Genomic DNA, 115,343 nt, shown 5'->3' on the forward strand with positions numbered 1-115,343 from the left:
GATAGCGGCGATAAACCCGATACCAAAACCTAAGTAAGGCACAAAACTAGCGATACCGGCTACCATACCGATAATAAGACCAAGCTCCAACCCAATGAGCTGTAACTGTATCGCATAAATAGCACCCAGTAGTACCATCACCAACAACTGACCTTTGATAAAAGCCATCAATGCTTGATCACATTCTTTTGCGATACCAATGACTTGTTTGCAATAAGGTCCTGGTATTGCCATCTTCCATGTATGCAAACGTTGATCCCAATTAAACAGGAAGTAAAAGGTCAAAATCGGCACCAATACAATAAGGCCTGCATTGTTAATGAAATTCATACTTGACGTTAAAATTTGGCTCATCATGGTACTAGCATCAGCAAACTTATAGTTCGTCTGCATATAATCGACCAATGTATCAGAGAACTCTTTAGACTGTAATTGAGGCAATTGGACACGAGTATTGCTATTAAACCACTCTCGCACAACTTGGTTGTACCAATTAAATATCTTAGGCAGATAATCCCAAGCCGCTTGCAGCTGACTCCATAATGTCGGTATCAACCACCATAATAATAGCGCCATGCCCAATGTGATCGTCGAGTAGACAATAATAATCGCAACCCACCGCTTAAGATATCTCGATAGCCGCTTTACTAAAGGATTAAATAAGTAAGCGAGCATAAAGGCAAAGATGAATGGCACAATCACAGGCAGCATTAGATATAAGAGGAATACAGCCACCACCAGAACCACGACAATGAATAAACGTCGAAAAAAAGGATCTATTGACTGATTCATCATGCTGGATGCTCCTATTATTAAGCGGGTTTGAGATAGTGACAAAGCGTGAGACAACAGCGATTTATTAAATGATTGAGTACTTTTTGGTCAAAGAACTCGGTATGTAATCGACGAGCATCTTTAACAAGATTTTTTTGATATGGCTGTGTATTCTTTGGTACTCATCGACTGACATACTAATGATACTTAAATCATCATTTAGACAATCATTAGCAATAAATTTAGCGTTCTATTATCGCAGAATCCAACGAAGAATCAGTCATTTTTTGTTTCTTAGCAACTTATTTGCCACTTAATGCAAAACTTAGCCAAATATCGGTAAGTTGCTTTGCGAGTGCGGTCTATTTTTGGGTATAATGCGCCCACTGTTTGTAAACTTTGCCTTTAAACTTTATAGCACTGATTATAGCGTGACTGACTCCCTTACTTTTCAATCCCAATTATCTACCCCCAACTGTGAGATGACTATGAGTGACAAGCCTTCTTTAAGCTACAAAGACGCCGGCGTTGATATCGATGCAGGTGATGCTTTGGTTCAGCGTATCAAGTCCGTTGCAAAAGCCACTACTCGTCCTGAAGTCGTGGGTGGACTTGGCGGTTTTGGTGCGTTATGCCGTATCCCAACAGGTTATACCTCGCCACTATTAGTTTCTGGCACTGATGGCGTGGGCACCAAACTAAAACTAGCATTACAACTCAACCGTCATGACACTATCGGCATTGATTTGGTCGCGATGTGCGTCAATGATCTATTGGTTTGCGGTGCAGAGCCATTATTCTTTTTAGATTATTATGCAACTGGCAAGCTGGATGTCGATGTTGCGGCGACGGTTGTGACTGGTATTGGTGATGGTTGCAAACTAGCTAACTGTGCGCTCATCGGTGGTGAAACTGCTGAAATGCCAGGCATGTACCAAGACGACGACTATGATCTCGCTGGATTTTGTGTGGGCGTGGTAGAAGAAGCAGAGGTCGTCACTGGTGAAAATGTCGCAGAAGGTGATGTACTGATTGCACTTGCCTCAAGTGGCGCACACTCAAACGGCTATTCACTGGTACGAAAAGTTATCGAAGTCAGCGGTGTTGACGTGACCAATAGCGATGAGCAATTAGATGGTCAGCCTATTCAAGACGCTCTCATGGCGCCTACTCGTATCTATGTAAAAGCCATCAAGGCGCTACAAGGTACCCTTGGTAGCTCAGCGCTTCATGCGATGTCACATATCACAGGTGGCGGCTTAACAGATAACTTACCACGCGTATTGCCTGATGACCTAGCGGCCAGCATTAATACAAACAGCTGGCAGTTCTCAGAACTGTTCACTTGGCTACAGACCCAAGGTAATATCGCGCAAAGTGAAATGTACCGCACATTCAACTGCGGCGTTGGTTTTGTCATCGTGGTTCCTAAAGACAAAGCAGAAGCAGCTATCAAGATATTGACTGACGCTGGTGAAAACGCTTGGCAATTGGGTGAAATGATCAAACGTAGCACTGATGACCAAGCGGATGCGGTGGTATACCGTTAATGTCTATTGATCAGACAAGCCAGCCTATCAAGCCATTACGTATTGCTGTTTTGGTATCAGGGAGTGGTAGTAACCTACAAGTGCTGATAGATGCTATGCAAGCAGGTGCGCTACCGATAGAAATTGTCGGCGTCATTAGTAATCGTGACGATGCTTATGCATTGACACGTGCTAAAGATGCCAACATTCCAATTGCTGTTTTGTCGCACGTTGCGAGTGGCAAACGCATGGGCATCAAGACCTTTGAAGCCCATGCCAATGCGCAGCTTGTCGCATGGCAACCAGATCTGATTGTTTTGGCTGGATTTATGCGGGTATTGAGCGGTTCATTTATCGATAATGTACCAGCACCCATGATTAATTTACATCCATCTCTACTTCCCGTTTATAAAGGTTTAGATACTCATAAACGAGTCATACAAGCGGGTGATCGTTATCATGGCTGTAGTATCCACAAAGTGACAGCCGAGCTAGATGCAGGTCAAGTGCTGACGCAAGCAGTACTAAGTGTCGGTAACAGCGATACAGCGGAGTGTTTACAGTCACGGGTACAGAAGCTTGAGCATCAGCTACTACCGTGGACGATATTACTACTGTCAAAGAATGTATTATCCCTTGAAGTAAATAATACTTCATCACAAGCTAAGCAATATTTACCAACCCTACCATTGCAATTACTCATTGACGAATAAGAATGTTGGTGCATTGATATATAATAATATCAATTACTTGAGCTATTACTTTTGCATTACATAACGAAAAGCCCAGTCACTCATTATGAGTCACTGGGCTTTTTTTGATGACCATTTACAAACTAAATCATAAATGATCGCTTATCACGCTTACACGGCATTTTAAAATACGTGAACTGCTTTAATGTTTACAAACTCTTTGACACCAAATCCACCATGCTCACGACCATAGCCCGAGTCCTTTACGCCACCAAATGGTAGTGCAGGATTTGCTAAGCCATAGCCATTGACGTAGACCATACCTGTATCGAATTGCTCACGGGCCAAACGCACTGCTTTTTCTTCGTCTTTTGAGAATATCGCACCACCTAGACCGTAGCGACTGTCGTTAGCAATACGCATTGCATCATCTTCGTCTTTTGCACGGATAAGCGAGGCTACAGGACCAAACAATTCATCGTCATAGGCAGGCTGACCTTTCTCGACATTTTCTAAGATAGTTGCTGGATAAAAGCTACCTTTACCTTCTGGTACTTTACCACCAACAGCAATCGTGGCACCTTTGGCTACACTTTGTTCTACTTGCTCATGCAGCTGATCTCGCAAGTCTGCACGTGCTAATGGACCGATGTCTGAACTGTCATCCATTGGGTCACCAGATTTGGTACCTTCAAACTTCTCTACGATACGCTTGCGAAATTCATCATATACGCTGTCAACTACAATGAAACGCTTCGCTGCTACGCAAGTTTCACCATTATTGATCAAGCGAGCTTGAGTACAAGTTTCCACAGCGGTATCTATGTCTGCATCTTCTAAAACGATGAAAGCATCGTTAGAACCAAGCTCTAATACAGCTTTTTTGATTGCTTTGGCTGCTTGTTGTCCAACGATACGGCCGGCATCATCACTACCAGTCAGCGTCACACCGCGTACTTTATCGTTTCCGATTAGCTCTTCTGATTGATCATGATCAATCAATATAGTGCGGAATAAATCATTCGGTAATTCTGATTCATGAAGAATCTTTTCAATCAATAAACCTGAGCCAGTGACGTTAGAAGCATGTTTTAGCAATACACTGTTACCAGCCATTAGGTTAGCAATCGTATAGCGGAACACCTGATACGCTGGGAAGTTCCAAGGCTGCATACCATAGATGATACCAATCGGTTGATAGGTCACAAGACCTTTTTTCATACCTTCGATATCACGTACATCATCAGCTAAAGAAGCGACACCGTTTTCAGCTGTGTAGTCGCAAATCGCTTTGCATAGACCTAACTCTTGTACGCTTTGGCTATATAACTTACCGCGCTCTTCGGTCATGAGCTTAGACAGCTCTTCTTTATACTCCATCAGCTTGTCGCCGATAGTCTTGATAATACGACCGCGCTCTTCATGGCTGACATTACGCCATTCTAAAAATGCATTGTGGGAAGCGTCAACGATTTTGTTGACTTCTTCGTTGCTCATGTAGTCGTAGTTTCTTATGTCTTCACCAGTGGCTGGGTTTACAGTAGTAATATCTGACATATTGTTGTCCTTATTATTCGATTTTATGTGTTTGTCTGGTTTTATGTGCTTGATTGTTCTGTATTTAGTAGCAGCGCTACTTTTGGTTTCTAGTTATTTGTTGTTACATCGATAGCGGCGTTCGTTGATCACTCGTTCTCTATCTGCAGACATATTACCAAGTGTGGGCAGCGAAGAGTTTTACAATATATTGTAAAGTGTGTTGAAGATGTTAAGAGTGTGACCGTCTTATTAAGAATGGCTAAATATTAGAAAAGACTTTATAGCAGCTCTAAACAAATAGACCAGCCTAGTGGCTGGTCTATTTAGAACAATCGAGTCTTTAAAACAGATGGTTGATAACAGGTATTTCCTGTGGTGGGTTTTCTTCTTCAGCTACCACTTGGCGTGCTACATGCATGATGAGCTGACGTAGCCATCGATGCGCTGGGTGATGCTGCAGCAGTGGTGACCAAGCCATCGTCAGCTCAAATTCAGGAATAAAAAACGGTGGCTCTTCCATCATAATGCTGTCGTTATTGGCTTGCATTCTCGCCACACGGGTGGGCAATGTTGCTATCAAATCTTTATTTGCTGCAAGCATGGCTGGCATCTGATAATGACGAGTAAACACACTAATTTGGCGTTTTTGCCCAAGGCGCTGCAAGGCCTGATCGATTGAGCCAAGTCCACCTGATTTTTCTGGATTAACACCGAAGCCCACACCCATACCTGTCTTAGATACCCAGACATGCTGCGCTTTTAGATAATTTTTTAGATTAAAACGGTTGGCATAAGGACTCTCAGAAGATAACAGACAACTAAACGTATCACGCCATACCAGCACCTGATGGAAGCTTTGCGGTATCTCATTAAAACGGTTGATTGCCAAATCAACACGCCCCTGCTCCATGTCACGATAAGAGACATCTGATGGGGTCAAAAAGTCCAAAATAACATTGGGGGCCTCAGAGCGTAGCGCTTTTACGAGCTTGGGTACCAAGGTCGCTTCGGCATAGTCTGAGGTCATGATACGAAACACACGTGACGTACTATAAGGACGGAACTCAGTACGTGGCTCTAGTACTTGAGTCAGGTCAGCGAGTATCTCCCGAATGCGCGGCTGTAGCTCAAGGGCGCGCTCAGTCGGTGTCATACCTTCAGATGAGCGTACCAGTAGCGGATCATTAAATAACTTGCGCAAACGCCGCAAAATATTACTCATGGCAGGCTGGGTAATACCAAGCTGCTCTGCTGCGCGAGTGACGTTTTTTTCTCGTAGCAACACATCTAAATGGACTAATAAATTTAAATCAACCCGCTGCAAATTCATATCTATTTCTCTTGGCTTTCGAATAAGTACCACTGCAAGTTTGGTATTCTCAATGCGGTAATGGCTAGTGCTGTAATAGTTAATGCTGTGATGACAAATTGCGGTTTATAACAGCATCAGTCTTATAATTTTTTATTGATCTTGCTATACCAATCGCTAGTTATAACCCAATTTACCTATCGCAACATACTGTTATACATGCATTATAGCCTATAAAAATACTAAAGATAACTATCATAAATTAGATAAATCTTGGTAAGACAGTTATAGTAAGTTCCATAAAGGATTTGCGAAAAAATAATCAAGTTGAGTCTTATGAGCTGATTGCAAACCAAAAAAACTCAATAGCAACTCAATAACTAAGTAGCATATTAATGGTTTTTATTGGCAGTGAGACATTACCAAGCGACTATATTATTGTAACATCTCTTGTTACTCATTATGGCATCGCTGCTCATTAAATACTCACATGCCTTGGCGATAAACGAATTATCATCTATAAGATAGTCATTATTTTCAACTGCTGAGTTTAGCAATCCCCTTGTATTAATGCATCGGTTTGTTTAGGGTAAATAGAACTTAGACAAATTAGTAATGACCCAAATTCTACATATAGCTTTGTTAGTTTAATAAGAATCCTAGTAATACATGTTTTATTACTTTAATAATTAACTTATTTTTTACACCCCACCAAGGAGACTATAGATGTCAACTGCATATAAATCAGCGATCGACTTAGTACGTGAATTGAAGCAAAAGCACGGCAACTGGCAGAACATTAGCGAAGTTGATGCTGCACGTATGATGTCACAAAACCGTTTTAAAACGGGCTTGGATATCGCAAAATATACTGCAAAAATCATGCGTCAAGACATGGAAGATTATGACAATGATACGTCTCAGTACACGCAGTCTTTAGGTGCATGGCATGGTTTTGTAGCACAGCAAACTATGTATGCTAAGAAAAAATATTTCGGTACGACTTCTAAAACTTACATCTACCTTTCAGGTTGGATGGTAGCTGCTCTACGCTCTGAGTTTGGTCCTCTACCTGACCAATCTATGCACGAAAAAACGTCAGTACCTAAGCTAATCGAAGAGATCTACACGTTCTTACGTCAAGCTGATGCTAAAGTACTGAACGACTACTTCCGTGAGCTAAATGCTGCTGAAGAAGCGGGTCAAGATACTTCAGCCATCCTAGAAAAAATCGAAAACTTTGATTCACATGTGGTGCCAATCATTGCTGATATCGATGCAGGTTTCGGTAACGAAGAAGCTACTTACCTATTGACCAAGCAAATGATCGAAGCTGGTGCTTGTGCCATTCAGGTTGAAAACCAAGTATCTGATGCTAAGCAATGTGGTCACCAGGCTGGTAAAGTCACCGTACCACATGAAGACTTCATCTCTAAGCTAAACGCTATTCGTTATGCATTCCTAGAGCTTGGTGTTGAAGATGGTGTTATCGTTGCTCGTACTGACTCTGAAGGTGCATCACTAACGCAAAAAATCCCAGTATCAAATGAGCCAGGTGATCTTGCTTCTAAGTATATCGACTTCATCGAAATGGAAGAAGTATCTCTTGAAGATGCAAAAGAAAACGACAGCTTGCTTAAGCACAACGGTAAACTAGTACGTCCAGTTCGTTTGCCTAACGGTCTATATCAATTCCGTGAAGAAACTAACATCGACCGCGTTGTACTTGACTGTGTAACTGCTCTAGAAAACGGTGCTGATCTACTATGGATCGAAACACCTACGCCAGACGTTGCACACATCAAATCAATGGTTGACCGTATTAAAGAGCAACAGCCTAAAGCGAAGCTTGTATACAACAACAGCCCATCATTCAACTGGACGCTTAACTTCCGTAAGCAAGTTATTGCACAGTGGGAAGAAGAAGGTAAAGACATCTCTAGCTACAACAAAGATGACTTGATGAGTGCTGATTATGATGGTACAGAGCTTGATGCAGCAGCTGATGTTGCCGCTAAGAACTTCCAACGTGATGCATCACGTGAAGCTGGTGTATTCCATCACTTAATCACGCTACCGACTTACCACACGACTGCTCTTAGCGTTCATGAACTTGCTAAAGGTTACTTCGGTGAAGAAGGTATGCTTGCTTATGCAGCTGGCGTACAGCGTAAAGAAATCCGCGAAGGCATCTCTTGTGTTAAGCACCAAGCAATGGCCGGTTCTGACCTTGGCGATGATCACAAAGAAATCTTCTCTGGTGACAACGCACTAAAAGCTGGTGGTGGCAAAAACACGATGAACCAGTTCTAATAACTGACAGATTAGCAGTATTTATCAAAAAACCGCCCTACGTCATGTAGGGCGGTTTTTTATTGCGGTTTAAATAATCAGAGAATGGTAGACTAATAGTAATAAAGCTATCAATCAGAGCCGTCAGTCAGAATTATTAGGAGCCAATATGCAAGAGATAGAGCTGAAGTTTTTGGTACCAGAGTCACGCCTAAAAGGTTTAATGCGTCAAGCAAAAGTTAAATCTTCCCAAGTGACGCAACTGGCTGCACATTACTATGATACGCCTGACCAGCAGCTTGCACAGGCAGGCATTGGTTTGCGCATTCGAAAAGAAAACGATACTTGGGTCCAAACCATCAAAGCCGCTGGTGACGGTATTGCTGCTCGCTTAGAGCACAATGCTATACTCGATAATGAGCAAGTGCAAACGATGCTTGACGATAATGAATTAATGCCTGATTTAACGATATATGAAGACACCTCGGTCGCCCCTGCACTGGCGGACTTTAAGCTCAAAAAACTACAAAAAGCACTGACGCGGTTGTATGTTACTGATGTACAGCGCACTACGCGATTACTGACAGAAACTAATGATGACGACATAAATAGCTGTATCGAAGTGGCCTATGATCAGGGAGAGATTATTCATGGCACTGATAAGACTCAGCGAAAAATCATTCAAGAAATAGAGTTCGAATTGGTGTCAGGAGATATAGACTTTTTGTTTATGACAGCAAAAACATGGTGTAAACGCTACAAGCTGTGTCTATCTACCGTAACCAAAGCTGAGAATGGTGGCTTATTGATCAATGAACAAGACCATAGTCCAGCCGTTGATGCCGATCTTAGCCAGTTGCAAGTAGATAAAGACAGTAGCGCGCCCGCCTTCATAAGGTCTGTGGTACATAATTGTCTACTACAGATACTGCCCAATAGCAGTGCTATTATCGCTGGAAGCACTGATCACGAGCATATTTTACAGCTAAGAGTTGGAATAGATCGCCTGCATGCTGCCCTAAAAGCATTTGCTGATTTCTCTGATGAGATTAACCCTGAATGGCTGTCGATACTCGAACAGACGGCAAATTTGCTTGGCACTTATTATCAACTTGCTTATATTGGTTCACATATCGAGCCTGAGCTACAGGCACTCGGCGCACCTGCTGTTGACTGGACGACAGATATCGAAGATATAAAAATCACACCTATCAATACGCTGCAAGCCAATGATTTTCAGATCACTTTGTTAGAGTTGATTGCTTTTACTATGAGTGATCCAAGCATTGAGCCTCACACTGATCAGCTTGCCTGCGATAAGTTGGCAAAGATTCTAACTAAACAGTATAAAAAGTGCATTAAAACCAGTAAAAAAATTGAGGCATTCAGCAGGCTTGATGACAATGACAATATAGATGAAGACGTGATTGATGACAGTCAATCAGAAGACAAGTTGTGCAATCATCTAAAAGAGCTGCGCTACGTTAGTGAATTTTCTATTCCCTTGCTAAGCAAGAAAAAATCTAAGAAAAAGACCAGACGTTGGCTAAAGCGGCTGGTAAAAGCGCAAGCAGCATTAGCACAGCGCAATGATGATAGCAAATATCATGCGTTTTATGCTCTAAAATCAGCCACAGATACGAACGCATTATATGGAGCAGGTTGGTTTGCCGCCATGCTTACTGATGACCCAAGTTATATTGAATCACGTTTGGCTAAGTTCAAAGATAGCGCTACGTTTTGGTAAAGTTGTCATCTAGCACTGATGCTAATGACGATAAAAAAGACAGCTCGTATTAAGTAAGCTGTCTTTTTTATCGTCCATTTTTCCTGTTTAGTAGCCTCTCTCATCGTCGAATGCTCAGTATTAGTGGTTATAACTAGAATCATATGACTATAAGACTCTCTTATCTAAAGATAAGTTATCCACTGACAGTCAATTGGGCACGATGGTTACCGGCATGCCCTCTTCGACTTGTTCAAACAATTCAACAATATCTTCATTGCGCATACGCACACAACCATGTGACAACGGTATGCCCATCGGCTCGGTATCAGGTGTACCATGAATATAGATGTACCGATCATAAGTATCACACCCGCCTTGGCTGTTGCTGCCTTTGTTTGATCCTTCTTCCAATCCGCTTAGCCATAGGATACGGCTCAGTATCCAATCGCGATTGGGGTGACGCGTACCCAGCTCATCGTCATATATCTCACCAGTTGGTACACGTCCTACAAACACGGCACTAATCGGCTCACCACCCCCTATTTTCATCTCGATAATATGCTTACCCAGTGGCGTACATCCACTATCCTGCTGACTTCCGATACCGTTTTTTGCAGTCGATATCGTGTATTGTGCAGTCTCAGCGTGCTGCTGATAAACCGTTAACGTTTGCTCAGCAATATTGATCACCAACTGCTGATCAGGTGTTTTATTATGAGTCATAAATGTATCCAACGATCAGTCATTAATAAGATTACCATTAGCATAATCCGTAAAATGATTAAAAATTTCTATTATTAAGGGATTGTATCAAGGCATTGGGCACCGTAAGATAGGGGCACACTTTTTGATGCTAGCAGATTATGACGACTATTTCACCGACACGTGTGTCGATGTATGATTTTTTATATCATGATACCAAGCCAATGCTGTCGCTGTTGGCTGATGCCTCACAGCTCTCATTGCCACAAGCGCGCTTGGCAATGGATGCCAGCCTACAAGCAATTCTAAGTGCGCTACTTGCCTATCAGCAGCAGCATCAAGGACAGGTACTTAGCAAAAGACTCTTCGGACGTGCTGCTGTTAAAGAATTGCGGCAGTATAATTCTATGAATTTTGCAACCATGAAGGCAACACTATATCACCGTCACGATGCTGCAGATGCTGTATTTAGTGACAATGCACGTGTCATAAAAGCGAGCGATCATATTGCTGAAAAAATTGGTGCCACGACGCAACAAGTTCAGATTTTACTTACTTCTTTGTGCGTGATTGTGCTGCGCGAATTGGCTATTCTGGCAGAATATAGCCAACTTGATAATGACGAGCGAAATAAATGGTTTGCTATGCAGCCACAGTTTTTGTCAGCAGCAAGATTTAGTACAGATGAGGTGCAAGCAGTACCCGCTGAGACAGAAAATATCGATAATGAGCCTGATACGCTGACAGAGCGCTCAGATAATAGTGTAGATAGCGCCGCAGAGCTCACACTATTAAACACTGAACAGCTATCAGGTACGCCGCCGCCATTTGATACTTACTGGTACGAGTTGACTGGATTTAAGCCTGAAAACTATGAGCCTGTACAGGACATGCAGTTAGCGACTGGCAATTACTTAAAAGCCATTGGTCGCTCACCTGATAATTTACAGCAAGGTCGCCATAACGACATGCTGGTATTTACAGAGATGCATGCAGTTGTATTACCGCATCAACGCTGGCTATTACAATTGGCGAAGATCTCTGACATTTATCTTAGTCGGAATCGACTGCGTGTTAACTCTGAACCTGCCAACCCGCCCAAGCCGCCTTTGGTAAGTTTAGGTTTGATCGGTGGTAATCAAGATAACACTCCGACGACGACAAGTGAGAAGCCCATAGAGTATGAGAAATCTACACCGCTTTGGAAAAACCCTGTCATTCTCATCATCATACTGGTCATCGGTGTGCTTGGTGCGCTCGCTGCTCTCAAATATCAATCGCAAAAATCTGATGGACTCATATTGGCTACCGAAGAAGTACTAGAGCAAGATGCCATTGAAGAGCGTCAGCAGCAGGATGTCGCTATTGTCATGGTAGATGATGAAGATTCTGACACTGCAGTAGTGGCTGAGTAGGTATTTACTCTCGACAAATTTGTGTTCGAAAAACTCAAGGCAGAATCATGAGTAATATAATAAAAAGTGACTGTCAATAAAAAAGAGGCTCTATATTAATAGAGCCTCTTTTTTGTATGTCATTCAAATTAACCAATAGATATAACAGGCAAATCTATTTTGATAAATCGCGACCACGGCTGGCTTCGATAGCTAAGCGTAAACCATTTAGACGGATAAAGCCTTCTGCATCTTTTTGATCATAAGCGCCAGCATCATCTTCGAAAGTAGCGATTTTTTCGTCAAATAATGAATCGTTTGACTTACGGCCAACGACACTCACGCTACCTTTGTATAGTTTTACACGTACAGTACCGTTGACGTATTCTTGTGATTTGTCAATCAATGCCTGTAGCATCATACGCTCAGGGCTAAACCAGTAGCCATTATAGATAATTTTTGCATAGCGTGGCATGAGCTCATCTTTTAGATGTGCCGCCTCACGGTCAAGCGTTAACGACTCAATGCCGCGATGCGCTTTTAGCATAATTGTACCTGCTGGCGTCTCATAACAACCACGTGATTTCATACCGACATAACGGTTTTCAACGATATCTAAACGACCGATACCATGTTTTCCGCCCAGTTCATTCAGCTTGATCATTACTTCATACGGCTTGAGCGTCTCACCATCGATAGCAACAATATCACCTTTTTCGTATTCTATTTCTAAATATTGTGCTTCATCAGGTGCTGCTTCTGGGCTAACAGACCAGCGCCACATGTCTTCTTCTGCTTCGGTATATGGCTCTTCTAAAATACCACCTTCAAAAGAGATGTGAAGTAGGTTGGCATCCATTGAATAAGGCGATTTTTTCTTGTTGCCAGCGTAATCAATAGCAATATCATGCTCTTCAGCATATTTCATTAAGCTTTCACGGCTTGACAAGTCCCACTCACGCCAAGGTGCAATGGTGACCACGTCTGGAGACAGAGCAACTGCCCCTAGCTCAAAACGAACCTGGTCATTACCTTTACCAGTTGCACCATGGCTGATAGCGTCGGCGTTGTGTTCTTTGGCAATCTCAACCAAACGCTTAGCAATCAATGGACGGGCGATAGACGTACCGAGTAAGTATTCACCTTCATAGATGGCATTGGCACGGAACATAGGGAATACATAGTCACGAGCGAACTCTTCGCGCAAGTCTTCAATATGAATATGCTTGATACCCATCGCTTGAGCTTTGGCTCGTGCTGGCTCAACTTCTTCGCCTTGTCCGATATCAGCGGTAAAAGTGATCACTTCCGCATCATAGGTTTCTTGCAGCCATTTGGCGATGATTGAGGTATCAAGACCACCTGAATATGCCAATACAATTTTATTAATATTTTTTGGATCAAGTTGAGCCATGAAAAACTCCTGTTATGAGAATGTAGTTTTGGGAAACGCGCTAAGATCAAATCGAAAGCAAATTGAAATACAATTACCCGCTCAGTGTACATCATATTTACTATAGGCAAAAGTCTAACTGCCACACAGCGTACGGTTTTAGCTCAATTTTCAAACCATACCGTTTCCTACTCTCAGCACTTATATTTTATGTGATGAAAAAAACCAAGTAACGCGCCCTAAATTATGTACAGATACTGAGCCTTATATTTAGTCAAGTGAGCAAATCTGTTATGATAGTCACACAATATCACTCCCTTTTTTTCCTTTATTTTACGATATAGAGCGCTTTGACACTATGACTGATTCGATTAGAGAATTGACCATCCTTCAACCAGATGACTGGCATATTCACTTGCGTGACGATCTAGCATTGAGTACGACCGTACCTCATGCAGCAAGTAGTTTCAACCGCGTAATCTGTATGCCAAATCTAGTACCACCTGTCAAAAATGCTCATGATGCGCGAGCCTACCGTGCGCGTATTATGGATCAGTTAGCCGCCAGTGACTTGAGTCTGGAGCGAAAATCGGCTTTTGACCCCCGTATGACTTTATATTTGACTGATAATACGACAGCTCAAGATATTGAGTTGGCAGCACAGTCAGGTATCGTGCAAGCTGTCAAATTGTATCCTGCTGGGGCGACTACCAACTCTGCCGATGGCGTCACTAATATCAACGCTTGTGTCGATGTGTTTGAAGCATTAGAAAAGCACAACTTACCACTACTGATACATGGCGAAGTCACCCAAGACCACGTAGATATCTTTGATCGCGAAAAGCGTTTCTTAGATGAAGTATTGGCTCAAATCATCGTCAAATTCCCCACACTAAAAATCGTGGTAGAGCATATCACCACCAGCGATGCTGCGGATTTTGTATTGTCTCAAGGCAACCATGTTGCAGCGACTATCACACCGCAACATTTGATGTTCAATCGCAATCATCTGTTGGTTGGCGGTATCAAACCACACTTTTATTGCTTGCCTATTTTGAAACGTGAAAGCCATCAAAAGGTGCTGCTGGATGTTGTAACCAGCGGTAATCCTAAATTCTTCCTAGGCACCGACTCTGCGCCACATGCAACGGATAAAAAAGAAGCCGCTTGTGGCTGTGCTGGCTGCTATAGTGCAGCGACTGCCCTACCGTTATACGCCACTGCTTTTGATAGTGTGGGAAAAATAGACAAGCTAGAGGGGTTCGCCAGTCGTTTTGGTCCGCAATTCTATGGTCTACCTCTAAACGAGAGTACCATTACACTCGTTGACACCCCTATGCAAGTGCCAACTGACTATCCTTATTTTGATGGTGCTTCTCTGACGCCGCTTATGGCAGGTGAAACATTGCCTTGGTCTCTAAAGGCATAGTGCTCGCAGATTTTAGCACTTATAAAGAGATCTATTAACATCATGATATTAACGATGCCTTTGTACTATATTATTTAGTATTAAAGGCATTATTAATATCATAGGATGCTTATTTCTTATTCAATATACCAGTACGACTGATAAAAGTGATTTAACTTGATATGACCAACCAAAATACAGTAACTTTGCCAAGCGAAGAGTTATCAAACCCTACTGACACAAGCCTCAATGTGACTGTAAATACTGCGGCGGATGACAAGGTAGATGACGAACACGCACCTAGGCGTTTAAAAGATCGTTTTCGCAAATTTTTACCTGTTGTCGTCGATGTTGAAACAGCGGGTTTTAATGCCCAGACTGATGCGCTACTAGAAATCGCCTGTATTCCTGTGCTACTTGATGAGCAAGGTGTATTTTATCCGGGCGAGGCATTTAATGCTCACGTTGAGCCGTTTGAAGGAGCAAATTTAGAACCAAGCGCTCTTGCCTTTACTGGTATTGATCCTAATAATCCCATGCGTAAAGCCATCGCTGAAGACGAAAAGTCTGCCTTGCGCCGTATTTTCAAGGGATTAAAAGATGTGCGCCGTGAGGAAGACTGTCGTCAGTGTGTCTTAATTGGTCACAATGCGCATTTTGACTTGGCATTTTTGAACGCTGCCGTATTACGTACCAATAGTAAAAACCACAATCCTTTTCACAACTTTTCGGTATTTGATACCGTGACCTTATCCGCACTGGCATTTGGTCAAACTGTGCTAGCACGTGCTTGCAAAGCAGCAGGGCTTGAATTCGATGGTAAAAACGCACACTCAGCACTATATGATACTCAAAAAACTGCTGAGCTGTTCTGCCACATACTCAACCATTACCCTATGTTGGCCAATGCCATGCATAATGAAGACACCAAAGAAGAATCAGTCGACAATAATAGTGAATAAGTCACATATCATGTATTGCCAACCACACGTAATAGTGCTATTTGTAATACTTGATGACTTTGACATCTTGATTTGATAATCAATAGGGATATGATTGATATCATGATAAGCAGGCGGGATTACTTTTGTGACAGTAAGTATCATATTCTAGGATGAACAATATGATTAACTTATAGTGAAATATCGCTTTTGAGCGATACAGTTATATCCTATAGATGATTTGAGTTGCTCACACTGTCTTGGTAGCCAATACTACTAAGACCTAATTGGAGGGACTTCATTATGGATCCACAACTGAAACTATGGGGGACCATCATTGGTTATATGCTACTTGCTTTGACCATCAGCGCTTGTACTTCTTTATGGATTCGACATCATTTAAAGCGTAAAGACCTACACCCTCGCCGTGCAATTAAAAAAAGATATTTAATTTTAAAAAGACGTAGAAAAAGGCTTGACAGGAAGCGCCGACGCTATTAAAATACGCACCACTTCAGCATAAACGGTGAAAGCAGTTGGAGTGTTGTTACTAGTCCCCATCGTCTAGAGGCCTAGGACACCGCCCTTTCACGGCGGTAACGGGGGTTCGAATCCCCCTGGGGACGCCACTATTCGGCGTCACTTATTAGCACAAATACTTAGTATTCGATTAGACTAATAAGCGTACCACTAAAAGCCCCCTTCATAATCTATTATGGAGGGGGCTTTTTTTATGTTGATTTTTAGTGCTCAAACGATTCATTCAAACAAGAAAGCCAGCATCTAGTGCTGGCTTTTTTCAATTATATTCTAAGCTAAATATTACCTACTATGATATAGGTCTATCGATTACAGCATTAGCCACAACAATGTAGCAGCTATCATCAAACCCAGTACCGTCTGAATCAAAAAGAACGCCTGATGCTGACCAACAACTTTGCTCAAAGTTACCCCCAGAGTACTATACTTAACAGGTGGCGTATCGATTTCACCTGTTTTACTTCGTTCTTCGTAATAGCCCTGCAAAACATCTAAGAACCTCTCCCATTCACTAGTGTTCCAAGTCTGGGGCTTAAATGGCATGAGCTTTTTGAGTTCAGGGTCTTTGGTCATCCAACGCTCAAGTGTGATAGAGCGTAATGACCAGCTACCAAATCGGCGCTCAGTAATTTCCGAAAAATCTAAAATCTCTAAATCCTTGTGTCGATCATCTACTAACAAGCGATTTTTTAAGTTTGTTAGCGCCTGTTCTGAACCTTCTACGCATTGGAAAAAGTAACCGTTGCCGTAGCAAAGGATACCCGTAATATTATTGGTATGGTTACTATCAACTGCGGTCTCTGAAATGTCATTAAGCGTGCTAGGACTTGAAAGACCAGTAGAGGTAATCCGGCTTATATATACAAGACGGCAGAGATCTGTCGTTACTGGATTTGTCGAATCGTTGATTGTTGACAATCAGCTTCTCCCTATTATTAGGTAAATGTCGCTAAAACAATCATACTAACTTCAGAAAAATATAGAGACAACGCTTCTATGCGTGATGAATGAGTCTGATATATTATTGATTTTATAAGTTTTTATATTAATTGTATTAAGTTAGTTACATCATAGGTTAGTTTAGTCATCAAAGCAACCTCTTTCGATTGATAGTCTTATTTCTGTACAAAAAACATGTAACAACAATATATTATATTTCAAGTTAATATATGCGAGCTGATATATACCGTGATATAGGCTTTTTACTACTTACTATGATTTGATATTTGAGAAGGCATTAAGACACCAACTAATGATTGATGTTTATAGAATATGTGAATCGAGAATGGTAGCTGCCTTATATAAAAAGCAACTTGATCGTGTTGAGGAGAATGGAGTTAGGATTGAATAGTCAGAATTGCTGAGAGCAACACCGCATCATCGGGATACGTAAGCTTTATGTTTTGTCGACTACCAGACACTAGACGTATCGGTAACTCTAAATGCTCAAAAGCACTGGCTTCGTCAGTAATACTGAGCTGGTGTTCCGATATATAATTTAGGACCCGTCTGAGCTGCCCTAAACGAAATACTTGCGGCGTTTGTGCTTGCCATATATTGCTACGGTCAATAGTACGCTTGGCATAAGGGCTTTTACTGCTGCCCTCTTCTATCGATACCGGCTTTGTATGAGAGGTTTTTAACGTATCTGCTACTGGTGTTGCCAAGATAGCGCCATAAGGCTCCCTCATCGCCGCTTCAATAACTTGATCTATATCAGCAACAGGCACTGCAGGACGAGCCGCGTCATGAATTAGTACCAGATCTGAATCATTCGCGCCTGTCTGACTGATTGACTCAACCCCTGCTTTTACCGACTGCCAGCGCTCTTCTCCGCCGACTGCGTAGTATATAGGGATAGCAAACTCTAGCTGCTGCGCTGTATTATCATCTGCCGCTATAACCAACAGACACTTATCGATATAGGTACTACGACCGAGCCGTGCCAAACTATGCTGCAATAATGTCTGATCTTGCAGTGTCGTATACTGTTTGGCGATAGACGCACCAAAGCGGCTGCCGCGACCAGCTGCGACAATCATAGCGTGAATGCTTGGGGGTTTATTCATAGTGGTGTACTCATGGTTGGGGCCATGACAGTATATTTAAAGGGGAACGCTGCAGAGGTGAAAGGTAATTACTGATTTTGTGATAGGTCATAACGTCCGGTAGTACTTCATACAAACTAGTAAGCGCTATGGGTCGTAGGTGCAGTAGACACTTGAACGAAGGTCTCATTGGGCTTAATCAGTCCCAAGTCTAGACGCGCATGTTCCTCTACCGCCTCAAGTCCGGTTTTTAAGTCTTGGACATCGGTACGTAATAGATTGTTTGCTGCCACTTGATTGTCATTCATGCGCTGTTGATCTTCAATTTGAGTGGTCAACTTATTATGTTCAAACCGACCATTTTCACCCAGCCAATACTGATATTGCAATCCCAAAAGCACTGCAACGGCTAAAGCAAGTAGTATAAATTGGCTAAAGTATTTCATAAGATGATAACGCCAAACGACATAGAAAGAATGATAGTAGGGTTTTGAGCTGATCAGGCGATACATAAGTAATTATATACCGCCTGATTTTGACTGTCATCTCAGTTTACGATATCGGGATCTTTGACGTACAATACACATCAAAAATCCCAGTCAATCTCTTAACCACGTAAACCGATAAACTCTTCACGGCCACGATAGCTTGCACGTACTTGCTGCTCGATACGTAGCAACTGGTTGTACTTTGCAACGCGGTCTGAGCGGCATAGCGAGCCTGTTTTGATCTGACCTGCTGCCGTACCAACTGCTAAATCTGCGATAGTGCTATCTTCAGTCTCACCTGAACGATGCGAGATAATAGTAGCGTAGCCATTTTTCTTCGCCATATAGATCGCATCTAGCGTCTCTGACAAGGTACCAATTTGATTAAACTTAATCAAAATAGCATTGGCAATATGCTTATCAATACCTTCTTGCAAGATCGCAGGATTGGTCACAAACAGATCATCACCAACCAACTGGACTTTATCACCGATCTGCTCAGTCAAATACTTCCAACCATCCCAATCCGACTCATCAAGACCATCTTCAATAGAGATAATAGGATACTGGCGTGCCAGCCCAACTAGGTAGTCTGAAAATCCTTGGCTATCAAACGCTTTGTTGCCTTCGCCTGCCAAAACGTATTGACCATCTTTATAAAACTCACTGGCTGCACAATCTAGCGCCAAATGGATATCTTCACCGGCTTTGTAACCGACTTGCTCGATCGCCTGCATAATGACGGTAATGGCTTCTTCGTTACTACGTAAGTTTGGTGCAAACCCACCTTCATCGCCAACTGCTGTATTTAGACCTTGTGATTTCAACACAGATTTCAAGCTGTGGAAAATCTCTGTACCAGCACGCAGCGCTTCTGAAAAGCTAGTGAAGCCTACAGGCTCAATCATAAATTCTTGGATATCAACCGTATTGTCTGCGTGCTCACCACCGTTCAAGATGTTCATCATCGGTACAGGCATAGTCAATGACGTCTGATTGCGCAGGTTGGCAATGTACTGATGTAATGGTAGATTTTGTGACTTAGCTGCCGCTTTGGCAGTAGCAAGTGACACCGCTAGCATGGCATTGGCGCCTAGGCTTTCTTTGTTTTCTGTGCCATCTAATGCAATCATGGCATCATCGATACCTTGCTGCTCAGTCACATCTTTGTCCATCAAAGCACTACGAATTTGACTATTGACATTAGAGACGGCTTTTTTGACGCCTTTACCCATATAGCGAGCATTATCACCATCACGTAGCTCAAGCGCTTCACGTGAGCCTGTTGATGCGCCACTCGGAGCAGCAGCACGTCCGACAGTGCCATCAGCTAAGATCACATCAGCTTCGATAGTTGGGTTACCGCGTGAATCTAAAATTTCACGAGCGCGGATGTCTTTAATTGCGGTGACGTTGTTGGTTTCTTCAGCGTACATAATGTCTGTTAATTCCTTTGGTCATGCCAAGTTTGTGAGATAAATAACGGCAACTAGAATACAAAAAAGATAAAGCAAAATATCATATAGCACATACACCAAGAACACTCTAACCCTATATGTCATATAACTATACTGACATAGTAATGACAGGTTTTTTGAGCGCGTTAATGGTTGGCTATAGTGCTTGGCATCATAGCATATATTTTACCAAACTTCCCTTATCTTACACTGACTTGCGGTCATAAATATAATCGGAGATAAGCATATCTACTATAATGTTTCGGTCTGTATTCATACAACCCTACAGCCAAGCCAACACTTTTACTTATGCTTATGTTTTTATTAAAGGGTCTTTGTCCGTAGGGGAAACGGGTACTACCTGCTCAAGCTCAACGGCTGTCTGAAAACGTGTCAACCGTAGTGCATTCATTAAGACAGAGATGGAGCTCATCGCCATAGCAGCGGCGGCAATCATTGGATTCAAAAACCCAAGTGCAGCAAGCGGAATACCAAGACAATTATAAACAAAAGCAAAAAATAGATTCTGTTTGATATTGCGTAGTGTTGCTTGAGCGACTTTTTGTGCCGCATCGATATGCATGAGCGACTCACCCATCAATCGTGCAGAGGCGCTGTGCTGCGCCACGTCCGTCCCCTCGAACATAGCAAAGCTGGCATCAGCGGTCGCCATCGCTGGCGCATCGTTAACCCCATCTCCTGCCATGGTTACTTTATGACCAGCAGTTTGCAACCGTGCAATTTGGCTAGCCTTGTCACGTGGACTCATCTTGCCATAAGCGTTGTCGATGCCAAGCTGTGCTGCCACATGATCGACGACAGATTGCTTATCACCACTCATCAAAATCACATTGATACCCGCATCTTGTAGCGCAGTGATTGCCTGCGGCGTATCTGCTTTTAAGTCGTCAGCGAGAGCGAATGCCCCTAACGGCTCATCGTTAATACTGATTGCAACCGTACTGGCAATTTGCCAGACCTTTGGCATCAGTTTAGGTAACGTTAAGTTAGCAAACTCTGGCGTACCAATTTTTATCAGCCCAAGCCCTTCGATATTTGCCTGTATGCCAGCACCTTTTACAACACTGATGTCGGTCACATCGAATAGTGACAGCTGACGGGCTTTGGCTGTATTGACTAACGCTGTCGCTAATGGATGACTGGCATGCGCCTCGACACTGGCAGCGATCTGCAACACATCATCAACAGCAAGCGATCGATCTACCATGACATGATCGACGATAGTCGGTCTACCGATGGTCAATGTACCCGTTTTATCAAGTACCACTGTGTCAATATCGCCTGCAGCCTCTAAACTTTGTGCATCTTTAAACCATACGCCATGACGCGCCGCCACACCCATACCAGCCATGATAGCCGCTGGTGTGGCTAGGCCAAGGGCACAAGGGCACGCAATAACCAATACCGATACTGCATGCATCAATGCAGTGTCAATCATGCCTGTTAGCCACCACGTGACTCCAAAAGTAATCAACGCAATAGCAACCACGATTGGAACAAATACTGCGGTCACTCGATCAGCAAGACGAGCTAAGTTGGCTTTTGAACCTTGTGCATCACTTAATGCTCTTACCATATCACCAAGCTTTGTGTCACTGCCCTTGGCACTAACGCGATAGAGCAAGCTGCCATTCTCTACCAATGCACCTGCTAGCAACTCATCACCCTGCTCTTTTTTGAGCGCTACTGATTCACCCGTTAGATGACTCTCCACACACCAGCCACTACCGGATATCACGGTGCCGTCAGTAGCGACACGGCTGCCTTGCTTAGCACGTAGGACGTCATCCATTTGCACATCAGATAACCCAATATTATGAAATTCACCATTTGGTTGCTGCTGCTCTACTTCATCAGGTGTCAATGACAATAATAAATCAATACTGTTTAGGCTGTGCTTCTTGGTACGTTCCTCAAGATATTTACCTGTACGGACAAAGGCAATGACCATCACCCCTGCTTCAAAATATACGGCTGGGCTATTACTCGCACCGTGTCCGCCCAGATGCCCACTTTGCAATAGGCTACTTAAAGTACCATCGCCATGCGTGAGCCAAAGGTAAGTCGAATACGCCCATATTGTGACAGTACCAATAACTACCAGTACATCCATATTGGCAAGACCACCTTTGATCGATGCCCAAGCACTTTTGTAGAACGGTAGCGCAAAGCCAAACTGCACAATCGTTGCTAAGATAAACTGAACCCAGATAGGTGGCATCCACGCCATGCCAGAACCTGTCAGCATGCCTGCCATACCAACCAAAAATGGTATCAGACAAATCCACAATCCAATTAAACGCCATGGATACTCAGTTGCCGTATCCTCATCTGTCTGTGCAAATAAGCTATCGCTGGCTTGTAGGTTGGCGACAAATCCCGTTTTGTGCACCCATTCTGTCACTTGTTCAGGTGTCGTCTCAGCTGGATCATAGTCTACATTGGCAGTCTCACTAGCAAAACTCACGCTCGCCTCGTAGACCGACGGTTTCTTGTTAAGCACCTTTTCAATTCGTGACGCGCAGGCCTGACACGTCATACCATCAATGGCTAATTGTAGATGGGCACGTTGCGGCGTGATCGATGTGCTTGACTCCACGTCAGTATCGACGTCGTAAGGCTCTTCAGTGGCGGTATGGGCGTTCTTATTCATAGAAATAACTCGTCATAGCACCTATAACTACATAAGCGCCATCATACAATATCAGTGGATTAATAAAATATTCAAATAAAACAAGCACAGCAATGATTATAAAAAGTGCTGTTTAGGGTCTATTCCTATAACGCAAAGACATACAGCAATAGCCTCAAACAGTACGTTGTAGACAGTCATTATTACCCAGCTACTCAAACGAAGCACTATTATTTAATCAATAGCAGCCAGCTAAAGAAATCTGAAACACAGCTTTGAGTTCAGAAATGCTCACCATTAAAAAACCAGCTAACATGCTAGTAATAACAGGTTAGCTGGTTTTTTGGGAAATAACATGATCTACGAGTTGGCAACTGCTGCTTCAAACCCAGCATCACTGATAGCTGAGGCAATAGTCTCTGCGCTGGTTTTGCTATCATCAAAGGTGACCGTGGCTAAGCTGTCAGCCAAATCAACTGTGATGATATCTAAACCGTCAATGTCAGCGGTAGCCGCATGTACACTTGCCACACAGCCGCCACAAGTCATACCATCAATTTGAATAATACGTGTTTGGTCTGCCATATTAGGCTCCTTATTTTTATAAATAAAAATGGCTAATAGTGAAAATGACTCTAATCGTTGTCTCTCGAATGCTTACTCTTGATACCTATCTTTAGAGACACTATAAGGTTTTTAGAAACACTATCAGAGTGGTGTTAAATAAGCATAAACTTTATCATTTTCACTAACAAGACTGTTTGGTTGTTACTTTATTACTGACACGATATTTCACTACTAAACAGACAAGGACTAACCGTGCATTTAAACAAAATAATGCACACAAACTAGTCGTGATGGTGCGGGTTCTGCGGTGCCTCAATAGGGAATGGCTGCGTCACATAGTCCACCATGCTGATTGCCGCTGTCAGAGCATGGATACTGGTATCCGTATCATCATAACTCACTATGGCGACGTCATGAGCAGGATCAAGATCTATCTTGATCACGCCTGAGATATTTCTGAGCGCTGTCATTACGCTATCTAGACCTTGCTCATCATTTATATTTTCGATACTGACTTTCGCCATTTGAATTGCCATGGTACAACCCTCTTATTGTTTCGATATCAATGAGTATCCAAAACATCAAAACCTTTTACCAAATCATCAATTTGCTTGAGCTGACGTAAGAACGGCTCTAGTTGGCTCATACGCAGCGCACAGGGTCCATCACACTTTGCAATTTCTGGATTTGGATGCGCCTCCAAAAATAGCCCTGCCAATCCTGTCGCCATACCAGCACGGGCAAGCGTTGTGATCTGCTCACGGCGGCCGCCTGCACTATCACTACGCGCACCTGGCTGCTGCAAACTGTGCGTCACATCAAAGAATACAGGGATATCCATCTGCTTCATGGTATCAAAACCAAGCATGTCAACGACTAGGTTATTATAACCAAAGGCACTACCACGCTCACATAGTATGAGCTTATCATTACCACCCTCTAAGCACTTATTGACGATATGGCGCATCTCATGCGGCGCCAAGAATTGTGCCTTTTTGATATTGATAATCGCATCTGTCTTTGCCATCGCATGGACTAAGTCCGTCTGACGTGATAAAAAAGCTGGCAGCTGAATGATATCAGCGACCTCAGCGACTGGGGCGGCCTGATGCGGTTCATGCACATCGGTAATGATGGGTACTTGGAACTTTTCTTTTATTTGACCTAACCAATCAATTCCTTGCTCAAGTCCAGGGCCTCGGTATGAGTGCAGGCTTGAGCGGTTGGCTTTATCAAAGCTCGCTTTGAACACATAGCCGATACCTAGACGCTTGCAGATATCTACATACTTCTCTGCAATCTCGAATGCAAGCTCTTTAGACTCTAAGACGTTCATACCACCAAATAATACAAAAGGCTGGTCGTTACCAATGTTAATCGTACCGCCAGTAGGCGTGCTCAGTGCGATATGTGATTGTGCTGTCAATAAATTTTCCATAAAGTCATTACCTCTTATATTGTTATTAATCTACTTATCCCATATTGTAACCGATAGCCCAATTAAAAAAAGTATGTAAGCGTAATTAGCCATTATCGATAGAGAGTATTTTAAGACCGTGATAGGACAACAGGACTCATGAACTGTCATTGCTTATCATTAAACAAAGAGAACTGAACAAAAACACTGAGCAAAAAAAAGACCGATCCGAAGATCAGTCTTTTTAAGAATAGCGATTTTACTTTACACTACATGCCAAGCACTATTTAGCTTCGCCATGGTTTTTCGCTGCTTTTACAAAGCTATTGAACAGTGGGTGACCACCGCGTGGTGAGCTGGTGAACTCAGGATGGAACTGCACCGCGACAAACCATGGATGCTCGCTAATCTCAACAGACTCTACCAAATGCTGCTTTGCAGAGTAGCCAGAGATCGTCATTCCTGATTGCTCTAATGGCTCGATATAGCGATTGTTCATCTCGTAGCGATGGCGATGACGCTCAGTGATGTTGTTAGCGCCGTAGATCTGGGCAAGCTTACTACCAGGAACGAGTTCTGCTTGCTGTGCGCCTAGACGCATGGTACCGCCAAGGTCTGAGTCATCACTACGAATCTGTAGCTCGCCGCGCTCATCTAACCATTCGGTGATAAGCCCAATGATTGGCTCAGCTGTCTTACGATCAAACTCAGAAGAGTTAGCGTCGATACTCAGTACGTTGCGGGCGTATTCAATGACAGCCAGTTGCATACCAAGACAAATACCTAAATACGGTACATTGTTTTCGCGAGCATAAGTGATGGCTTTTATCTTACCCATCGTACCGCGCTCGCCAAAGCCGCCTGGTACCAAGATGGCATTGGCATCATTAAGACGGGCAAATAACTGCTCATCACTTTCTAAGAGCTCAGCATCGATATAGTCGATCTTGACATCTACTTTGTGAGTGATACCTGCATGCAATAAGGCTTCATTGATAGACTTATAGGCATCCGGAAGCTCAACATACTTACCAACCATAGCTACCGTCAATGTACCTTCAGGATTTAGCTGTGCTTCGACAACCTTGTCCCAATCGCTCAAATCAGCTTCAGGCACATCCAAACCAAAACGCTCACAGATAAGATCATCTAGGTCTTGCTCGTGTAGCGTACGCGGTATTTGATAGATACTTTGTGCATCTTCACACATAATAACCGCGCGCTCTTCAACGTTAGTAAATAGCGCAATCTTGCGGCGGTTATCTTGAGAGATGTGATGATCAGAGCGACAGATTAGGATATCAGGCTGTAGACCAATAGAGCGTAGCTCTTTTACTGAATGCTGTGTCGGCTTGGTTTTTGTTTCACCTGCGCTAGCAATATACGGCACTAGAGTAAGATGCATTAGCATGGCGCGATTGCGCCCCAGCTCTACTTGCATCTGACGTACGGCTTCCATAAAGGGAAGTGATTCGATATCACCAACCGTACCGCCAATCTCGATGATAGCGATATCATACCCTTGGCCGCTAGCCAGAATTTTGCTCTTAATCTCGTCAGTGATATGCGGAATAACCTGTACAGTACCGCCTAAGTACTCACCGCGGCGCTCTTTATTTAGAACGTTTTGATAAATACGACCACTGGTGAAGTTATTACTCTTACTCATTTTTGAATGACGTAAAAAGCGCTCGTAATAACCCAAATCCAAATCCGTCTCTGCACCATCTTCGGTAACGAAGACTTCACCATGCTGGAACGGACTCATCGTACCTGGATCGACGTTGATATACGGATCCATTTTGGTCATCGTGACGGTCACGCCACGTGCTTCTAATACCGCTGCAAGAGAGGCTGCGGTGATACCTTTTCCTAGTGAGGACACTACCCCACCGGTCACGAATATAAACTTGGTCATAGTACTCTGTCGGTAATTGGTAAAGAAGGATTTTACTAAAAATACACCATAAAATATAGGGCAAAAATGCAAACTGTCTGAAACTCTTATTTTTTTGTATAGGTAACAAACATTTTTCTATTATTAAAACGCCATACAACAAAAAACCCACCCCGAAGGATGAGTTTTTCGATATTTACCGTAGTAGCTATACTAGAGTAGCTATCCTAGAATTTGTATTCTAAGCCGCCACCGATAGCGAATACATCTGCGTCACCGCGTGCCACAACTTCTTCAGAAGTATTGTCGTCGTAGTTTCTGACCACTAGGAGACCATTATCTAGATCTGCAGAGTTTTGACCGATATAGGCATGAGCGATAATGTTGTCTTTAAACATATATTTGCCACCCAATACAATCTGATCTGAATCATTACCATCGAGACCTGCTAGGTTTTTGGTCTTGTCATACTGTAGATAAATAGAGGCAGGACGTGCAAAATTGGTCAGACCCATCTCAGCACTGACAACCAATCCTTTCTCTTCTTCGTCTTGCTGATCAAAATCTACTTGCTGATATAGCGCACCTAGTGTCACTGGATAAGCCATATATTTGCTCAAATCGATACTAGTAGTACCGCGAAGAATTTCGCCACCATCTGAGACAGACATGTCTTTGTCATAAGCCACACCAGCTGTAAAACCAGCACCTGGGTCAAACATCAAAGACGCGCCAAAGCCACTGTCACGATCATCGTTGTCAGAGACAAATGACTCGTCAGCACCATACTGTAAAGACAGCTCTAGCGGTAAACCATTGTATTTCGGTGCAATCCATACGATAGAATTGTTGATACGACCACCATCAGTAAGGGTCAATGCTTCGCTCAATGTCCCTTCATCAAGAGAGCTTGAGCCGATGTTGTCCCAATAGCCTTGGTTTACGGTGACGTTGTTGATGTAGTCAGAGACTGAGTAGTTACGACCGAAGCGGAACTGACCATAGTTTTTGTTTTTTAGACCGAGATAAGTATCACGGCTTTTGAAGCCAATGTTGCTACTACCGCTGTCATCAATGCTAATGCCATATTCTAGTTGATAAATCACATCAGTATTGGCAGTAATGGCTTCAGACCCTTTGAACCCTATACGTGAAGAATGTGAATTGACCTGAACTGAACTATTATCTTCGTTGACGTTGATAGTATCACCAGGTAGATCCATAGACTGACGGTCAAGTTCAGCATTGACATAGTTAGCAGTCACGAATGCTTTACCATAGACAGTTGGCGCTGCCTGAGCGGCAGAAACTGATAGCGTTGCAATTGCCGAGGCTAAAAGTAATTTTTTCAAAGGGTATCTCCACTTTACGATTTGAGTGATAAATTGGCTAAGATTGGCTGATACATATAATGGTTGGGTGACTACCCTATAGAACATTTATATATATGAGCTAGAAGCATTACTTAGACACAACTTTACCAACCAAATATTACAGTAAGGTGAAAAAACCAAAATTTACACAAATGTTATTATTAATTTTACGGATTCTGTTATTTAAGACACGCTGTTGTTTAAAACACACTACTGATTATGGAACAAAAAAAACTCACCCCGAAGGATGAGTTTTTATATGCTATCTATTTACGTGTGATACTAGAATAAGTACTCTAGACCAGCACCGATAGCGAATACATCAGCATCGCCACGTGCAGCAATCGTGTCACCAACTTGATCAGTCTCAGCATCTCTTACAATGAATAGACCATTGTCTAGGTCAGCTGAGTTTTGACCGATATAAGCATGAGCAATCATGTTGTCTTTGAAAGAGTACGTGCCACCCAATACAACTTGGTCTGAGTCATTGCCGTTAAGGCCACTCAAGTTTTCAGTTTTGTTGTACTGAAGGTATACAGTTGCTGGACGAGCAAAGTTAGCAAGACCCATTTCAGCACTTAAGATTAAACCGTCTTCTTCGTCTAAACCATCATAATCAGCTTGCTGATATAAAGCACCCAATTTTACTGGATAAGCAACATACTTGCTCAAATCAAGAGTCGCACTACCACGTAAGATCTCACCATCGATACTCATATCGTCATCTAGTGCGATACCAGCAGTGAAGCCGTTACCTGGGTTGTACATCAATGATGCACCATAGCCATTGTTGCGATCATCGCTATCATCAACAAAACTCTCATCAGCGCCATACTGTAGTGCTAGCTCTAATGGTAGGTCATTGTATTTAGGAGCCATCCATACGATAGAGTTGTTTACACGGCCGCCATCAGTTAGTGTCAAAGCTTCAGCCACATCACCACTACTTAGTGAACTTACACCGATATTATCCCAGTAACCTTCAGTAACAGTGACGTTGTTGATGTAATCAGATACTGAGTAGTTACGACCAAAACGGAACTGACCAAAGTCTTTGTTTACTAGACCAAGGTAAGTGTCACGGCTTTTGAAAGCGATGTTGTCTTCGCCAGTATCATCAATCTTGATGCCATACTCTAACTGATAGATAACATCAGTGTTAGCAGTCATTGCTTCAGAACCTTTAAAACCAAGGCGTGAGATGTTTGAGTTGATTTGTACTGAATCGCTATCTGTACTGATGCTAGTATCGCCGTCCATAGATTCACGATCAAGTTCAGCATTTACGTAGTCAGTAGTAACGAATGCTTTACCATATAAGGTAGGTGCTGCTTGTGCGGCAGATACAGATAGGGCTGCGATTGCTGTAGCTAAAAGTAGTTTTTTCATGGGGTATCTCCACTTTACAATTGTAGTAATGAGCAAGCTATAAGTAGCTGGCGCCCATAATGGTATCGTCACAAATCCTCAAAGATATAATGTGTAACTGGCTACCGAGATTAGTCAGAAACAAGTGTGGCGAATTTCTATTACAGTAAGATAAAAAACCATGACTCACATGACTGGGATTAAACAACGTAACTGCCATGTAAACTTAATTTTTTATTGCTCCGTGCGTAACATCCGTTACCAAACTCATACTTCGAATACAAGCATAACAACTTTGACATAATTTGCAACATGTTTTTTTGCTTTTTCGATACATCCAGTATCGAATACATAACCACTATCAAACTTTGGCCACTCACAAAAAAAAGCCCTATCTACTCAATTAGATAGGGCTTTCATTGGTTAATATCATTACTAACAATGTTAATAAATACGGCTAAATCAACCGTAATAAATGCTAATTATCGATAAATAATCAGCATTTATAGAAGGTCTATTGTCTTATTTTTGACATATTTGATAGTCACAAATAAGCAATATTGGACTCTATACTTTAGGTATTAGAAGGTTTTGATATATCTAATTTAAAGCTTAAGCGTCTGCTTTTAAATCAAGACGCGCTTGATGCAATAGTGGCTCAGTATAACCACTAGGCTGCTCGCGACCTTTAAATACCAAATCACAAGCTGCTTTGAAGGCATAAGAGCTATCAAAGTTATCTGCCATTGTCTGATAATCACTATCGCCTGCATTTTGCTCATCAACGACTTTCGCCATGCGCTTCATGGTATCCATCACTTGCTGCTCGCTGACGACACCATGATGCAACCAATTGGCAATATGTTGACTAGAGATACGCAAGGTCGCGCGATCTTCCATTAGACCGACATCATTGATGTCAGGTACTTTAGAGCAGCCAACGCCTTGGTTTACCCAGCGTACAACATACCCCAAGATACCTTGAGCATTGTTTTCAAGCTCTTGCTGCTTCTCTTCGTCAGTCCAATTGGTGTTCTTTGCCAATGGAATAGTCAAGATGTCATCTAAGCTGGCGCGCTCACGTGATTTTAGATCGTCTTGTACGTCGGCTACACTGACTTGATGATAGTGGATGCTATGCAAGGTAGCCCCTGTTGGTGATGGTACCCAAGCAGTGCTGGCACCAGACTTAGGATGAGCCGCCTTAGTCTCCATCATCTCTTTCATCTCATCAGGCTTCGCCCACATACCTTTACCAATCTGAGCATGTCCCTGTAGACCTGTCTCTAGACCGATATCCACATTCCATTGCTCGTAAGCTGGTTGCCATGCTTGCGATTTCATCTCACCTTTTGGTACAAATGGACCTGCATTCATACTGGTGTGCATCTCATCACCAGTACGATCTAGGAATCCTGTATTGATAAAGATAACGCGCTCTTTCGCTTGGCGAATAGCTTCTTTTAGGTTGACCGTCATACGGCGCTCTTCGTCCATGATACCGATTTTGAGCGTATTGCGCTCTAGACCCAGCAAGTCTTCCGACGCATCAAACAAATCGTTGGCCATTTTAACTTCTTCAGGGCCATGCATTTTTGGTTTAACAATATACATAGAGCCTTGACGTGAGTTTGATAGCTCGTTTTTGCCTTTGATGTCGTTGAGTGTCAATAATGGCGTGATTAACCCATCCATCAAGCCCTCGAACACTTGCTCCTGACCGTCGCCCAAATCAACTAAAATTGCAGGGTTCTGCATCAAATGACCGACATTACGAATTAGCAATAGCGAACGACCTGGTAGGATAAGCTTACCGCCATCTGGTGTATTGTATTCACGGTCTGGGTTTTGTTTGCGAGTACGGGTTTTACCGCCTTTTTCGAAGGTTTCTTGTAGATCGCTATTCATTAAGCCAAGCCAGTTACGATAGACTTCAACTTTTTCTTCTGCATCTACAGCAGCCACTGAATCTTCACAATCTTGAATCGCGGTCATGGCTGACTCAAGTAGTACATCTTTGATACTTGCTGGATCATCTTTGCCGACTGGGTGGTTAGCATCAATCTGAATTTCAGCATGCAAGCCATTGTTCTTTAACAGAACTCCCGTAGGCGCTTCAGCGTCACCAACGAAACCAACAAATTTACTGGTGTCTTGTAGCGCGGTAGTGCTATCGCCTTGTACAACCTCAAGCTGACCATCGACCACCTTAAAGCCAGTCACATCATTGTATGACCCTGATGCTAATGCAAAGTGCTCATCCAAGAATGCCTTAGCATAGGCAACAACGGCTGCCCCGCGAGTAGGGTTGTAGCTGCCTGTTGCTTCTTGACCATTTTCGTCACTGATCACATCAGTACCGTACAACGCATCATACAGACTGCCCCAACGTGCATTGGTCGCGTTAAGCGCGTAACGAGCGTTACGTACTGGTACAACTAGCTGCGGACCTGCAATATGAGCAATTTCATCATCGACGTTTTTTGTATCGACCGTAAAGTCATTGCCTTCTGGCAATAGATAACCGATCTCTTTTAAGAATTCTTTGTAAGCTGGGTAATCGATCTCGCCCTCTTTGGCAGGGTTTTGCAAGTGCCACTCGTCAATCTGCGCTTGAATCTTGTCTCGGGTCGCAAGCAGCGCTTTGTTACGTGGTGTGAATTCTTTAATAACCTTTTCAAAGCCCGACCAGTAACTGTCTGAGTCGACACCGACTTTTGGTAGCACTTCATTCTCAATAAAGTCATACAACTGCTGGTCGATGGCAAGAATACCTTTTTGAATACGATTGGCGTTAGAAGACTGACCCATGTTGTTATCCTTATTTGTTTGTGAGGTGTGGTAATACTAAGTTATAACGTTCACTGTTGAAAAATACGTATTGCCAATGACTGTGTATGCAAGTTAGCAATCAATACGTATACCAACATATAATGTATGTTCAATATCGTAGCAGGGATTTTCGACCATTTATAAGGGAAGACTGTATAAATCTTATATTTTGATACAGGATTAGCAATTGCTATAATGCTCGCTACCCGCTACTAAATAACATTAATAGTAAGACACTATGCCTAAAAAGCAGAATATCATCCTACTATCAAATAATAAAATAAACAAGCAATCCTCATTTAGTAGATAAATACTGAGGTTGTATAATAATGATACCGCACAGAGCGTAAGCTATAGAGGCTATGACTGCCCAACACGAACTTGTGAATGCTCAGTTTCATCTGAATAGTAAGTAGCCATTACTATGTAAAGTAGTGTTCAAATACCCTCTATCATTCAATACATAGACTGGTAGATAGAAGTTAATATCAATCGTGTTGCAAGCGCTTGCCAACCAGTTGTCCTAAACCCACACTTATAAAAAAGTTCTTTTATACTATGACCACAAACCAGCCAGAACTCTCAACATTAATGCCGTCAGATACGATTAACAAATGCAAAGCTCATGATGATAGCTCTCAAGAAGCAGCTGAACACAGTATCTCTAAAGCAGATGTTTCCGAAACAGACGTTATCGCACAGGGCAATATCGAGATGGAGGAAGACAGTGTCGATATCATGCATCTTCGTACTCCTATAAAAGTAGACCTATCTCCTGTCTATAACTTCTTAGGTGCGCGTACCACACAAGCTTGGGTTAATGCCGCCATTAACAACTTGCCACTGATCATTCAAGATCATGCCAACTGCGAAAAGAAGGCCGCTGGTACCGCGATGAACTTAATATTTCGTTATGAGTTCTCCTACGACTTGCAGCGTAAATTGGCTCAGCTCATACGTGAGGAGATGCTGCACTATGAGCAAGTATTGGGGATCATGAATGAGCGTGGTCAGGACTGGAAATACTTGAGTGCTGGTCGCTATGCCAAGGGTATGCTAAAGCACAAGCGCACTTATGAGCCAGCAGCGATGGTAGATGTATTGATTATTGGTGCATTTATCGAGGCGCGATCTTGCGAACGTTTTGCGGCATTAGCAGAGGTTATCGATGATGAACGCCTAGCAAAGTACTACCGTTACTTACTAAAGTCAGAGAGCCGTCACTTCGAGGACTACCTTGTGCTTGCTCAATCGTTATCAGAGGATAATATCGATGAGCGGGTTGCGTTTTTTAAAGAGGTAGAGGCTGAACTGATAGACAGTCCTGATGTTGAACTGCGCTTTCATAGTGGCACGCCTGCCTAGAAATGCCTATATAACCGATATCTTGTCGCTAATATTTCGTTACTACCATATGCAACAGACATAGAAAAAGGCACTGCAATTGCTTGAGTGATAGACTCTTTTAATTGCAGTGCCTTTTTTATTTATGCTAATACTGAAGCTGATATCGAGGCTAGTATTGGCTATTAGTACTATTTATTATCTTCCATAAGCGAGCTGTCATATTGCTTGTTGCTTTTGGCAACATTGTGCGGGTCATGATCTCCAGTTGCTTCGTCTGCTGCTGCTGGATTTACTTTCTGTAGCGCGTCGTCTGGCACGATACCGTTATTATCATCTGCATCTTTTAGACTATATTCGTCGGTAGCATGCTCATCATGTGATTTGGTCATTGGTATCCCCTATTATTTTTATTTGTTGCTGAGTACATCTTCGGCTCAGTGTAGTTTTGCTTGATACGTTAAATACAACCGATGGCGTTATGGACGCCATTTGTCTTCACTTGGTCCTGCTGAGTACATCTAGTTCTCAATGCAACTAATCTTTATCATCAGGGTTCAAAGTGCGCGTTTGGGCATTATCAATGTTTGCATAGCGATTTATGTTATTGATTTTATCGCTATCAGGCCCTTCACTGCGGACAGTTTCTTCATTGATATTATCATCAAAACCATTACCTGGCTGATCACGGCGATCAGGCTGACGTGCTGGATTATCATTTTTATTGACATGTTCAGACGCTACCACACCTTCTTCAAACGTATCAGTGCCTTTATTTTCGCTAACGTTTTCTTCTAATTCATCGTGATTTTCGACTGTTCGCGAATCATCTAGTGTTTCGTGAGTATCAGTTTCTGCTATTTTAGTTTTACTTAAAGCGGGATCTCTGGTTTCCATTGTCTTGTCCTTATTATAATTATCGTTTGTGTTACTAAAATCTTAATGTGCCCTTTATGGCTATTTTAATATGCCACTTATAGCGATTATCAGTCGGCTTTTCTGCTTAAATCATGAGCATTCAACTCTCCAACGTTTTTGCCACCCGCCGGTAAGTTCTCTTCTTTACGTGGGTCAGCGTATATTTCGTCAGTCTCTTGAGAGTCTTGTTCAGGACCATCTATTTCTGGCTCGTGCTTGCGTCCTTCGTAACTGTCTTTAGGGTTATCTGATACTGTTGCTGCTGGATCGTCCACAACCACTTTTTCTTCAGTATCTTTCTGTCCTTGAATCGTCATGGTCTCTCCCTCGCACGATTATTATTTATTAGTTGCTAATTTGGTATTTTAGTTTGAGTGCCAATATGGACTGTTATTTATCGGTACGTAATGCATCATCAATAAAAGGCGTTTGCTCTTCTTCACTTAGCTGCTCGGGAGCATCAGTTTTACTACTGTCTTCTAAGTTCTTTTCTATTTCTTGACTGTTCACTTGATCAACCGCTTTTTTGATATCTGAGGTGTCATTGTCTGTAGTGCTCATAATATATTCCCTGTTCTTTGTCGTTAGATTTTCTTTGTCATTAGATGACTTTAGAAGCTTTACGACACTATATGATTGAATGATGAATAAGTACGCAGTAGCATACGGATCAACGGCACGCCAATCAGTGATATGCCAAATAGCGTCATAATCGAGATTAATTATAAGTAGGACAACGTATATTGCACCAGTGTACTGCCGTATCAATATGTGAATAAATGTGAGGTTACAAGACAGTTTGTAACTTTTCCAGTTGGTCAGCACAAAAAAACCAAGCACCGGTATTCACCAGTGCTTGTTTGGATAGCTAATTAAATAGATAATTAAAGCGCTAAAAATCTGCTAAATGCATTTTGACAAATTAGTTAGACTCTTCAACACGGTTGATCAGTTTCAATAACTGCTCTTGTGCGACGTGAGGCTCTTCGCCTGCCACTGGTTGTCGCTGCTGCCATACACCTGTGCCATTCAGTGTCCATGCTTGCACATTGTCTTGTAAGTAATTGATCAACCCATCCTGATAAATCTGCTTAAACAGCTTTCTATTTTCAATCGGGAATGCGACCTCAACTCTATGGAACAAGTTACGATCCATCCAGTCGGCACTACCACAATACAGACGCTCGTCACCGTCATTGTAGAAATAATAGATACGGGTATGCTCCAAAAACCGACCAATAACAGAGCGTACGGTGATGTTCTCAGACAGCCCTTTTACTTGCGGACGTAGACAGCACATAGACCGTAGTATCAGCTCGATTTTGACGCCTGCCTGCGACGCGTCATATAGTTTATCGATAAGACGACGCTCAGTCAGGGCGTTTGCCTTGATGATGATATGAGCGCGCTTGCCTGCTTTGGCATGAGCGATCTCATCATCGATAAAGCTCATCAGTTTGTCATGTAAGGTAAAAGGTGCATGTAGCAGCTTTTTGAGATTGGCAGGTTTACCCATACCTGTTAGCTCTTGAAAAATCTTATGTACGTCTTCTGAGATATCAGGGTCAGCACTGAACAAGCCATAATCCGTATAGACTTTAGCGTTAGCCGCATGATAGTTACCGGTTCCTAAATGTATATAGCGGCGGATTCGATCTTCTTCACGGCGTACGATGAGCATGAGTTTGGCATGAGTCTTGTAGCCGACGATACCATAAACCACAACGGCCCCTGCCTCTTGCAAATAATTGGCAACAGCAATATTAGAAGCCTCATCGAAACGGGCACGCAACTCGATAACAGCCGTCACTTCTTTGCCGTTGCGGGCGGCCGCGGCTAGCGCCTTAACAATTTCTGAATTGGTACCTGAACGATATAGTGTCTGCTTAATCGCCAACACTTTGGGGTCGCTCGCTGCTTGCCAGAGCAAGTTGATAATGGGCGAGAAGGCATGAAAAGGATGATGCACAAGCACATCACTCTTACGCAGCGCAGCAAACATACTGGTCGACTTGTCTGACTTGTCCATCTCTCGGCGGAATGCTTTTGGCACGACATGAGTGAACGGCTGATAGCGCAGTGCAGGAAGATTAAAATCAAAAAGCAAACGCGTCAGATTGACAGGACCATTGACACGGTACAGTTGATTGTCATGCAACTCAAACTCATTGAGTAAATAATCGCTAATATGGGCAGGACAGTTTGTGGTCACCTCAAGACGAACCTTGTCACCAAAGCGGCGGTTTTCAAGCTCACCCTCTAGTGCTTTGGCAATGTCTTCAACGTCATCTGCCAAATCTAAATCGGCGTTGCGTGTGAGTCTGAACTGATGACAACCGGTCACGCTCATACCCGGGAACAACTCACCGATATGCTCATGAATGATGGCGGAGAGCATCACATGATGTTCTTTACCGCCAGTCAGCTCATCAGGCAGACGAATGACACGCGGTAGACTGCGAGGTGCAGGTACAATCGCCAAGTTAATATCACGACCAAAGGCATCCTTGCCCTCTAGTGTCGCGATAAAGTTCAAGCTCTTATTAACCAAGCGCGGGAATGGGTGGGCAGGATCAATACTGATGGGGGTCAATACAGGCAATACTTGCTCAGTAAAATAACGCTTCATCCAAGCAGACTGCTCAGCATTCAGCTCATCTCGCTTTAGATAGCGAATATCTTCGAGCGCAAGTGCGGGCAAAATATCTTCATTAAGAATACGGTACTGCTCACTGATCGCAGCATGAGTAATAATGGATATCTCGTTTAGCACCTCACTTGGACGCATACCGTGGGCGCTGGTTGATACATCACCGATATTGAGCTTTTGCATGATACCAGCGACACGAATCTCAAAGAACTCATCGAGGTTGGATGAAAAAATAATCAAAAAGAACAAACGCTCAAGCAACGGGTGGCGACTACTGGATGCCTGTGCCAACACACGTAGATGGAACTGTAATAGAGACAAATCTCGATTGATATAACTGCTGGGTGAATAGCTGCCATCTTCTGCGCGCTGCCACTCTATTTCGGCTAGTTCCTCACGATGACTGCTTACACTCATGTCTTGATTTGTATTTTCGCCCGTATCTTCGCTGTGATGATTGACATCAATCATCTCGCTCGCATCACCACTACCCTGATTGTTGTTTGTCTCTACCACGTTGTTACTCCTTTTGCGTTATCGATACGCCATCATCTTATGTCTATCTAAAATCATCTCGCCCACAATACAACTGAACTAATGGCTTATTAAAGGTCATCGGCTGTTGTTGTATTTTTAACCGATATCTCTTCTATTTTTCGTCACCCTTACTGCTTTACTCTGTCTACGATGGATTTACACTGCTATATAAACGACTGTAATGACAGTTCGGCTAATACGGTTGTTTATTCCTAATTTATTTCCAATTTACTCCTAAGACGCTTGCGGCAATGCAGCGTTTTTCATTCGCTTCTTGATAATTGCCTGTTTGTTACGCAGACGTCTATCTCCTTGGTTGTCCTCGTAATACTTTGGGTTAGTGAGCATGGCAATCAGTAGCGCTGACTCATCTCGATTCAGATTGGCGGCTGACTTATCAAAATAATGATGCGCCGCCGCGTCGATACCATAGATGCCGTTGCCGAACTCTGCCACGTTAAGATAAGCGGTCATAATACGCTGCTTATCCCATAGCGTTTCAATCATGATGGTGATGACAGCCTCTTCCGCTTTACGGACATAGGAGCGATGCGAGGTCAAAAATAGGTTTTTTGCCAGTTGCTGCGTAATAGTTGAGCCACCAGCAGACGTCGTGCCAGTCTCTTCGTTTTTCTTTTGTGCCGCCTTGATACCTTTTATATCAAAGCCATTGTGCTGACTGAACGTCGAGTCCTCACTCACGATTGCCGCTTGCTTGGCAGACTTGGCAATAGCATCATACTCAGCCCATGTCTGCGTCACCGTGCCACCCGTGAGACGATGAGTCAGCATAAACATGCTGTTATTGATCGGCTGAGTTTTCCAGATTAATAACAGCCCAGCGACCAAGACATGGAAGGCGACGAGTAATAACATGATTGCCAATAACAGTCGTTTGATAAATGTGCCAAAACTTGTCATGTGCGATATCCGAGTGATTAAAAAAGTAATAAATGAACGCTCTATTGATGACCAAGAAACAGCGACGAGCCCATCGTCATAAGTCTGTTTTTGCTCTTAGTCATTAGCAGTCAGCTATTGGTCTTCAATAATGACCAATAGCAGGTCATCTTACCTAATCTCACAATCGCTGTCATTATTTACCCCACTTCTTTATGATGTAATAATCACTGGGGTATTTTAAATTTTAGCTCAGCGCGTACTACTAGCAGGTACTGTCAGCGCTTGCTATCAGCACGTACTAAGAGTAGGCGCCTTTTAACCAGTATTAAGATAAGAGAATAACCATGTCCGACAATAATAATTCCTATAATAACTCGCATAACAGCGCGCATAACGACTCACATAATAGTATAGAAATATTACGAGCGCGTGTTATTGCACAGCACCCTAGCCTTGGGACTGCTGAAAACAGTCATAAATGGTGGCTACTGGGTACCTCTGGGTGTCATTTATGTGATATCGCTGAGCAAATACTCGTACAGTTTCAGGCGGTACAGCCGATCACTTACAATAATGTCGATATTGCAGACTTTGATGAGGCACTTATGATGGATTTTGCCACAACTATTCCCGTCATTTTGACGCCATCTAGACGATTAAACTATCCGTTTTCGGTGATGGATTTACAGCAATTACTTGTTTGATAGCAGTAGTCTTATAGTAAAGACACCGTATTACGATGATAGAGTGGTGAGAAACGATGCAAGATTTAAAGAAGGTAACCGAAATCGAAGATTTACGCCGTGTCGCCGAGCGTAAAGTACCTCGTATGTTCTATGATTATGTGGATTCCGGCTCATGGACTGAGACGACTTATCGTAGTAACGAGACTGACTTTGATCGTATCAAGCTGCGCCAACGGGTGCTGGTCGATATGGACAACCGTAGTCTGGCGACTCATATGATTGGCGAGCCTGCCAAGATGCCAGTAGCCATCGCCCCAACAGGATTTACGGGTATGATGTGGGCAGATGGCGAGATCCATGCAGCACGCGCAGCAGAAAAGTTCGGCGTGCCCTTCTCACTCTCTACCATGAGTATTTGCTCTATCGAAGATGTTGCCACGCATACCAGTGCGCCGTTTTGGTTTCAGCTCTATGTCATGCGCGATCAAGACTACGTCGCCAATCTGATCCGGCGGGCAAAAGAAGCCAATTGTTCGGCACTGATATTAACTGCCGACTTGCAGGTCATGGGACAACGTCATAAAGACATCAAAAATGGGCTATCTGCACCGCCCAAGCCGACCCTTACCAATATCATGAACCTAATGACCAAGCCGCAGTGGTGTATGAATATGCTGGGTACTAAGCGTCGCACGTTTGGTAACATCGTGGGTCATGCTAAGGGTGTCGAAGACTTGTCTTCTCTGAGTGCTTGGACGGAAGAGCAGTTTGATCCATGCTTGAGCTGGGACGATGTCGCACGTATCAAAGACATGTGGGGCGGCAAGCTCATCATCAAAGGCATTATGGAGCCTGAAGACGCCATTCTGGCAGCTCGCAGCGGCGCAGATGCGCTGGTCGTCTCAAACCACGGCGGTCGTCAACTAGATGGCGCACTCTCCTCTATATCGGCCCTGTCAGACATCGTGCAAGCCGTACAAGCCGAAAATAGTAATATCGAGGTCTGGCTAGACAGTGGTATCCGCTCTGGGCAAGATGTGCTAAAAGCCATTGCGCTAGGTGCGAAAGGTACGATGATTGGGCGCTCTTTTCTCTATGGATTAGGGGCGTATGGTGAAGATGGTGTACGCCGAGCGCTCGAGATCATCTATAAAGAATGTGATATCTCAATGGCATTCTGCGGTCATACGGATATCAATAAAGTAACGGACGATATCTTGGTAAAGGGCACTTATGAGAATCTCAAAGTTGGTCACTTTTAGAGCTATCCATTTTTAAGAACTTCCGATCTCTAAGAACTGTCTCTTCTTAAGAGCTAGCTAGTTTCAAGAGCTATCAGCCATTAAGGATATATAAACTTGTGCCATGATGATTTACGGATGCATAACATTATCTAGCCATACCATTTATACTGTATATACAATATTTTGATGATATCTTGCGTTTATGACCATTTTGCAATTATTAAAAACAGCCCCTATCACTACCCTGCTATTAGCCAGCTTTATTGGGCTGTTTGTCTTGCAGATAGTGACGGGGGTCGATGCCAACAACCCATCGACTGAAGCATTGCTCTCATGGGGTGCCAACGCCCTACCTTTTACGATGAGTGACCAACCGTGGCGATTGGTCAGCAGTGCGTTTTTGCATATTGGTCTCATGCATCTGCTATTTAACGGCTTTGCCATGTATTTCTTTGGACAGATTGCCGAGCCTATGTTTGGCTCAGCCAAGTTTTTGGCGTTGTTTTTGTTGGCGGCTATCGGTGGTAATTTGCTCAATAACTATGTCACATGGCAGGGTATTATAGACGGTACAGGACAACCTGGCATATCAGCTGGTGCCTCTGGCGGTATTATGGGTATTGGGGCGGCATTATTAATCGCGGCACTGTTTAAGATATCGGTCAATGGCATGGTGCTTAACCTCAAGAGCCTGATATTTATTATGGGCATCAACCTTGTCTACGGGTTTGCCGTACCAGGTATTGATAATGCCGGTCATATCGGTGGCGCAATCACGGGTCTAGTGATTGCACTGGCTTTTGCGATTGGCTACCGTCAGCGATTGGCTGTCGCAATGCAAAATACAGCGACTTATCAACAGCGCAACGCTAACCCTTATCAAACCACCTATCATTACGGGGAGCAAGATAACGGTCAGTACAACAGTAAGTACAATTCTCAATATGACACTCAGTACAATGCTCAATATAATGATCAACTGGATAATCAGAGTCGTTATGACAGCAGTGATGATGCCCACTTGCCTTCCCTAGATACTGATTTTAACAATCAAAATGCTGGGTTGGATAGCCATCATCCTACACTAGACCGCTATGATTCCGAGATAGACAGCGATGATAGTAGTACGCGAGATATACGTAGCAATGACATGAATCACAGCACAGTTAGGCATACCGCGTCACACGACCCAGATCATAATAATACTATTCAGCCCACAGCCCCACCTAAAGAACCTATAAAGCCTGCAATCATTTGGCAACTATTACCCTGGCTTATGATGCTACTGATCAGCATCGGATTTGTCTGGTGGTGGCAAGATATTCATGAGCAGTTGCTACAAGTACTAAAAGCCATTGAGTAAATGCTCATACTTAACTATCATTGCTATATAGCTCTCACGCACAGCCCACTTATTTAGATTACTGCTTTTTTATTGACGCTTTTTCACTAACGTTTTCGAGCACGTTTTATCTGATGCTATTACCCAGTTATCTATACTCACTCACGAGACCCAATTATGTCAAAACTTGCAGCGCTACCTCATATCTCGACACGCACTATGCTTAGCGCGTTGACTGCTACTGCGCTATTTAGTGTAGCAAGCCTCTCTAATGCCGCACTGTTCAAAAACCTACCTGCTGATCAAGACGCTGAGCTGAGCGTTGGGGTCAATGTGATGGCAGTTAACTCATCCTATGATCTAGAAGACAGCACGGAAGTACGTGTGCTGCCCGGTATCTTTTATGACAATAATAAGTTCTATGCTCGCGGTGCCCAAGCTGGCGCGTACTTAGTCAATGATGGTACCAATGAGCTGTCTATCTATGCGCAGCCATCGGGCAATAGCTTCGACCCTGACGACGCCAACGGTGACTTACAAGGTCTCGATGAGCGCAAACTCTCAGCAGCGGCTGGTCTGAGCTATCTGCGCCGCACCCCTATTGGCGGTATACGTGCTCAGTTTGACACCGATGTGTTGGACCGTAGTGGCGGTAACTCTGGTCGTTTGACCTACCTTGCTAGAATCAGCAAAGGAAAGCTCACCGTCTATCCAAGCATCGGTTTTGAGTATCATGATGCTGACTATAACGAATACTACTACGGCGTCAGTGAAGAAGAGTCAGCAGAAACGGGCATTGCCGCTTATAAGTCTAACTCGAGTTTGAATCCGTATGTCAGCGTTAGTGCCAACTATGACTTCAGTGATAAATGGGCAGGGTTTGCCAATCAAAGCGTGAGCTATGTACCCAATGAGCAGTACGATAGCCCAATGGTGGACTCACGCACTGAGTCAACGACCACGCTTGGTTTACTTTATAAGTTTTAATTAGAACTGAATTTTTGATAAAAAAGACCTTACTGCGTGATGTGGTAAGGTCTTTTTCAGCTTTGAATGTAGATAAAAGCATACCCAACGAGCCTATGAGTTATATGCTCTTAGAACATATACCTGTTATATATTCCTATAAATTAGTATCAATGAAAAAAATATATTCTAGTTCAAACTTATATGCAAAGAAAATCGACTTGAAAGACATACATGATCGTATTTATTACAAAGAAGTCCAAAATATCTCCTCATGTTTTTTACCACTTACGTCCTCCCAACTCACCATAGACTGATATTTGCTAGGACTATTCATATGTAAGGATGCTAGAAGCTTAATTCTTGAACTTGGTTTCATTTCTTGGTAAGGAAATATTTCTGATAACTCGGTATCAAATAGAGGGCTGTCTTCGCAGTCAATCAATTCAAAATGAACATTATATGCACTACCCTGTCCTGTATTAGAAATATAGAAATTGTAAGACTTTCCTAACTTAGTCAGGCTCACATTAAATTTAGGCTTCGTTTTTTCTGTTTTTTGTTCAGTAATACTTTCTATCTGAAGCCGAGATAACTCTGCAGTTACTCTTTCAAGTTCTAACTGTTCCTTAGCTAGCTCTCTTGTACGAACTAAAGAAATAGTTGAAATTATTGCTGCTAAAATAGAGATTATTAGACTTAAAACTTCAAATTTGCTCATTTGAAGCCCTTAAATAAATTTTTAAATATTTTCTCTGCTTCTACTTTCGCTTCAGGTATTGCTACATCTTTCGCCTGCTCGAAACCAACTTCTTTTAAATCAGCTAACATGATTTCAAAATGACAACTATTGCACTTCACAAAATCATTATCTTGTAATTTCTCTGGATGCTCAAACTCATTATGCCCACATTGAGGACATTGTATTTCTATATGATCAGTTTTAGTCATCTTAACTCCTTATTGGTTTAATAATCGGTCTTTCTAAGATACTAACATTTATATCATATACTTATGAACATTAATCGGGCTTTATAATATGAACATTACCTCATATATTAATAGATAAAAGTGCAAATCTAGAACTAGCTATTGAAATGTGAACAAAAAAAAAGACCTTGCCACATTCTAATATAAGAAGTGACAAGGTCTTTTTATTTCTAAATTCTCAGTGGAACAAATATGATGCTGCTACAACAAATACAACTGCACATTATACCAGGCGTACATTAGGCAAGTCTGACGCCGTAGCAGGACACTATTTGGTCTACTGCTTACTTAGGATGTACCATATCAGCAGGGATGACCCACTCATCGAACTGCGCTTCAGTTAACAGCTCTAGCTCAACCGCCACTTGCTTCAAAGTTTTGTTTTCTTTATAAGCTGTCTTAGCGATTTTTGCTGCATTTTCATAACCAACATGACGATTCAATGACGTCACTAGCATCAATGAGTTGTGCAAGAAGTCATCAATTTTGTCTTTTACTGGCTCGATACCAACGGCACAGTTTTCGTTAAAGCTGTTGCACGCATCGCCAAGCAGTTTAATAGACTGCAATAAGTTAAACGCGATAACTGGCTTATACACATTTAGCTCAAAGTTACCTGATGCGCCAGCCATGCTGATAGTTGTGTCGTTACCCATGACCTGAGCGACAACCATCGTCATTGCTTCTGACTGCGTTGGGTTTACTTTACCCGGCATGATAGATGAGCCTGGCTCATTTTCAGGAATCGTCAACTCACCAAGACCACAACGAGGGCCAGATGCTAACCAACGTACGTCATTCGCGATTTTGTTTAAGCTAGCCGCTAGCGTTTTTAATGCGCCTGACGCAAATACTTCGGCATCACGAGCGGCTAGTGCTTCAAATTTGTTTGGTGACGTGACAAATGGCAAACCAGTCAACGTTGATAGTTGCTCAGCTGATTTTACCGCATAGTCAGGATGGGCGTTTAGACCAGTACCAACCGCAGTACCACCTAGTGGCAACTCATATAGACCTTGTAGCGCGTTGTCGATACGAGTCAATGCATGATCAAGTTGGCTCACATAGCCGCTAAACTCTTGACCTAGGGTCAATGGCGTGGCGTCTTGTAGATGCGTACGACCGATTTTTACGATGCTGTCGAATTCTTTTGCTTTTTTGTCCAAAGTATCACGCAATGCTTGTACCGCTGGGATCAACAAGCTATTGATCTGACGCGCAGCCGCCACCCGAATCGCCGTTGGGAAGCTGTCGTTGGTAGACTGTGCATGATTCACATGGTCATTTGGGTGAATTGGCGTGTAGCTGCCACGCTCAGAACCCGCGATTTCGTTGGCACGGTTAGCAAGCACTTCGTTCATGTTCATGTTTGACTGGGTGCCAGAACCTGTCTGCCATACAACCAATGGGAACTGATCGACCAGACCACCATTGATGATTTCGTCAGCGGCTTGTACGATGAGATCACGCTTGTCGCCTTCAATACGCTCTAGGCTCGCGTTGGTAATCGCAGCGGCTTTTTTGACCAGCGCCATCGCTTCAATCATTGGACGCGGCAATGTCTCGCCACCGATTTTGAAGTTTTCGCGGCTACGCTGAGTTTGCGCGCCCCAATAAGCATCAGCTGGGACTTCTACGTTACCCATGGTATCTTTTTCGGTACGAGTTGCCTGATTCTGTGTCGACATAACTACCCTCTTAACTGGTTTGTTGTTTTATGACTGCTCTAAAAAATGCAACATCTGCTGCACATAAAGGAGAATACGATATAAAGTGGCGTTATGATAGCATGACTAGGGCGTGTTGAATATTCACAAATTGCCTTGGTCAATGCCTAAAAACGAATGTCTAAAAGCGCCCTTTATCAATCTGATATCTCATTGGATAGTCTACTTATGCACTCTGAAACAATACCCGCTGAGCCAAAAACGCTTAATTTACAAGAACCCACACTAAGTAATCCACCTAGACGGCACTTTACTCGCCAGCGTCGCCAGTTAAGTGAAAGCGCGCGTAGGAATATGGGGCAAGCAGCGAGCTTGAATCTGTCTAAGTTACAGCAGCGATTGCCAAAAAATGCGCGTATTGGGTTATATTATGACGGTTTTGGTGAGTTGCCCACTCAGCCACTGCTGGATTGGTGCAGACGCTTAGGCTATTTACCTTATTTACCTGTGGTTGGTTCGCTCGGCAGTGATGATAAACGGTTGCGTTTTGTGCCTGTTTATCATTCAAAACTCGTCAACGTACCAACCCGTATTCATCGTTTGGGTATGAAGCAAAATCATCATCGTCGTTTGCTGTGGGCGCACGAATTAGACGTTATTATCTGTCCGTTAGTCGCGGTAGATAATCACGGCAACCGCATGGGCATGGGTGGCGGTTTTTATGATACGACACTTGGCAAAAGCTATCGCTCAGGGGCGTCAAGACCGCTTAAAATTGGCTGGTGTTATGATTTTCAGGTGGTTGAAGCGTTACAACGTCAGCCGTGGGATGTGCCGTTAGATGGCTTAATTACGCCAAGCAGCATAAGGTGGTTTTGATGAGTGATAACAATAAACAGTCTGATAAAAAAGACTCTAGCGCTGCTGATTCCAGTGCAGACAGTGTGGATGAGTATTTGCAAACATTAGGCAATGAGGACGCTAGGGTGCAACGTTACTACAGTCAAGAGCAACCCTTTAGCGCTGATGAGATGGCACGGCTCGTTAGTGAAGAACGCTTAAATGCGTTGCTGGCGGACAGTGATGCGTTTTTGGGTAGCTTGAATGGTGAGATTAAGGATTTTGATGAAGATTATTAGAAAACGCATCGATTGAGCGATTAGTAGAGATAGAAAAAGGGCGAGCATAGCTGCTATTCGTGATAGTTGCCATACCCACCCTTCTTATCAAACATAACCATTCAAATCATTTATTACAACACCATCGCCGCAATCCAACCAAATGCCAGTAGCGGAATGTTATAGTGCAAGAATGTCGGCACCACACTGTCTTTGATATGGTCATGCTGTCCATCAATATTAAGACCAGAGGTTGGTCCCAATGTCGAATCTGACGCAGGCGAACCGGCATCACCCAGCGCACCAGCCGTACCAATAATCGCAACGGTTGCGAGTGGCGAGAACCCCAAAGAGATACATAGCGGCACATAAATCGCGGCCAAAATAGGAATGGTCGAGAAGGACGAGCCGATACCCATGGTCACAATCAGACCAATGAGGAGCATGATAAACGCCGCCATCGCTTTGTTACCACCGAACAGTGACGCCGCCCCATCAACGAGTGGCTGAATCTGCTCAGTGGCTTTCATCACTTCAGCGAAGCCCTGCGCCGTAATCATAATAAAGCCAATCATCGCCATCAGCTTGATACCGTCATTAAAGACGCCATCAGCCTCATGCCATTTCACCACGCCCGTCGCCATAAATACACCAAAGCCAAACATCGAGCCGAGCAGTAGCGAGTCGGTATAAAGCTGCACCACAAAAGCAGTAACAATAGCAGCCAGTGCGACTAGCGTTTTTAGCTTACTTTGTGACTGAGCGTCAGCTGCGGTTTTGCTTAGGGCATCCCCTTCGACAGCCGCATCATGCGCTTGTTTGTCTATCGCTATCTGCTGATACTCGCGCGGCTTACGGTAGCTAAAGAATACAGCGACTAGCAGACCAAGTAGCATGCCGAGCGCAGGAATCGCCATGGCCTTCACCACAGAGATATTACCAACATCAATACCCGCTTCACCCACGTTTTTTAGCATAATCTGATTGAGGTAAATATCACCAAATCCATAAGGGATAAACATATAGGTGGTAACCAGTCCAAACGTAATCAAACAGGCAATCAGGCGTCTATCAATGTGCATACGGTTGAACGCCAGTAGTAATGGCGGTACCAGTAGCGGAATGAAGGCAATATGAATAGGGATTAAGTTTTGGCTAAAGCAGCTCATGGTGATAAGACCTGCAAACAGCATATACTTAATCATGCCACTCGTACCAGCAGCATCAATGCGTCTAATCACCGCCCCTGCCAACGACTGCGGCAAGCCTGAATGCGCAATCGCTACTGCAAAAGCTCCCAGCAAAGCATACGATAGCGCAATCTGTGCGCCATTACGAATCCCTTCTTGAAAGGCGTCTAACGTATCGGTGATACCAAGACCCGCCAATAGCCCACCTGCCAATGCCCCGATTAATAAACTGAGCACTACGTGCACTCGCGACAGTGACAGCCCTAGCATAATGATAACTGCCAGCAGTACCGCATTGATGGCCATGTATTGCCCCTTGTTTTTTGTACTTTGGTCTTATTTAGACCTATGAATATTGCAACTGATGAATAGCGCTATGCCGTCCAAAATGCTTCCGTATTAGTGCTTTTTTAGACGTGTTTTTAGACGCGCGCCAGTTTACCTTATTTTGGGTGCAAAGCCCACGTATAGAACCAAGTAGACATCAACACATAATGATTATTTAACAAAGATAAGCAGACGACTTTGCCACCAAGCCTTGCAATTTTATATGCGGACACCATTTATCTAAACATGAACCACGAACTTGACTTTACAAGTCTGGGGAACGAGGAAGAATATATGAGTGAACATAAAATAACCCAAGACAATATCGACATTGATGTTGACGTTTCAACAACTGACGTAGAAAACAACGAGGCAGATACCTCGTCAACTGATACGCAAGAAGCAGCAACGACTGATGCCAAAGATACTGATCTTGATGGCAGTACGCTTACTGATACTGACAACAAAAAAGCAAACGATGATCAAGACGAAAGCTATCTGCCACTACTGGCATTACGCGATGTCGTCGTCTATCCGCACATGCAGATTGCCTTGTTTGTAGGACGCGCACCGTCTGTAAAAGCTGTTGAGCTGGCACAAGCTGAGTATGGCAATAAGGTACTGGTCGTCGCCCAAAAAGACTCACTGACCGAAGACATTGATCAAGACAACTTGTATCAATACGGTACGGTGTGCCGCATCGTCAGCACTATGCCGCACGATAGCGATGAGAACTGCATTAAAGTACTGATCGAAGGTCAATATCGCGCCCGTGTCGACAACATAGAGGGCCATAACGAGTTATTGATGGCAAGATTTGAGCGTGCCGATCTTGATATCAGCATGGATGAGAGCCAACAGAAAAATACCATCCAAGCGTTGACCACACTGTTTGAAAGCTATGCAGATGCGCGTTTGCGTAATGCTCGTGAGCTGACTCGCGTTGCCAAGCGTATTGATGACTTGCTTGAGCTGGTGTATTTCATCTCAACTCGCGTGTCGATGGATCTTGATATCAAGCAGTCGTTCTTAGAAGAAAACGATATCAAAACACACATCAACACTTTGACGGAATATCTGGTCAAGCAAAGTGCTGAGCAAAACATCGAACAAGACATTCAAGATGCGGTTCGTCAGCAGATGGAAGACAATCAGCGCGAATACTTCTTGAACGAGAAGATGAAAGCCATCAAAAATGAGCTGTCAGATATGAATGACGGTGCGTTCGATGGTGAAGATGACGTGGCTGAGCTAGAGCAACGTCTCGAAGATGCTGATCTACCAGACGATGTACGCAAAAAAGCAGAGCAAGAGTTTAAAAAGCTCAAAATGATGCCACCTGCGTCCAGCGAGTCATCAGTCGTACGCAACTATATTGAGTGGATCTTAGATACGCCGTGGAATGCGACGACCAAAGTGTCTATTAATCTAGATAAAGCCAAAACGGTATTAGACGAAGATCATTATGGTCTAAAAGATGTGAAAGACCGTATCTTGGAGTACCTCGCCGTACAATCACGCGTGAAAAAACTGCGTGGTCCGATTCTATGCCTCGTCGGTCCTCCAGGTGTCGGTAAAACCTCATTGGGTGAGTCAATTGCCCGTGCAACGGGACGTAAGTTTGTGCGTATGGCGCTTGGCGGCGTCCGTGATGAAGCCGAGATTCGTGGTCATCGCCGCACCTATATCGGTGCGATGCCAGGTAAAATCGTCCAGTCATTGGCCAAAGTAGAAGTCAAAAACCCGCTATTCTTGTTGGATGAAATCGATAAGATGGCGCAAGACTTCCGTGGTGATCCAGCGTCGGCATTGCTTGAAGTATTAGACCCATCACAGAACGATACTTTTAACGACCATTACTTAGATATGGACTTAGATCTATCGCAAGTGATGTTTATCTGTACTGCCAACAGCATGGATATTCCTCCTGCCCTGCTTGACCGTATGGAAGTCATTCGTCTGCCGGGTTATACCGAAGAAGAAAAGGTCAATATCGCGCAGAAGTACCTGGTACCAAAAGCAATTAAGCAAAATGGTCTCAAAGAAGGTGAGATTGAGATTGTTGAGGCGGCATTACATAGTATCGTCCGTAGTTACACGCGTGAAGCAGGTGTGCGTAACCTTGAGCGTGAAGTCAATAAAATCTGCCGCAAAGTAGTTCGCGGTTCAGTTGAAAACCACGGCGCGCGTGCTCCGAAAAAAGCGGAACGTCAGCTCGTCACAGTTGATGACAAGAACATTGATGACTATCTAGGCGTGCATCAGTATGACTACGGCCTAGCAGAAGAAGAGCCTGAGATCGGTCGTATCACTGGTCTGGCGTGGACACAGGTCGGTGGTGAGCTGCTCACTATTGAAGCGGTCGCTATGAAAGGTAAAGGCGAACTTAGCTTTACCGGTTCACTAGGAGATGTGATGAAAGAGTCGATTCGTGCGGCTATGAGCGTGGTACGTGCTCGCGGTGAAAGCCTCGGTATCGATTACGAGACGGTCAAAACCACGGACATTCACGTGCATATGCCAGAAGGCGCGACGCCAAAAGATGGTCCTTCTGCTGGTGGTGCATTAACGACAGCATTGGTATCTGCAATGACGGGGATTGCTATTCGTCCAGATATCGCGATGACAGGTGAGATTACCTTGCGTGGTAAGATCCTACGTATCGGTGGTCTCAAAGAGAAGCTACTTGCAGCGCATCGCGGCGGCATCAAGCACGTCTTGATCCCAGCAACCAATGAGCGTGATTTGGCGGATATTCCTGATAACGTCAAAGAAGGTTTGACCATTCAACCAGTCGCTACGATTGAAGAGATATTAAAGGTTGCCTTGGTCAGTATGCCAAAGCCACTGAAGCCTGCAAAAGTAACGGTTGATAAAACCTCAGGTAAAGCGCTACATAACTAATTGCGTATTGGTTAGTTAACTCGAAAAAGCAAAAAGCCGCTCATCACAATGATGGGTGGCTTTTTTATGCTTATTAGCCGTTCGTTTACTAATAGCTTATTCATTACCAACTCGTGTTTTTTGAGTAGTCCAATGTATTTTGTTATTCAATTAATTTCGTAAGTTTTTTGTGCCATCTGATTTTGTAAACCCATACGAAACTTACATATATTAACTGATTGTTGCGCATTTGATGAATAACTACAAGCATCGCTTGGCTATACTGACCCTGTTGTTAACGAATATTGATACTTGTTTTAATACAAAAACAGTTCTGAATATTTGTAACTTTGACGACAGCTACAATGACGATAATTACAATAATGAATAAAACAATCGGAGATAATAATGAATAAGACAATGCTAGCAAGTGCCCTACTATGTGGATCAGCGTTGGCGATGACTGGTTGCCAAACGGTACAAGACCAAATGCAAACGGGTAACCCTTTGGCGCAGCCTACCCTAAAATCAACCATCAACACAGTAAGCGGTGACAAAAAAGAAGTCGGCCAAGTCTTTCTACGTCCTGTCGATGGCGGTGTACAGGTCTATGGTAAGCTAATGAACTTACAACCAGGCCAAACAGTCGCGCTCCATATTCATGAAACAGGCAGCTGTGCCGACATGGGTAAAGCGGCAGGTGGCCACTTCAACCCTGACAACAACCCACACTCTAATCCAGATGATATGAATGGTCATGCAGGCGACTTGCCTAACTTGACAGCCAATGAAGACGGCGTCGCTACTATTAATTATGTAAACAAAAAGATCACTGCTGATGAAGCAGGTAAATATAGCGTCAATCGCTTAGCCTTTATCGTTCATGCTGGTACTGATGACTATACCAGCCAGCCAGCAGGTGATGCAGGCGATCGCGTTGCTTGTGGTATTATCGAAAAGAACTAATAGCATCTACACTTAGCTATTATGGATAGCACAAAAAGACCTCTTAGCATCTAAGAGGTCTTTTTTATGCTCGATAGAAAAACTTATTCTTCTACCCACTCGCCTTTACGCCAGTACACACCCCAGCGTGTGGCTTTGCCATTCTTTTCAGAGCCGATATACTGCTCTTTTTTCTTACGTGACCAGCGCAAAATAGTTGGATTACCATCTGGATCTTCATCTGGCCCTGCGAACAGATACTGGAACTTATCTTCCATTTTATCTTTAACATCGCGTAGCTCAGCAAGCTTTGGTGCGCGGGTCTCACGCACTTTTGGGAACTTAGAAGCCGCAAGGAACATGCCAGCCGCCCCTTCACGCAAGATGAAGTAATCATCATGCTTGGTCGACTTGAGCTCTGGCAGATGGATTGGATCCATACGCGGCGGCGCAGCTTCGCCTGTCTTTAGTACCTTGCGTGTGTTGTCGCAATTCTGACAAGCAAAGTAAGGACCAAAGCGACCTGTCTTTAGCTCCATTTGCCCATCACACTTGTTACAGTCGATGGTTGGCGCATCTGAGCCGGGTACTTCAAATTTACCTTCTTCTAGGATGTATCCATCGCAATCAGGATTGTTGCCACAAATGTGTAATTTGAGACCACCATCAACGATATAACCATTCATCGCTGTGCCGCATTTTGGACAGCGTTTTTTCTCCATCAAATCTTTAACTTCTGCCGCTTCATCATCACCTTCTGGATCATCCAAGTTGGCAAACGCTTCAACAGGCATCAAGTTTTTGGTGCCTTTACAGCGCTCTTTTGGCGGCAAGTTGTAGCCCGTACAGCCTAAGAATACACCAGTTGAACCTGTACGCAGCTGCATCGGACGATCACAAATATCACAGTGAACATCTGGCACATCAGTTGGATCATTTGGACGCATACCGTCTTTTTCTTTGGCACGCTCAAGCGTTGTTTTGAACTCGCCATAGAAATTATCGAGCACATCTTTCCAATCTTGATCACCTTCTGCCACATGATCGAGCTTGTCTTCTAACGCCGCAGTAAAGGTATAGTCCATTAAGTCTGGGAAGCTAGCCGTCAATCTATCCGTGACGATATCACCCATTTTTTCGGCAAACAGGCGCTTATTCTCAAGCTTCACATAACCGCGATCTTGAATGGTTGAGATGATTGAAGCATAAGTCGATGGACGACCGATACCTTTTTTCTCAAGCTCCTTGACCAGACTCGCTTCGGTATAGCGCGGCGCAGGCTTGGTAAAGTGCTGACTTGGATCTAGTTTATCTAGGTTTAACTTATCGCCTTTTTTGACATCGGGCAATAAGGTATCGTCAGTCTTGGCTGGTGGCATCACTTTTGTATAGCCATCAAATACCATGGTACGACCACGGGCTTTTAGCTCAACATTATCGGCACCAACAAACAGGTTCACTGATAGATATTTGGCAGGTAGCATCTGACACGCCACAAACTGACGCCAGATCAGCTCATATAGACGAATGGCATCGCGCTCCACGCCTTTTAGCTGCGTTGATTTCATGTTGACGTTAGAGGGACGAATCGCTTCATGCGCCTCTTGTGCGCCTTGCTTGTTGCCATAGAAGTTTGGCTTTTCTGGCACATACTTTGCGCCATAGCTGTCTTCGATATGACCGCGGACCGCAGCAAGTGCATCACCAGACAAGAATGTCGAGTCGGTACGCATATAAGTAATATGCCCCGCTTCATACAGACGCTGCGCCAAAATCATGGTCTTTTTGACAGAGAATCCCAAACGCGTGCTGGCGGCTTGCTGCAAAGTCGAAGTGATAAAAGGCGCACTTGGACGTGACTGCGTTGGCTTCTCTTCACGCTCTTTGACAATAAAGTCGCTTGCTTTGAGTATCTCTAAAACTTTATCGGTCTGCTCTTTATTGCCAAGTTTTAGGGTTTTGCCGCCTTGTTTGGTTGCCTCTAAGCGTATGCCGATTTGCTCAGCGTCTGAGGTTTTCTTGGCTTTGTCACTGGCAATGTGCGTATCGGCATGAATCTGCCAGTACTCTTCTGGAATGAACGCACGAATCTCATGCTCACGCTCGACAACCAAACGCATAGCGACTGACTGTACACGGCCGGCTGATAGTCCGCGGGCAATCTTTTGCCATAGCAGCGGCGATACCATAAACCCAACCACACGGTCCAAGAACCTGCGCGCTTGCTGTGCGTTCACACGATCGATATCGAGCTTTGATGGTTGTTTAAAGGCATTTTGGATGGCAGATTTGGTAATCTCATTAAACACCACACGCTGGTATTTGCTATCAGGACCACCAATGACTTCTTTTAGATGCCAAGCAATCGCTTCCCCTTCTCTATCCATATCCGTTGCCAGATAGATTTTGTCAGCGTCTTTAGCCAGAGCTTTGAGCTCTTTGATGACTTTGGTTTTATTGGGCAGTACTTCATAAACTGCCGCCCAATCATGCTCTGGATCTACGCCCATACGGCGTACCAGTGCTTGCTGTGCTTTTTCTTCTTTCGTCAGACTGTCATCTTTTTTGGCAGTTGTCGCTTTCTTTGCGCTCTTACTTGCACTGACTGGCAAATCGCGGACGTGACCGATACTTGAACGTACGACAAAGTCATTACCAAGGTATTTATTGATCGTTTTTGCCTTGGCTGGTGATTCTACGATCACCAAAGACTTACCCTTCGGGCTATCAGCAGTCGATGCTGCGGCTTTTTTGGTTGTGGTTTTTGCCATATTTGACGACACCATAATATAAGTAGATTAAAAGTAAATTTAGCAGCACGGTGATTTATGGAAGCAGATACTCATAGTTTTGCTATGGTTCAGCGATTTATAGTAATAAGTGCTGCTAATAAAAAAGGTTATAAAACAAATTATAACCATAAAATAAAGATATAGTTATAAAGACGTTACACTGCTAAGCGTCAGAATGTCAACTTTAAATAAATTGAATATGACGAATCGCACATATATTGCTCTTAATGGAGACAAACAAATGCTTTACTAGGTTTATGACTGCTGCTGCATTTGTAGTGCCCATTTCTCAAGGTTTGCTTTGAGCACTAGCAGATCTGCCTCAATCATTTTTTGCTGATACGCAGGATTAGATGATGGACGCACATACGCAACGTCTTCCCAATAGATGACAATACTATTCGCTTTGGTCAATAGCCCTTTAACAAACGGCTCAATACTTACTGGCAAATCTAATGACGCTTTGTCGAGACTAAAATTGGTCTTACTGACCGTTACGTTCTTGCTTTGAGTGCCGCGAATGGCACTTGGAATAGTTAGTATCTTGTCGTCAGTACTGGTATCGACAAAGCTGCTGTCTGGGCGCCACTGCCCATCAATCACTTGATAACGGGTGTGCGGCAGCTTGGTCTCTTCTAATATCAGGCAATATTGCCCAAGCATACCGCGACCATACTCATTATCCTTCCCCTTTATCCAATCAGGACAAGTAACGAGCTTTGGGTTTAACTCTAACCGGCGCGCGGTCATACGCAGCTTATCCAAACGCTGATCGATACCGTTCGGTTTGAGCGCCATCATACTCCCTAATACGAATAGTACAATGACAATACCAATCAATGTTCCCATGAGGCTCTGACCTTTTGACTAAATAAAAGTGAAGCTAAATAATATAAGTATAACCACTGCTAGCTATGCTCAGCCTGAACACCACTGTCTTATAAATAGCTAATGCATAAGCAAGACAATATTATCTTACCTGCTCAATACCGAATAACAGATAACAATACAGCAAAGCTTATAATGAGCCCAAACCCTGAAAAATCAAGCATAGTAGCTCATCCATGGCGCAACAGACAGCGTCACACCTCACTACCTATTCATTAATTACACTGTTAAATCAACTATTTAGCATACGTGGATATACGTATCATAGTCCTATACAAAAACCAGATACGAAACGTGGTCGGCGCAAAAAAGTGCTATGATAAACCATAATTTTAAACGCGCGCAGGTTTATTATGAATTATCTTATCAAGTCGAACGCATCGAGCGCTTCTAATGCTAGTAACGCTCGCAAGCTGACCAGTAGACTTATGAGCAAAACGGGTATGAGCCTGTCATTGTTCGGTGCCGTTGTACTGACATTATCGGGCTGTGCCACCACCCAAAACCTGACGCCCCAACAATGTCAAAGCAGCAACTGGCAGGACGTTGGTTATGCTGATGGTCTACAAGGGCGCTCAGGTGCTCACTTCGGTCACTATACCAACAGCTGCACCAGCGTAGGCGGCGCTAGTCCCAACCGCATACAGTGGGAACAAGGACGACAGCAAGGGCTCAAAAACTACTGTACCGAGCTAAACGCCTATAAGATTGGCCGCGAAGGTTATGATTGGCAGCCTGTCTGTCCACTAGAGGGTATCGAGAAATTAGAAGAGGCTTATTCTCAAGGGCGCTACTACTATATTCGTCAGCGCGATCTAGACTACTTGCGATCGCCTTACCCATTTGGCTATGGACATGGGGTCTTCGGCTACGGCTATCGCCCATTTGGTTATGGCTGGTAAATGGCTAGTAAAAAGAAAACCTCACTGATGACTTAATTTGAGGTTTAAGTCGTCAATGAGGTTGGAGAAAAACTTATTATTTTAATTGTTCTTTTTATTGCGGTTATGGTTGTTCTACTGATTGGCTTTTTGTTCTATCTAGCCCGCTTTTTGTTATGACCATGTGCTGTGTCACCAAACACTTTAACATCGATATGGCGCTTTATTATCGACGTTTTTTTTTAGATATTGCACTTTGTAGACATTATGAGCCACAACTATGATGCACAAATAGCCGCAGCTTTTATGAGCATCATAGCTTTTATAAGCACGACATCTACTGCCTATCCACCGCTATTGAGTACCAAGACTATTCATTGACGAAAGCAATTTTGGTTAGTCCAGCGTTACTTGCCGCTGCCAAGACTTGAGCGACCGTATCGTATTTGCCTTCTTTATCTGCACGCAACTGTACTGGGGTATCTTCGTCGGTTGCGCCTTGCTGTTGTAGACGCGTCTCTAGTGCTTCCATACTGATTGGGTCGCTGTCCCAAAATAGTCCTGCATCCTTATCAATACTGATTTGAATGGCTTCTGGCGGGGTCTGACTGACCTCAGCACTGGTTTTTGGCAAATCTAAAGGCACCGTCGGGTTCAGTACGGTTGCGGTCAATAAAAAGATAATCATCAATACCAGCATGATATCGATGAGCGGGATGAGGTTCATCTCATCCATGCTGCGTACATCATCATCACCCAATTGAAATGCCATAGTTACTCTCAATACTTGTGTTTATTTTCATACTGCTAAAAGGCTGCGCCGTACTTATTCGCTGTTTAGCATTTGTGCTTTACACCCAAATACCGCGCTGCTTTCACTTATATCCCGTATCTCAATACTTCTTATAGCTGTTCTGGCACTGAGCTATTGTAGTGATTGGTTTGCTGATCGTTGGTTGCTGTTTCGATCGTATTTGAGCGACTGTTTTTTGCGGCTTGCACTGATGTTACGCTAGCATTCGTATCGGCAGATACTGCCAGTAGGTCATGTGCTCTATCGTTGGCTTGATACATGATGCGGCGATTGATCCGTACCGCTACGTTATAAAATATGACAGCTGGAATGGCGACGGCGATACCTAGACCCGTCATGATCAGTGCCTCACCAACAGGTCCTGCAACTTGTCCTAGTCCTGCCTGCCCACTCATGCCAATATTGTGTAGCGCATGAAAGATACCCCATACGGTCCCGAACAGTCCAATAAATGGTGCAATGGCGGCCGTGGTACCGAGAATAGGTAAACCACGCTCGCTAGCAAAACGATAGCGGCCTATGTGTTTGAGCAGTGTCTGCTCAGTGACCAAACGGCGAGTTGCCGCGTCAGTACCGACCAAGTCGGCTTGCCTAGCTTGTAGCTGCTGGCTCAAATCGTCTGCCACACTATTCGCCAGTTTTCGGCTTTGCAGCACACGCACGATACCTGTCACCCAAGAGAGGATAGATAACGCCAGCAACAAAAAGAACAATGTCTTTGTCACCATGTCGCTGATTTGCCAGTATTGCATAAAGTCCATGTCAGACTCCTTAATGTGTAATGCCATGACATGATACTGAGATACATATCATGCTTAGTCTTATTATGAAAGATTATCAATAAATACGTTGTTATAAAATATAAACCATCATGGAACTGCATAGCTGATCGGCAAGGTCACATTGCCCACGACTGGTGTGCCACTATTGTTAGTGAATGGTTTAAATTTACCAGAACGTACTTGGCGCTGTGCCTCTCTATCTACCACCGGATTGCCTGAAGATTGCGCTAAGCTCACGCTATCGATACCGCCCTGTTTGTTGACTCGCAACGATAATACAACGTTAAAAACGTCACCAGAACGGGCGCGACGTGCCGCACGCTCAGGAAAACTAAAGTTTGGTGCAGACGCCCAATTGGCCGCGCTAGCAGTAAAGCTTACTGGCTCATTGCTCTGAGCTGCAGCGGCAGCTTCTGCCTCGGCTTTCGCTCTTGCAGCCGCCTCTGCTGCGTCTCTAGCAGCTTTTGCTTGTGCAGCGGCTTTGGCATTTGCAATGCTTCTGGCTTCTTGGGCAGCTTTTGCGGCTTTGAGCTCAGCTTCTTTAAGTTTAGCATTTTCGATTTCAGCCGCTTTTGCTTCAGCGTTTTGAGCGGATTTTTTTGCTTGCGCGGCAGCTTCTTTGCGACGTTCATCAGCAGTTGATGTATCAACTATCGGTTCTGGGCTTGTCTTTTTTGGCACTGCTTGTTTTGACAATGTCTCTTTTGGCAGAGGTTTCTGACTGCTGTCAGGAGCATTCTGCTCTGTTGTGATAACAGGCACCGCTTCAGGTGCTTTCTTTTTCACAACAGGTTCTATGGGTGTCTCGACACGCTGTTTGGGCGGTGTCTCAGCTTTAGGCGGTGTTGTAGACTGCGGTTCTACTGTTGGTTGCGCTGGTTTTTGGACGCTGACTTCTTGTGGCAATACTTCAGCTTTGGGCGCTGCACTTTTGGTAGGTAACGTCACAAACTGAATTTCAACAGGTGGTGTCTCTGTTTCTGGCTCAGGTTTTAATGTAGGCGTTTTTATGGTTACCAATGCAAATGCTGTCAGCAGATGTAACCCTACCACTGTGATGATGGCTAACAGTATCGATCTGATTGGCGGCGCGTCTAACTCTGTTGAACTCATAACAGCCTAATATTTATTGTCCAAGACGGAATGGCGTAGATAATAATGCAAACGATAATTATTATCAATAATAATTTACAATATTTTCTCCTCAGAGCCATATCCATTAAGCTCTCTACATACCGCCCTGTAATTGACTGAAGCATTTACTTTAGCTATGTACTGCAGCTATATCCAACCTTGAATAAGCAAATACCCCTATCGGAACGTAACATTAGCAGCTCACTTTTTGGGCAACTGCCTATTTTTTAGGCAATCATTTATTGGTAATAAAAACCATTATCATTTTTATTGATAATGAGTCTCAATTAATTTATCATAACGGCTGTTTTATTATCCATATATTTTCGTAAGACGATAAATGTAACCGTGCTCAATTTATAACAACAATATTAAGTAAAGAAATTGAGTAGAGAATTGAGTAGAGATAGGAACAGGTACGCTATTGGGAATTGTTGAGTCTACGCCCAGTAGTGTCTTGTTATTGTTCTATATTTTTATTAGTCAATAATCATTATTATCTCACTAAAAAATTACCCAAACATCTGATATACCGAGTCCATTATGTCTATTAGTTCACTATCAACACGCCCTACCAGCCCTTTTTTTAAACGTCCCTTATTGACAGCTACGATCACCGCTTTAATCGCGACTCTCAGCGTGACAGGTTGTAGCTCAAACGAAGCGAACGATTCTGAACCAGCCGATGCCAACACTACCAACCAGACGGCTGATGAGTCATTAAATGTCGCTAGTAACGATGCGGTCTCTGCCGAAAAGATTACGGTAAATACCGTCAAAGGCGATGTTGAGATGCCCATCAACCCATCACCACTCGTCGTGTACGATATGACGTTGATGCAGGATTTGGCGGCGCTGGACGTGGCTGTTGACGGGATGCCTGGCGGGATGCTTTTGGATAACTTACACTCCGACACGCAGCCTGAGCCAAAGTCAGTTGGTACGGTGTTTGAGCCAGATCTTGAAGCATTGAATGCGATGCGCCCGCAAGCTATTTTGGTCGGCTCACGTATGGCAGAAAAATACGATGAGTTATCCAGCATCGCGCCGACGTTGGATATGAGTATTGATACAGCCAATATCTATGAGTCCAGTAAGCAGCGTCTGCATGACTTGGGTGCTTTGTTTGGTAAAAGCGATCAGGCAGCCAAACTACAACAAAACATAGATGACCTCATCGACGAGACCAAAAATCTAACCGAAGAAAATAAAGGTACTGGTCTGGTCGTTATGGTCAATGGGAATAAAATGTCTGCTTATGGCGACAAGTCTCGCTATGGCTTTATCCATACTGTGCTAGGCGTACCAATGGCAGACAACCAAATTGCTGATGCGCCTCATGGTCAGCCAATATCTTTTGAATACTTACAAAAAGCCAATCCAGATTGGTTGTTTGTCATCGACCGTAGTGCGGCAATTGGCGAAGACGGTATTGGTGCCAAAGCCGTATTGGACAATCCATTGGTCGCCCAAACCAATGCGTGGAGTAAGCAGCAGGTAGTCTATCTCAGCCCAGACTCTTACCTTGCGTTTGGTGGCTACTATCAATGGATGCAGGACCTGACCACCATTAAAGGTGCTTTTGCTAGCGCCAAATAATGGTTAATTAGACGTTCATTTTCAATCAGTCGTTCATGTTCAGTCAGTCACTAATCATAATCACTAAGCATAGTCACTGTAATGATCTTTTATTTTTTAGCCAGTAGAGATTATGTCGTTATTTTCACACCGTACTCACGCTAGGCTCAAACCTAACACTTCTTTGCCAACATCATCTTGGCAAAGAAATGCTAGCTACAACCTAGGCACAGAAGATCGACGTGCTGCCATACCACCATGGTTAATAAATACCGCAAGCCTCATTGTTATGGGGCTTTTGGTGCTAATGAGCTTATCTATTGGGGTGGCAGACTTTTCGTGGTCAGGTATTTTGCAAAGCATCATTAGCCATAGTGCCAACTCTGACAGTTCACTACTGATGGTCAGCCGTATACCACGCACCATTGCGATTATCTTGACTGGTGTTGCGATGGCAGTCGCGGGAATGATCATACAGGTGGTGCTAAAGAACCGTTTTGTAGAGCCCTCTATGGTTGGTGCCACCCAAAGTGCGGCGCTTGGACTGCTAGTGGTCAGTCTGCTATTTCCTGCCAGTGCACTCATCGTAAAAATGGGCGTGGCGACCATTACCGCAGTAGTCGGTATGATGCTTTTTATGCTACTGATTCATCGTATACCGCCGACTGATTTTTTGATGATTCCGCTGATTGGGATTGTCTTTGGTGGCATTATCGAGGCGGTGACGACATTCATTGCTTATCAAACCGAATCGCTACAGATGCTCAGTGTGTGGCAGTTTGGTGATTTCTCAGGCGTACTGGCAGGTCGCTATGAGCTGCTATGGCTCACAGGCGGTCTGTGTGTGCTCGCTTATATCATCGCAGACAAGCTAACCATCATCGGTCTGGGTGACAATATCGCGCTGAACCTAGGTATCAGCAAGCGGCAGGTCACATGGATCGGCGTGGGTATGGTCGCGATGATGAGCGCGGTTGTCGTCGTGACAGTGGGTATGATCCCCTTTATTGGCTTAATCGTACCTAATATCGTTAGCCGCCTGATGGGTGATAAGTTACGTTGCAGCTTGCCAGCCGTTGCCCTACTCGGTGCTTCAGCGGTATTGCTGTGCGATATTATCGGGCGCTCTATTCGCTATCCGTTTGAAGTTCCTGTTGCCACGGTCTTTGGCGTGGTGGGTACGGTGCTGTTTTTGTGGTTGTTATTACGTGCGCCATCTGAGCGATAGCGGATTGAATACTCAGTGTTCAACGCCCTAAAAGCTGAATGACCATCGCTCATTTTTAATTACTAGATAGGCTTGGCACCATAGGATTTTGTATGTTCTCATCGACTAAGCTTACTTCCACCAAGACTGATGCTACCAAAACTAGCACCGCGATAGATAACCCATCTTCAGCAAATAGTCAGTATTCAGCCGCTGCACAAAGTCAGTTGGCAAAATTATGGGCATTCATAGCGGCACATCCAAAGTCTATAGCAGCTGTCACCCTACTGATCTCCATAACTTTATTTTTGACGTTGAATGTTAATGGCTACTGGGATTTTGCGCTACCACTACGGGGCAAGAAACTGTTGGCATTGATGGTGGTTGGCTATGCCATTGGCGTATCAACCTTGCTGTTCCAGACATTGACGCATAACCCTATTTTAACGCCTTCCTTACTTGGGTTTGACTCACTCTACGTACTGCTGCAAAGCTTGCTAGTGTTTTTTTTGGGTGCGATTAGTTTTACCAGTCTTGACCCTATCGCCAAATTTACGCTAGAGATTGTCCTAATGTTTGGGGCGTCTTTGTTATTATTTAAGCTACTATTTTCTAAGAGCAGTCAGGATTTGACGCGCTTGATACTGGTGGGTGTTATCTTTGGTGTGTTGTTTCGCAGTTTATCAGCGCTCATTGCACGGCTGATAAACCCCGATGACTTTATAGTCGTACAGTCTGCCAGCTATGCTCAGTTCAACACGGTCAATCCACAACTGCTTGGCATTAGCCTGATTATCTGTGCCATCACGGCAGTATTTGTCTGGCGCTGGCGCTATCAGTGCGATGTCCTGATGCTCGGTCAGTCGCAAGCCATCAATCTTGGTATTAATTATCAACGTCTGGCATTCGGTTTATTAACTATCATTGCCGTACTGGTCGCTACTGCCACCGCATTAGTCGGTCCAGTGACTTTCTTTGGGCTATTGGTCTGTGCGCTGACCAATCGTATGGCTCGTCATATGTATCATAGTGAGCGGCTAATCCTGGTTAGCTTGGTTGCTATGATTTGCTTGGTACTGGGGCAGACTATTTTTGAGCAAGTGCTAGACATGGCAGGCGTATTGTCCGTCGTCATAGAACTGGCAGGTGGCTTGATGTTCTTGGCATTGATATTTATGTCTCAGCGCCGTACGTCCTGATCGATTAGCCAGCATTATTATTTAAAGCTCATACAAGACCTTTTTGAGATAAGACGCATTATGATTCGACTAAATAACATCTCTCACCATATTGGTAAGCAGCAAATCCTACATGACATCACGCTGTCCTTGCCTACTGCGCAGGTCATTGCGTTGATTGGCCCTAACGGTGCGGGCAAATCGACATTGTTTTCGGTGATGGCGCGCTTGCAACCACTACAGGCTGGACAAGTAAGCTTTGGCGAGCATGATATTGCCAGTTGTCAGGCGCGTACGCTTGCCAAGACCGTCGCTATGCTTGGACAAGACAATCAAGTACAAGGACGCCTGCGCGTACACGAGCTGTTGATGTTTGGTCGTTACCCTTATCATCAAGGACAACCAACCGCAGACGATGTGCAAAAAGTCCAAGAGATCCTCGAACGCTTTGAGCTTGAGCCACTTGCCGAGCGTTTTTTGTCAACGCTATCAGGTGGACAGCGTCAGCGCGTACTCATTGCCATGATTGTCTGTCAAGATACACCCTATTTGCTACTTGATGAGCCACTCAACAACCTAGATATGTATCATGCTGGTCGCCTCATGCGCGAGCTGCGCACACTTAGCCATTCTCAGCAAAAAACCGTAGTGATCGTCCTGCATGATATCAACCAAGCAGCGCAGTTTGCCGATACGGTGGTGACGATGAAGTCAGGTCAAGTGACCGCTATCGGTCGTCCTGCTGAGGTCATTACCCAAGAGACCATGAAAGATCTGTACAACGTCGATGTTACGGTCCTAAGCCATCAAGGTCGTCCCGTAATTGTCGATACAGTTTAGAGACTGGTAGTTGATTGTTTAGAAACTGGCACTTAATTGCTCAGTAATCAGATGGCTCGATATCCTGTCAGTATGCATACCGATACATCTGTACCGGTATTATATTTGGTCTATCAAACGTACTAACCTTACATCTCAGTGATAACCACTATCTACTCTTTTGCAATGCCTTTAAGCGCTGTTGTCGACCTTTCCACCACAGATACACCCCTGTCCCTGACAGTACTGCCACGGCCAGTCCAATCATCGCCAAGAATACTTGGTACAGTCTATGTCCCCAGCCTTGACCGATATGCCCCATATGCAGGGTAGATAACCATTGGTCTGCCTTAGTGCCAAAAGTAGTTTGATACCCAAAATTGACGCGCTCAACCCTGCCTGTCGCCGCATCAACCGTGATAGATGATGCCCCACCTTTTTCACCAATATCCTTATTTGTTTTAAAGCGCATCTGCCATTGTTTGTCTTCTTCAACCCAGCGGATACCTAATAGCTGCTGTACCAATACGCCGTTCTGCTTAGCAGCAATCTCGGCTTGCGTGCTTAGATAGGCAATGCTGTTGGACTTACTGACAAGTTGCGTGCTTATATTCGCGTCATTTGTACTATTGCTAACAGGGGTATTCGAATTTGCCGTTCTCTCTGCTCTATCCTGCTGCTCCGCTGGTTTATTCTGCTCAGATTTGGCAGGTCGGCCCTCTCTTGGGGTTAGCCCAACCACGGCTTGCATCACTGGCTGATAGACAGATTTTAGATTAAAACCGACGCTCGACCATGCAATGACGAATAACATGACCCAAAGCCATAACCCAAAAGCATGATGCAAATCATAATTGAGCTTAAAGGTATTGGTCTTGCGACGAATCTTCCAAGCAGGTAGCCAACGCTTAAAGAATGATGCCCGTTTTTTATTGGAAGGCGGCTTGTTTTTGGATGGTTTGATGGCTCGTGGAAAGGTCAGATAAAAGCCAATAAAGCAGTTAATCGTCCAGACCAATGAGACAATACCTAGCACCCATTTACCAATATCACCAAGCAGTAAGTCGCGGTGCAACCAAAACACCTTCCACATGGTGTTGTTCCATGCCCATGCGTCTTTGTCACGCGTGCCAATGATATCGCTGGTATAGGGATTAATATACACTTCTTGAAATGCTGGTTTTGGTTTATTGCCGCCCCTGCCTCGGCTCCTATCGATCGAAAACACCACAGCTTTATCGGGTTTTATGGATGTGGGCATACTGGAGAATTTTTGTGCGGGGTAGTTCGCTACAACCTTATCATGTAGCTCTGCGATAGACAGAAGCGGTGACTTTTGGGCGTCGATACTGACCAGCTTGCGATTGAATACATCATCAAGCTCATGATGAAACGCCAGTAATGTCCCAGTGATACTGGCAATGATCAAAAAAGCTGCCATAGCAAGCCCAGTATAACGGTGAATCCATAAACAGACTTGGCGCGGATTGAGTGAAGTCATGGGTTTTTGTTCTTTATTCATATAATATTTTAGTAGGTACTTATCAATAAGTGCTTATCAATGAGCATTTGTCAGTAGGCACTTATCAGTGAGTGTTTATTAGAAAATACGTCATCGCTGTTGTGATAATTTAAAACCTATCCACAATAAAAAGTCAGCTCCCATATATAGACAGCTGACTCTATTGATACGATTAGATTTATATTAAATTAAACCAGATAAGTGAGATTAGAACTGATACGTTAATGAGGTTTTGATGTTGCGTCCCATCTCAAAGTCATTATAGTCATCATCTATAGAGTTACGTGATGCATGGCTGGCATAGGTCTCATCAAAGATATTGTATACCCCAAGCGTGGCTTTTAAGCCTTCAACTTGAGTTGGTGTATAGCTCATAAAGATATCATGCACGTCATAGTTTGGTTTTTCGTTGTCATCGCCCGCGGTGTCCGGCGTCACTGAAGCGACGTAAGTGCTGCGCCAGCCAAGCTCAGTAGTATCAGTTGGTGCATAGCCAAGGTTGACCATATACTTGTCACCAGACTCAGAGCCACTACCACTCACTGAAGCGATGTTGTAACCAGTATCCTCGCCCTTGCTGCGTGCACGCGCATAGCTTAGACCCATATTGAAGTTATCTACTCTATAATCCGCTGATAGCTCCACGCCTTTGATTTTGAAATCTTCGTCGTTATTAATAACCCCTTGGCAACTGCCGTTTAATTGTCCAGTCGCGCAATCTAAGCCAACTCGTCCATTACCAGCGCGTACAAACTCGATGTAGTTTTCGATATTGGTTTCAAAGTACTTACCACTTAATTTTAACGAATCATTGGCTGTCGTTAGACCACGCAAAGTCGTTGCGATACCAATTTCGGCATTGTCGCCTTCTTCTGCTTTTAGATCATCATTGACATAGGTGCCAGCACCATCAGTATTGAAGATTGTTTGGCTCAGGTCTGGACCATTAAACAACTGTGTATAGCTTGCAAATAGCTGAGTGCGCGGTGCGATCTCATAACTGGCCGCTAGCGCGCCAACGACATTGTCATAAGTTTTGCCTGCCGATACAAACTCAGGAGACTCGTAGCGGTCGTAACGAACGCCTGGCGTTAAGCTAAGTTTGCCGATTTGCCATTGGTCTTCTAAGTATACCGATGTGTTGGTTGCTTCATCGGTACTAGCATCCGCAAAGTCTCGTGACATCTCAGATTCTTTTTTGTAATGCTCGACACCTGCGATTAGCTTATGAGTGCCTTTGATACCATCAATGATGCTGCTATCGACAATACTGGTGTTTTGTACTTTTCCGCCAGTGGTTTTGACCTCTGCATCAAACTCGAACCCAGGCTCGCCATCAGAGTTACGCAAGATCTGCGTGCTAGTCTGATGGACATTGGTGTCTATATCAATTAATTGATTGGCAGGATTATAAGTATGATCCAGCGCGTAAGTGTCGCGTTTGACTTCTTGCGGAATAATTGGGTTCCAACCGCCAGCAGGGAAATCTGGACGTAATGGAAATAGCCCTTTGTTTTCGGTACGGCTAAAGCTTGCGCCCACATGATGATCTTGACCAACATATGCGCCCGCTTTTAAAAGGATGTTTTCGCCTTCACTGTCTTCGGTTTGGATTTTGCGGCCGCTACCATCTTCGCCAGCATTGGCATCACGCTTGCCATAATAAGCAAGTAAGTCGATGTTTTCTGTTGGGGCGCCATAAACGGTCGCTGAGGTCAACAGCTCATCGTTATTGCTGCCATATCCTGCGTGGATTTTGGCGCCTACTGTTTGACCAGGCTTGAGTAGATCTGCTGCATCGACGGTTTCAAAAGCAACCGCGCCGCCGATGGCATCGTTGCCAAGCGTTACTGAGTTATTACCTACTGACACTTCTGCTTGCTTGAGCAAGTCTGGATCGATAGTGACATCGCCCATATGGTAGAACAGCGCACCCTCTTGACGGGCACCATCGATAGTGACTTTTAGGTTGGTATCATCAAGACCACGCACACGTATGCGCTGATTGACCGATGAGGTACCGCCTACATCTACTCCTGGTACCACATCTAAAAAATCACTCAAATGACCTGCTTGAGCAGCTGGTGTGTAGTCATCTATATAGACAGAGTCCTCTTGCACACTATCACGTACTGAGCTATTGGCCGTTACGGTAATAGTCTGTAGTGTGGTATTTGGCATATCATCTGCCGTAGCGGCGTTGGCCGCTTGTGTCCACAATACCGCTGCCACGCCTACAGATAGCACAGTCAATGGGCTAGATAACTTTACTTCACGCATAACACACTCACTTTATTTTACTATTAGAATTTTTAAGCCGTCGATAAACGGTCTCTTATAAAACTGCTCTTGGGGGGTATATAAACTTGCATATATTTAAGCTAATACGCGAATAACATCATTAATGTTAATGATAATGATTAGCATTTAATTATTGAGGGGCATAATAACGAAGTATTAACAATTTGGCAATAATTAATGTGCAGAATTTACATGAATGACATTGGGCAAGGATAAACCTAAGATGGGAGGTTTCTATATCGGTTAGCACAGCGGTATCAACAGCTCGATTCACTATTCAATTCTATGCTTACTCATACTCACTTGGCTTTGATTGTTCAGCCTTCATTGCTTGGTTCTGATGACATTTGACAACGAGGAACAGCTCCGGACTGTATTGATGAATGACAGATTATATCGATGATATGATAGCAAGTTACCTAGCACTTGTTTTTCTTGTACTACTGTACTAGAATGCTGAAACAAGGCAGTTCTTTGCAGAATAGCTGCTTGACGAGCGCGCTGTCTCCTTTTTTGTTTAAGACTATTTACTATGACTACCGATCCTTATCAGAGCTTACTAACTCATTTGACAAACTGTACTGATAGCGAAGACATCGATAAGCTATTAAGTGCACTACTGACAAATAAAGAGCAACACGATATTGCCAATCGTATTCGTATTTTTGACTTGCTTGAGCAAGGCGTTACACAACGTGAGATCTCTGAGCAACTGGGCGTTGGTATTGCCACGGTCTCTCGCGGTGCTAGAGCCATGCAAAGCCATGATGTAAGCGCGTTACTTGCTACTCATAGAGCGCGCTCCTAAGCCACTACCTAGCGCATTTACTACTCTTTTACTAATTACCTTCTTAATAACTACTTTATTAATTGCCTAATCGACACCTATTTGATGAATTTCGGACTTTGTTATGACTTCTAGTACACTTGCACAAACCCAGCCTGCACCTATCGATATCCCTAGCAAACCAAAGCGCATTAAGCTCACACAGGATATTGACTTTTTTGCGTTATTTAAACGTATCGAGAGCGCGTTTGACACTTGTTATTTGCTCGAATCGTTGGGTGAAGACAGCCATATTTCACGCCATCATGCGATCGGCTTCAACCCTGTGACTACCATCGCAGCGTTAGACCGCCATACGCTTGCTATCACGGATAATAAAACAGCGACCACCACCAAGTATCAAACTGACAATCCTTATGAGCTGCTTCGCGCCATCACGCCGCAACATGTTATTGCCCGTGATCAGAGCGGCGGACTTGTCGGTTATTTGGGTTATGACTGTGTGAACTTTTTTGAGCCGAGTCTGACGGCAAAAGCCAGTGAAGACTTTGAGCCGTTTAAGTTTGGTGTGTATCTAGATGGATTAACGCTTGATAAGATGACAGGCGAGATTTTCTACTTTTATTATCCCACTGCACAGCAAAACAACCGTATCGAGCAGATCAAAGCGCTACTCGATGACCCAATTCCAAGTTATGAAGCGCCTACCGTTGAGTTCTTGGGCGATGGTATGAGCCAAGCAGAACATGCCAACGTCGTCATGCAAGTCAAAGAAGACATCATCTCTGGCCGTATCTTTCAGTGTGAAGTTGGGTTCAAATCCAAATATCGTATCGCTGGTGACAAGATGCCTATCTACGAAAAACTGCGTGCGGTCAATCCATCACCGCACATGTATTTTATGAAATTTACGCAGCAGTGCATCATTGGCGCGTCGCCTGAGCTGCTGTTCCGCTTACGTCAAGGCGAGATGGAAACCTATCCACTAGCAGGGACAGCTAAACGCGGCGTCGATGTAATAGAAGACCGTAAGCTTGCCCGCGCCCTACTCAACGATGACAAAGAAATCGCCGAGCACAATATGCTTGTCGATTTGCACCGTAATGATATCGGCCGTGTGGCGCGATTTGGTACGGTAAAAGTCCGTAGTCTCATGGATATCAAACGCTTCTCGCACGTACAGCATATCTCCTCTGAGATCGTTGGTATCTTGCATCCTGACGAAGATATGTTTAGCGCGCTTGCCAGCAATTTCCCTGCGGGCACACTATCAGGCGCACCTAAGGTAGAAGCCATCAAAGTCATCAATGAGCTAGAGCCAGATGGACGCGGTGCTTATGGCGGTGCGCTAGGATCATTCAACTTCAATGGCGATTGTATCTTTGCCATTCCTATTCGCAGTCTATTTATCAGCGGCGAGTCAGCCTACGCGCAGACATGCGGTGGCAATGTCTATGACTCAAATCCAGCCGATGAGTATCTAGAGATTCAGCGCAAACTGTCTGCGATGAAAGTCGTGTTAGACAGCTTTATGCAGCCGTAATCTTATCAAGCGTCATTCGCAAGTTGGCCCTATTTTACCCAGCTATATTTTTATAAAAGAGTTTATGTCCCATGAATGTTTTAATTATCGATAACTACGACTCGTTTACCTTTAATCTCTATCAGTATGTCGGCGAGATTTTGCAAACTTTGGACGGCAGCAATGAAGCCAAAGTCACTGTCAAACGTAATAACGAGATTACCCTAGCTGACGTACAAGCCATGAATTTAGATAGAATCATTATCTCACCCGGCCCTGGTTCGCCTGATGATCCAGCGTATTTTGGCATCTGTGCGGAAGTTATTGAGACATTGGGCAAGACAGTACCACTACTAGGCGTCTGCTTGGGTATGCAAGGCATTGCTCATGTATTCGGCGGTGATGTGATACGCGCCAGTGTGCCGATGCACGGCAAAGTATCCTCTATTCGTCATGATGGTACAGGTATCTATCAAGGCTTGCCGCAAGAGCTTGAAATCATGCGCTATCACTCACTGGTGGTAAAAGCAGACACCATTCCAGATTGTCTGACCATTACCTCAATCGTCGCCAATGATGAACGTGCGGAATTGAGCTTTGACGAGTCTGCGCTGACGGGCGATGAGATTATGGGACTGACGCACAAAGACTATCCAATACAAGGCGTTCAATTCCACCCTGAATCCTTTGCCACTGAAGGGGCTAAGCGGTTGCTGAGTAACTTTTTATTGCAGGTGTAGACCGATATATCTATTGCTAGGTCTGTCTCAAGCCTAAATAAATACTGCTTATTATTCAGACGTATTGTGTTGCTCTTGAGCCTAGCTTTAGTGACTGCTGTCAGCTCGGCAGTAACGCCAGTACAAGCAAACTTCATCTTGGGTATGGATATCCAAGGTCAACGTCTAAATCTATATAAAGGCTGCAAAGAAGGGAATGTGACCTGTAGTGATATGCTACTGGTCGCGCCAGATCTGGGACGATTACTACAGACAAAGCAACTAGGGGAAAAGCTCGATGGCGCACCCTACTCGGTCAATCTGTCTCCTGCTAAAACCAAATATAGCTTATGTAACGATGGTATTACACCTTGCCAATTTCAGGATTATCGTTTTGAAGAAGAAGACCTTAACGGGTTTATAGATCCATCAAATCATGAGCTGTATTTATCCAGCAACTGGACGACAGATAACGATACTTTTACCTGCACAGAAAATACCACTTATTTACCATTGGTTTCGCAAACGGCGTTAATTGACGATAGCTACAACATATCAGATCAAACACTAAACAGCAGCTATGGCGTTGCACAGCGGGAGGCTTAACGTTTTTGTGATAAACAAACCTCAGCTGACCTCAAAAAAGAGTAGATTCAATGGATAAAGCCGCGAACAAAAAATTGCGGTGCTGATGCTAATCATTTGCCAAGGACTCAAGCCGAAAAAGTGTGCTTTATTCAGCAAAACACCCTACGGGGTCAAGCGTGGTTTTTGTGAATTGATTAAATGTAGCATGCCCCAGTAGCGACTGACTATCTTTTAGTGATAGACTGAGAGAACCAACAAAAGACAGCCTTTAATCAGGTTGTCTTTTCTTATTTCAGTATTGCTCAGAGCGTTTAAATCACTGGTAATCTGACAAAACTTTGTGTCATTTAGATCGTAAGAAGACAACAGTATGGCAAACATCGACAGCGGAACGACGATACAATACTCGCATCAGTCATGGATAGGCACTATTCAAATCATTACCGCAGCAATTTGCTGGGGCACGCTTGGTATATTTTCAACCTATCTTAATCAAATAGGCTTTAGTGGGTGGCAGGTGACGATATTACGTATCGTGACGGCGGCATTTATTATCTTGGCTATGCTACCAAAACTATGGCCAGCCCTAATCAAACTACAACCCAAGCAATGGTTTGGACTCGCAATGCAGTCTTTGATCGGTGTGCTGGGTATGTCGGTGTGCTATTTTTTTGCCGTCATCTATGTCGGAGCAGGTCCTGCGGTGGCCCTACTATATACTGCGCCCGTTTTTAGCTTGTTGTTTTCGAGGTTCTTACTGAGTGAGTCGATTACTCGCAAATCTCTCGCGCTGGCATTCATGGCGGTATTTGGCGTTGGTTTGACGATGCTAGGCGAGCAGGCACAAGTCAATTGGGGTATTTTACTCGGCTTGGCAGCAGGTATGTGCTATTCCTTATATGGGGTATTAGGCAAGCGGGCGATGCATTACGCTCACCCTGCTCCTTTGGTGTTTTTTACCTCTATCGTCATTAGTGCTGGCGGATTGCTACTCCTACCTGAGACTTATCGTACTTATGGGCAGCTGTTAGATCTTCCTGTAATGACTTGGGGTTATGTCCTAGGGCTGTCTCTATTAGGTACTGTAGTCCCGTTTGGGCTATATATGAAAGCGTTAGAAAAACTGCCTGCCACGCGTGCATCAGTCTTTACTATTTTTGAGCCATTGACAGCGATTGCACTTGCAGTACTGTTATTGCAGCAGTCTTTATCTTGGATTCAATACTTAGGTGTCGGACTTATCTTGCTAGCAGCGTTATTGAACGCGGTGCTAAACGGTACTGCCACCCGCGTACCTCGCTGGCTAAAACAACGGCAAAAGGTATAACGCCATTGCCTAATGTTTAAAACATATACTCGTTAAGATACGTGCTAACTAAAATACATTTTGGTTATGTCGATAAAAAAGCCCCAACCATGACTGCATGATTGGGGCTTTTTAGTTTATCGTTTTCTGCTTTAGCAACTGACTTAATAACACAGACTGTAAGCGCTAAAAATACGGTAGACAGTTCGAGTGATTCGATTCTACTTCTGATCAATACGCTGTAAAAATGCCTGCGTACGCGGATGCTTTGAATCTTCAAATAACTGCTTGGCACTGCCCTCTTCGACAACAACACCGTCTTCGATCAACACCACATGATCAGCAACGTCACGAGCAAAGTTAATTTCGTGAGTCACCACAACCATCGTCCAGCCCTCAGACGCGAGCTGCTTCATGGTTTCAAGGACATCTTGTACCAACTCTGGATCGAGCGCTGATGTTGGCTCATCAAACAGTAGTAACGACGGCTCAATCGCAAGCGCACGGGCGATGCCAATACGCTGCTGCTGACCACCCGATAGCTGAAATGGATAGAGATCAGCTTTATCCGATAGCCCCACCTTATCGAGCAAGACCAATGCCTGCTCGCGTGCCTGCGCTTTGCTTTGTCCTTGTACCACCGTAGGACCAAGCATCAGATTCTCAATAGCTGTCTTATGCGGGAACAAATTATAAGATTGAAAGACCATGCCTGATTTGCGCTGTAACGCTAGCAGCTTTTTTTTGTTTGGTTTGGTCGCAAAGTCAACGCTTAAGCTGTCATCATCAAACGCAATCACGCCTTTGTCAGGAATTTCTAGCGCATTAAGGCAGCGCAAAAACGTGGTTTTGCCCGATCCTGAAGGCCCTAATATAACAACCACTTTGCCTTTATTGATAGTCAAATCGATGCCTTTGAGCACCTGATTGCTACCAAAGGTTTTATGGATATTAGTGACTTTGATCATAAAAATTCCTGTTGGGCTGGTCTATATTTGCGAGTATCTATTGAGCCATGATTTGTTTTGCCGCATGACTTATTTTGCCACGTAGCGATCAAGGCGAGTTTCAAGCTTACCTTGGATAAAGGTCAAGAACAGACAGATACCCCAATAAATAACCGCCGCTTCTGTGTACACCAGCATAAACTCGTAGTTACGAGCGGTAATGATTTGCGCTTGTTTAAACAGCTCAGTGACCAACACCAGTGATGCAAGCGAGGTATCTTTTACCAAACTGATAAAGGTATTAGACAATGGTGGCACCGACACGCGTAGTGCCTGCGGTAAGATCACATGACGAAACGTTTGCAAGTACGTCAAGCCAACGGTAGAACCTGCTTCCCACTGTCCCTTTGGAATCGATAAAATCGAAGCTCGTACTGTCTCTGAGGCGTATGCGCCAATATTTAGAGAGAACGCAATAATCGCTGAGGGAAACGGATCGAGCTTGACGCCGACACTAGGCAAACCATAAAAGATAATAAATAGCTGCACCAGCATCGGCGTACCGCGAATCGCAGACACATAGATACGTGCCAAGCGATAGACGATCTCATGAAACCAACCAGCACGCGGTACAATCCGAATCAAAGCGACCGTAAGAGCAATCGCCATACCAATCGCAAACGAGATTAACGCCAGTGGTATCGAATAATAAATACCACCTTTGAGCATTGGCCAAAATGACGAGATGACAATCTGCGCCCGATCAGGACTCATAAATGGCAATAATGCCAACAGTTCAGCGAGCACAGCGGTGATAGACGCTAACATTATTTTTGTTGACTTACATCAGCACCAAAGAACTCTTCGCTAAGCTTGGTGAGGGTGCCATCAGCGGCAAGCGCTGCCATTGCTTCATCCAATTTTGCCACGACTTCGTCATCGCCTTTGATGAGTACTAGACCTGAGCCTGTTTGCTCACTAGCAGGTGCGGTCAGTTTGATCTCGAGATCAGAGTCTGGGAATTTTTTGAGATAATCGAGTACGGCAAGATTGTCGTTCATCGTAAAATCAGCACGGTCTTGCTTGACCAATTGGATCGCTTGCGCCATACCGTCTACAGGGACAATTTCTGCGCCATATTTTTCTGCCAGCTCGCCATAGTTACTGCTGAGTGATTGGGCGGTACGTAGGCCTTTTAGATTATCCCAAGAGCTGTAACGATTGTCATCCGTTGGTGCTAGTGCAACCGCACCTGACCAGCTATAAGCCATAGATTTGTCATATTTAGCCAAACGTTCAGGAGTCGTTAAGCTCACTTGGTTAGCAACCATATCGAAGCGTTTTGAGTCCAAACCTGCCAGCATGGCATCCCACTGGGTCTCTTTGAACTCGACTTCTACGCCTAGCTTATCGGCAACGGCACGCGTCACTTCGACGTCATAGCCTGTCAGCTTGCCACTCTCATCATGATAGGTGAACGGAGGATACGTACCCTCTGTACCGACGTTGATGGTACCGCCGTTATTGATACGTTGCAGCAAATCAGAACCGCCTGTCGCTGCACTGTCAGTTGCGGTAGTATCGGCTTCATTGGTAGATGACTGACCACAAGCGGCAAGGAATATAGTACTAGCGGCAAGGGCTAAAAGAGTACGACGTTTCATAAGACGTCCTTATAAGAATGGATAGAGTGAATATCAACAAATAGGAAAAAGCCGATACACAAGGACAGTACAATAGCTGCTCTATAATATTCGGCTTTGGCTGCTCGATTTGAGGTTACTCAGCATATTTTTCAATGCTGTTTGGATATTATTTTTCAAAAGTATGGATGTACAATTGCGGCTACATAAGAAGCCATGACGGCTCAATAAATAACAACTTATGGATATAGTAGCTCATTTTGGATAGCACAAACGTACAAAATCAGTGAGTATACGTAAGACAGTCACTATAACCTACCTGAGAACTGGTAACGATCGCCAGCATGCCACATTTTGACAAAGGTCACTACTTGACCTGCTGAGTAAGTTTGCCTGCGTAGTACTAGAGTTGGGGATTGCGGGGTAATCTGCAGAGCGTCTGCCACCTCGTTTGGCGCTGCAAGTGCGCGGATGGTATAGCTGCCACTCTCTAGCGGTATTTTTTCAACCAGATAATCACTAGTATTGACGACCGTAAAGTCCTGCTCGATAAACTCTGGTGCCCTCTTAGCATCAACCCAGCGCTCTTCAAACTGTATAGGCTGACCATCTGCGAAATGGATGATCTTTACCTCATAAAGAATAGGCGCATCGCCCAAGCTGTCTATACCAAGGTTACTACCCGTTTCATTTGCATCAGCGCTTGGACTAACAGGCGCTGCTACTTCATCAATACCGAATTTGCGACGTAATTTATCACCAATCATAGCAGCAGTCATCGCACGCTTGCTCACGACTTTGGCTTCATAGTCACGATTGGCTGATTTGAGGTCCTCTGCGATATTACGCACTTCTACAAAGGTATGGTTAAACTGCTGCTGCGCGACAAACGTACCTGAGCCTTGACGGCGTTCCAATACCCGCTCCTCGCTCAGCTCTTTGAGCGCGCGATTGACCGTCATCCGTGATACGCCAAACTCTTCAGCCAATGCCATTTCAGTAGAAATCGCCTTACCTGCCTGCCATTTACCAGAATGAATATTGTCTAATATGGCATTTTTTATACGTTGATATGCTGGAGTTGTCTTCGTCATGTTCGTCTTTAACCGTCAATTCTGCTCACAATAATGACAGCATAATATCATGAGACCACTGTGCAAACCTCAGCCAAAATGCCTGAGCAGTAAGCAATTTGCTAAATCAATAACAAAAATAATGAGTGGGCAAATAAAAAATCCTTGCATGAAAAAATAATCTTTGATAATTTGTATATACAAATATATAGCAGCACTTAAAATATTGATTGAACTACTCGATATTTCGATGAATTTATAGGCTGCTTGTCAAACACTGACTATGACTACTCTATTGCCCTATTTGTTATTACAAGGATATGACCATGACTACCGATAATGGAACCAACAATAAGCTAACTCGCCGTGATGAGTCTCGTGATATCGCTGCGCCTACTGGTGGCACACTACATTGCAAAAGCTGGCTGACCGAAGCGCCTTATCGCATGCTGCAAAACAACCTACATCCTGATGTCGCTGAAAACCCAAAAAGTCTGGTCGTCTACGGTGGTATCGGACGCGCTGCCCGTAATTGGGAAAGCTATGATCAAATCTTAGAGTCACTAAAAGAATTAGAAGATGATGAGACGTTGTTGGTGCAATCTGGTAAGCCTGTAGGTGTTTTTCAGACGCATGAAAATGCACCACGCGTGTTGATTGCAAACTCTAACCTTGTGCCGCGCTGGGCGACATGGGAGCACTTCAATGAGCTCGATCGCAAAGACTTATTTATGTACGGTCAGATGACGGCAGGTAGCTGGATTTATATCGGTACGCAAGGCATCGTACAAGGCACATATGAGACTTTTGTGGAAGCCGGTCGTCAGCATTATGACGGTAGCTGGGCAGGTCGTTGGATTTTGACCGCCGGTCTTGGCGGTATGGGCGGCGCACAGCCACTAGCCGCGACTTTTGCAGGTGCAACATCACTGAATATCGAGTGTCAGCAGTCTAGTATCGATTTCCGCTTGCGTACGGGTTATGTCGATAAGCAAGCAGATAACCTCGACCATGCTTACGAGTTAATCAAACAACATACCGATGCTGGCGAAGCTGTTTCTATCGCCTTACTTGGCAATGCCGCAGATATCTTACCTGAGATGGTCAAACGTGCCAAAGCAGGTGGCGCTGGTGGCATGAAGCCTGACTTAGTCACCGATCAAACCTCAGCACATGACTTAATCAATGGCTATCTGCCAAGCGGCTGGACAGTAGAAGAATGGAAAGCCGCGCAAGAAGATCCAGAGCAACATGCCGCACTGACCAAAGCCGCTGCCCAATCTTGTGCCGTACACGTACAAGCGATTTTGGATCTGCAAGCGATGGATATCCCAGCGACCGATTACGGTAATAATATCCGTCAGGTAGCGTTCGATGAAGGGGTCAAAGATGCCTTTAACTTCCCAGGTTTTGTGCCTGCGTATATTCGTCCACTATTTTGCCAAGGTAAAGGCCCTTTCCGCTGGGTAGCGTTATCAGGCGACCCAGAAGACATCTATAAAACCGATCAAAAAATCAAAGAGCTGTTCCCTGAAAACCAACATATCCATCGTTGGCTCGATATGGCAAAAGAGCGTATTCAGTTCCAAGGCTTACCTGCTCGTATCTGCTGGTTAGGGCTTGGTGAGCGTGACAAAGCAGGTTTGGCATTTAATGAAATGGTCAAAAACGGCGAGCTAAAAGGCCCAATCGTCATTGGTCGCGACCACTTAGACACGGGTTCTGTTGCCAGTCCAAACCGCGAAACCGAAAGCATGAAAGATGGCTCAGATGCGGTATCTGATTGGGCATTATTGAATGGCATGCTCAATGTTGCGGGCGGCGCAACGTGGGTATCACTGCATCATGGCGGCGGCGTTGGCATGGGCTACTCGCAGCACTCAGGCATGGTTATCGTTGCAGACGGTACGGACGCTGCAGCTAAACGCTTATCACGCGTGTTAGTCAATGACTGCGGCTCAGGGGTTATGCGTCATGCCGATGCAGGTTATGAGCTGGCGATTAAAACTGCAAAGGATTATGGTCTAAACTTGCCAATGATTAGATAATAAGCATCGCCTTAACACCATAAAAATAATTAACTATACGACTATGCAACTAGGATTACCCTTATGAGCAACATCAAACAATTGACCCTACATCCACGCCAGCTTAGCTTTGAGATGCTACGTGAAATCTATGATCAGCCCGTGGTATTGAGCTTGCCTGAGAGCGCTTATGAAGCGATTGATGCCTCGCACGAAGATGTGCGCACGATCATTGCCCGTGATAAAAGCGCTTATGGCATCAATACTGGTTTTGGCTTACTTGCCAAGACACGTATCAGTGATGACCAGCTTGAGCTGCTACAGCGTAACCTGATCATTTCTCATTCGGTAGGTACTGGTGACGCGCTACCAGACGGTGTGGTACGACTGATTATGGTGATGAAGGTTGCTAGCCTAGCACAAGGCGTTTCTGGTGTACGCCGCGAGGTGGTTGATAGCTTACTTGGTTTGATCAACAATCAAATCACGCCAAACATTCCCGCCAAAGGATCGGTTGGTGCATCTGGTGACTTGGCGCCATTATCACACATGACACTTGCAATGATGGGCGAAGGTGATGTCTTTGTTGACGGTAAAAAAGTGCCAGCTGCTGATGCTCTAGCCCAGCATGGACTAAAGCCGATTACACTGGCAGCCAAAGAAGGCCTTGCTCTCATCAACGGTACGCAAGTATCAACCGCACTAGCATTACGTGGTTATTTCTTAGCACGGGACTTGCTTGAGACAGCGACTATCGTCGGCTCGCTATCGATTGATGCCGCCAAAGGCTCAGATTCACCATTTGATGCCCGTATTCATGACGTACGTGGTCATCATGGTCAGATAGAGATCGCCAAAGCGCATCGTCAATTGATCAAAGGCAGCGCTATTCGTGCCTCGCACGATGGCGAACAAGATGATCGCGTACAAGACCCTTACTGCCTACGATGTCAGCCGCAGGTCATGGGTGCTTGCCTTGATATCATCAACCAAGTAGGAAAAACGCTACTCATCGAATCCAATGCGGTGACAGACAATCCGCTTATCTTTAATAACGAAGATGGCCCGGTCGCCATATCAGGTGGTAACTTCCATGCCGAGCCAGTCGCTTTTGCCGCGGATATTTTAGCCTTGGCAATCGCTGAGATTGGCTCGATGTCTGAGCGCCGTGTGGCCTTGCTGATTGATGCAACGCTGTCAGGTGGTCTGCCGCCATTCTTGGTCGATAACGCTGGGGTCAACTCAGGTTTTATGATTGCGCATGTGACCGCCGCAGCACTGGCATCGGAAAACAAATCTATCGCCCATCCAGGCAGCGTCGATAGTATCCCAACTTCTGCCAACCAAGAAGATCATGTATCCATGGCAACATATTGTGCACGCCGCCTATACGAGATGGCACAAAATACCGCCACTATCATCGGTATTGAGCTACTAGCTGCTGGTCAAGGCATTGACTTCCATCGAGGACTCGAGACGTCAGAGCCGTTGACGGTGGCACATCAGAAACTACGTGAGCAAGTGACGTTCTATGATAAAGATCGCTACCTAGCCCCAGATATCGAAGCCGCCAAACAGCTAGTACTAGACGGTACACTTGCTGAGCATTGGCAAGAACTGCGTCGCGACTGGTACGAGTCTAAGTAACCGTTAATTGGTTAAAGGAGAGCAACGATGACAGTAGCAACCACACCCATTAACCATACACCTGCTGATATGACCCAGTGGACAGGCCGTGCTGAGCCGTTTGAGACTGCGCGCGCCCGCTACTGGTATCAGCTTGCCCAGCCTTATGAGGCTCAAAATATCGGGTTAGTTGGTTTTGCATGTGACCAAGGCGTCAGACGTAATCAAGGGCGTGTGGGTGCAAGGGCCGCCCCGCCATTGATTCGTCACGCGTTCGCTGCATTGCCAGTCATTGCCGAGTTGCAACAACGCTTTGACGATCAACTACCATCCTTACTCGGTGATGCGGGTGATGTTCACTGTCATGACAACGACGGCTTTGCCGAGCGTACACTTGAGCAAGCTCAAATCAAGTATGCCGATGTAGTCAGCACTATCATCAAACAAGGTGGACTACCCATCGGATTGGGCGGTGGTCATGCCATCGCTTACGGCAGCTTTTTGGGATTGTGGCAAGCGTTAAAAGAAACAAATGATACAACTGTCAGCACATCCGCAGCACCGACAATCGGAATCATTAATTTTGACGCCCATCTTGATATTCGTCAGTCTGATGTGGCGACCTCTGGGACACCGTTTCGCCAAATTGCTGAGCACCTTGACGCACACGAGCAGCCCTTTCATTATTGCTGTATAGGCGTCAGTCGCTTTTCTAATACTGCCGCGCTCTTTGATCGCGCTGAGCAACTGGGCGTGCAGGTCATCAGCGATGAAGACTGTCATTATCGGCCTTGGAATACAATTGCTGAGCAGGTCAAAAGCTTCATAGATCAGGTTGATATCGTGTATCTCACCATCGATATGGATTGTTTGCCATCTAGTGTCGTTCCAGGTGTGAGCGCACCTGCCGCCTTTGGTATTGAGCTGGGTTTTGTTGAGCGTATGGTCAAGATGATCATGTCATCAGGTAAGGTGAAAATGACCGATATTGCTGAGATTAACCCGACCTTTGATGTTGATAGTCGTAGCTGCAAAGTCGCTGCTCGACTGCTGGCAACGATTATAGAGCAGCACTTGCTTAGCGCTTAGATCTTACAAGTAAAGGTCTTGCAAACAAAGATCGCTCGCCTCCCAATCATTAGGAGCATACTATGAATGAATCAGAAAATTTTAAGAATAAGACGCTCGATAAATCTACTATGACATCGTTTGATCACCTTATTATCAATGCCAATATTGCGACGTTTTCAGCGCATTATGGTTTCGATATTTACGAGAATTCAGATGCTGATAACGTCCCATATGGTCAACTACATGACGCGGCTATCGGTATTAAAAACGGTAAAATTGCTTGGCTTGGGGCACAGGAGCAAATCGCTACTCATCTGCCTCATTATCAAGAGAACCAAATCACAGACGCCGATGGTAAATGGCTAACGCCTGGACTCATCGATTGTCATACACACATTGTCTATGGCGGCAACCGCAGCAATGAGTTCGAAGCGCGGTTGCAAGGTGCCAGTTACCAAGACATCGCAGCACAAGGTGGCGGTATTGTCGCGACCGTTAGCGCGACCCGCGAGGCTAGTATTGAATCGCTATTTGCCCAAAGTGAAAAGCGCCTAGTCGCGCTTATGAAGGAAGGCGTTACCAGCATCGAAATCAAGTCCGGTTATGGTCTCGACTTAGACACTGAACGCAAAATGCTTACTGTCGCTCGCCAGCTTGGCGAAAAGCACGGAATTCATGTGAGCACTACTTATCTAGCTGCGCACGCCTTACCACCTGAATATAAGTCTCACATGCAGGACCGTGCGGACGACTATATCGAGCAAGTCTGCGAGTGGTTGCCCATTCTACACTCCGAAGGCTTGGTCGATGCGGTCGATGGCTTCTGTGAAAACATTGCGTTTAGTAGCGATCAAATCAGACGCGTTTTTGAGGTCGCGCGCTCCTTAGACCTGCCAGTCAAACTACACTCTGAGCAGTTATCTGACATCGGCGGTAGCGCTTTAGTTGCTGAATACAACGGGTTATCTAGCGACCATTTAGAACACTTATCAGAAACTGACATAGCGAAGATGGCTGCTAGCAACACGGTTGCGGTGATATTGCCCGGCGCGTTTTATACGTTACGTGACACCAAGCTGCCACCGATTGAGGCACTGCGCAAGCATCGCGTCCCGATGGCGATTTCAACTGACTGTAACCCTGGCACCTCACCGTTAACGTCGCTGTTGTTGACAATGAATATGGGCTGTACGCTTTTTTACCTCACCCCTGAAGAAGTACTGGCAGGATCGACGGTTTATGCGGCGCAGGCTTTAGGACTCGCTAATAAAGGAAAAATCGAAGTTGGCTGTGATGCTGATTTGGCACTATGGGATATCGCCCGCCCTGCTGATTTGGCATACCAAATGGGTCTCAACCCTATCCAAGGCATTATGGTTCAAGGACAATGGCGCGAGACCATATAGTCAAGCTACCTTTATTTATCTCAATTAAAAAGCCCCAGTCATTCAATGACTAGGGCTTTTTTTGGCAAAAATATTAAAAATTTTATGAGATCAAAGAAAAAAAATTCATAACCGCACTTTAAATAGGGATTTACTATATCAATATATTTAGTAAGGATTTATAATACCCTTTTTTAAAAAGGGTTATTTTTGGCTAACTATAGTTCATAAATAAAAATTAACACACAGTATAGAGAAAGCGATATGCGTACAGATTCATTTCAACAGATATTGGAAGACTTAAACAGCTCATCAGCAGATGTTGAAGCATCTGCCCTAATCTCTAACGATGGTCTGATGATTGCCTCAGCTCTACCAACTGGCGTTGATGAAGACCGTGTTGGGGCGATGTCAGCGGCACTGCTATCATTGGGCGACCGTGCAGGCCGTGAATTGGCACGCGGCAGTATTGATCGCATCATGATTCAAGGCGAAAAAGGCTATGTGATCATGACTTCATCAGGCGAAGAAGCAGTGCTCACCATCATGGCAAAACCCAATGCCAAGCTTGGCTTGATATTCTTAGACATCAAGCGTGCTTCAGAAGCCCTTGCAAAACTCATTTGATTGGTAGCTTTAGCTTTTAACAAGCACCTTATCTATTCGCTTTTTAATTATTATAAACATAGTCGGTTCAATATGATTTGGATACAAGGAAGCCAAGTGAAAGCCCTATAACTAGTAGACTAAGCAAGGCTAACACCATATCCAATTTATAGAGCATTGACGACATAACGACTAACGAAGGAGATGACCATGGGTTCTCCAATCCCTGATGCACACAAGCCTGACCTGCCTGCTGAGCAAATCACCCTAACCTATTATGATGGCACGTCGCGGACTGTCTATGATACGGGAATAGAACGTCCTTATCCCGACGGCAAATTGATTGTCTCGCGTACCGATCTAGACGGTATCCTCACTCACGTCAACGATGCCTTTGTCGAGATTAGTGGGTATAGCGTTGCTGAGCTCATCGGTCAACCGCAATCTATCTTGCGCCACCCTGATATGCCAAAAGCCGCCTATAAAGACCTATGGGATACCGCTGAATCTGGACAAAAATGGCATGGCTATGTCAAAAACTTATGCAAAGACGGTAGTCACTATTGGGTATATGCCACTGTCGTACCCAATGTTCGCCGCGGCGAAACCGTTGGCTATACCTCAGTACGCCGCAAGCCATCACGCAGCAAAATCGAAGCGGCGATGTTGCAGTACGCCCAAATGAAACAAGATGAGGAAGGCTAAATCATGACGACACACAATATGTTAATCGCCCCTGATTTCTCGCCTGAGCGCTTTGCAGGCTGGCATATGTTCAATACCTTGATACAAAAACGTGCCAACCTAAACATGCACCTAAACATCCCAGCATCACATGCTGAGCAAGAAGCATTGATTGAGGCAGGTGATATTCAAATTATCTATGCCAATCCTTTTGATGCAGCCGCCCTCATCCGCGAGCAAGGCTACCGCGCCATTGCGCGACCTATCGGTAAGTCTGATGAAATGGTCATTGCAGCAGCGGCCAATAGCAATATCAACTGCTTAGAAGATATCCATGCGGGTGCAACTGTCGCCATGGCAGACAACCGCGACGTCAAGCTGATTGGCTTACGTTTGCTAGAAGCTGTCGATATAGAAGAATCTGATCTCAACTGGGATGTGACTGAGACCTATCAAGCAGCCGCCCGAAAAGTGATCAAAGGCGATGCCCAAGCTGCCTTTTTCTTAGCGGAGATCTTCCACAGCTTCTCACGCTTGACCAAGACTCAGCTATCGGTACTTATCGAAAGTGACTTGGCTGATATCAGTCATGTACTCCTGATCAAAGAAGACTTTCCCGATGCGCAAATCTTCCTAGAGGCCGTTCTCAATTTGCATAGCGATGACGATGGTAAGGAAGCCTTGACTGAGCTTGGTATGCCTCAGGGGTTTGAGGCAATGAGCGAAGAAGATGCCGAATTTATGATTGATTTGATGCAGACGTTATTGGACTGATCGCTTATTCGCTTTATTGATATCGCACTTCGTTTTACGGAATGAGGCTGTGGCTTGTTGCGCTTATTACAATCACGGCTATGATACAAGGATACTATGATGTCTGATGCAGACCTGATCGAAGAAAATGAGAAAGTGGCGCACCGAGTATTTCGACTTTACTCGCGCAAGGTGTTTTTGGCACCCAATAACCGTCACTTTCATGAGCAGCGCATCAACGCCGCCTTACTGATGACTGAAAAAGAACCGTTACAAGGCGCTGTGGCGGACTTTTTCTATGGGTGTTGGTTTGATATTCCGTACGATGTCAACAATCTCTTTACGCGTATCAAGGATCGTTTATATCCTGATGCCCAGCAAGGGTTTCGCGATTGTATTGATAAAAAGAGCTACATTCAGCGCAATAGTATGCTTGCTACTCGCTGGAGCGTACTGGTGTCACCGTCGCTCAATGAGCAAAAACAACGACTGCGTATCAGTAGCGATGATGCCAAAGAAATTGCTAAAGATATCACAAGCGAGCTGATGCAAGCACGTGCTAATCAAGACTGGGGCACCATTGAGCAAATTGAAAATGAGTTTTTTACCTATTGTACGGTGCGCAACGATCGTCTGGCATTTTCCTTAGTATGGTTTAGATTGGGTAAAAGTGATTGGCAGTTTGATGAGCGCTGGGACAATTGCCAACAGCATCTTGATCAAACCATTAGACCTTCTACTACACGATAGATTGTCATTCGTTTATCACCTTAAATATTTTTTACCACCCTTTCATCACTACGGTAGCCGCTATGTCTTCTTACTTAAATGCTGATAAAACCTATCTAACCCTCACGCCCGCTGGTATTTTTGAGGCATTTTCACAGAATGAGCCGACTGACGAGCAGTTAGCACTACAAGATTTATTGTCTTACGGACAGACATTACTCGCTGCTGATTGGTTACAGCGTTATTCTGATATCTGGCTACAGAGCTTTATCGAGCAAGGCTGGATTGAAAAACTGTCCTTGCTTTTACCTGCACCCAACTTACCTTTAGATCAGTTTTTGCCTTATGTGGTGGCAAGCTTGTCTGGCAAACGCCGTGCAGCGATCGGCTCTGATGAAGGGTTTTGTCTGGCTCGGATTGGCTACAGTCAAGAAGAAGCGGACATGCTCAGTGTTGCTGCCGCTGATTTTTCGGGCTTTATGCTTCGTCAAAAACAGCGCGGCTGGGCAGTAGAGAGTCAAGCGATTTCGTTTTTTCAGCAAGTTGATTTGCTCATTCCTGAGACAAGTTTTGTGTTTTTATGGATCGATGGTGCAGGCTATGTGCTTATTATCGAAGGTGAGCCTTTGACCAACAGTCGCGCCTTTGTAGAGCTAGTATGGGCATTAAAAACATCTGGGCTAAAATTTCTTAATTGAACCAGTTAAAGCGACGCTTAGTATTAGTACACCAAACTAATAAAATAACCTTTCACGCTAGCCTCATCATTCGTGCGCTTATATCCACTAAAGCGCACAATATTTTTCATTACTCTTTATAAATTCTCACACATCAACGCTTCTCGTACTTTTCTCGATGCCATGCTTTAGTTGTAGCTAAGCTGATGCAGCAATAACAATACCTTCAGAATTAACAATAACTTGTCACTATTTGAGGCATACTCTTCTCACGCTTATCTTGTTGCCGATTAAATTTCTGCCAGATGTCAGCTTCTACAAAATCGAGTTTTACACCATTTCCAAGATTTAAATTATCGCCTTCAACGTCCTACCTTACTGAAAGTGGCAACCTCTGCCAGGCTTTGCATTCTTGCTTCTTTTTTAGGACAGTTTATGACTTCGCTGACCACCGTGCGCGTGCGCTATCAAACGATCGAAATTGGCAACACTGACATTCATGTGTGCACTTTGCGTGACAATCAACAATTTAGCGACCCTAATGATGAGGCGTTAAATTTGGGTATTTGCTCGGCGTCTTGGCCGATGTTTGGCGTCATATGGCCATCCAGTTTGGTACTGGCCAATCATATGCTCGATTACAATATTGCGGGTAAACGAATTTTGGAAGTGGGCTGTGGCATGGCGCTATCGAGTCTCCTGCTCAATCATCGCCATGCAGACATCACAGCGACTGACTATCATCCAACGGTTGAATATTTCCTTGATAGAAATACCACGCTCAATAATAACAAAGAGATCAATTTTGAGCGCTTAGACTGGGCAGAGGACAATAGCCACCTTGGCAAGTTTGATATGATTATTGGCAGTGACTTGCTCTATGAAGACCAGCACATTGATATACTTGCTGAATTTATCGAGCGCCATGCCTTACCGACCTGTGAGGTCATCGTAGTCGACCCTGGCCGTGGTCGCAAAAACAAACTGACCAACAAGATGATTGAGTATGGCTATAGTAGTCAACACGTCAAACCTGAAAATACGACTTATCTAGAGTTGCCGTTCAAAGGGCATATTTTGACATTTTCAAGAGCAGCCGTATCAGATGAATAGTCAGATAAATAGAATGCGTTATGCTCTAAGGACTTGCCATTGCTGCCGCGTAATTTTGTATAGGACATGCTCAGCAAGTGGGTGCTTGGCATCAAGCATAGGGTGATAAAAATTCTCCTGTGTGTTGGTCATACCAAGGCGCTGCATAAGTTTTTGCGAACGCTCATTAATCACCGCAGTGAAGGCAACGACGTCGCTAAGTTCTAATATCTCAAAAGCATAGCGCAAAGCAGCCTGCGCGGCCTCGGTCGCATACCCTTGTCCCCAATACTCACTATGCAAGCGCCAAGCAATCTCGACAGCAGGAGCAAATGGCATATCGGCATGCGCATTATTTAACCCAACCATACCGATAAAATCATCATTTCTACCTGAGCCACCTTTGCGACTCACCGCCCAAAACCCCCATCCATTATCCTCAATCAGCGTCTGGCATTTTTTAGCGATAATGTTACTCATAGAAGTGGTTAATAATTTAGGAAAGTATTCCATCACTTCGGGATTGGCATTCATCTCAGCGAATGGCGTAAAATCACTCGCTTGCCACTGTCTAAGGTACAGTCGTTCTGTTTCTATTATGCTTGTCATGTCGGTCGCTTAATACTTGTTATCGCTAGGATTTCTTATCCAGCCAGCCTCGTTGTTTGGCATAGATGAGCTGCTCGGGCGTATCAATATCATAGGTAAGATTATCGTTGATCACTGTACCTATTTGATCGGCTGGTAACCTTCTAATCAAATATCGTAACCCTTTATCTCCTGCTAACATTGCCTGCCATTGTTTAAGCAGCTTATAGTTAATTGCTAAAGGTAGACCAATGATATGGTTTGCAGGTTTTCTAGTAGCAGAGTTTTTATTAGATTCCGCTTCGTCCAAATTTTGATGCTTTTCTAAACGCTGCCAACTACAATAGCCACTTGCCACCACGGATTGATCACCAGCCAACAATGCGGTTAAATGCGACTCATCTAATAAAACTTGATCAACGCCCATAATAAGCACGCGCTCGATTGAATCAGCATCAAGACTGGCAATTTCAAAACTAGCAATGGTCTCAATACCCAAACACAAACTGTCCGCCATGCCGGTGTCAGGTTTTGAATTTAGCACCGCTTGAACCGCTGGATATTGTATAGCCAGCTCTGTGACTGCACTGGCAATTGCAGGATGCTTATCAGGAATCACCACGACAATGAATTGCGGATTGGTGCTCGCCGCCAATCGGATTATATAATTAATCAACGGATCGCCATTCTTAACAAGTAGCTGTTTAGGTTGACCTAGACGCTGACTAAGGCCACTTGCCAATATGATGACCGCATGATTTTGCTCCTGTCTATCATTGTCTTCTAAGACGATATTACTCATACGGTACTCGGCACAATATCAGCGTCCATATTACCAACGCTTGCTGCCAAATTCGAGACCTCACTGTGAGAGCCTTCTACTGATGCAGCTTGCCCATGCATGACTGCATTTATCTGCGCCATGATGCCAAGTGCGAGGGCTTCAGGGCCATCTCCGCCAAGCTTATAGCCAATCGGATAGTGCAATTTATGGATACCAGCATCCATGATAGCAGGATACTCCATGTTGGCGCTTATCTCATTGATCAAGCGTTCGGTACGATAACGCGGCCCCAACTGACCTAAATATCTATAATTTTGCGAATGTCTTAGCAGTATCGCCAAGCGAGCGCGGTCTTGGGACAGACTGTGAGACATCAAAGCGACCGCTGCATTATCACTCAGTGTCAGCAAGGTATCACTATCCTCTAAAGATAACGACATTACTGCATCTGCCTGAGGAAAACGCATACGAGTCGCATATTGCGTGCGGCTGTCTATGACCGTGACATGCCAGTCTTGTAGCTTTGCCATCGTCACCAGTGGCATCACGTCATTACCCGCGCCGCAAATCAATAAACGCACTTGTGGTTGCAAGCGTTGTACGAGCCACTCAGTAGTTACCTCATTCGTTTCTATGGTCACGTATTCGGTATTGCCCTCAGACAGCTTGTATTCTGCTAACTTTTCTACGATATCGGCAATTATATTCGCAGGGTCTATTATCTCTTGTTCGGGCAAATCTTCCGAATCGTGATGTTCCTCTAAATTGATGCGCATGCCTATTGTCAACTCGGTATTCTGATAACCGTTGTTGCGAATTAAAGTAGCAACCATAACTGGCTGCTGAGTTCGCCGAACCTGACAAGTTAAATCCAGAAATGGTACGGCTGTTGCCAGACGCTCAAACAGCACATGGACACGTCCATTACAGCCGAGTCCAAAGTTCAACTCATCAAAGTCTAGGCCATCCAATTCATCTAAGTTGTCTGACTCAACATCTGCGTCGCTTGCTTCTTTGTTGATCGCTACCTGCGCTTGACCGTTTTCTGTATATTCAACGTCATCACCGGTCTGATAGACTTGCACAGTAGCACCGTCACGCGTGAGCCAAAAGGCACGTTTGATGATATGTGGCTCCAAGCAGCCCCCACTAATCATCCCCACTGAGCGGCCATCTTCACAGATGAGCATCATCGCACCAGCACGGCGATATGCTGAGCCCTCAGTATGTACGACCGTTGCCAATACAGCATCGACCCCTTGCTGCTGAGCGTCACTTGCCAGTTTAAGAATATCAGCGACTTGATTCATAACGTCTCTTATTTAATGATTATTTTTTGATAATGTTGAAACATACTACCGATTAATTTGCAAAAACCCGCTCAATAAGCGGGTTTTCGTCATATATAAACTTATAAAATTACTCTGGCATCTCATACAGCAGCTTGTCGAGCGTAATTGGGAAATCGTAGACACGAACACCGACAGCGTTGTAGACGGCATTGGCAATCGCGGCAGCCGCACCTGCGATAGCCGTCTCACCGATACCTTTGATATGCATTGGGTTAGTATACGGATCATCCTCTTCTACCAAGATAACTTCCAACTGCGGTACGTCTGCATTGACTGGCACATGGTACTCGGCGAGGTCGTGATTACAGAGACGACCGTCACGTTTATCATGGATAACTTCCTCCATTAGTGCTGAGCCGATACCGAACACCATGCCGCCGTAGCATTGTGAGGTTGCTGTTTTGTGGTTAAGAATACGACCAGCGGCAAATGCACCTGTCATACGCTTGACCCGAATCTCACCAGTCACCTTATGAACAGCGACTTCAGCAAAGTTAGCACCAAAAGACGACTGACGATACTTTTTGCCATTCTTGCCCGGCTTTATCTGACCTTTAGCACTGACTTTTTGCTCATCATAGCCAGCGACCACCTCTGCAAGCGCGTAAGCATCTGTATCATCAAAATCATACTCTTGTGATGCTGACTCTCCTGATAATGAAAGCCCTGTGGTTTGCGATAGCTTATCAATAGTACTATTAGCAAATGATTGACCACCCTTCTTAGCCGCTTCTACTGCCGTTAAATCATGCTCGCCTGTTTTCTTGATTTGACCATTGTCCAACTGAATGTTATCAGGATACAGACCAACTTTTTCTGCTAGCATTTCACGCAGCTGCTCGCAAGCTAGGTAGACACTACTACCAGAACTCGCAGCGCCCCAACTACCGCCTGAGCCTGATGCTGGTGGCAATGCACTGTCACCTAACTTCATTTCGACATGATCGATAGGCAGTCCTAGCAGGTCTGCAGCTACCTGAGAAAACACCGTATAAGACCCTGTACCAATGTCTGTCATATCTGTCTCGATAACAGCTTTGATACCGAGTGCTTTTGACTCATCTACCTGTAGGGTTGCACGTGCTTCAGATGCCTGTAATTGGTTGCCGCGAGCAGCAGCAGCCATGCCTGTACCTATCCACCAGTCACCTTCTAGCTGACTGGCAGGTTTTGCATTTCTTTTATCCCAACCGAACTGCTTAGCACCTTGCTCCATACACTCAATCAGCTTACGTGTCGAAAATGGAATGTCTTTGCTAGGATCTTTTTCAGGTTCATTGCGACGACGCAGCTCGATAGGATCAAGCGCTAACTGGGTAGCCAACTCATCCATTGCACACTCAACGGCAATCATACCAACCGCTTCCCCAGGCGCACGCATTGAGCCGGATAACACTTGGTTCATGTCTACCATTTCATAATTTACACGGCGGTTTTTGCCACTATATAGATAGTGTGTAGACAAGGCAGTTGGCTCAAAGAAAGCCTCATCTGGCAAATTACTAGAGATCGTATCGTGAATCAATGTATCGATCACACCGTCATTGTTCGCACCGATTGCGATACGCTGACGCGTGTTTGAGCGTCTGATTGTCGCCTCCATCACTTGTGGACGCGTCATAGTGATCAGCACAGGGCGACCAAGATCTTTTGCAGCAATCGCCGCCGCAATAGATTCAGGAGCAATACCAAGCTTACTACCGAACCCACCACCGACATAGTGTGCGATCAGTTGTACCTGATCTTTGTTCAAATCTAGAGCATCCATGACCTGCTGTTTGCAAGACGCGAGCATCTGATTGGCGGTATACAGGACTAGCTTATCGTCTTCCCAATGAGCCAACGTCGCATGGGGCTCCATCGCAGAGCTGTTTTGACTTGGCGTATGATAAAAGCGATCAACGGTCACTGCCGCATCAGCTAAGCCTTTATCCGGGTCACCTTGGACATAGTTTTTGTCAGAGCCTTTCTGCTCATCGACCGCGTGTGCATTAGAGAGCTCTTGAGTAAAGTTCAATGCTGCCTGATCAGTCTCGTCTGTATAAGTAACCTTGAGCGCCTTCGCGCCTTCTCTCGCTGCTTCGAAAGTCTCAGCGATGACTACCGCGATGGGCTGACCATGATAAAAAATCTCAGTCGCTCCCTGCGTCGGTGCTTTTTTTAATCCACCTTGTTGAGAGTTACGTAAAAAATGCTCAGGATCGGTCACAACCTTAATAATATTAGGAATGCCTTTGAGCGAATCGTTATCAATGCTCTTAACTCGCCCTTTGGCAATTGTCGCACCTACCAAGACACCATACGCTTTGTTGTCTAGATGTATCTCAGCACTATAATGCGCTTGCCCGCTGACTTTTAATGAGCCATCGACACGATTGATCGGCTTGCCGACTAGCTTACTTGCCGTTGAGCTAAATAGCGTTTCAACAGGCTCATCCATGGTCAGTTTTTTGGTCGGTTCTGACTGCGTGATTGATTGTAATAGTGCCATAATTATGCTCCCTCGCCCGCTAGTGCGCGCTGAATGACTTGTTTTAGTAGGCGACGCGTCAATGGTATTTTAAAGTCGTTCTGACCATTGCCTTTGGCATCACTCAATAGCAGATCGGCTGCCTGTGTGATGACGTCATTGTTGCCATCGGTATCTGTCAATAATGCTTCAACCGCCTCATTGCGCCATGGCCTAGTACCAATACCACCAAATGCCAAACGTACTGTGTTCAGCTTACCACTGTCATCAACATCTACCACTGCTGCACAAGAGACCAGTGCAAAAGCATAAGAGGCTCGGTCACGTACTTTGTCATAAGTATGTACACCCTTAATAGGAGCTGGCAGTACAACATGGGTAATCAGCTCACCTGCCTCTAATACATTTTCGATATGCGGCGTGTCTTTTGGCAAACAATAAAAGTCTTTGACATCGATAGCACGAGTCGAGCCATCTGCTTTAACCGTCTCTATCGTCGCATCTAGTAAGCGCATTGCCACTGCCATATCGGATGGATGCTGAGCAATACATGAATCACTGGTACCTAAGACAGCTAGAGTACGGTTCTCCCCATTGATAGCAGGACACCCTGTGCCCGGTTCACGCTTGTTGCAAGCGCTGTCTGTTTGATAGAAATAGTAGCAACGGGTACGCTGCAAGAAATTGCCACCTGTAGTCGCCTTGTTACGTAGCTGACCGGTCGCCCCTGCCAAAATTGCTCGCGACAATACTGGATAATTGGCAATCACGTCAGGGTGGGCGGCTAGATCACTATTGGTGACTAGCGTGCCAATACGTAAACCACCATTATCAGTAGTCTCAACCTGCTCTAATTCTAAACGGGTGATATCGACCAGTTTGATTGGGCTCTCGATCTCTAGTTTCATAAGATCTAATAAGTTGGTACCACCAGCGATAAAAGAAGCATCTTTGGTACTTGCAGATATTGCGGCTTGCTCTGGTGCATCAGCACGGCTGTATTCAAAACGTTTCATGAGCGGCCTCCTGTCGTACCAGTTACTGTTTCTTTGTTTGTATTCTTATTGGCTGCTGAAGCTTTACCAAGTTGCGTCTCGCTTGGCGGCGGTGACCAAATACCTGTCACGCTTGAATTTTGTGTGGAGGTGTTATTGGTCTGGGCAGCAGACTCTGACATCTCACTTTCAAGTACTTGTGAGATGGCTTTAATAATATTTGGGTAGGCAGAGCAACGACAGATATTACCGCTCATACGCTCAGCGATTTCTTGTACCAGTAGACCATCAGGATGTTGTAAGTCTGTGCTCACATGGCTTGGCCAATTTTGTTTTACTTCTTCTATTAATGCAGTGGCCGAACAAATCTGTCCTGGTGTGCAATACCCACACTGAAAAGCATCGTTATCTTTAAAGGCTTGCTGCAACGCCGAGAGCGAGTCTGGCATCCCAATACCTTCGATCGTCGTAATGTCATCGCCATCATGCATGATGGCAAGTGTAAGACAAGAGTTGACACGGCGACCATTGATAAGCATGGTACAAGCACCGCATTGACCGTGATCACAGCCTTTTTTGGGTCCAGTAATTTGTAGATGCTGACGACAGACGTCGAGCAGTGTCGTACGGGCGTCAAGATTCTCGAGCTGATAATCCTGCTTATTGATTGTTAACGTCAAAGTAGACATGCTGGCTTCTCGCTGGCAGATGAATATAATGGGTGAAAAGATCGCCTTGTAGCTATAGCGACAATAAATCCATTATGACGTACCAAAAAACTTGTTTTGTTTTTACTTTGTAGTTATTACAGTGTAGTTTTTAAACCGTAGCAAGTTCTGCAAGCGAGCATTACCAATAGCTGCAGGTTAATTGATAATCATTTGCATCAACTATAATTAACCACCTATTGATGCCTAATATAGATTGGTTGTTGTCTATAAGTACTCAAATTTAGGCTTGATAATCCGACAATGTACTTTGTGATGCGAGCAATACGTTCTTAGAAAAATACAGCAGATTCAATAAATTTTGATAAGAAAAATTCCCATAAGCGGAAACTTATGGGGCTCTTAAAGAAATAATTTAGAATAGTGGTCGCAAACAAGTTGCGAACCAAACACTGTAAACTAAGCCTTTGTGATAATGGTCTCTTCGGCAAAGCGAGATTTGGGCAACTCAGCATTGAAATCATCTTCACTACGGTAACCAAGCGAGATGACGGCAACGGCTGTATAGCCTTTACTACGTAATTCAAACTCTTCATCAAGCGCTTTTAAATCTGCGCCTTCCATCGGCACAGCATCAATACCCAAAGTAGCAGCGCCCAGTAGCAGTGCACCCATATTGAGATAGAGCTGTTCGATCAACCAATGCGGCTCATCCTTTTGCTCATAACGGCGAATATCCAAGAACATTTTGCGCGTTTGATGCATTTGCTCTCTGAATTTTGGTTCTGCAAAGCGACCATCACTATCTTCTTTATCTAATATTTCCTGTAAAAACTCATCATCAGCATAGACACGGCTACAGAATACGATGACGTGCGAAGCATCTTTTACTTTGGCATCATTAAACTCATACATACCTTCAGTGCCTTTGGCGACTCGAGCTTTGCCAGCTTCATCATCAGCAATCACAAAATGCCAAGGCTGAATATTAGTGCTTGACGGACTGAGTCGCAAAATGTCCTTTAAACTCTGAAAGTCTTCTGCTGATATTTTTTTATCGGTATCAAATTCTTTGGTGCTGTAACGCCATCTCATTGCTTCAGTGATACTTTTCATATATGACTCCTATAATTAAAATTTTATTTGTGGTTAGAGCTCTATTATTGATTAGGTATCCGATATTAACGTGGTTTATTTGTTAGCCTACGTTATCAGTTGTCATTGCTCATAAATAAGATCATCTCAGACAACCACCTTTTTTATGACCGTGATAAATGGGTTAATTTTTCATATGCTTTATTATTAATACTTTAAACCATCTTAGACACCAGTCAGAGTTTGCAAAAGACTCATTTGTATCATTGGTGACAGTTACAATTAAGCTACCTAAGTGGTAACGCTGGCTGCAGAGGATACATTGTAATCACTCGATCATTCTCTTAGTATGAACTGACTTATCTTGCAGTGAGCAGGGCTACCTAGACAACTGTCCCTTATAGCCCTGTCATCGCACTATCAAACAACATACCAATAAAAATCCCCGCGAGGACTTATGAAACCATCAGAAAACACGCTCCGTATAGACATCGTCTCTGACGTCGTCTGCCCATGGTGTGTCATTGGCTATCGTCAACTGGCAGCAGCACTTGAGCAAACCAATACAGAACACACTATCCACTGGCATCCGTTTGAGCTGAACCCAAATATGCCAAGCGAGGGTCAAAACTTACGCGAGCACATCATCGAAAAGTATGGCTCGACCAAACAAGAATCAGATGCGAGCCGAGTCAGAATGACCGAAGCCGGTCGTGAGGTTGGTTTTGAGTTCAACTTCAATGACGACACGCGCATGCACAATACCTTTAATTTGCATCAGCTTCTGCATTTTGCAGATCAACAAGGCAGCATGCATGACTTAAAACAAGCGTTGTTTACCGCGCACTTCACTAACAATAGAGACATCTCAGACATCCATGTACTTGCTGATATTGCAGCAGAGACTGGTCTTGATAAAAGTGAAGCGTTAGCGGTATTAGAAGGTCAGTTTTTTGCAAAAGAAGTACGAGCAGAAGAACAACACTGGCAACAACAGGGCATCCAAAGTGTACCAGCGATCATCTTTAATGAACGTCATTTGGTCAGTGGTGCTCAAGGTGTCGAGAACTATGTCAGTATTTTAGAGCAACTGGCTAACATGGCTGAGTAAATCACTTGTGGTTATAAATACTTTATTATAAAAAGGGATACTTTATGTCTTCTAAAAACTTTCCTTCGATTATCGTGTTCGATGTCAATGAAACGCTACTGGATATCGATACGCTTACGCCATTTTTTACGCGAGTTTTTGGCAAGCAAATAGTATTGCGCGAATGGTTTGCTCAACTGGTGTTGTACTCTCAGACAATAACACTCTCTGGTCTGTATGCGCCTTTTGGCAAGATTGGTGTTGGCGCATTGCAGATGGTGGCTGATATCAGACAAGTGACGCTGACAGACAACGATATCAATGAGTTCAAAGAAAGAATGAGCGCGCTGCCTGCTCATCCTGATGCGGCGCCTGCCCTTACACGTTTGCGGGAGGCAGGGTTCCGACTGGTGACGCTCACCAACTCAGCGAGTAGCCCATCTCCTACGCCGTTAGAAAAAGCAGGGCTAAGCCAGTTCTTTGAACAGCATTTCAGCGTTGAAACCGTTAGTAAGTTCAAGCCAGCACCTGAGACCTACCAGATGGTAGCTGATACGCTTGCTGTTGAGACGTCGGACTTGTGCTTAGTTGCTTGTCACCTTTGGGATACTATCGGTGCGCAAGCGGCAGGTTGCCGAGGTGCCTTTTTGACGCGCCCTTACAATGAGATGCTGAGTGCACCAAATGTACCCGTACCAGATCTGACCGCAGCAGACTTATTGACACTAGCGGACCAAATCATTAGCAAGCAAAACACTTGATACACCAAGCTAAGAGCCTGTGTTTAGAAATAACATACGAAAAAGCTGCTTCAATATCGAAGCAGCTTTTTTATTGTGCAGTCGTCAAGTTAAAAACTTGATTCTGATATCATCATCAGTAGCGACGCTTAAAAATTGACAACCGTACGGATGCTCTCGCCTTTATGCATCAAGTCAAACGCTTCGTTGACATCTTCTATTGGCATCGTATGCGTGATGAAATCCTGCAATGGGATTTCGCCCGCAAGGTAACGCTCTACATACCCTGGTAGTTCTGTGCGACCTTTGACACCGCCGAATGCTGACCCTTTCCAGACGCGACCTGTCACTAACTGGAATGGACGCGTTGAGATTTCTTGCCCGGCACCAGCGACACCGATGATGACTGACTCGCCCCAGCCTTTGTGACAGCACTCTAGCGCCGAACGCATGACATCGACATTGCCAATACATTCAAATGAATAATCAACCCCGCCATCGGTCAGCTCAACGATGACTTCCTGAATCGGCTTGTCATAGTCTTTCGGGTTAATGCAATCGGTTGCACCTAGCTTTTTGGCCAGTTCAAACTTGCTCTCGTTGATATCAATGGCAATGATGCGTTGGGCTTTTGCCATTGCAGCGCCAATTACTGCTGATAGTCCGATACCACCCAGACCAAAGATAGCCACGGTTGCGCCTTCTTCGACTTTTGCCGTATTCATGACTGCGCCCATGCCAGTGGTCACACCGCAACCTAGCAAGCAAACTTCTTCTAATGGTGCTTCTTTATTAACTTTGGCTAATGAGATTTCTGGCAACACCGTATATTCAGAGAACGTTGAGCAGCCCATGTAGTGATAGATTGGTTCGCCGTCTTTGTAAAAACGTGTGGTACCATCTGGCATCAGGCCCTTACCTTGAGTCTCGCGCACCGCAGAGCAAAGGTTGGTTTTGCCTGAGCGGCACATTTTACAAACGCCGCACTCTGCTGTATATAACGGAATAACATGGTCGCCAACTTCTACGCTAGTCACGCCTTCGCCAACTTGCTCAACGATACCACCACCTTCATGACCCAAAATCGCAGGAAATACGCCTTCTGGATCTTCACCAGATAAGGTGAACGCATCTGTATGACAGACGCCGCTTGCGACGATTTTGACCAGCACTTCACCTTTACGCGGTAGCATCACGTCCACTTCTTCGATAGATAGTGGCTCATTTGGTGCCCAAGCGATGGCAGCTTTTGATTTGATAAATTTATCTGACATAGGAGTCTCTCTTTTAGTTGATTGTTATTTGTGGGTTGCGGCGTAATGCAGACTTAGCAAACCATCATCACCGTCACCCTTTTTCATTATTTCATCCGATTATCTACTCGGCTTGATAGCTACGACTGTCATCGCTGAGACGACTAAAGATAGATTGAGCTTATCTTGCCTGCTGTCTATAGGCAAGCTTCTATAAAAGGAAAGCACCATCTCTATACATTGTTGTTAATCATTATATTTATCTCTAAATAGATAACAATATGCTATATTTGCAAATATCTTTTACATATTGGTAATAATCATGCACTGGGAAGGAATCAGTGAGTTTGTTTATGTGGCAGAGCACGAGAGCTTTACACAAGGGGCAAAAGCGCTTGGCATCTCAACAGCTCAAGTCAGCCGGCAAATCAGCGCTTTAGAGCAGCGTTTGAATATCAAACTGCTCTATCGAACGACGCGCAGGGTCTCACTTACCGAAGAAGGTCGCGTCTTTTATCAGCATTGCCGCGGTGTACTCGATGGGCTAGATGCCGCTGAGCAAGCAGTAAGTAACTTGCAATCAAAGCCTCAAGGCAAGATCAAACTAACTGCACCCGTGACTTATGGTGAGCAGCAGTTATTACCACTCATCAATGATTTTATGGTGCAGTATCAAGATATTGAAGTGAGTGCTTTGTTGAGTAATCAAAAAATCGATTTGATTGAAGGGGGTTATGATTTGGCCATTCGTATTGGCAAATTAAACGACTCAACCATGATGGCAAAAAAACTCAGCCAGCGTACCAACTTTGTCTGTGCAGCGCCTGCTTATCTTGATAGATATGGGATACCGACAGCGCTCAATGATCTCAGTCAGCATAATTGCTTACTTGGCACTCGAGATTACTGGCACTTTATAGATACTGACCCACGTGTCAGTGAGGATGCAGGTAAAGAAAAAAACCTGCGCGTCTCTGGTACCGTACAATATAACAGCGGCTATAGTCTGGTTGATGCGGCCCTAAAAGGGCTTGGTATCGTACAGTTGCCTGACTACTATGTACAAAAGTATCTCGCATCTGGTGAGCTAGTGAGCTTACTTGATGATTATAGAGAACCCACAGAAAACATTTGGGCCGTCTATCCACACAACCGTCATCTATCACCAAAGATTAGATTATTGGTTGATTATTTAGCAGAGCAGCTGGTTTAGTCATCTATGAAGGTGTGTTGCAATAACCAAATTGATTACGCACAATGACTATTCGATGTTACTCACTTATGGATAACCTAAAAGGATATAACTATGATAAAAATTATCTCTATCACTGCTCTAGCAATCGCCGTATCATCCTGCGCTAGTATCAATACGCTATTAGATAACACGGATACGACAGGCGCTATGACCAAAACCGCGACGTCTATGAATGCCGAAAAAGGCTTGGTCACTTTACAGAGCAATCACTCTGTCCAAGCTACTGCTGATAAACTGGTCTCAGTTATCGAAAGCAAAGGTATGAAAGTATTTGCACGCGTTGATCATCAAAAAAATGCGCAAAGTGTCGATCTGTCATTGCGACCCACACAAGTCATTATGTTTGGGAACCCTAAAGCAGGCACACCCTTGATGAACTGTGAACAGACTATTGCTATTGATTTACCACAAAAAATCCTCATTAGTGAAGATGCTGATAACCAGGTATGGTTGTCATACAACAATCCTGACTATATTAAGACACGCCACAATATCAAAGGCTGCGATACTGAGATTGCCAATATCTCAAAAGCACTCGATGCCATCAGCACGGCAGCCACGGCAAAGTAGATGCCTAACAAAAAGTATGAGCCAACAAAAAAGTGGGTAGCGAAAGCATCACCCACTTTATTTATACTTGAGAATGTGATTTGTTAGTTTTTCATTCGGAATTATCAGATAATGCCATTTGATAATGTAGCTCTACTTTTAGCTTCTTTGCACATTCGATAATCTTTTTCCTATCGGCAATAATAGCGCCTTGTGCAATAGCCGTTTCGCGCATTTGTACCGTAATATCATAATGAGGATAGCTGGCATTACGGTGGAATAAACGCGCATCTACCTCGATCAGTGCCGCAAAATCATGCAGCTCTTGCAGGCTGTCCGCAAGCATATGGCACCATTTATAGCCTTTGAATGGTATCTGCACAAAATCTACATATATTGCCATATTTCAATCTCTTACTTATTTGCTGACTTAGCATGCTGTATTGTGTACTGCTCTAACGACTGCCTTAAAATTGGTATGAGCAGTTCTAATCACAAGTAAATCAGTGACACCAAACCCAAAAACCTTAGAGTAATTCACGTACGTTTTTTTTGAGTTGCTGAAGTGTTTTTTGATACTCGCTATGACTGGCATCAAAAGTACTCAAGCGTCCATAGCGTAACTGACGGTAGTCTTGTCTAATTTCAATGAGCTTGGACTGAATCGTTATCGGGTTTTCACTATCTGTTAACTTACTTGTTGCATGATGAGTGTTACCGTCAAGCCGACTATCAATAGCAGTAGCCAAACGCTCTAGCCACGCCAGTTGCCCCTCACTGTCCTCTCGAGTCAGCGATTGATCACGTTTACCCACACGTTTTGAGAGCTGTGCAAGTGGCAAGTCCGCTGGATGCCAGCGTTTGCGGCGGCGCTGCCATATGATAAATACTAAGACTGCCATAATGATAACAGCACTGGCTGCTAACCAAATGATTTGCTGCGTGATTGAGCTGATATTGAACCATTTTAATAGTGAATCTGCCTGCTTGTCTTGATCATAGCCAACGACATCTTTTTGCCAGTAATAGCTTGCCTGGTCTGATAAGCGCCTTAATGTCTGTAGCATTTGATACTGCTGATAGGTGATTTGAGCACTAGCACCACTGCCAAACATAGCGGCCCCTTGCTGCTGGGTCATCGTATTCATACCCTGCTCAACACGCTCAGGTGCGACAAATGCCGTCGGATCCACACGCACCCAGCCTTGACCCTCAAGCCATACCTCAGTCCATGCATGTGCATCCATTTGACGCACCTCCCATACGTTACCATTACGACTCGGCTCACCGCCTTGATAGCCTGCTACTACTCGCGCAGGGATACCAGCTGCCCGCATCATAAAGGTAAAGCTTGAAGAATAGTGCTCGCAAAACCCCGCTTTGGTCTCAAACAAAAACTCATCGATACGATTAGTATTCAGTGGCGGCGGCGATAAAGTATAGCGAAACTCTGTCTGATTGATCCAGCGCTCGATAGCAGCCATATAGCGCACCGGATCTGAGCCTGACTGCGCAAACAACTGCTTAGCAAGCGCGCGTGCCTGCGGATTACCTTCATTAGGCAGCGCAAGGTTCGAGCGCCGGGATGCTTCTGCTAACACTGGATCTATACGCATCGGCGCAAACTGCACTACATCGTAGCGAAGCTGCTGCGTCACCGGCTGGTCTTTGGATAACGTAAAGTTAGACGTGATGTTGATATCTGGCTGCTGAGAGAAAGGATAGTCTAGTCCAAACAACCAGTTTTGCTGTGTAGGTTCTAGAATAACTTGATATCGAGTAGGTGCTGCTTGCACTTGTTCAGGAACAGTAGCAAAAGCATTTTGGATCCACATAGGTGGTTGTGATCTTACTGACCACTGGCTTGCCTGAGGGCTTGGACGCCAAGTTACCCCATCAAAATCACTAAATACCAAACCGCGCCAGTAAAGCTGTTGCTGCGGTGGACGCTCATCTGCAAACTCTACGCGAAAAGCCAGCTCGGTCGACTGACCTAAATTAGCAAAATCACCAGGTGACATGCTATCAGAGACCCCTGTAATCGCTTGCTGACCTGACAACTGTACGGACCACAGCGGTGGCAATCTCGGGAAAAATAAAAACAGCACTACCAATAAAGGTAACGCGCCAATACCCAATACCCCCAAGGTACGTATGCGTCCATCACCGCGAGCATTACTATCATCGTTGAGCGCGATAAATGCCAATAAGACGATGACCGCACCAATGATGACCTCTAGCGTGGTAATCAAGCCTTGATCCATCAAAAATAAAGCAGCCAACACAAATAATGATAAATTCAGCACCACGTAAGCATCACGGCGCTTGTATAACTCCCAAAGTTTACTGACCAAACATAGCACCAAAAATGCCACGCCCATATCCAAACCAAAAGCGGTGTTATAAGTCAGCCACAGACCGACCAACCCCAGCAAAAAACCTAGCATTTGCATGCCTTGATAGACACGCTTTAGATGAGATAGTTTTTTGAATCGTCTTTTGATACGTGGCAATTGCCCAATAATACTGACAACAGCAAACCCTATTAACCACAACGGCAAGTGAGCAGCATGCGGTAGTATGACTGCCACTTGAGCGATTAGGACCCAGTAGTACGCTGGTAATGCCAGCAGCTGCCGATACCATTTTTTGTTATCTGCTGCGCGGTGGAGCGTTTGAGTACTATTTTTCGCTCGGGTGCGAGACCCAAGTGACAACTGCTCAAAACTTGCCATGTCTGTAGCATCAGTCGCTGGAGGTTGCTTAAATTGGGTCATGGTGCTTTCGCTAACCTTAGCAAGCACGCTTGCGCAAAAACCTCACCGTCACCCATCACTGCGGTAGCAGGAGCATCATTGGGTAAACGCATTTGAAAGGGCACACCGAGCTGACCGAGCGTTAACGCACCATGAGCCAGTTGCGCCAGTTTTTGTTCATGATGCGCAGCTGGCATATCTGCATAATCTAATGTCTGCTCATGACCAACAGGATCCGCAAAATGCTTGGTAAACATTCCTTGTCCCCGTGCTACGTGACTCCAAGAGACACGCGCCAATGACTCCCCTTCTATATAATTATCTAGGCGCTCAAAGTCGTCCTGCCCTTGCCTATACTGACCGCCTGTTGGCAAATCTTCCATGCTTGCAATTGCATACTGAGCTTGCCAATCAAAGGTTTCAGGCTTGGGGTATACCCAAGCTTTACGCGCAAAATAGACATAAGACCATGCCCGCATAATACCCAAAGGATAGACGGTTTTGATGGTCAACCGTGGTAGCTCAAATTGACCACGATTGCTTGTCTGCACGGGTAGCCTTATGATTTTCTCACCTTGTAGCCTGGTAATAAGGATAGCGTTTTGATCATCCGTATCTGCTTTATCTTTACGATCAGCAGATGTCTCAAATTCAAACAGCAGCTGCCTGCGTGGTTGACGACTCTTGCTATCTAACTGTAACGTCACCCAAGCAGGACTACCTGCCTGAGTCATCGTAACGTCTAATAGACGAATATGTAGACCGGATATGTGCGCAAAAGTCACATGGAAGCTAATCAGCCAGACACTGACCAGATAAAAACATAAACCAAGCACCAAGTTGTTGCCATAATTGACACCCGCAATAAAGGTGATCACTAATAGCACAGCAAATAGCATGCCTTCACGGCTAAAAAAAATATAAACATTGCGTAGATTGAGGGTGGCACTATCGTTTTTGGGTGCACGAGAAGCAAACCAACGGCTCAGTGCTGACTTGATTGGTACGGTTAAGGCCTTTGGTAAAAAGCTCATGACTACCCTACTCTTGCCATGTGATTGACTGTGATACTCGTCTTCAACCGACGAATGTAGCCATTTGTTGTAGCCACTATTCGAGCTACAGTATAGACAGTTAAACAGTAACTGATACTTCTGCCAATATACGCTGTGCGATCGTTTTGGTTGCCTGTCCACCGCTCACATGTGCAGGCACGAAGCGCTGACCCAGACGATGATCCACTACGGCTGCAAACACCGCTTGGATGTCTTCAGGTACCACCTCCATATGCCCCGATACATAGGCATGAGCCTGAGCAGCACGCTGTAGCGATAGTACGCCACGCGGTGATAGTCCATGATATTCCTGGCTTGCTCGAGTTTTTGCAACGAGCCTTTGTAAATAATCCAACACAACATCTGCCACATACACTTGTCTGACACCTTGCTGAGCCATCAGTACCGCGTCAGTATCAAGTACTGCATCTAAATCTTTTAGTAGCTCGCGGCGATCTTGACCTCTTAACAGCTCACGCTCTGCCATAGGCGAAGGATAACCTAGTGATAAACATAATAAGAACCTATCTAGCTGTGATTCAGGGAGTGGATAGACACCTGCTTGCTGTAATGGGTTTTGGGTGGCAATGACAAAAAACGGTCGAGGTAAGGGATACGTTTGGCCATCTTGAGTCACTTGTCGCTCTTCCATTGCTTCGAGTAGCGCACTTTGCGTTTTAGGACTAGAGCGATTGATCTCATCAGCGAGTAATAGCTGGGTAAAGACAGGCCCAGGACGGAACTCAAAGCGTTGTTTACTTTGGTCGTAGATGCTCATACCTAAGATATCAGCAGGTAGCATGTCATTAGTGAACTGCACGCGGCTGAAGCTAAGCCCTAATAGCTGAGCCAATCCTTGCGCCAGCGTTGTTTTACCCATGCCCGGCAAATCTTGTAATAACAGATGCCCACCTGCCAAGATACCACTGAGTGCAAGTTTAACGGCTTGAGGCTTGTCCAATACGATTTGATTCAACTGGGTCATCAGCTGTGCAATTTTTTGCTGATTATATTGAAAGTCAGCAGTAGTCGGCATGGACTGATTAGGCGTCGCTGCTGTTTTTTGAGAGTTGGATAATGATATATCGTTCGCGGTCTGGGTCATAGTCAGTTATCGGCTCATTTTTATGTCATAACGTTCAACAGTTAGCATCAGTTTGTATCCTCTGCAGCTGCTGGAGGCTCAGCGCGGAGGGTAGATAGATAAGCAATGACGTCTGCACGCTCTTTGGCATCTGGCATGGGGTCAGATAGCATTTTTGAGTTTGGTATGGCTTTTTGTGCATCCGCAATATAAGGGTCAAGCGTTTTGGCATCCCATACCCACCCTGATGACTCTAGTCCTTTGCTATAGTCATAATCTTTTAGTTCGGCAGCTGGCGCACCATATATATTCATGAGCTGTGGGCCTTTTCTATTCAGACCTGCATTGAGCTGATGGCATTGACCGCACGCCTCTTTGTAAACCACCAAGCCATTTTTAACATCACCTTTTGTATATGAAGGTAGGGTCACTGGGTCTCGATGGTCAGGCGGAATACTGCTCTCACACGCGGTGAGCAACAAAACAGCGGCAAAAAGACTGCTTATTTGATATTTACTAATAAGTGGCATTTGGGCAATCTTTGGTTGGTAAGTGTCAGTGATAAAGAGTCTATGTCATTACAACTTTAGCATCACAACTTTCTAACTTGCTGCATGGCTTTCTAGTTTTATCGTCTGACTAGGCTCTTCTAAGTAGTACCCTTGTAGATAGCGCGCACCAACACTCCATGCAACAGACATGGTCGCTGCCTCTTCGATATAAGGCATCAACACATCCACTTTCACCTCGTTGGTACTTGTGATGAGTGATTTGACAGTATCTAGGTTATCTGCTGAATTGATATCTTGTACGTAACTGCGCGCCAGACGCACCATATCTGGCTGTACCAAACTAGCAATTTCAATAGATTTGGCAGAAGATCCGAAGTTGTTAATGCCCATTTGGCAATCAACTTCACTCAAAGCGGAGAACTGAGATTTGGCTACAGTTAGGTGATCAACGATGTCTTTTTCGTTGAATTGTAATGTTAATACACCGGCGGCACCGCCTACTGCCTTGATCAACTGGCTTGCAACGTTGGGTAGTTTTTTGTCGACCAAGGTTGCACTCGTCAGCTGTATCAACAGTCTGGCTTCAGGATGGTGCTTGCGTACATCATTGATTTTTTTGCAGGCGTTAATAAGTACCCAGCGATCTATCTTTTCTAGTAGGTTGTGGCTCTTGGCCACAGTCATAAATTGATCTGGTGTCAATACGGTGTTTTCGGCATCGGAGAGCGGCAGGCGTAGATACACTTCAAAAAAGTCACTGCGATCCCGATCAATATCATAGATTGGTTGAAATGACAGCTCAAAGCGGTTGTTAGTGATAGCGTCAACTAACGATTCAGCAAGCGCATGGTCATCACTGTTGGCGTGTTCGCTTGGATCGTATATATGATAGGTACCGCCATGATTAGAGGTTTCTACCATAATATGGTTGATGGTTTCCATGGCACGCTCAAGTACAATGGTAGGCTCAGCGGTATTTTTCTCGATTTTGACCACTGCGATACTGACGGTCGTACTGGTCGTACGCTTATCGACTTCGATGAGCATCTCACTGATACGAGAGCCAATATGTGCTGCGAGCTTTTCAAGATCAGCGGTACTTTTATTTTTGACCAGTATCATAAATGCAGTATCACTAAATCGGCTGACGTGCCCATCAGGTATGAGCTCATCTAACATATAAGCCACTTGTTTGACGGTTGCATCAATCCCTTTCAAACCAAGACTGCTTCTAATCTTACCAACGCTATCGAGTTGCACATACAGCAGCCCTGCTGTCAGCTCACCTTGAGTCGCTTGCTGGTGTATTACCACCATTTGTTCCTCAAAGCCGCGACGATTATCAAGACCTGTCAGATTATCTGTGCGCTCAGCTTCAGCTAAGCGCTTAGCAACCTCTGCACTGTTACTCTGGTTTTGTTGAATGATAATCTGAGTGACCGGCTCACCCTCGAGCGTCGCTGAAGCCATTTGTAACTTTGCCTCAAAGGTGCTGCCATCAGTACGTACACTCTCAAAATTAAACTCTACATCTTTGCGACTGCCTTTATCAAACTGACGCAAAAATTGCTTGAAACCTTTGACATTACTACCACCCGAAATCAAATCAATTACTGGCACACCAACGACATCATTCATCGATTTAAAGCCAAATAGTTGCAGATACGGGTCGTTGGCATAGATGTGGATGCCTTCATCGATATAAGCAACGGCACTTTTTGAGTTCTTAATCAAAACATTGGCACGCTGTTCTGATTCAGAGAGCACTTGGCGTAAGGTTTTTAGCGTACGGCGACTGCGCAAGTTACTGTGCTGCAGACAGATAGCCATAACTACTGGCAGCTCTTGATCAAACCTAAGCGCTTTAATCATCGTACCACTAACAACAGCAGGTAGCCCTTCATCATTAGAGACCGCTGCTACCGTCTCTTCATTCACTAAGCAAATCATTGGCAAATCGATACTTTGCTCTTGTACGATACTCACCACATCCGTAAAGCTCATATCATAGGCTTTGCCAAATACGAGAACGTCCCACTGTTGACGTAGTACTTTTAACAACTCTTCTTTATCGTCTAAAAATCCTAAGTTCACACTGTCATAATAACCGCTAAGCAATTGCACAAGACGTTCCGCGTAAAGCTGATCATCATTGATAACTAACAAGTTTAAGGTAGACTGAGTGCGCATAGGAAGCCTTTTAATCTTATGGACGTATTTTTATCTATTATTTCTAATAACCTGACACCTTTTCCAAAAATAAACCTAGCACAGAAAACAATAAGCTTGGCGATTATCATAATAATAACTGAGCCTTGCTCTGTATAATACGCTTGGTTAACTAATTTTGGTTACATTAAATAGGGTATCAATTAGAATAACAATATCCATCATTATAGACAATAACTCGGCAAGCTGCAGATTAACTTATGACCTTTCTTGTTTATTAAGATTCTGCGAAGAAACCCTCCAAAACATCCATATATCAACATGTGTCTGCTTTTTGACAAAAATACCGTAGGCTACAACTGAACTATCTCATACTGACTAAACTCATCAGTCATCAGTATCTTGTTTCCCAAGCGTAATGGCGTTTGCTTGCTACCAATACGCATAACGACTCGGTCATTGTTCTGAAAGTAAGAAGGCGGTACGATGAGCGTACTCGTGGTTTTTAGTTGCTCATCCCTACCCAAGATAAATGCAGGTACAAAGTGACGGTTTCGTAGCTCTCTACCCTCTAGACGCAAGCCACAAGCCACAAGTTTATGTCCGAGCACTTGCCATTCTATGATTGGGGTTTTGCTATCAAGATTCGTCCAGCGCACTACTCCCATTGACCAGTCAGTTTGTTCTGTTGCCGTGGAGTGGCAGATCAAAAACAAACGCATGAGATGTAATAATGGCGGTGCATTTCTAGAAGTGTCATCTTCAGCTATCGCTTGATCAGGGCTATCAGCATCCTCTGTTTCGGGCCCATCTGCTTCTGGCAACAGTTGCAATGCACGAAACAGTGAAAGATGATCCTGGCTATCAAATACTCTAATATTTAACGGATTGTTGCTATTTTGCTCTTTACCAAATGTGTCATAACGAGGTCTCTCTTCCTCTGCTAGCTCTTTTATTGATACCAAATTAGCAAAGCTATTGAAATCACCCACACGGTAATGGATATCATTAAAACCTGTAACCAATAGCGCTTCTTGTTTTTTGCTATATTTGGTAGGCAAAGTAAGCGGAGGCTGTAAGTAACGATAACTGACTGTTGATGCGATTGTATTGAGCAAACCGTACTCTAACGCTGCACTACTATCTCCAAGTAGAGCCTGCTTGCGTGAATCAAAATACTCAATCATCGGTGCCAGCTCTAAGAACAGACAAGTGCGATGTTCTTCATAAGGGTTTATCTCAGAGTTGGCCGTGAGATAGCTTGGTGGGTAATGAGCTTCCAAATCAACAAATACGCGTGTTCTGGTGGTAGGCTCTGTTGTCGCGACCATATGCTTTGCCCATTCAGGCAAAAAACGTTGCACTAGCAAAATGTTGGTGCGACGCATACCGCGTAGGTTTAGCAGACTGTGTAAACAGATTTGACAATATAGCTGATAGATATTGTTTGCATGAGGGACAGCCGCGTCTATACCCAAATCAATATCGGTTATGCGGTGCTGATAGGCCAGATGATACAGCTGATTTATTTTTGACCACAGATAACTTGCTGGTGGTCGATAGCAGAGTACCTCTTCTGCCAGTATTTTTTGATAGCTGGACAAAGACTGGTAAATAGCAATAGCAAACGTATTAGAAGATTTCTTATTATTGAAATAACGCTGCCAGCCATTGCCCAAAGAGCGTTTAGACCCAGTATTAGGCTCTGAATCTTGTTGGCGTATGATCCTGTCATAGACCATGATGATGAGATAATGTAACGACTTGGTTTGTGCGACATAGCCTAGCTGAACCTCATCGAACACCCCTGTCTCATAAATATACTGTTGCCGTAAAGCAGCAATCAATCGAATTGAAGCGTCAAGTACTGATGCCATCAACTTGAGACGCTGATCTTCATCTATATGAGCTTCTCGTAAAGCTATGAGTACACTCTCTAGATGCTGGTATTGCTCCTCAGGTGTTTGTGATGGTAGCGTGGTCAGTAGCTTGACTAAGTAACGCTCTTGACCGTTTACTGATCGATTTGACGATACTGGCAATGGTACAGTAGAAGACAAATGCTCTTGAAACATGGATAACGTTATCATTGGTATCACTACTCACTATCAGTCAATATCAGTCGCTTTGAACGAACGTACAAAAATACGCAATCACAAAAATAGCGTCCTATGAGATACAAAATATAAATGTAATAACGCTATAAAGAGCAGTACCTACACTCATAAGTATTTATACAATCGAGTTAATAGATACACATTATCAAATATAAGAACGGGCTGTATTACAGATTTTATTATCTAAGCACAACGAGGTAGCTTTTATAAGCAAATACAACTCCCTTACGCACTATTACCATATGCACTATGTTGTCACAACAACTGGCACACTCACTTTTAATAGTACGCGCGCTTTTAATAATTGCTTTTTGTTTGCTCTTCAAAACACCATATTGCCTAAACTAAGTCTTGCTGTAAATGTCAATCGGCACTTTAAACGGTCTATTCGGCAGCTCTCTCACCAGCTTAGGTACCAAATATCCTGGTAATGCTGATAATAGTGACCAGTAAAGCTCAATTGACGACCGCTCGTCGCTATCGAAATGTGCAGCACCAGCAACTTTATCTAGCACATGCAAATAGTATGGTAATACGCCAGAAGCAAACAAACGCTGACTAAGCTGCACTTGTGCGTCGACGGTGTCATTGACACTTTTTAATAACACTGCCTGATTCAATAGCGTAACGCCAGCTGCCCGGACACGTTGCAAGTATTCAGCTGTTAATTCATCAATCTCATTGGCATGATTGCAATGGATCACCATGACGATACGGCAACGACTTTGAGACAGTCTATCTAATAGATCGGTATCTAAACGCGCTGGGATGACGAGTGGCAAGCGGGTATGCAGCCTAATCGTAGTGAGCTGCGCAACAGACTCAAGAGCATCTAACCATGCAAATAAGCGTCTGTTGGTCACATTTAATGGATCACCTCCACTTAAAATCACTTCATTAATCTCAGGGTGTTCGCCAATATAATTGATGATATTTTGTTTTGCGTCCGCAGTAGGCATATTGGCGCTATAGTCAAAGTGCTGACGAAAGCAGTAGCGACAATGAATGGCGCACGCCCCCGTAATTGTCAACAGGACTCTCGACTGGTATTTATGTAGCATGCCCTTGATAGGGTTTTGAGTATTTTCACTCAAAGGATCGGCCACGTAGCCTGTGACGTTGATTTGTTCCTGCTGAGCCGGCAGTACTTGCTTTAATAACGGATCATCACGGTCACCCACGACCATTTTTGCTACAAAAGCGCGCGGCACACGTAGCGCAAAATGCTTGGGTATATAGACATCGGCACGCAATGACTCCAGCTGTAGGATACTCAGCAGCTCGTCAACGGACGTAATGGCTTCGGATAATTGATTTTGCCAGTTTTTTTGTGTGATTAAATGGTTTATCATGACAGCCTACTACCTGTACCCAAAATCCGATATTATACGCCCTTAGTGTCTACCCTATCAAAGTATACCCGCTGATACGTAAATACTTGGCTGAACAATAGCTTTTGGTATAGTCAGCCTCATCTATTACAACCCCTAGGAGTCTCTTGTGGCAAGTTTTTCTACTAATGAATTCAAAGCTGGTCTAAAAGTTATGCTTGATGGCAACCCTTGTGCCATTCTTGAAAACGAGTTTGTAAAGCCTGGTAAAGGTCAAGCCTTTAACCGCGTTAAATTGCGTAACCTTCGTAGCGGTAAGGTATTAGAGCAAACATTCAAATCAGGCGATAGCTTAGAAGCCGCTGATGTGATGGATACTGAAATGAACTATCTATACAACGATGGTGAGTTTTGGCATTTCATGCATCCTGAAAGCTTTGAGCAGATTCAAGCTGACAAAAACGCCATCGGTGATGCTCCTAAATGGCTAAAAGAGAACAGCAATGCATTATGTACCATCACTCTGTTCAACGGCTCTCCATTATCAGTCACGCCGCCTAACTTTGTTGAATTGCAGATTACGGAAACTGATCCTGGCGTACGCGGTGACACGTCAGGTGGTGGCGGTAAGCCTGCCAAGCTAGAGACAGGTGCCGTTGTACGTGTTCCTCTATTTGTGCAGCAAGGTGAAGTTGTTCGTGTTGATACTCGTACTGGCGACTATCAGACTCGTGTGAGCTAACCGATCTGTAAGCCTAGCTGGCAGCTGATACTGGTATCACTATCATCAACAAAAAAGCTTAACCACCAATAGAGTGGTTAAGCTTTTTTGTTTTTATAACTGTCGCTTTACTAGTAAATTAGTCGTTTACACCATGACGTTACTATAAATGCTGCCTACTGTTTACTCTTCTTCTAATGGCGGCTTCTGCATCAACCAGTATTGTACCAAAGCGTTCAGCTGCTCTTGTTTAAAGGGTTTGGTGCAATAATCCTGCATACCAACTTTTAAATATTTTTCGCGCTCGCCATCCATAGCATTGGCAGTCAGAGCAATAATGGGCGGCAGATCTTGAGGGTCATAAAGCTCATGGAGTTTGATCGTTGCCTGTACGCCATCCAAGATCGGCATATGATGATCCATCAAAATAACATCATAGCGGTTAGGAAATAGCGCAAAAGCATCAATGGCTTGTTGACCATCTGTCACATGCGTCACCTTGTGACCACTATTGGTCAATGCTTTTTTGGCGATGATTGCATTGACGGCATCATCTTCAACCAACAAGATATGTCCTGCACGCTCATGGCTCGGCTCTGTCAATGTTAGATCATTAGAGTCTTGCCATGTCTCGTACTTATTCTCATCAATCGTTGGCAAGGGCAATAGAACACGAAAGGTCGTACCCACTCCCACTCTACTCTCCACATGGATATAACCTTCCATCAGATCAACCAGAGACTTACAGACCGAAAGACCTAGACCGGTGCCACCATAGAGGCGATGCGTAAACTTATTGGCTTGGTCATAAGCATCAAATATTGCTTCTAACGATTCAGGTTTGATACCAACACCCGTATCTGTCACCTCAATACACAAGGTCATATTTTTGTCAGACTTATTGTTTACCACACTCTTATTGCCGCCAGTCTTGTCAATCTCCTCGCAATAACAGTTGTCCATATGCCTGACATCAATGCTCACGCGCCCACCCTCACGAGTGAACTTTATCGCATTGTTAACCAGATTTGCTATGATTTGCTTAAGGCGTACTGGATCTCCTTTCACGTAAGGCGATAATGACTCAGTATAATGATAATCTAACGTCAAACCTCGTTGACGTGCTTTGATAGAGAACAGACTGACCACTTCGTTACATAATGTCGATAAATTCAATGGGATAGAATCAATAGTCATTTTGCCTGATTCAACCTTCGATAAGTCTAAAATACCATTGATAATCACCATCAGATGCTCGTTTGAGACCTTAATGTTATCCACGTATTCTCGTTGTTCAGCACTAAGCTCGGTATCACCCAGCATTTCTACCATACCAATGATGCCATTCATTGGCGTGCGTATTTCATGACTCATATTGGCCAAGAAACTAGATTTCATTTCATTGGCATGCTTGGCATCACGCTGTTTGTCTTGTAATTGCAATGCGTCTGCTGCCATCATGGCAAACTGCGCTAATATTTGCTCTTGCTGGGCATCAAAATTATGGTTTGGCTTGATATCCATGAGACACAACGTACCTAGACGATAGTTTTTATTGTCTTCATGTAGCAAAATTGGGGCACCAACATAAAACCTTAAGTATGGCGACCCTGTAACCATTGGGCTTTGGCTAAATCGGCTGTCTTCCAATGTATCGGGTACTATTAACACATCATCAGACAGTATGGTGTAATTACAAAAAGCCATTTCGCGTGGTGCTGTACTGACACTCTCAGACATCGTCTCAAATTTGCAGGCTGGTTTTAGATACTGCGTTTCTTCGTCCATAAAAGTGATCGTGACCACGGGTACGTCAAAGAATAACTTTACAAGGTCGACCAGTCTATCAAATGCTGGCTCCTCATCTTCATTGAGCACCTGATATTTTCTGAGCTTATTGATGCGCTCTATTTCATCTACCGCGACTGGGTAACTTTGTTTAGGTGAGTTAGATATAGACAAGGTAGACTCCATTAAATAATATCAGACGCTCGGTTGAGGGCTCGTCTGTTTTATCAATAATTGTAATGCTTCATTGACCATAATCATTGCTACTACCGATGTGACAACCACTGCTGACCCATAGCCTCCACACTGCAAACCGCCTGCTTGGCAACTCTTGTCTACATGTGGCGGCTCTATAGAATAAACGCACTTGATACCGAACTTGTCTTTTAGTGCGCTATTGATGCCTTTTTCATGACGTAATTTATTGCGCAGTTTGGCCAGTAGTGGATCTTGATAGCTGTCGCGCAAATCGCTTACTCTAACTTGACTTGGATCTATTTTGCCACCTGCACCGCCCGCACAGACGAGCTTTAGTTTATTAAAACGGCAATGCAGTGCGATTGCTAGCTTGGCATTCATGTCATCTACACAGTCTAACACTACTATGGGCTTACCTTGCTTGGCAGCAGCTTTTGCATCATCAAGACTTGGTAGTAGGGCAGCGACGTTATCTACTGTCAAAAAATCATCAATAAGATTCAACGTCACTTTGGGGTTAATCTCTTTGATACGTGCTGCCATTGCCGCAATCTTACTTTGACCAAAGCTACTGTCTAAAGCAGGTAGCTGCCGATTGACATTAGAGGCGACCAATACATCCAAATCAATCAAAGTGATGGTACCTACTGCTGTTCGAGCCAGTGCCTCAGCGGCCCAAGAGCCCACACCCCCTACGCCAATAACGTAGACATGAGCTGCCGCAAAAGTATCTACCGCTGACGTACCATAGAGCGTGCGCGTCCCTTGAAAACGGCGATCATACTGCTCACTTTCTTGATCAGCGTCGCGTTGTACTAGAGCGTTTTCTTTTAATTTTGGCGGCTCAAATTGTTGTGTTTCATTCATAACGGTTCGAATTACTCTTTTTAATGATAACTATTGCTTTATGTGCTAACCACGACATTTATGACTTGCGTTTTACCCCTCGCCTTTTCCATTTTCCTATCGTCTCTCATGGTCATGCTAGACCAATCATACAAGATTAGTCATGCCGGATAGGTCCATGTTATTTTTAGGGCGTCACAGCTATTTTGCCACAACTGCTTAGCAAGTTTATCACGTGATACGCCCAATAGCTCACTCAGACTTATTAGCACCCAAGGCAAATTAGCAGGGACGTTTCTATCATGCTTATGGGCATTTTCTCTTTCATTATAGGGGCTCTGTCCAGACTCTGAATGCTCATCATGCGATGTTTGACACATCATAGGCGTCATATCTGGGCAGTCAGTCTCTATCACCAAACATGCTATACCATACTCTTCAACAACGGCTGTAATCGCACGGCGGAGTTTTTTGGCATTTGGATTGGTAATCTGACCGGTAACGCCCAGCTTAAATCCCAATTTTACAAAAGCCTTGGCCTCTTGTTCACCGCCGCTAAAACTGTGGGCAATGCCGCCCAATTCATGTGCATCATAATCATGCGCTTTTAATATAGCGAGTGCTTCGGCATGCGCCTTACGAATATGCAGCATCACTGGCAATTCATGGGTCACTGCAATATCTAATTGCGCCTTAAAAAAGCGCTTTTGCCTAGCAAATACACTAGGCGCTTTCATCGCA

Annotated in this window: 99 protein-coding genes and 1 tRNA gene (2 of these 100 running past the window's edge); 43 read left to right on the plus strand and 57 right to left on the minus strand. The window is 44.4% G+C overall.

The features are described 5' to 3' along the window. Positions 1–795, minus strand: partial view of an AI-2E family transporter gene (locus AC5JPY_RS04500; RefSeq protein ID WP_319051251.1) — the 5' portion only. 312 nt of this gene lie to the left of the window's left edge; the window shows 795 of its 1,107 coding nt (coding positions 1–795); its start codon is at positions 793–795; its stop codon lies beyond the left edge, outside the window. A gap of 467 nt (positions 796–1,262) precedes the next feature. Here AC5JPY_RS04500 and purM point away from each other — a divergent pair, with 467 nt between their 5' ends. Both purM and purN read left to right on the plus strand, forming a co-directional pair. Next, positions 1,263–2,324, plus strand: a complete 1,062-nt coding sequence (gene purM, locus AC5JPY_RS04505; protein ID WP_493852216.1) for a phosphoribosylformylglycinamidine cyclo-ligase — start codon at positions 1,263–1,265, stop codon at positions 2,322–2,324. Beyond that, entirely contained in the window at positions 2,324–3,016 is a 693-nt protein-coding gene (gene purN, locus AC5JPY_RS04510) for a phosphoribosylglycinamide formyltransferase (protein WP_493852217.1), read from the plus strand. The genes purM and purN overlap by 1 nt, the downstream gene beginning before the upstream one ends. Positions 3,017–3,178: 162 nt before the next feature. Here the strand turns inward: purN and AC5JPY_RS04515 are convergent, their stop codons facing one another. Beyond that, positions 3,179–4,552 (minus strand): NAD-dependent succinate-semialdehyde dehydrogenase, encoded by a 1,374-nt coding sequence (locus AC5JPY_RS04515; RefSeq protein ID WP_493852218.1) that lies wholly within the window; start codon positions 4,550–4,552, stop codon positions 3,179–3,181. Positions 4,553–4,874: 322 nt separating this feature from the next. Continuing rightward, a complete protein-coding gene (locus AC5JPY_RS04520; RefSeq protein ID WP_058025743.1) occupies positions 4,875–5,864 on the minus strand; it encodes a LysR family transcriptional regulator in 990 nt (329 codons plus the stop codon). 705 nt (positions 5,865–6,569) lie between these two features. On the opposite strand from AC5JPY_RS04520, the gene AC5JPY_RS04525 reads away from it, so the two are divergent. Together AC5JPY_RS04525 and AC5JPY_RS04530 are read left to right on the plus strand one after the other, a co-directional pair. Next, complete coding sequence (locus tag AC5JPY_RS04525) at positions 6,570–8,156, plus strand: isocitrate lyase (protein WP_319051255.1); 1,587 nt, start codon at positions 6,570–6,572, stop codon at positions 8,154–8,156. A 148-nt stretch (positions 8,157–8,304) separates the two neighbouring features. Next, complete coding sequence (locus AC5JPY_RS04530) at positions 8,305–9,882, plus strand: CYTH and CHAD domain-containing protein (RefSeq protein ID WP_493852219.1); 1,578 nt, start codon at positions 8,305–8,307, stop codon at positions 9,880–9,882. Between the two features lie 189 nt (positions 9,883–10,071). Here the strand turns inward: AC5JPY_RS04530 and AC5JPY_RS04535 are convergent, their stop codons facing one another. Further along, entirely contained in the window at positions 10,072–10,587 is a 516-nt protein-coding gene (locus AC5JPY_RS04535; RefSeq protein ID WP_493852220.1) for a L,D-transpeptidase family protein, read from the minus strand. A 140-nt stretch (positions 10,588–10,727) separates the two neighbouring features. On the opposite strand from AC5JPY_RS04535, the gene AC5JPY_RS04540 reads away from it, so the two are divergent. Continuing rightward, positions 10,728–11,981, plus strand: a complete 1,254-nt coding sequence (locus tag AC5JPY_RS04540) for a hypothetical protein (RefSeq protein ID WP_493852221.1) — start codon at positions 10,728–10,730, stop codon at positions 11,979–11,981. Between the two features lie 154 nt (positions 11,982–12,135). On the opposite strand, the gene AC5JPY_RS04545 is transcribed toward AC5JPY_RS04540, so the two are convergent. Continuing rightward, entirely contained in the window at positions 12,136–13,374 is a 1,239-nt protein-coding gene (locus tag AC5JPY_RS04545; RefSeq protein WP_493852222.1) for an argininosuccinate synthase, read from the minus strand. A gap of 337 nt (positions 13,375–13,711) precedes the next feature. Between AC5JPY_RS04545 and pyrC the strand changes: the two genes are divergently transcribed. From pyrC to AC5JPY_RS04565, 4 genes are all read left to right on the plus strand, one after another. Then, positions 13,712–14,782, plus strand: coding sequence for a dihydroorotase (gene pyrC / locus AC5JPY_RS04550; protein WP_493852223.1), 1,071 nt, complete (start codon positions 13,712–13,714; stop codon positions 14,780–14,782). A 161-nt stretch (positions 14,783–14,943) separates the two neighbouring features. Then, a complete protein-coding gene (rnt, locus tag AC5JPY_RS04555; protein ID WP_493852224.1) occupies positions 14,944–15,723 on the plus strand; it encodes a ribonuclease T in 780 nt (259 codons plus the stop codon). 282 nt (positions 15,724–16,005) lie between these two features. Continuing rightward, complete coding sequence (locus AC5JPY_RS04560) at positions 16,006–16,203, plus strand: hypothetical protein (RefSeq protein WP_319051261.1); 198 nt, start codon at positions 16,006–16,008, stop codon at positions 16,201–16,203. A 52-nt stretch (positions 16,204–16,255) separates the two neighbouring features. Further along, positions 16,256–16,331: transfer RNA gene (locus AC5JPY_RS04565), tRNA-Glu, on the plus strand. Between the two features lie 220 nt (positions 16,332–16,551). On the opposite strand, the gene AC5JPY_RS04570 is transcribed toward AC5JPY_RS04565, so the two are convergent. The 12 genes from AC5JPY_RS04570 to AC5JPY_RS04625 all read right to left on the minus strand — a co-directional run bounded on the left by AC5JPY_RS04570 (position 16,552) and on the right by AC5JPY_RS04625 (position 32,324). Beyond that, on the minus strand, positions 16,552–17,160 hold the full coding sequence (locus AC5JPY_RS04570; protein ID WP_493842714.1) for a BLUF domain-containing protein: 609 nt from the start codon (positions 17,158–17,160) through the stop codon (positions 16,552–16,554). Between the two features lie 419 nt (positions 17,161–17,579). Beyond that, positions 17,580–18,311 carry a 2-C-methyl-D-erythritol 4-phosphate cytidylyltransferase gene (ispD, locus tag AC5JPY_RS04575; protein ID WP_493852225.1) on the minus strand — a complete coding sequence of 244 codons (732 nt, stop codon included), beginning with the start codon at positions 18,309–18,311 and terminating at the stop codon, positions 17,580–17,582. A 116-nt stretch (positions 18,312–18,427) separates the two neighbouring features. Further along, complete coding sequence (locus AC5JPY_RS04580) at positions 18,428–18,736, minus strand: septum formation initiator family protein (protein WP_319051264.1); 309 nt, start codon at positions 18,734–18,736, stop codon at positions 18,428–18,430. A 161-nt stretch (positions 18,737–18,897) separates the two neighbouring features. After that, complete coding sequence (gene eno / locus AC5JPY_RS04585) at positions 18,898–20,214, minus strand: phosphopyruvate hydratase (RefSeq protein ID WP_493842712.1); 1,317 nt, start codon at positions 20,212–20,214, stop codon at positions 18,898–18,900. A 334-nt stretch (positions 20,215–20,548) separates the two neighbouring features. Further along, on the minus strand, positions 20,549–22,909 hold the full coding sequence (locus tag AC5JPY_RS04590; protein ID WP_493852226.1) for a heavy metal translocating P-type ATPase: 2,361 nt from the start codon (positions 22,907–22,909) through the stop codon (positions 20,549–20,551). Between the two features lie 339 nt (positions 22,910–23,248). After that, positions 23,249–23,473: a heavy-metal-associated domain-containing protein gene (locus AC5JPY_RS04595; protein ID WP_443525980.1), complete on the minus strand. Its 225-nt coding sequence runs from the start codon at positions 23,471–23,473 to the stop codon at positions 23,249–23,251. Between the two features lie 263 nt (positions 23,474–23,736). Beyond that, positions 23,737–23,991 (minus strand): heavy-metal-associated domain-containing protein, encoded by a 255-nt coding sequence (locus tag AC5JPY_RS04600; RefSeq protein WP_493852227.1) that lies wholly within the window; start codon positions 23,989–23,991, stop codon positions 23,737–23,739. 26 nt (positions 23,992–24,017) lie between these two features. Continuing rightward, positions 24,018–24,893 carry a 3-deoxy-8-phosphooctulonate synthase gene (kdsA, locus tag AC5JPY_RS04605; RefSeq protein ID WP_493852228.1) on the minus strand — a complete coding sequence of 292 codons (876 nt, stop codon included), beginning with the start codon at positions 24,891–24,893 and terminating at the stop codon, positions 24,018–24,020. 262 nt (positions 24,894–25,155) lie between these two features. Beyond that, positions 25,156–26,790 (minus strand): CTP synthase, encoded by a 1,635-nt coding sequence (gene pyrG, locus AC5JPY_RS04610; protein ID WP_493852229.1) that lies wholly within the window; start codon positions 26,788–26,790, stop codon positions 25,156–25,158. A gap of 206 nt (positions 26,791–26,996) precedes the next feature. Then, complete coding sequence (locus AC5JPY_RS04615) at positions 26,997–28,121, minus strand: porin (RefSeq protein WP_493852230.1); 1,125 nt, start codon at positions 28,119–28,121, stop codon at positions 26,997–26,999. A gap of 303 nt (positions 28,122–28,424) precedes the next feature. Further along, entirely contained in the window at positions 28,425–29,534 is a 1,110-nt protein-coding gene (locus tag AC5JPY_RS04620; protein WP_493852231.1) for a porin, read from the minus strand. A 591-nt stretch (positions 29,535–30,125) separates the two neighbouring features. Further along, positions 30,126–32,324, minus strand: a complete 2,199-nt coding sequence (locus tag AC5JPY_RS04625) for a malate synthase G (RefSeq protein ID WP_493852232.1) — start codon at positions 32,322–32,324, stop codon at positions 30,126–30,128. 735 nt (positions 32,325–33,059) lie between these two features. Between AC5JPY_RS04625 and AC5JPY_RS04630 the strand changes: the two genes are divergently transcribed. After that, on the plus strand, positions 33,060–33,710 hold the full coding sequence (locus tag AC5JPY_RS04630; protein WP_493852726.1) for a MiaE family protein: 651 nt from the start codon (positions 33,060–33,062) through the stop codon (positions 33,708–33,710). Positions 33,711–33,880: 170 nt separating this feature from the next. Here AC5JPY_RS04630 and AC5JPY_RS04635 read toward each other — a convergent pair whose 3' ends face one another. The 6 genes from AC5JPY_RS04635 to mtgA form a co-directional block, all read right to left on the minus strand. Then, entirely contained in the window at positions 33,881–34,081 is a 201-nt protein-coding gene (locus AC5JPY_RS04635; protein WP_493852233.1) for a hypothetical protein, read from the minus strand. 145 nt (positions 34,082–34,226) lie between these two features. Further along, a complete protein-coding gene (locus tag AC5JPY_RS04640; RefSeq protein WP_493852234.1) occupies positions 34,227–34,586 on the minus strand; it encodes a hypothetical protein in 360 nt (119 codons plus the stop codon). Positions 34,587–34,675: 89 nt separating this feature from the next. Beyond that, on the minus strand, positions 34,676–34,924 hold the full coding sequence (locus tag AC5JPY_RS04645; protein ID WP_493852235.1) for a hypothetical protein: 249 nt from the start codon (positions 34,922–34,924) through the stop codon (positions 34,676–34,678). A 73-nt stretch (positions 34,925–34,997) separates the two neighbouring features. After that, entirely contained in the window at positions 34,998–35,168 is a 171-nt protein-coding gene (locus tag AC5JPY_RS04650) for a hypothetical protein (RefSeq protein ID WP_493852236.1), read from the minus strand. A gap of 361 nt (positions 35,169–35,529) precedes the next feature. Then, complete coding sequence (gene ppk1 / locus AC5JPY_RS04655; RefSeq protein WP_493852727.1) at positions 35,530–37,674, minus strand: polyphosphate kinase 1; 2,145 nt, start codon at positions 37,672–37,674, stop codon at positions 35,530–35,532. Between the two features lie 354 nt (positions 37,675–38,028). Further along, positions 38,029–38,715 (minus strand): monofunctional biosynthetic peptidoglycan transglycosylase, encoded by a 687-nt coding sequence (gene mtgA, locus AC5JPY_RS04660; RefSeq protein ID WP_443525961.1) that lies wholly within the window; start codon positions 38,713–38,715, stop codon positions 38,029–38,031. Between the two features lie 326 nt (positions 38,716–39,041). On the opposite strand from mtgA, the gene AC5JPY_RS04665 reads away from it, so the two are divergent. The 4 genes from AC5JPY_RS04665 to AC5JPY_RS04680 all read left to right on the plus strand — a co-directional run bounded on the left by AC5JPY_RS04665 (position 39,042) and on the right by AC5JPY_RS04680 (position 42,956). Beyond that, positions 39,042–39,401, plus strand: a complete 360-nt coding sequence (locus tag AC5JPY_RS04665; protein ID WP_493852237.1) for a glutaredoxin family protein — start codon at positions 39,042–39,044, stop codon at positions 39,399–39,401. A 56-nt stretch (positions 39,402–39,457) separates the two neighbouring features. Beyond that, positions 39,458–40,645 carry an alpha-hydroxy acid oxidase gene (locus AC5JPY_RS04670; RefSeq protein WP_493852238.1) on the plus strand — a complete coding sequence of 396 codons (1,188 nt, stop codon included), beginning with the start codon at positions 39,458–39,460 and terminating at the stop codon, positions 40,643–40,645. Between the two features lie 184 nt (positions 40,646–40,829). Beyond that, the gene (locus tag AC5JPY_RS04675) at positions 40,830–41,990 is read left to right on the plus strand and encodes a rhomboid family intramembrane serine protease (RefSeq protein ID WP_493852239.1); all 1,161 of its coding nucleotides are present in this window, start codon (positions 40,830–40,832) and stop codon (positions 41,988–41,990) included. A gap of 156 nt (positions 41,991–42,146) precedes the next feature. After that, positions 42,147–42,956 carry a MipA/OmpV family protein gene (locus AC5JPY_RS04680; RefSeq protein ID WP_493852240.1) on the plus strand — a complete coding sequence of 270 codons (810 nt, stop codon included), beginning with the start codon at positions 42,147–42,149 and terminating at the stop codon, positions 42,954–42,956. Positions 42,957–43,182: 226 nt separating this feature from the next. Here the strand turns inward: AC5JPY_RS04680 and AC5JPY_RS04685 are convergent, their stop codons facing one another. From AC5JPY_RS04685 to fumC, 3 genes are all read right to left on the minus strand, one after another. Next, the gene (locus AC5JPY_RS04685) at positions 43,183–43,656 is read right to left on the minus strand and encodes a DUF8453 domain-containing protein (protein ID WP_493852241.1); all 474 of its coding nucleotides are present in this window, start codon (positions 43,654–43,656) and stop codon (positions 43,183–43,185) included. Further along, the gene (locus AC5JPY_RS04690) at positions 43,653–43,886 is read right to left on the minus strand and encodes a hypothetical protein (RefSeq protein WP_493852242.1); all 234 of its coding nucleotides are present in this window, start codon (positions 43,884–43,886) and stop codon (positions 43,653–43,655) included. Before AC5JPY_RS04690 ends, AC5JPY_RS04685 begins: the two co-directional genes overlap by 4 nt. A gap of 323 nt (positions 43,887–44,209) precedes the next feature. Beyond that, complete coding sequence (gene fumC, locus AC5JPY_RS04695) at positions 44,210–45,613, minus strand: class II fumarate hydratase (protein ID WP_493852243.1); 1,404 nt, start codon at positions 45,611–45,613, stop codon at positions 44,210–44,212. 207 nt (positions 45,614–45,820) lie between these two features. Between fumC and AC5JPY_RS04700 the strand changes: the two genes are divergently transcribed. After that, a complete protein-coding gene (locus tag AC5JPY_RS04700) occupies positions 45,821–46,471 on the plus strand; it encodes a 5-formyltetrahydrofolate cyclo-ligase (protein ID WP_493852244.1) in 651 nt (216 codons plus the stop codon). Further along, the gene (locus AC5JPY_RS04705) at positions 46,471–46,731 is read left to right on the plus strand and encodes a hypothetical protein (RefSeq protein ID WP_443525948.1); all 261 of its coding nucleotides are present in this window, start codon (positions 46,471–46,473) and stop codon (positions 46,729–46,731) included. The genes AC5JPY_RS04700 and AC5JPY_RS04705 overlap by 1 nt, the downstream gene beginning before the upstream one ends. Positions 46,732–46,844: 113 nt before the next feature. Here AC5JPY_RS04705 and AC5JPY_RS04710 read toward each other — a convergent pair whose 3' ends face one another. After that, entirely contained in the window at positions 46,845–48,206 is a 1,362-nt protein-coding gene (locus AC5JPY_RS04710; protein ID WP_443525946.1) for a Na+/H+ antiporter family protein, read from the minus strand. 315 nt (positions 48,207–48,521) lie between these two features. Between AC5JPY_RS04710 and lon the strand changes: the two genes are divergently transcribed. Continuing rightward, positions 48,522–51,131 (plus strand): endopeptidase La, encoded by a 2,610-nt coding sequence (gene lon / locus AC5JPY_RS04715; protein ID WP_493852245.1) that lies wholly within the window; start codon positions 48,522–48,524, stop codon positions 51,129–51,131. A 387-nt stretch (positions 51,132–51,518) separates the two neighbouring features. Then, complete coding sequence (locus tag AC5JPY_RS04720; protein WP_443525942.1) at positions 51,519–52,076, plus strand: superoxide dismutase family protein; 558 nt, start codon at positions 51,519–51,521, stop codon at positions 52,074–52,076. Positions 52,077–52,159: 83 nt separating this feature from the next. Here the strand turns inward: AC5JPY_RS04720 and topA are convergent, their stop codons facing one another. Next, complete coding sequence (gene topA / locus AC5JPY_RS04725; protein WP_493852246.1) at positions 52,160–54,826, minus strand: type I DNA topoisomerase; 2,667 nt, start codon at positions 54,824–54,826, stop codon at positions 52,160–52,162. Positions 54,827–55,102: 276 nt separating this feature from the next. After that, positions 55,103–55,696 carry a hypothetical protein gene (locus AC5JPY_RS04730; protein WP_493852247.1) on the minus strand — a complete coding sequence of 198 codons (594 nt, stop codon included), beginning with the start codon at positions 55,694–55,696 and terminating at the stop codon, positions 55,103–55,105. A 392-nt stretch (positions 55,697–56,088) separates the two neighbouring features. On the opposite strand from AC5JPY_RS04730, the gene AC5JPY_RS04735 reads away from it, so the two are divergent. Next, positions 56,089–56,637, plus strand: coding sequence for a DUF2799 domain-containing protein (locus AC5JPY_RS04735; RefSeq protein WP_493852248.1), 549 nt, complete (start codon positions 56,089–56,091; stop codon positions 56,635–56,637). A gap of 349 nt (positions 56,638–56,986) precedes the next feature. Here AC5JPY_RS04735 and AC5JPY_RS04740 read toward each other — a convergent pair whose 3' ends face one another. From AC5JPY_RS04740 to AC5JPY_RS04750, 3 genes are all read right to left on the minus strand, one after another. Further along, complete coding sequence (locus AC5JPY_RS04740; protein ID WP_319051290.1) at positions 56,987–57,388, minus strand: ExbD/TolR family protein; 402 nt, start codon at positions 57,386–57,388, stop codon at positions 56,987–56,989. Between the two features lie 131 nt (positions 57,389–57,519). Beyond that, positions 57,520–58,191, minus strand: a complete 672-nt coding sequence (locus tag AC5JPY_RS04745; protein ID WP_493852249.1) for a MotA/TolQ/ExbB proton channel family protein — start codon at positions 58,189–58,191, stop codon at positions 57,520–57,522. Positions 58,192–58,299: 108 nt separating this feature from the next. Continuing rightward, positions 58,300–59,325 carry an energy transducer TonB gene (locus AC5JPY_RS04750; protein WP_493852250.1) on the minus strand — a complete coding sequence of 342 codons (1,026 nt, stop codon included), beginning with the start codon at positions 59,323–59,325 and terminating at the stop codon, positions 58,300–58,302. Between the two features lie 564 nt (positions 59,326–59,889). Here AC5JPY_RS04750 and AC5JPY_RS04755 point away from each other — a divergent pair. The 4 genes from AC5JPY_RS04755 (at position 59,890) to AC5JPY_RS04770 (ending at position 64,149) form a co-directional block, all read left to right on the plus strand. Then, complete coding sequence (locus tag AC5JPY_RS04755; protein WP_493852251.1) at positions 59,890–60,945, plus strand: siderophore ABC transporter substrate-binding protein; 1,056 nt, start codon at positions 59,890–59,892, stop codon at positions 60,943–60,945. Positions 60,946–61,057: 112 nt separating this feature from the next. Beyond that, a complete protein-coding gene (locus AC5JPY_RS04760) occupies positions 61,058–62,152 on the plus strand; it encodes an ABC transporter permease (RefSeq protein WP_493852252.1) in 1,095 nt (364 codons plus the stop codon). 92 nt (positions 62,153–62,244) lie between these two features. After that, entirely contained in the window at positions 62,245–63,330 is a 1,086-nt protein-coding gene (locus AC5JPY_RS04765) for an iron chelate uptake ABC transporter family permease subunit (protein WP_493852253.1), read from the plus strand. Positions 63,331–63,390: 60 nt separating this feature from the next. Continuing rightward, on the plus strand, positions 63,391–64,149 hold the full coding sequence (locus AC5JPY_RS04770) for an iron ABC transporter ATP-binding protein (RefSeq protein ID WP_493852254.1): 759 nt from the start codon (positions 63,391–63,393) through the stop codon (positions 64,147–64,149). 148 nt (positions 64,150–64,297) lie between these two features. Here the strand turns inward: AC5JPY_RS04770 and AC5JPY_RS04775 are convergent, their stop codons facing one another. Continuing rightward, positions 64,298–65,629, minus strand: a complete 1,332-nt coding sequence (locus AC5JPY_RS04775) for a PepSY-associated TM helix domain-containing protein (RefSeq protein ID WP_493852255.1) — start codon at positions 65,627–65,629, stop codon at positions 64,298–64,300. Between the two features lie 228 nt (positions 65,630–65,857). Further along, positions 65,858–67,930 carry a TonB-dependent receptor domain-containing protein gene (locus AC5JPY_RS04780; RefSeq protein WP_493852256.1) on the minus strand — a complete coding sequence of 691 codons (2,073 nt, stop codon included), beginning with the start codon at positions 67,928–67,930 and terminating at the stop codon, positions 65,858–65,860. 553 nt (positions 67,931–68,483) lie between these two features. Between AC5JPY_RS04780 and AC5JPY_RS04785 the strand changes: the two genes are divergently transcribed. From AC5JPY_RS04785 to AC5JPY_RS04805, 5 genes are all read left to right on the plus strand, one after another. Continuing rightward, positions 68,484–68,759 (plus strand): Trp family transcriptional regulator, encoded by a 276-nt coding sequence (locus AC5JPY_RS04785; RefSeq protein WP_493852257.1) that lies wholly within the window; start codon positions 68,484–68,486, stop codon positions 68,757–68,759. A 103-nt stretch (positions 68,760–68,862) separates the two neighbouring features. Beyond that, a complete protein-coding gene (locus tag AC5JPY_RS04790) occupies positions 68,863–70,281 on the plus strand; it encodes an anthranilate synthase component I family protein (protein ID WP_443525917.1) in 1,419 nt (472 codons plus the stop codon). Positions 70,282–70,352: 71 nt separating this feature from the next. After that, on the plus strand, positions 70,353–71,000 hold the full coding sequence (locus AC5JPY_RS04795) for an anthranilate synthase component II (RefSeq protein ID WP_493852258.1): 648 nt from the start codon (positions 70,353–70,355) through the stop codon (positions 70,998–71,000). Between the two features lie 75 nt (positions 71,001–71,075). After that, positions 71,076–71,585 (plus strand): hypothetical protein, encoded by a 510-nt coding sequence (locus AC5JPY_RS04800; protein ID WP_493852259.1) that lies wholly within the window; start codon positions 71,076–71,078, stop codon positions 71,583–71,585. A 352-nt stretch (positions 71,586–71,937) separates the two neighbouring features. Next, positions 71,938–72,894, plus strand: a complete 957-nt coding sequence (locus AC5JPY_RS04805) for a DMT family transporter (protein ID WP_493852260.1) — start codon at positions 71,938–71,940, stop codon at positions 72,892–72,894. A gap of 200 nt (positions 72,895–73,094) precedes the next feature. Here AC5JPY_RS04805 and AC5JPY_RS04810 read toward each other — a convergent pair whose 3' ends face one another. The 4 genes from AC5JPY_RS04810 to AC5JPY_RS04825 form a co-directional block, all read right to left on the minus strand. Then, on the minus strand, positions 73,095–73,841 hold the full coding sequence (locus tag AC5JPY_RS04810) for an amino acid ABC transporter ATP-binding protein (protein ID WP_493842674.1): 747 nt from the start codon (positions 73,839–73,841) through the stop codon (positions 73,095–73,097). A gap of 69 nt (positions 73,842–73,910) precedes the next feature. Next, the gene (locus AC5JPY_RS04815; RefSeq protein ID WP_319051306.1) at positions 73,911–74,648 is read right to left on the minus strand and encodes an amino acid ABC transporter permease; all 738 of its coding nucleotides are present in this window, start codon (positions 74,646–74,648) and stop codon (positions 73,911–73,913) included. Beyond that, positions 74,648–75,484, minus strand: coding sequence for an amino acid ABC transporter substrate-binding protein (locus AC5JPY_RS04820; protein WP_319051307.1), 837 nt, complete (start codon positions 75,482–75,484; stop codon positions 74,648–74,650). Before AC5JPY_RS04820 ends, AC5JPY_RS04815 begins: the two co-directional genes overlap by 1 nt. Before the next feature lie 287 nt (positions 75,485–75,771). After that, a complete protein-coding gene (locus AC5JPY_RS04825) occupies positions 75,772–76,557 on the minus strand; it encodes a UTRA domain-containing protein (protein ID WP_493842673.1) in 786 nt (261 codons plus the stop codon). Between the two features lie 305 nt (positions 76,558–76,862). On the opposite strand from AC5JPY_RS04825, the gene hutU reads away from it, so the two are divergent. The 10 genes from hutU (at position 76,863) to AC5JPY_RS04875 (ending at position 87,207) form a co-directional block, all read left to right on the plus strand. After that, positions 76,863–78,584 carry a urocanate hydratase gene (gene hutU / locus AC5JPY_RS04830; protein ID WP_493852261.1) on the plus strand — a complete coding sequence of 574 codons (1,722 nt, stop codon included), beginning with the start codon at positions 76,863–76,865 and terminating at the stop codon, positions 78,582–78,584. A gap of 63 nt (positions 78,585–78,647) precedes the next feature. Beyond that, positions 78,648–80,210, plus strand: a complete 1,563-nt coding sequence (hutH, locus tag AC5JPY_RS04835; RefSeq protein WP_493852262.1) for a histidine ammonia-lyase — start codon at positions 78,648–78,650, stop codon at positions 80,208–80,210. Between the two features lie 27 nt (positions 80,211–80,237). Next, complete coding sequence (gene hutG / locus AC5JPY_RS04840) at positions 80,238–81,278, plus strand: formimidoylglutamase (protein WP_493852263.1); 1,041 nt, start codon at positions 80,238–80,240, stop codon at positions 81,276–81,278. 62 nt (positions 81,279–81,340) lie between these two features. Continuing rightward, positions 81,341–82,666, plus strand: coding sequence for an imidazolonepropionase (gene hutI, locus AC5JPY_RS04845; RefSeq protein ID WP_493852264.1), 1,326 nt, complete (start codon positions 81,341–81,343; stop codon positions 82,664–82,666). A 243-nt stretch (positions 82,667–82,909) separates the two neighbouring features. Beyond that, complete coding sequence (locus AC5JPY_RS04850; protein ID WP_040641606.1) at positions 82,910–83,272, plus strand: roadblock/LC7 domain-containing protein; 363 nt, start codon at positions 82,910–82,912, stop codon at positions 83,270–83,272. Between the two features lie 189 nt (positions 83,273–83,461). Next, entirely contained in the window at positions 83,462–83,956 is a 495-nt protein-coding gene (locus AC5JPY_RS04855) for a PAS domain-containing protein (protein WP_493852265.1), read from the plus strand. Between the two features lie 3 nt (positions 83,957–83,959). After that, on the plus strand, positions 83,960–84,709 hold the full coding sequence (locus AC5JPY_RS04860) for a PhnD/SsuA/transferrin family substrate-binding protein (protein ID WP_493852266.1): 750 nt from the start codon (positions 83,960–83,962) through the stop codon (positions 84,707–84,709). 99 nt (positions 84,710–84,808) lie between these two features. After that, entirely contained in the window at positions 84,809–85,438 is a 630-nt protein-coding gene (locus AC5JPY_RS04865; protein WP_493852267.1) for a hypothetical protein, read from the plus strand. A gap of 62 nt (positions 85,439–85,500) precedes the next feature. Next, a complete protein-coding gene (locus tag AC5JPY_RS04870; protein ID WP_319051318.1) occupies positions 85,501–86,115 on the plus strand; it encodes a hypothetical protein in 615 nt (204 codons plus the stop codon). Positions 86,116–86,529: 414 nt separating this feature from the next. Beyond that, entirely contained in the window at positions 86,530–87,207 is a 678-nt protein-coding gene (locus tag AC5JPY_RS04875) for a class I SAM-dependent methyltransferase (protein WP_493852268.1), read from the plus strand. Between the two features lie 18 nt (positions 87,208–87,225). Here the strand turns inward: AC5JPY_RS04875 and AC5JPY_RS04880 are convergent, their stop codons facing one another. The 7 genes from AC5JPY_RS04880 to nfsB form a co-directional block, all read right to left on the minus strand. After that, positions 87,226–87,795 (minus strand): GNAT family N-acetyltransferase, encoded by a 570-nt coding sequence (locus AC5JPY_RS04880; RefSeq protein WP_493852269.1) that lies wholly within the window; start codon positions 87,793–87,795, stop codon positions 87,226–87,228. 25 nt (positions 87,796–87,820) lie between these two features. After that, on the minus strand, positions 87,821–88,576 hold the full coding sequence (locus AC5JPY_RS04885) for a nucleotidyltransferase family protein (protein ID WP_493852270.1): 756 nt from the start codon (positions 88,574–88,576) through the stop codon (positions 87,821–87,823). Then, positions 88,573–89,868, minus strand: a complete 1,296-nt coding sequence (locus AC5JPY_RS04890; RefSeq protein WP_493852271.1) for an XdhC family protein — start codon at positions 89,866–89,868, stop codon at positions 88,573–88,575. The genes AC5JPY_RS04885 and AC5JPY_RS04890 overlap by 4 nt, the downstream gene beginning before the upstream one ends. Before the next feature lie 109 nt (positions 89,869–89,977). Further along, positions 89,978–92,401 carry a molybdopterin cofactor-binding domain-containing protein gene (locus AC5JPY_RS04895; protein ID WP_493852272.1) on the minus strand — a complete coding sequence of 808 codons (2,424 nt, stop codon included), beginning with the start codon at positions 92,399–92,401 and terminating at the stop codon, positions 89,978–89,980. 2 nt (positions 92,402–92,403) lie between these two features. Continuing rightward, entirely contained in the window at positions 92,404–93,396 is a 993-nt protein-coding gene (locus tag AC5JPY_RS04900; RefSeq protein ID WP_443525880.1) for an FAD binding domain-containing protein, read from the minus strand. Then, positions 93,393–94,064 (minus strand): 2Fe-2S iron-sulfur cluster-binding protein, encoded by a 672-nt coding sequence (locus AC5JPY_RS04905; protein WP_443525879.1) that lies wholly within the window; start codon positions 94,062–94,064, stop codon positions 93,393–93,395. The genes AC5JPY_RS04900 and AC5JPY_RS04905 overlap by 4 nt, the downstream gene beginning before the upstream one ends. 438 nt (positions 94,065–94,502) lie before the next feature. Beyond that, positions 94,503–95,159 carry an oxygen-insensitive NAD(P)H nitroreductase gene (gene nfsB, locus AC5JPY_RS04910; RefSeq protein WP_319051328.1) on the minus strand — a complete coding sequence of 219 codons (657 nt, stop codon included), beginning with the start codon at positions 95,157–95,159 and terminating at the stop codon, positions 94,503–94,505. 436 nt (positions 95,160–95,595) lie between these two features. On the opposite strand from nfsB, the gene AC5JPY_RS04915 reads away from it, so the two are divergent. Both AC5JPY_RS04915 and AC5JPY_RS04920 read left to right on the plus strand, forming a co-directional pair. Beyond that, entirely contained in the window at positions 95,596–96,249 is a 654-nt protein-coding gene (locus AC5JPY_RS04915; protein WP_493852273.1) for a DsbA family oxidoreductase, read from the plus strand. A gap of 44 nt (positions 96,250–96,293) precedes the next feature. Continuing rightward, positions 96,294–96,989 carry a haloacid dehalogenase type II gene (locus AC5JPY_RS04920; protein WP_493852274.1) on the plus strand — a complete coding sequence of 232 codons (696 nt, stop codon included), beginning with the start codon at positions 96,294–96,296 and terminating at the stop codon, positions 96,987–96,989. A gap of 128 nt (positions 96,990–97,117) precedes the next feature. Here the strand turns inward: AC5JPY_RS04920 and AC5JPY_RS04925 are convergent, their stop codons facing one another. After that, complete coding sequence (locus AC5JPY_RS04925; protein ID WP_442967661.1) at positions 97,118–98,227, minus strand: S-(hydroxymethyl)glutathione dehydrogenase/class III alcohol dehydrogenase; 1,110 nt, start codon at positions 98,225–98,227, stop codon at positions 97,118–97,120. Positions 98,228–98,543: 316 nt separating this feature from the next. Between AC5JPY_RS04925 and AC5JPY_RS04930 the strand changes: the two genes are divergently transcribed. Together AC5JPY_RS04930 and AC5JPY_RS04935 are read left to right on the plus strand one after the other, a co-directional pair. Next, positions 98,544–99,434, plus strand: coding sequence for a LysR family transcriptional regulator (locus AC5JPY_RS04930; RefSeq protein WP_493852275.1), 891 nt, complete (start codon positions 98,544–98,546; stop codon positions 99,432–99,434). A 93-nt stretch (positions 99,435–99,527) separates the two neighbouring features. Further along, a complete protein-coding gene (locus AC5JPY_RS04935; RefSeq protein WP_493852276.1) occupies positions 99,528–100,046 on the plus strand; it encodes a DUF302 domain-containing protein in 519 nt (172 codons plus the stop codon). Positions 100,047–100,137: 91 nt separating this feature from the next. Here the strand turns inward: AC5JPY_RS04935 and AC5JPY_RS04940 are convergent, their stop codons facing one another. The 8 genes from AC5JPY_RS04940 to epmB all read right to left on the minus strand — a co-directional run bounded on the left by AC5JPY_RS04940 (position 100,138) and on the right by epmB (position 111,070). Continuing rightward, positions 100,138–100,428: a DUF4031 domain-containing protein gene (locus AC5JPY_RS04940; protein WP_493852277.1), complete on the minus strand. Its 291-nt coding sequence runs from the start codon at positions 100,426–100,428 to the stop codon at positions 100,138–100,140. Between the two features lie 124 nt (positions 100,429–100,552). Further along, positions 100,553–102,802 carry a transglutaminase TgpA family protein gene (locus AC5JPY_RS04945; protein ID WP_493852278.1) on the minus strand — a complete coding sequence of 750 codons (2,250 nt, stop codon included), beginning with the start codon at positions 102,800–102,802 and terminating at the stop codon, positions 100,553–100,555. Further along, positions 102,799–103,815: a hypothetical protein gene (locus AC5JPY_RS04950; RefSeq protein WP_493852279.1), complete on the minus strand. Its 1,017-nt coding sequence runs from the start codon at positions 103,813–103,815 to the stop codon at positions 102,799–102,801. Before AC5JPY_RS04950 ends, AC5JPY_RS04945 begins: the two co-directional genes overlap by 4 nt. Before the next feature lie 100 nt (positions 103,816–103,915). Continuing rightward, the gene (locus tag AC5JPY_RS04955) at positions 103,916–104,872 is read right to left on the minus strand and encodes an AAA family ATPase (RefSeq protein ID WP_493844402.1); all 957 of its coding nucleotides are present in this window, start codon (positions 104,870–104,872) and stop codon (positions 103,916–103,918) included. 116 nt (positions 104,873–104,988) lie between these two features. After that, on the minus strand, positions 104,989–105,450 hold the full coding sequence (locus AC5JPY_RS04960; protein WP_493852280.1) for a c-type cytochrome: 462 nt from the start codon (positions 105,448–105,450) through the stop codon (positions 104,989–104,991). Between the two features lie 72 nt (positions 105,451–105,522). Beyond that, positions 105,523–107,622 (minus strand): EAL domain-containing protein, encoded by a 2,100-nt coding sequence (locus AC5JPY_RS04965; protein WP_493852281.1) that lies wholly within the window; start codon positions 107,620–107,622, stop codon positions 105,523–105,525. A gap of 332 nt (positions 107,623–107,954) precedes the next feature. Next, positions 107,955–109,676, minus strand: coding sequence for a cyclic-di-GMP receptor FimW-related protein (locus AC5JPY_RS04970; protein ID WP_493852282.1), 1,722 nt, complete (start codon positions 109,674–109,676; stop codon positions 107,955–107,957). Positions 109,677–110,062: 386 nt separating this feature from the next. Next, positions 110,063–111,070, minus strand: coding sequence for an EF-P beta-lysylation protein EpmB (gene epmB, locus AC5JPY_RS04975; protein ID WP_493852283.1), 1,008 nt, complete (start codon positions 111,068–111,070; stop codon positions 110,063–110,065). Positions 111,071–111,218: 148 nt separating this feature from the next. Between epmB and efp the strand changes: the two genes are divergently transcribed. Next, complete coding sequence (efp, locus tag AC5JPY_RS04980; RefSeq protein WP_443525856.1) at positions 111,219–111,791, plus strand: elongation factor P; 573 nt, start codon at positions 111,219–111,221, stop codon at positions 111,789–111,791. Between the two features lie 162 nt (positions 111,792–111,953). Here efp and AC5JPY_RS04985 read toward each other — a convergent pair whose 3' ends face one another. The 3 genes from AC5JPY_RS04985 to AC5JPY_RS04995 form a co-directional block, all read right to left on the minus strand. Next, complete coding sequence (locus tag AC5JPY_RS04985; protein ID WP_493842647.1) at positions 111,954–113,732, minus strand: GAF domain-containing hybrid sensor histidine kinase/response regulator; 1,779 nt, start codon at positions 113,730–113,732, stop codon at positions 111,954–111,956. Between the two features lie 21 nt (positions 113,733–113,753). Further along, positions 113,754–114,623 carry a tRNA threonylcarbamoyladenosine dehydratase gene (locus AC5JPY_RS04990; protein WP_493842646.1) on the minus strand — a complete coding sequence of 290 codons (870 nt, stop codon included), beginning with the start codon at positions 114,621–114,623 and terminating at the stop codon, positions 113,754–113,756. Between the two features lie 140 nt (positions 114,624–114,763). After that, on the minus strand, positions 114,764–115,343 hold the 3' portion of the coding sequence (locus AC5JPY_RS04995) for a TatD family hydrolase (protein WP_493844401.1). The gene runs 362 nt beyond the window's last position; 580 of the gene's 942 nt are visible here — the last part of the coding sequence; the start codon falls outside the window, past its right edge; it ends in the stop codon at positions 114,764–114,766.

The organism is Psychrobacter sp. H27 (genome assembly GCF_059072655.1).

Coding starts and splice junctions, on each gene's coding strand:
- AC5JPY_RS04855 (WP_493852265.1), top strand. CDS start 83,462: ATGGGTTCTCCAATCCCTGATGCACACAAGCCTGACCTGCCTGCTGAG.
- AC5JPY_RS04780 (WP_493852256.1), bottom strand. CDS start 67,930: ATGCGTGAAGTAAAGTTATCTAGCCCATTGACTGTGCTATCTGTAGGC.
- hutH (WP_493852262.1), top strand. CDS start 78,648: ATGAGCAACATCAAACAATTGACCCTACATCCACGCCAGCTTAGCTTT.
- AC5JPY_RS04530 (WP_493852219.1), top strand. CDS start 8,305: ATGCAAGAGATAGAGCTGAAGTTTTTGGTACCAGAGTCACGCCTAAAA.
- AC5JPY_RS04885 (WP_493852270.1), bottom strand. CDS start 88,576: ATGAGTAATATCGTCTTAGAAGACAATGATAGACAGGAGCAAAATCAT.
- AC5JPY_RS04790 (WP_443525917.1), top strand. CDS start 68,863: ATGACTTCTAGTACACTTGCACAAACCCAGCCTGCACCTATCGATATC.
- AC5JPY_RS04955 (WP_493844402.1), bottom strand. CDS start 104,872: ATGCCGACTACTGCTGACTTTCAATATAATCAGCAAAAAATTGCACAG.
- AC5JPY_RS04795 (WP_493852258.1), top strand. CDS start 70,353: ATGAATGTTTTAATTATCGATAACTACGACTCGTTTACCTTTAATCTC.
- AC5JPY_RS04875 (WP_493852268.1), top strand. CDS start 86,530: ATGACTTCGCTGACCACCGTGCGCGTGCGCTATCAAACGATCGAAATT.
- AC5JPY_RS04970 (WP_493852282.1), bottom strand. CDS start 109,676: ATGTTTCAAGAGCATTTGTCTTCTACTGTACCATTGCCAGTATCGTCA.
- AC5JPY_RS04705 (WP_443525948.1), top strand. CDS start 46,471: ATGAGTGATAACAATAAACAGTCTGATAAAAAAGACTCTAGCGCTGCT.
- AC5JPY_RS04700 (WP_493852244.1), top strand. CDS start 45,821: ATGCACTCTGAAACAATACCCGCTGAGCCAAAAACGCTTAATTTACAA.
- AC5JPY_RS04940 (WP_493852277.1), bottom strand. CDS start 100,428: ATGGCAATATATGTAGATTTTGTGCAGATACCATTCAAAGGCTATAAA.
- AC5JPY_RS04810 (WP_493842674.1), bottom strand. CDS start 73,841: ATGATCAAAGTCACTAATATCCATAAAACCTTTGGTAGCAATCAGGTG.
- AC5JPY_RS04825 (WP_493842673.1), bottom strand. CDS start 76,557: ATGACGAAGACAACTCCAGCATATCAACGTATAAAAAATGCCATATTA.
- AC5JPY_RS04930 (WP_493852275.1), top strand. CDS start 98,544: ATGCACTGGGAAGGAATCAGTGAGTTTGTTTATGTGGCAGAGCACGAG.
- AC5JPY_RS04755 (WP_493852251.1), top strand. CDS start 59,890: ATGTCTATTAGTTCACTATCAACACGCCCTACCAGCCCTTTTTTTAAA.
- AC5JPY_RS04865 (WP_493852267.1), top strand. CDS start 84,809: ATGTCTGATGCAGACCTGATCGAAGAAAATGAGAAAGTGGCGCACCGA.
- purM (WP_493852216.1), top strand. CDS start 1,263: ATGAGTGACAAGCCTTCTTTAAGCTACAAAGACGCCGGCGTTGATATC.
- AC5JPY_RS04600 (WP_493852227.1), bottom strand. CDS start 23,991: ATGGCAATTCAAATGGCGAAAGTCAGTATCGAAAATATAAATGATGAG.
- AC5JPY_RS04760 (WP_493852252.1), top strand. CDS start 61,058: ATGTCGTTATTTTCACACCGTACTCACGCTAGGCTCAAACCTAACACT.
- AC5JPY_RS04710 (WP_443525946.1), bottom strand. CDS start 48,206: ATGGCCATCAATGCGGTACTGCTGGCAGTTATCATTATGCTAGGGCTG.
- AC5JPY_RS04590 (WP_493852226.1), bottom strand. CDS start 22,909: ATGAATAAGAACGCCCATACCGCCACTGAAGAGCCTTACGACGTCGAT.
- AC5JPY_RS04990 (WP_493842646.1), bottom strand. CDS start 114,623: ATGAATGAAACACAACAATTTGAGCCGCCAAAATTAAAAGAAAACGCT.
- AC5JPY_RS04740 (WP_319051290.1), bottom strand. CDS start 57,388: ATGGCATTTCAATTGGGTGATGATGATGTACGCAGCATGGATGAGATG.
- AC5JPY_RS04625 (WP_493852232.1), bottom strand. CDS start 32,324: ATGGGTCAGTCTTCTAACGCCAATCGTATTCAAAAAGGTATTCTTGCC.
- AC5JPY_RS04620 (WP_493852231.1), bottom strand. CDS start 29,534: ATGAAAAAACTACTTTTAGCTACAGCAATCGCAGCCCTATCTGTATCT.
- AC5JPY_RS04750 (WP_493852250.1), bottom strand. CDS start 59,325: ATGAGTTCAACAGAGTTAGACGCGCCGCCAATCAGATCGATACTGTTA.
- pyrG (WP_493852229.1), bottom strand. CDS start 26,790: ATGACCAAGTTTATATTCGTGACCGGTGGGGTAGTGTCCTCACTAGGA.
- ppk1 (WP_493852727.1), bottom strand. CDS start 37,674: ATGAGTGTAAGCAGTCATCGTGAGGAACTAGCCGAAATAGAGTGGCAG.
- AC5JPY_RS04665 (WP_493852237.1), top strand. CDS start 39,042: ATGTCCGACAATAATAATTCCTATAATAACTCGCATAACAGCGCGCAT.
- AC5JPY_RS04770 (WP_493852254.1), top strand. CDS start 63,391: ATGATTCGACTAAATAACATCTCTCACCATATTGGTAAGCAGCAAATC.
- AC5JPY_RS04515 (WP_493852218.1), bottom strand. CDS start 4,552: ATGTCAGATATTACTACTGTAAACCCAGCCACTGGTGAAGACATAAGA.
- AC5JPY_RS04650 (WP_493852236.1), bottom strand. CDS start 35,168: ATGAGCACTACAGACAATGACACCTCAGATATCAAAAAAGCGGTTGAT.
- pyrC (WP_493852223.1), top strand. CDS start 13,712: ATGACTGATTCGATTAGAGAATTGACCATCCTTCAACCAGATGACTGG.
- hutI (WP_493852264.1), top strand. CDS start 81,341: ATGAATGAATCAGAAAATTTTAAGAATAAGACGCTCGATAAATCTACT.
- AC5JPY_RS04960 (WP_493852280.1), bottom strand. CDS start 105,450: ATGCCACTTATTAGTAAATATCAAATAAGCAGTCTTTTTGCCGCTGTT.
- AC5JPY_RS04670 (WP_493852238.1), top strand. CDS start 39,458: ATGCAAGATTTAAAGAAGGTAACCGAAATCGAAGATTTACGCCGTGTC.
- mtgA (WP_443525961.1), bottom strand. CDS start 38,715: ATGACAAGTTTTGGCACATTTATCAAACGACTGTTATTGGCAATCATG.
- AC5JPY_RS04735 (WP_493852248.1), top strand. CDS start 56,089: ATGAATTATCTTATCAAGTCGAACGCATCGAGCGCTTCTAATGCTAGT.
- nfsB (WP_319051328.1), bottom strand. CDS start 95,159: ATGAAAAGTATCACTGAAGCAATGAGATGGCGTTACAGCACCAAAGAA.
- AC5JPY_RS04580 (WP_319051264.1), bottom strand. CDS start 18,736: ATGAAATACTTTAGCCAATTTATACTACTTGCTTTAGCCGTTGCAGTG.
- AC5JPY_RS04535 (WP_493852220.1), bottom strand. CDS start 10,587: ATGACTCATAATAAAACACCTGATCAGCAGTTGGTGATCAATATTGCT.
- AC5JPY_RS04685 (WP_493852241.1), bottom strand. CDS start 43,656: ATGAGCAAATTTGAAGTTTTAAGTCTAATAATCTCTATTTTAGCAGCA.
- ispD (WP_493852225.1), bottom strand. CDS start 18,311: ATGAATAAACCCCCAAGCATTCACGCTATGATTGTCGCAGCTGGTCGC.
- AC5JPY_RS04870 (WP_319051318.1), top strand. CDS start 85,501: ATGTCTTCTTACTTAAATGCTGATAAAACCTATCTAACCCTCACGCCC.
- AC5JPY_RS04595 (WP_443525980.1), bottom strand. CDS start 23,473: ATGGCAGACCAAACACGTATTATTCAAATTGATGGTATGACTTGTGGC.
- AC5JPY_RS04880 (WP_493852269.1), bottom strand. CDS start 87,795: ATGACAAGCATAATAGAAACAGAACGACTGTACCTTAGACAGTGGCAA.
- AC5JPY_RS04900 (WP_443525880.1), bottom strand. CDS start 93,396: ATGAAACGTTTTGAATACAGCCGTGCTGATGCACCAGAGCAAGCCGCA.
- purN (WP_493852217.1), top strand. CDS start 2,324: ATGTCTATTGATCAGACAAGCCAGCCTATCAAGCCATTACGTATTGCT.
- AC5JPY_RS04730 (WP_493852247.1), bottom strand. CDS start 55,696: ATGGGAACATTGATTGGTATTGTCATTGTACTATTCGTATTAGGGAGT.
- AC5JPY_RS04905 (WP_443525879.1), bottom strand. CDS start 94,064: ATGTCTACTTTGACGTTAACAATCAATAAGCAGGATTATCAGCTCGAG.
- AC5JPY_RS04520 (WP_058025743.1), bottom strand. CDS start 5,864: ATGAATTTGCAGCGGGTTGATTTAAATTTATTAGTCCATTTAGATGTG.
- fumC (WP_493852243.1), bottom strand. CDS start 45,613: ATGTCGACACAGAATCAGGCAACTCGTACCGAAAAAGATACCATGGGT.
- AC5JPY_RS04560 (WP_319051261.1), top strand. CDS start 16,006: ATGGATCCACAACTGAAACTATGGGGGACCATCATTGGTTATATGCTA.
- AC5JPY_RS04860 (WP_493852266.1), top strand. CDS start 83,960: ATGACGACACACAATATGTTAATCGCCCCTGATTTCTCGCCTGAGCGC.
- AC5JPY_RS04945 (WP_493852278.1), bottom strand. CDS start 102,802: ATGACCCAATTTAAGCAACCTCCAGCGACTGATGCTACAGACATGGCA.
- AC5JPY_RS04720 (WP_443525942.1), top strand. CDS start 51,519: ATGAATAAGACAATGCTAGCAAGTGCCCTACTATGTGGATCAGCGTTG.
- AC5JPY_RS04640 (WP_493852234.1), bottom strand. CDS start 34,586: ATGGAAACCAGAGATCCCGCTTTAAGTAAAACTAAAATAGCAGAAACT.
- hutU (WP_493852261.1), top strand. CDS start 76,863: ATGACTACCGATAATGGAACCAACAATAAGCTAACTCGCCGTGATGAG.
- rnt (WP_493852224.1), top strand. CDS start 14,944: ATGACCAACCAAAATACAGTAACTTTGCCAAGCGAAGAGTTATCAAAC.
- AC5JPY_RS04850 (WP_040641606.1), top strand. CDS start 82,910: ATGCGTACAGATTCATTTCAACAGATATTGGAAGACTTAAACAGCTCA.
- kdsA (WP_493852228.1), bottom strand. CDS start 24,893: ATGGAAAATTTATTGACAGCACAATCACATATCGCACTGAGCACGCCT.
- AC5JPY_RS04540 (WP_493852221.1), top strand. CDS start 10,728: ATGACGACTATTTCACCGACACGTGTGTCGATGTATGATTTTTTATAT.
- AC5JPY_RS04805 (WP_493852260.1), top strand. CDS start 71,938: ATGGCAAACATCGACAGCGGAACGACGATACAATACTCGCATCAGTCA.
- lon (WP_493852245.1), top strand. CDS start 48,522: ATGAGTGAACATAAAATAACCCAAGACAATATCGACATTGATGTTGAC.
- AC5JPY_RS04765 (WP_493852253.1), top strand. CDS start 62,245: ATGTTCTCATCGACTAAGCTTACTTCCACCAAGACTGATGCTACCAAA.
- AC5JPY_RS04915 (WP_493852273.1), top strand. CDS start 95,596: ATGAAACCATCAGAAAACACGCTCCGTATAGACATCGTCTCTGACGTC.
- eno (WP_493842712.1), bottom strand. CDS start 20,214: ATGTACGCTGAAGAAACCAACAACGTCACCGCAATTAAAGACATCCGC.
- AC5JPY_RS04815 (WP_319051306.1), bottom strand. CDS start 74,648: ATGTTAGCGTCTATCACCGCTGTGCTCGCTGAACTGTTGGCATTATTG.
- AC5JPY_RS04890 (WP_493852271.1), bottom strand. CDS start 89,868: ATGAATCAAGTCGCTGATATTCTTAAACTGGCAAGTGACGCTCAGCAG.
- AC5JPY_RS04950 (WP_493852279.1), bottom strand. CDS start 103,815: ATGAGCTTTTTACCAAAGGCCTTAACCGTACCAATCAAGTCAGCACTG.
- hutG (WP_493852263.1), top strand. CDS start 80,238: ATGACAGTAGCAACCACACCCATTAACCATACACCTGCTGATATGACC.
- topA (WP_493852246.1), bottom strand. CDS start 54,826: ATGGCAAAAACCACAACCAAAAAAGCCGCAGCATCGACTGCTGATAGC.
- AC5JPY_RS04680 (WP_493852240.1), top strand. CDS start 42,147: ATGTCAAAACTTGCAGCGCTACCTCATATCTCGACACGCACTATGCTT.
- AC5JPY_RS04895 (WP_493852272.1), bottom strand. CDS start 92,401: ATGGCACTATTACAATCAATCACGCAGTCAGAACCGACCAAAAAACTG.
- AC5JPY_RS04920 (WP_493852274.1), top strand. CDS start 96,294: ATGTCTTCTAAAAACTTTCCTTCGATTATCGTGTTCGATGTCAATGAA.
- AC5JPY_RS04745 (WP_493852249.1), bottom strand. CDS start 58,191: ATGGACTTTATGCAATACTGGCAAATCAGCGACATGGTGACAAAGACA.
- AC5JPY_RS04525 (WP_319051255.1), top strand. CDS start 6,570: ATGTCAACTGCATATAAATCAGCGATCGACTTAGTACGTGAATTGAAG.
- AC5JPY_RS04630 (WP_493852726.1), top strand. CDS start 33,060: ATGGAGGAAGACAGTGTCGATATCATGCATCTTCGTACTCCTATAAAA.
- AC5JPY_RS04820 (WP_319051307.1), bottom strand. CDS start 75,484: ATGAAACGTCGTACTCTTTTAGCCCTTGCCGCTAGTACTATATTCCTT.
- epmB (WP_493852283.1), bottom strand. CDS start 111,070: ATGATAAACCATTTAATCACACAAAAAAACTGGCAAAATCAATTATCC.
- AC5JPY_RS04775 (WP_493852255.1), bottom strand. CDS start 65,629: ATGACTTCACTCAATCCGCGCCAAGTCTGTTTATGGATTCACCGTTAT.
- AC5JPY_RS04785 (WP_493852257.1), top strand. CDS start 68,484: ATGACTACCGATCCTTATCAGAGCTTACTAACTCATTTGACAAACTGT.
- AC5JPY_RS04645 (WP_493852235.1), bottom strand. CDS start 34,924: ATGACGATTCAAGGACAGAAAGATACTGAAGAAAAAGTGGTTGTGGAC.
- AC5JPY_RS04935 (WP_493852276.1), top strand. CDS start 99,528: ATGATAAAAATTATCTCTATCACTGCTCTAGCAATCGCCGTATCATCC.
- AC5JPY_RS04635 (WP_493852233.1), bottom strand. CDS start 34,081: ATGACCAAATCACATGATGAGCATGCTACCGACGAATATAGTCTAAAA.
- AC5JPY_RS04545 (WP_493852222.1), bottom strand. CDS start 13,374: ATGGCTCAACTTGATCCAAAAAATATTAATAAAATTGTATTGGCATAT.
- AC5JPY_RS04675 (WP_493852239.1), top strand. CDS start 40,830: ATGACCATTTTGCAATTATTAAAAACAGCCCCTATCACTACCCTGCTA.
- AC5JPY_RS04690 (WP_493852242.1), bottom strand. CDS start 43,886: ATGACTAAAACTGATCATATAGAAATACAATGTCCTCAATGTGGGCAT.
- AC5JPY_RS04965 (WP_493852281.1), bottom strand. CDS start 107,622: ATGCGCACTCAGTCTACCTTAAACTTGTTAGTTATCAATGATGATCAG.